The organism is Streptomyces sp. NPDC031418 (assembly GCF_055581605.1).
Window position 1 is genome coordinate 112,383 of record NZ_JBVIJC010000001.1, and the last position, 113,141, is coordinate 225,523.

Annotated in this window: 97 protein-coding genes, 1 pseudogene and 2 riboswitches (1 of these 100 only partly in view); of the genes and pseudogenes, 54 read left to right on the plus strand and 44 right to left on the minus strand. The window is 71.3% G+C overall.

What is annotated here, in order from left to right; translation table 11 throughout:
- The first annotated feature begins 19 nt into the window (after positions 1 to 19).
- Positions 20 to 1,384 carry a cation:dicarboxylate symporter family transporter gene (locus ACZ5CZ_RS00520; RefSeq protein WP_468938395.1) on the plus strand — a complete coding sequence of 455 codons (1,365 nt, stop codon included), beginning with the start codon at positions 20 to 22 and terminating at the stop codon, positions 1,382 to 1,384.
- An 84-nt stretch (positions 1,385 to 1,468) separates the two neighbouring features.
- Here ACZ5CZ_RS00520 and ACZ5CZ_RS00525 read toward each other — a convergent pair whose 3' ends face one another.
- Positions 1,469 to 2,083, minus strand: coding sequence for a TetR/AcrR family transcriptional regulator (locus ACZ5CZ_RS00525; protein WP_385839885.1), 615 nt, complete (start codon positions 2,081 to 2,083; stop codon positions 1,469 to 1,471).
- 131 nt (positions 2,084 to 2,214) lie between these two features.
- Here ACZ5CZ_RS00525 and ACZ5CZ_RS00530 point away from each other — a divergent pair, with 131 nt between their 5' ends.
- From ACZ5CZ_RS00530 to ACZ5CZ_RS00540, 3 genes are all read left to right on the plus strand, one after another.
- Positions 2,215 to 3,900 carry an MFS transporter gene (locus tag ACZ5CZ_RS00530; protein WP_468937942.1) on the plus strand — a complete coding sequence of 562 codons (1,686 nt, stop codon included), beginning with the start codon at positions 2,215 to 2,217 and terminating at the stop codon, positions 3,898 to 3,900.
- A gap of 111 nt (positions 3,901 to 4,011) precedes the next feature.
- Positions 4,012 to 4,776, plus strand: a complete 765-nt coding sequence (locus ACZ5CZ_RS00535) for a DUF2127 domain-containing protein (RefSeq protein ID WP_385839883.1) — start codon at positions 4,012 to 4,014, stop codon at positions 4,774 to 4,776.
- 133 nt (positions 4,777 to 4,909) lie between these two features.
- Positions 4,910 to 5,284 (plus strand): hypothetical protein, encoded by a 375-nt coding sequence (locus tag ACZ5CZ_RS00540; RefSeq protein ID WP_385839882.1) that lies wholly within the window; start codon positions 4,910 to 4,912, stop codon positions 5,282 to 5,284.
- Here ACZ5CZ_RS00540 and ACZ5CZ_RS00545 read toward each other — a convergent pair.
- Positions 5,278 to 6,192: an NAD-dependent epimerase/dehydratase family protein gene (locus tag ACZ5CZ_RS00545; RefSeq protein ID WP_468937945.1), complete on the minus strand. Its 915-nt coding sequence runs from the start codon at positions 6,190 to 6,192 to the stop codon at positions 5,278 to 5,280. The two genes, ACZ5CZ_RS00540 and ACZ5CZ_RS00545, sit on opposite strands and share 7 nt — an antisense overlap.
- Before the next feature lie 45 nt (positions 6,193 to 6,237).
- Between ACZ5CZ_RS00545 and ACZ5CZ_RS00550 the strand changes: the two genes are divergently transcribed.
- The 4 genes from ACZ5CZ_RS00550 to ACZ5CZ_RS00565 all read left to right on the plus strand — a co-directional run bounded on the left by ACZ5CZ_RS00550 (position 6,238) and on the right by ACZ5CZ_RS00565 (position 9,979).
- Entirely contained in the window at positions 6,238 to 6,759 is a 522-nt protein-coding gene (locus ACZ5CZ_RS00550; RefSeq protein WP_385839880.1) for an Lrp/AsnC family transcriptional regulator, read from the plus strand.
- Between the two features lie 29 nt (positions 6,760 to 6,788).
- Positions 6,789 to 7,217, plus strand: coding sequence for a MerR family transcriptional regulator (locus tag ACZ5CZ_RS00555; RefSeq protein WP_468937947.1), 429 nt, complete (start codon positions 6,789 to 6,791; stop codon positions 7,215 to 7,217).
- The gene (locus ACZ5CZ_RS00560) at positions 7,214 to 7,546 is read left to right on the plus strand and encodes a thioredoxin family protein (protein WP_385839878.1); all 333 of its coding nucleotides are present in this window, start codon (positions 7,214 to 7,216) and stop codon (positions 7,544 to 7,546) included. The genes ACZ5CZ_RS00555 and ACZ5CZ_RS00560 overlap by 4 nt, the downstream gene beginning before the upstream one ends.
- A 132-nt stretch (positions 7,547 to 7,678) precedes the next feature.
- The gene (locus tag ACZ5CZ_RS00565; RefSeq protein WP_468938398.1) at positions 7,679 to 9,979 is read left to right on the plus strand and encodes a HelD family protein; all 2,301 of its coding nucleotides are present in this window, start codon (positions 7,679 to 7,681) and stop codon (positions 9,977 to 9,979) included.
- Between the two features lie 84 nt (positions 9,980 to 10,063).
- Here the strand turns inward: ACZ5CZ_RS00565 and glgB are convergent, their stop codons facing one another.
- The 4 genes from glgB to ACZ5CZ_RS00585 all read right to left on the minus strand — a co-directional run bounded on the left by glgB (position 10,064) and on the right by ACZ5CZ_RS00585 (position 17,548).
- Positions 10,064 to 12,277 carry a 1,4-alpha-glucan branching enzyme gene (glgB, locus tag ACZ5CZ_RS00570; RefSeq protein WP_385839877.1) on the minus strand — a complete coding sequence of 738 codons (2,214 nt, stop codon included), beginning with the start codon at positions 12,275 to 12,277 and terminating at the stop codon, positions 10,064 to 10,066.
- Positions 12,274 to 13,689 (minus strand): maltokinase N-terminal cap-like domain-containing protein, encoded by a 1,416-nt coding sequence (locus tag ACZ5CZ_RS00575; protein ID WP_468937950.1) that lies wholly within the window; start codon positions 13,687 to 13,689, stop codon positions 12,274 to 12,276. The genes glgB and ACZ5CZ_RS00575 overlap by 4 nt, the downstream gene beginning before the upstream one ends.
- An 89-nt stretch (positions 13,690 to 13,778) precedes the next feature.
- Complete coding sequence (gene treS, locus ACZ5CZ_RS00580; protein ID WP_385839875.1) at positions 13,779 to 15,479, minus strand: maltose alpha-D-glucosyltransferase; 1,701 nt, start codon at positions 15,477 to 15,479, stop codon at positions 13,779 to 13,781.
- A complete protein-coding gene (locus ACZ5CZ_RS00585; RefSeq protein WP_468937953.1) occupies positions 15,476 to 17,548 on the minus strand; it encodes an alpha-1,4-glucan--maltose-1-phosphate maltosyltransferase in 2,073 nt (690 codons plus the stop codon). The genes treS and ACZ5CZ_RS00585 overlap by 4 nt, the downstream gene beginning before the upstream one ends.
- Positions 17,549 to 17,897: 349 nt before the next feature.
- Between ACZ5CZ_RS00585 and ACZ5CZ_RS00590 the strand changes: the two genes are divergently transcribed.
- Positions 17,898 to 20,522, plus strand: coding sequence for a glycosyltransferase family 1 protein (locus ACZ5CZ_RS00590; protein WP_468937954.1), 2,625 nt, complete (start codon positions 17,898 to 17,900; stop codon positions 20,520 to 20,522).
- Between the two features lie 24 nt (positions 20,523 to 20,546).
- On the opposite strand, the gene ACZ5CZ_RS00595 is transcribed toward ACZ5CZ_RS00590, so the two are convergent.
- Positions 20,547 to 20,732 (minus strand): DUF397 domain-containing protein, encoded by a 186-nt coding sequence (locus tag ACZ5CZ_RS00595; RefSeq protein WP_385839872.1) that lies wholly within the window; start codon positions 20,730 to 20,732, stop codon positions 20,547 to 20,549.
- Between the two features lie 8 nt (positions 20,733 to 20,740).
- A complete protein-coding gene (locus ACZ5CZ_RS00600) occupies positions 20,741 to 21,592 on the minus strand; it encodes a helix-turn-helix domain-containing protein (protein ID WP_385839871.1) in 852 nt (283 codons plus the stop codon).
- A 202-nt stretch (positions 21,593 to 21,794) separates the two neighbouring features.
- Here ACZ5CZ_RS00600 and ACZ5CZ_RS00605 point away from each other — a divergent pair, with 202 nt between their 5' ends.
- On the plus strand, positions 21,795 to 22,229 hold the full coding sequence (locus tag ACZ5CZ_RS00605) for an ATP-binding protein (protein ID WP_468937955.1): 435 nt from the start codon (positions 21,795 to 21,797) through the stop codon (positions 22,227 to 22,229).
- 158 nt (positions 22,230 to 22,387) lie between these two features.
- Here the strand turns inward: ACZ5CZ_RS00605 and ACZ5CZ_RS00610 are convergent, their stop codons facing one another.
- From ACZ5CZ_RS00610 to ACZ5CZ_RS00660, 11 genes are all read right to left on the minus strand, one after another.
- Entirely contained in the window at positions 22,388 to 22,960 is a 573-nt protein-coding gene (locus ACZ5CZ_RS00610) for a hypothetical protein (RefSeq protein ID WP_468937956.1), read from the minus strand.
- Between the two features lie 1,105 nt (positions 22,961 to 24,065).
- Entirely contained in the window at positions 24,066 to 24,464 is a 399-nt protein-coding gene (locus ACZ5CZ_RS00615) for a hypothetical protein (protein ID WP_468937957.1), read from the minus strand.
- A gap of 49 nt (positions 24,465 to 24,513) precedes the next feature.
- Positions 24,514 to 24,810, minus strand: coding sequence for an Imm50 family immunity protein (locus tag ACZ5CZ_RS00620; RefSeq protein ID WP_468938400.1), 297 nt, complete (start codon positions 24,808 to 24,810; stop codon positions 24,514 to 24,516).
- A 237-nt stretch (positions 24,811 to 25,047) separates the two neighbouring features.
- Positions 25,048 to 25,593, minus strand: coding sequence for a hypothetical protein (locus ACZ5CZ_RS00625; protein ID WP_468937959.1), 546 nt, complete (start codon positions 25,591 to 25,593; stop codon positions 25,048 to 25,050).
- Between the two features lie 215 nt (positions 25,594 to 25,808).
- Entirely contained in the window at positions 25,809 to 26,600 is a 792-nt protein-coding gene (locus ACZ5CZ_RS00630; protein WP_468937960.1) for a hypothetical protein, read from the minus strand.
- A 6-nt stretch (positions 26,601 to 26,606) separates the two neighbouring features.
- Complete coding sequence (locus ACZ5CZ_RS00635) at positions 26,607 to 27,011, minus strand: hypothetical protein (RefSeq protein WP_468937962.1); 405 nt, start codon at positions 27,009 to 27,011, stop codon at positions 26,607 to 26,609.
- A gap of 251 nt (positions 27,012 to 27,262) precedes the next feature.
- Positions 27,263 to 27,667: a DUF7919 family protein gene (locus tag ACZ5CZ_RS00640; protein ID WP_468937964.1), complete on the minus strand. Its 405-nt coding sequence runs from the start codon at positions 27,665 to 27,667 to the stop codon at positions 27,263 to 27,265.
- Positions 27,667 to 32,256, minus strand: a complete 4,590-nt coding sequence (locus tag ACZ5CZ_RS00645; RefSeq protein WP_468937966.1) for a putative adhesin — start codon at positions 32,254 to 32,256, stop codon at positions 27,667 to 27,669. The genes ACZ5CZ_RS00640 and ACZ5CZ_RS00645 overlap by 1 nt, the downstream gene beginning before the upstream one ends.
- 98 nt (positions 32,257 to 32,354) lie before the next feature.
- Positions 32,355 to 32,879 (minus strand): DUF1990 domain-containing protein, encoded by a 525-nt coding sequence (locus tag ACZ5CZ_RS00650; RefSeq protein ID WP_468937967.1) that lies wholly within the window; start codon positions 32,877 to 32,879, stop codon positions 32,355 to 32,357.
- 71 nt (positions 32,880 to 32,950) lie between these two features.
- Positions 32,951 to 34,597 (minus strand): M4 family metallopeptidase, encoded by a 1,647-nt coding sequence (locus ACZ5CZ_RS00655; protein WP_468937969.1) that lies wholly within the window; start codon positions 34,595 to 34,597, stop codon positions 32,951 to 32,953.
- 252 nt (positions 34,598 to 34,849) lie between these two features.
- A complete protein-coding gene (locus ACZ5CZ_RS00660; protein WP_468937971.1) occupies positions 34,850 to 36,913 on the minus strand; it encodes a M4 family metallopeptidase in 2,064 nt (687 codons plus the stop codon).
- 325 nt (positions 36,914 to 37,238) lie between these two features.
- Between ACZ5CZ_RS00660 and ACZ5CZ_RS00665 the strand changes: the two genes are divergently transcribed.
- A complete protein-coding gene (locus tag ACZ5CZ_RS00665) occupies positions 37,239 to 37,724 on the plus strand; it encodes a hypothetical protein (protein WP_468937973.1) in 486 nt (161 codons plus the stop codon).
- 81 nt (positions 37,725 to 37,805) lie between these two features.
- Here the strand turns inward: ACZ5CZ_RS00665 and ACZ5CZ_RS00670 are convergent, their stop codons facing one another.
- Genes ACZ5CZ_RS00670 through ACZ5CZ_RS00685 form a run of 4 tightly spaced genes read right to left on the minus strand, consistent with a single transcriptional unit; the run spans position 37,806 to position 41,406 of the window.
- Complete coding sequence (locus tag ACZ5CZ_RS00670) at positions 37,806 to 38,450, minus strand: response regulator (protein WP_385839862.1); 645 nt, start codon at positions 38,448 to 38,450, stop codon at positions 37,806 to 37,808.
- The gene (locus ACZ5CZ_RS00675) at positions 38,440 to 39,729 is read right to left on the minus strand and encodes a sensor histidine kinase (protein ID WP_468937976.1); all 1,290 of its coding nucleotides are present in this window, start codon (positions 39,727 to 39,729) and stop codon (positions 38,440 to 38,442) included. The genes ACZ5CZ_RS00670 and ACZ5CZ_RS00675 overlap by 11 nt, the downstream gene beginning before the upstream one ends.
- A gap of 25 nt (positions 39,730 to 39,754) precedes the next feature.
- Positions 39,755 to 40,489 (minus strand): ABC transporter permease, encoded by a 735-nt coding sequence (locus ACZ5CZ_RS00680; RefSeq protein ID WP_468937978.1) that lies wholly within the window; start codon positions 40,487 to 40,489, stop codon positions 39,755 to 39,757.
- Entirely contained in the window at positions 40,486 to 41,406 is a 921-nt protein-coding gene (locus tag ACZ5CZ_RS00685) for an ABC transporter ATP-binding protein (RefSeq protein WP_385839859.1), read from the minus strand. Before ACZ5CZ_RS00685 ends, ACZ5CZ_RS00680 begins: the two co-directional genes overlap by 4 nt.
- 183 nt (positions 41,407 to 41,589) lie before the next feature.
- On the opposite strand from ACZ5CZ_RS00685, the gene ACZ5CZ_RS00690 reads away from it, so the two are divergent.
- Positions 41,590 to 43,437 carry an ABC transporter ATP-binding protein gene (locus ACZ5CZ_RS00690; RefSeq protein WP_468937981.1) on the plus strand — a complete coding sequence of 616 codons (1,848 nt, stop codon included), beginning with the start codon at positions 41,590 to 41,592 and terminating at the stop codon, positions 43,435 to 43,437.
- Positions 43,434 to 45,347, plus strand: coding sequence for an ABC transporter ATP-binding protein (locus tag ACZ5CZ_RS00695; RefSeq protein ID WP_468937984.1), 1,914 nt, complete (start codon positions 43,434 to 43,436; stop codon positions 45,345 to 45,347). Before ACZ5CZ_RS00690 ends, ACZ5CZ_RS00695 begins: the two co-directional genes overlap by 4 nt.
- A 5-nt stretch (positions 45,348 to 45,352) precedes the next feature.
- On the opposite strand, the gene ACZ5CZ_RS00700 is transcribed toward ACZ5CZ_RS00695, so the two are convergent.
- The 5 genes and pseudogenes from ACZ5CZ_RS00700 to glgX all read right to left on the minus strand — a co-directional run bounded on the left by ACZ5CZ_RS00700 (position 45,353) and on the right by glgX (position 51,033).
- The gene (locus ACZ5CZ_RS00700) at positions 45,353 to 46,597 is read right to left on the minus strand and encodes a hypothetical protein (protein ID WP_385839856.1); all 1,245 of its coding nucleotides are present in this window, start codon (positions 46,595 to 46,597) and stop codon (positions 45,353 to 45,355) included.
- A gap of 29 nt (positions 46,598 to 46,626) precedes the next feature.
- A pseudogene (locus tag ACZ5CZ_RS00705) lies at positions 46,627 to 47,406 on the minus strand (dolichyl-phosphate beta-glucosyltransferase); the annotation flags it as partial.
- Positions 47,407 to 47,518: 112 nt separating this feature from the next.
- Positions 47,519 to 48,151 carry a hypothetical protein gene (locus ACZ5CZ_RS00710; protein WP_468937988.1) on the minus strand — a complete coding sequence of 211 codons (633 nt, stop codon included), beginning with the start codon at positions 48,149 to 48,151 and terminating at the stop codon, positions 47,519 to 47,521.
- Positions 48,152 to 48,161: 10 nt separating this feature from the next.
- Complete coding sequence (locus tag ACZ5CZ_RS00715) at positions 48,162 to 48,668, minus strand: SigE family RNA polymerase sigma factor (protein ID WP_385839854.1); 507 nt, start codon at positions 48,666 to 48,668, stop codon at positions 48,162 to 48,164.
- Between the two features lie 112 nt (positions 48,669 to 48,780).
- Positions 48,781 to 51,033: a glycogen debranching protein GlgX gene (gene glgX / locus ACZ5CZ_RS00720; RefSeq protein WP_468937991.1), complete on the minus strand. Its 2,253-nt coding sequence runs from the start codon at positions 51,031 to 51,033 to the stop codon at positions 48,781 to 48,783.
- Positions 51,034 to 51,241: 208 nt separating this feature from the next.
- Here glgX and ACZ5CZ_RS00725 point away from each other — a divergent pair, with 208 nt between their 5' ends.
- The 6 genes from ACZ5CZ_RS00725 to ACZ5CZ_RS00750 all read left to right on the plus strand — a co-directional run bounded on the left by ACZ5CZ_RS00725 (position 51,242) and on the right by ACZ5CZ_RS00750 (position 57,592).
- Positions 51,242 to 52,465, plus strand: coding sequence for a L,D-transpeptidase (locus tag ACZ5CZ_RS00725; protein WP_468937994.1), 1,224 nt, complete (start codon positions 51,242 to 51,244; stop codon positions 52,463 to 52,465).
- A 165-nt stretch (positions 52,466 to 52,630) separates the two neighbouring features.
- Positions 52,631 to 53,866 (plus strand): L,D-transpeptidase, encoded by a 1,236-nt coding sequence (locus ACZ5CZ_RS00730; protein ID WP_385839851.1) that lies wholly within the window; start codon positions 52,631 to 52,633, stop codon positions 53,864 to 53,866.
- A gap of 81 nt (positions 53,867 to 53,947) precedes the next feature.
- Entirely contained in the window at positions 53,948 to 54,715 is a 768-nt protein-coding gene (locus tag ACZ5CZ_RS00735; RefSeq protein ID WP_467549363.1) for an enoyl-CoA hydratase/isomerase family protein, read from the plus strand.
- Between the two features lie 299 nt (positions 54,716 to 55,014).
- Positions 55,015 to 55,518 carry an ATP-binding protein gene (locus ACZ5CZ_RS00740; RefSeq protein WP_385839849.1) on the plus strand — a complete coding sequence of 168 codons (504 nt, stop codon included), beginning with the start codon at positions 55,015 to 55,017 and terminating at the stop codon, positions 55,516 to 55,518.
- Between the two features lie 92 nt (positions 55,519 to 55,610).
- Positions 55,611 to 56,408, plus strand: coding sequence for a polysaccharide deacetylase family protein (locus ACZ5CZ_RS00745; protein WP_385839848.1), 798 nt, complete (start codon positions 55,611 to 55,613; stop codon positions 56,406 to 56,408).
- Positions 56,408 to 57,592 carry a YncE family protein gene (locus tag ACZ5CZ_RS00750; protein ID WP_385839847.1) on the plus strand — a complete coding sequence of 395 codons (1,185 nt, stop codon included), beginning with the start codon at positions 56,408 to 56,410 and terminating at the stop codon, positions 57,590 to 57,592. Before ACZ5CZ_RS00745 ends, ACZ5CZ_RS00750 begins: the two co-directional genes overlap by 1 nt.
- On the opposite strand, the gene ACZ5CZ_RS00755 is transcribed toward ACZ5CZ_RS00750, so the two are convergent.
- Positions 57,571 to 58,233: a GNAT family N-acetyltransferase gene (locus ACZ5CZ_RS00755; protein WP_468938002.1), complete on the minus strand. Its 663-nt coding sequence runs from the start codon at positions 58,231 to 58,233 to the stop codon at positions 57,571 to 57,573. The two genes, ACZ5CZ_RS00750 and ACZ5CZ_RS00755, sit on opposite strands and share 22 nt — an antisense overlap.
- A 181-nt stretch (positions 58,234 to 58,414) precedes the next feature.
- On the opposite strand from ACZ5CZ_RS00755, the gene ACZ5CZ_RS00760 reads away from it, so the two are divergent.
- Complete coding sequence (locus ACZ5CZ_RS00760; protein WP_385840307.1) at positions 58,415 to 58,627, plus strand: EF-hand domain-containing protein; 213 nt, start codon at positions 58,415 to 58,417, stop codon at positions 58,625 to 58,627.
- Positions 58,628 to 58,819: 192 nt separating this feature from the next.
- Positions 58,820 to 59,482 carry an NADPH-dependent F420 reductase gene (locus tag ACZ5CZ_RS00765; RefSeq protein ID WP_385839845.1) on the plus strand — a complete coding sequence of 221 codons (663 nt, stop codon included), beginning with the start codon at positions 58,820 to 58,822 and terminating at the stop codon, positions 59,480 to 59,482.
- A gap of 34 nt (positions 59,483 to 59,516) precedes the next feature.
- On the opposite strand, the gene ACZ5CZ_RS00770 is transcribed toward ACZ5CZ_RS00765, so the two are convergent.
- Together ACZ5CZ_RS00770 and ACZ5CZ_RS00775 are read right to left on the minus strand one after the other, a co-directional pair.
- On the minus strand, positions 59,517 to 60,071 hold the full coding sequence (locus ACZ5CZ_RS00770; protein ID WP_468938005.1) for a GH25 family lysozyme: 555 nt from the start codon (positions 60,069 to 60,071) through the stop codon (positions 59,517 to 59,519).
- A 36-nt stretch (positions 60,072 to 60,107) separates the two neighbouring features.
- On the minus strand, positions 60,108 to 61,139 hold the full coding sequence (locus tag ACZ5CZ_RS00775; protein ID WP_468938008.1) for a Ca2+-dependent phosphoinositide-specific phospholipase C: 1,032 nt from the start codon (positions 61,137 to 61,139) through the stop codon (positions 60,108 to 60,110).
- Between the two features lie 174 nt (positions 61,140 to 61,313).
- Here ACZ5CZ_RS00775 and ACZ5CZ_RS00780 point away from each other — a divergent pair, with 174 nt between their 5' ends.
- On the plus strand, positions 61,314 to 63,725 hold the full coding sequence (locus ACZ5CZ_RS00780) for a tetratricopeptide repeat protein (protein ID WP_468938011.1): 2,412 nt from the start codon (positions 61,314 to 61,316) through the stop codon (positions 63,723 to 63,725).
- A gap of 9 nt (positions 63,726 to 63,734) precedes the next feature.
- Here the strand turns inward: ACZ5CZ_RS00780 and ACZ5CZ_RS00785 are convergent, their stop codons facing one another.
- The 5 genes from ACZ5CZ_RS00785 to gcvT form a co-directional block, all read right to left on the minus strand.
- A complete protein-coding gene (locus ACZ5CZ_RS00785) occupies positions 63,735 to 65,126 on the minus strand; it encodes a hypothetical protein (RefSeq protein WP_468938014.1) in 1,392 nt (463 codons plus the stop codon).
- 477 nt (positions 65,127 to 65,603) lie between these two features.
- A complete protein-coding gene (locus tag ACZ5CZ_RS00790; protein ID WP_385839840.1) occupies positions 65,604 to 66,971 on the minus strand; it encodes an L-serine ammonia-lyase in 1,368 nt (455 codons plus the stop codon).
- A gap of 112 nt (positions 66,972 to 67,083) precedes the next feature.
- Positions 67,084 to 68,349: a serine hydroxymethyltransferase gene (gene glyA, locus ACZ5CZ_RS00795; protein WP_385839839.1), complete on the minus strand. Its 1,266-nt coding sequence runs from the start codon at positions 68,347 to 68,349 to the stop codon at positions 67,084 to 67,086.
- Between the two features lie 14 nt (positions 68,350 to 68,363).
- On the minus strand, positions 68,364 to 68,741 hold the full coding sequence (gene gcvH, locus ACZ5CZ_RS00800; protein ID WP_468938018.1) for a glycine cleavage system protein GcvH: 378 nt from the start codon (positions 68,739 to 68,741) through the stop codon (positions 68,364 to 68,366).
- 117 nt (positions 68,742 to 68,858) lie between these two features.
- Positions 68,859 to 69,977: a glycine cleavage system aminomethyltransferase GcvT gene (gcvT, locus tag ACZ5CZ_RS00805; RefSeq protein ID WP_385839837.1), complete on the minus strand. Its 1,119-nt coding sequence runs from the start codon at positions 69,975 to 69,977 to the stop codon at positions 68,859 to 68,861.
- A gap of 43 nt (positions 69,978 to 70,020) precedes the next feature.
- A riboswitch (glycine riboswitch) is annotated at positions 70,021 to 70,133 on the minus strand.
- Positions 70,134 to 70,231, minus strand: a riboswitch (glycine riboswitch).
- Between the two features lie 195 nt (positions 70,232 to 70,426).
- Here gcvT and ACZ5CZ_RS00810 point away from each other — a divergent pair.
- The 10 genes from ACZ5CZ_RS00810 (at position 70,427) to ACZ5CZ_RS00855 (ending at position 82,599) form a co-directional block, all read left to right on the plus strand.
- On the plus strand, positions 70,427 to 71,032 hold the full coding sequence (locus ACZ5CZ_RS00810; RefSeq protein ID WP_385840306.1) for an AAA family ATPase: 606 nt from the start codon (positions 70,427 to 70,429) through the stop codon (positions 71,030 to 71,032).
- Between the two features lie 729 nt (positions 71,033 to 71,761).
- Positions 71,762 to 72,565 (plus strand): enhanced serine sensitivity protein SseB, encoded by an 804-nt coding sequence (locus ACZ5CZ_RS00815; RefSeq protein WP_468938021.1) that lies wholly within the window; start codon positions 71,762 to 71,764, stop codon positions 72,563 to 72,565.
- Between the two features lie 164 nt (positions 72,566 to 72,729).
- Complete coding sequence (locus ACZ5CZ_RS00820; protein WP_385840305.1) at positions 72,730 to 73,527, plus strand: enhanced serine sensitivity protein SseB C-terminal domain-containing protein; 798 nt, start codon at positions 72,730 to 72,732, stop codon at positions 73,525 to 73,527.
- A gap of 315 nt (positions 73,528 to 73,842) precedes the next feature.
- Positions 73,843 to 74,850, plus strand: coding sequence for an ABC transporter permease (locus ACZ5CZ_RS00825; RefSeq protein ID WP_385839835.1), 1,008 nt, complete (start codon positions 73,843 to 73,845; stop codon positions 74,848 to 74,850).
- A gap of 70 nt (positions 74,851 to 74,920) precedes the next feature.
- Positions 74,921 to 76,717 carry an ABC transporter substrate-binding protein gene (locus tag ACZ5CZ_RS00830; RefSeq protein WP_385839834.1) on the plus strand — a complete coding sequence of 599 codons (1,797 nt, stop codon included), beginning with the start codon at positions 74,921 to 74,923 and terminating at the stop codon, positions 76,715 to 76,717.
- Between the two features lie 109 nt (positions 76,718 to 76,826).
- Positions 76,827 to 77,825 carry an ABC transporter permease gene (locus tag ACZ5CZ_RS00835; protein ID WP_468938025.1) on the plus strand — a complete coding sequence of 333 codons (999 nt, stop codon included), beginning with the start codon at positions 76,827 to 76,829 and terminating at the stop codon, positions 77,823 to 77,825.
- Positions 77,822 to 78,925, plus strand: coding sequence for an ABC transporter ATP-binding protein (locus tag ACZ5CZ_RS00840; protein ID WP_385839832.1), 1,104 nt, complete (start codon positions 77,822 to 77,824; stop codon positions 78,923 to 78,925). Before ACZ5CZ_RS00835 ends, ACZ5CZ_RS00840 begins: the two co-directional genes overlap by 4 nt.
- Before the next feature lie 23 nt (positions 78,926 to 78,948).
- Positions 78,949 to 80,406: an ABC transporter ATP-binding protein gene (locus tag ACZ5CZ_RS00845; protein ID WP_468938028.1), complete on the plus strand. Its 1,458-nt coding sequence runs from the start codon at positions 78,949 to 78,951 to the stop codon at positions 80,404 to 80,406.
- Positions 80,407 to 80,503: 97 nt separating this feature from the next.
- Positions 80,504 to 81,895, plus strand: a complete 1,392-nt coding sequence (locus ACZ5CZ_RS00850; protein WP_468938030.1) for a M1 family metallopeptidase — start codon at positions 80,504 to 80,506, stop codon at positions 81,893 to 81,895.
- A 47-nt stretch (positions 81,896 to 81,942) separates the two neighbouring features.
- On the plus strand, positions 81,943 to 82,599 hold the full coding sequence (locus ACZ5CZ_RS00855) for a trimeric intracellular cation channel family protein (protein ID WP_385839829.1): 657 nt from the start codon (positions 81,943 to 81,945) through the stop codon (positions 82,597 to 82,599).
- Here the strand turns inward: ACZ5CZ_RS00855 and ACZ5CZ_RS00860 are convergent.
- Entirely contained in the window at positions 82,508 to 83,809 is a 1,302-nt protein-coding gene (locus ACZ5CZ_RS00860) for an alpha/beta hydrolase (protein ID WP_385839828.1), read from the minus strand. The genes ACZ5CZ_RS00855 and ACZ5CZ_RS00860 overlap by 92 nt on opposite strands.
- Positions 83,810 to 83,961: 152 nt before the next feature.
- On the opposite strand from ACZ5CZ_RS00860, the gene ACZ5CZ_RS00865 reads away from it, so the two are divergent.
- Positions 83,962 to 84,822 (plus strand): thioesterase family protein, encoded by an 861-nt coding sequence (locus tag ACZ5CZ_RS00865; protein ID WP_468938034.1) that lies wholly within the window; start codon positions 83,962 to 83,964, stop codon positions 84,820 to 84,822.
- Positions 84,823 to 84,835: 13 nt separating this feature from the next.
- Here the strand turns inward: ACZ5CZ_RS00865 and ACZ5CZ_RS00870 are convergent, their stop codons facing one another.
- Entirely contained in the window at positions 84,836 to 85,438 is a 603-nt protein-coding gene (locus tag ACZ5CZ_RS00870; RefSeq protein WP_468938037.1) for a TIGR03086 family metal-binding protein, read from the minus strand.
- A gap of 106 nt (positions 85,439 to 85,544) precedes the next feature.
- On the opposite strand from ACZ5CZ_RS00870, the gene ACZ5CZ_RS00875 reads away from it, so the two are divergent.
- Positions 85,545 to 86,543 (plus strand): helix-turn-helix transcriptional regulator, encoded by a 999-nt coding sequence (locus tag ACZ5CZ_RS00875; RefSeq protein WP_468938040.1) that lies wholly within the window; start codon positions 85,545 to 85,547, stop codon positions 86,541 to 86,543.
- Positions 86,544 to 86,567: 24 nt separating this feature from the next.
- On the opposite strand, the gene ACZ5CZ_RS00880 is transcribed toward ACZ5CZ_RS00875, so the two are convergent.
- Positions 86,568 to 87,194, minus strand: a complete 627-nt coding sequence (locus tag ACZ5CZ_RS00880) for a TetR family transcriptional regulator (protein ID WP_385839824.1) — start codon at positions 87,192 to 87,194, stop codon at positions 86,568 to 86,570.
- Between the two features lie 157 nt (positions 87,195 to 87,351).
- Here ACZ5CZ_RS00880 and ACZ5CZ_RS00885 point away from each other — a divergent pair, with 157 nt between their 5' ends.
- From ACZ5CZ_RS00885 to ACZ5CZ_RS00895, 3 genes are all read left to right on the plus strand, one after another.
- Positions 87,352 to 87,519, plus strand: coding sequence for a hypothetical protein (locus ACZ5CZ_RS00885; RefSeq protein ID WP_468938043.1), 168 nt, complete (start codon positions 87,352 to 87,354; stop codon positions 87,517 to 87,519).
- A 29-nt stretch (positions 87,520 to 87,548) separates the two neighbouring features.
- Positions 87,549 to 87,836 (plus strand): DUF4190 domain-containing protein, encoded by a 288-nt coding sequence (locus ACZ5CZ_RS00890; RefSeq protein WP_385839822.1) that lies wholly within the window; start codon positions 87,549 to 87,551, stop codon positions 87,834 to 87,836.
- 77 nt (positions 87,837 to 87,913) lie between these two features.
- The gene (locus tag ACZ5CZ_RS00895; RefSeq protein ID WP_468938045.1) at positions 87,914 to 89,083 is read left to right on the plus strand and encodes a cysteine desulfurase family protein; all 1,170 of its coding nucleotides are present in this window, start codon (positions 87,914 to 87,916) and stop codon (positions 89,081 to 89,083) included.
- A gap of 51 nt (positions 89,084 to 89,134) precedes the next feature.
- Here the strand turns inward: ACZ5CZ_RS00895 and ACZ5CZ_RS00900 are convergent, their stop codons facing one another.
- Entirely contained in the window at positions 89,135 to 89,785 is a 651-nt protein-coding gene (locus ACZ5CZ_RS00900) for an N-acetylmuramoyl-L-alanine amidase (protein WP_468938047.1), read from the minus strand.
- 60 nt (positions 89,786 to 89,845) lie between these two features.
- Here ACZ5CZ_RS00900 and mnmA point away from each other — a divergent pair, with 60 nt between their 5' ends.
- The gene (gene mnmA / locus ACZ5CZ_RS00905) at positions 89,846 to 90,979 is read left to right on the plus strand and encodes a tRNA 2-thiouridine(34) synthase MnmA (protein ID WP_385839819.1); all 1,134 of its coding nucleotides are present in this window, start codon (positions 89,846 to 89,848) and stop codon (positions 90,977 to 90,979) included.
- A gap of 61 nt (positions 90,980 to 91,040) precedes the next feature.
- On the opposite strand, the gene ACZ5CZ_RS00910 is transcribed toward mnmA, so the two are convergent.
- Positions 91,041 to 91,823: an alpha/beta fold hydrolase gene (locus tag ACZ5CZ_RS00910; protein WP_468938050.1), complete on the minus strand. Its 783-nt coding sequence runs from the start codon at positions 91,821 to 91,823 to the stop codon at positions 91,041 to 91,043.
- Positions 91,824 to 91,860: 37 nt separating this feature from the next.
- Positions 91,861 to 92,184, minus strand: a complete 324-nt coding sequence (locus ACZ5CZ_RS00915; RefSeq protein WP_385839817.1) for a DUF427 domain-containing protein — start codon at positions 92,182 to 92,184, stop codon at positions 91,861 to 91,863.
- Between the two features lie 105 nt (positions 92,185 to 92,289).
- Here ACZ5CZ_RS00915 and ACZ5CZ_RS00920 point away from each other — a divergent pair, with 105 nt between their 5' ends.
- The 16 genes from ACZ5CZ_RS00920 (at position 92,290) to ACZ5CZ_RS00995 (ending at position 111,312) form a co-directional block, all read left to right on the plus strand.
- Complete coding sequence (locus ACZ5CZ_RS00920) at positions 92,290 to 92,829, plus strand: LOG family protein (RefSeq protein WP_385839816.1); 540 nt, start codon at positions 92,290 to 92,292, stop codon at positions 92,827 to 92,829.
- A 7-nt stretch (positions 92,830 to 92,836) separates the two neighbouring features.
- The gene (locus tag ACZ5CZ_RS00925; protein ID WP_385839815.1) at positions 92,837 to 93,535 is read left to right on the plus strand and encodes an SDR family oxidoreductase; all 699 of its coding nucleotides are present in this window, start codon (positions 92,837 to 92,839) and stop codon (positions 93,533 to 93,535) included.
- A gap of 66 nt (positions 93,536 to 93,601) precedes the next feature.
- Positions 93,602 to 94,606, plus strand: a complete 1,005-nt coding sequence (locus tag ACZ5CZ_RS00930; protein WP_468938054.1) for a methionine synthase — start codon at positions 93,602 to 93,604, stop codon at positions 94,604 to 94,606.
- 15 nt (positions 94,607 to 94,621) lie between these two features.
- Complete coding sequence (gene ligA / locus ACZ5CZ_RS00935) at positions 94,622 to 96,817, plus strand: NAD-dependent DNA ligase LigA (protein ID WP_385839813.1); 2,196 nt, start codon at positions 94,622 to 94,624, stop codon at positions 96,815 to 96,817.
- Positions 96,818 to 97,076: 259 nt separating this feature from the next.
- Positions 97,077 to 99,314, plus strand: a complete 2,238-nt coding sequence (locus ACZ5CZ_RS00940) for a putative bifunctional diguanylate cyclase/phosphodiesterase (protein ID WP_468938058.1) — start codon at positions 97,077 to 97,079, stop codon at positions 99,312 to 99,314.
- A 125-nt stretch (positions 99,315 to 99,439) separates the two neighbouring features.
- Complete coding sequence (locus tag ACZ5CZ_RS00945) at positions 99,440 to 99,931, plus strand: cupin domain-containing protein (RefSeq protein ID WP_385839811.1); 492 nt, start codon at positions 99,440 to 99,442, stop codon at positions 99,929 to 99,931.
- Positions 99,932 to 100,214: 283 nt separating this feature from the next.
- Positions 100,215 to 100,511: an Asp-tRNA(Asn)/Glu-tRNA(Gln) amidotransferase subunit GatC gene (gene gatC, locus ACZ5CZ_RS00950; RefSeq protein ID WP_018531282.1), complete on the plus strand. Its 297-nt coding sequence runs from the start codon at positions 100,215 to 100,217 to the stop codon at positions 100,509 to 100,511.
- 6 nt (positions 100,512 to 100,517) lie between these two features.
- The gene (gatA, locus tag ACZ5CZ_RS00955; protein WP_468938061.1) at positions 100,518 to 102,017 is read left to right on the plus strand and encodes an Asp-tRNA(Asn)/Glu-tRNA(Gln) amidotransferase subunit GatA; all 1,500 of its coding nucleotides are present in this window, start codon (positions 100,518 to 100,520) and stop codon (positions 102,015 to 102,017) included.
- Positions 102,014 to 102,253 (plus strand): hypothetical protein, encoded by a 240-nt coding sequence (locus ACZ5CZ_RS00960; RefSeq protein ID WP_351240077.1) that lies wholly within the window; start codon positions 102,014 to 102,016, stop codon positions 102,251 to 102,253. Before gatA ends, ACZ5CZ_RS00960 begins: the two co-directional genes overlap by 4 nt.
- Positions 102,254 to 102,269: 16 nt before the next feature.
- Positions 102,270 to 103,784, plus strand: coding sequence for an Asp-tRNA(Asn)/Glu-tRNA(Gln) amidotransferase subunit GatB (gatB, locus tag ACZ5CZ_RS00965; protein ID WP_385839809.1), 1,515 nt, complete (start codon positions 102,270 to 102,272; stop codon positions 103,782 to 103,784).
- 89 nt (positions 103,785 to 103,873) lie between these two features.
- Positions 103,874 to 104,200: a hypothetical protein gene (locus tag ACZ5CZ_RS00970; protein ID WP_385839808.1), complete on the plus strand. Its 327-nt coding sequence runs from the start codon at positions 103,874 to 103,876 to the stop codon at positions 104,198 to 104,200.
- 161 nt (positions 104,201 to 104,361) lie between these two features.
- On the plus strand, positions 104,362 to 106,593 hold the full coding sequence (locus ACZ5CZ_RS00975) for an MMPL family transporter (protein ID WP_385839807.1): 2,232 nt from the start codon (positions 104,362 to 104,364) through the stop codon (positions 106,591 to 106,593).
- Positions 106,571 to 107,143, plus strand: coding sequence for a GNAT family N-acetyltransferase (locus tag ACZ5CZ_RS00980; RefSeq protein ID WP_385839806.1), 573 nt, complete (start codon positions 106,571 to 106,573; stop codon positions 107,141 to 107,143). The genes ACZ5CZ_RS00975 and ACZ5CZ_RS00980 overlap by 23 nt, the downstream gene beginning before the upstream one ends.
- A 35-nt stretch (positions 107,144 to 107,178) precedes the next feature.
- Positions 107,179 to 107,742 (plus strand): hypothetical protein, encoded by a 564-nt coding sequence (locus tag ACZ5CZ_RS00985; protein ID WP_468938066.1) that lies wholly within the window; start codon positions 107,179 to 107,181, stop codon positions 107,740 to 107,742.
- A gap of 214 nt (positions 107,743 to 107,956) precedes the next feature.
- A complete protein-coding gene (locus tag ACZ5CZ_RS00990; protein ID WP_468938068.1) occupies positions 107,957 to 108,142 on the plus strand; it encodes a hypothetical protein in 186 nt (61 codons plus the stop codon).
- A 113-nt stretch (positions 108,143 to 108,255) separates the two neighbouring features.
- The gene (locus ACZ5CZ_RS00995; protein WP_468938069.1) at positions 108,256 to 111,312 is read left to right on the plus strand and encodes a helix-turn-helix transcriptional regulator; all 3,057 of its coding nucleotides are present in this window, start codon (positions 108,256 to 108,258) and stop codon (positions 111,310 to 111,312) included.
- A 37-nt stretch (positions 111,313 to 111,349) separates the two neighbouring features.
- Here ACZ5CZ_RS00995 and ACZ5CZ_RS01000 read toward each other — a convergent pair whose 3' ends face one another.
- Together ACZ5CZ_RS01000 and ACZ5CZ_RS01005 are read right to left on the minus strand one after the other, a co-directional pair.
- Positions 111,350 to 112,483, minus strand: coding sequence for a PQQ-dependent sugar dehydrogenase (locus ACZ5CZ_RS01000; RefSeq protein ID WP_385840303.1), 1,134 nt, complete (start codon positions 112,481 to 112,483; stop codon positions 111,350 to 111,352).
- 75 nt (positions 112,484 to 112,558) lie between these two features.
- Positions 112,559 to 113,141: the 3' portion of an aldo/keto reductase gene (locus tag ACZ5CZ_RS01005; protein ID WP_385839802.1), read on the minus strand. It continues 416 nt past the right edge of the window; only the last 583 of its 999 coding nucleotides appear in the window; the start codon falls outside the window, past its right edge — the gene reads right to left on this strand; its stop codon occupies positions 112,559 to 112,561.

A 113,141-nucleotide genomic window follows, 5' to 3' on the forward strand; every position in this document is an offset into this window, starting at 1 on the left:
GAGGGCAGTCGTGGCCGCCATGATCCCCGATACGGCACCTGCCGCACCCCGCGTGAAGCGGGACCGGACCCATTACCTGTACATCGCCGTCATCGTGGCGGTCGCGCTCGGGATCGCCGTGGGTCTCATCTGGCCCGATGCCGCGGTCCAGCTGAAGCCGCTGGGCACCGGCTTCGTGAACCTGATCAAGATGATGATCTCGCCGATCATCTTCTGCACGATCGTGCTCGGCATCGGTTCGGTGCGGAAGGCGGCGAAGGTGGGCGCCGTCGGCGGTATCGCCCTCGGCTACTTCCTGGTGATGTCGCTGGTCGCGCTCGCCATCGGCCTCCTCGTCGGCAATGTGCTGCACCCGGGTGCCGGACTGCATCTGACCGCCGCGCTCAAGCAGACCGGGCACGCCCAGGTCTCCAGCGACGCGCTGCCGCCGGTGGACTTCGTGCTGTCGATCATTCCGACCAGCTTCGTGTCCGCCTTCACCGAGGGCCAGGTGCTCCAGACGCTGCTGGTCGCCCTGCTCGCCGGGTTCGCGCTCCAGGCGATGGGCCCGGTCGGGCAGCCGGTGCTGCGGGGCGTCGAGCACATCCAGCGGCTGGTCTTCCGCATCCTGTCCATGGTCATGTGGGCCGCGCCGGTCGGTGCGTTCGGCGCCATCGCCGCGGTGACCGGCTCGGCCGGCCTGGACGCGCTGAAGAGCCTCGCCGTGCTGATGGCGGGCTTCTACTTCACCTGCTTCCTGTTCGTCTTCATCGTGCTCGGTGCGGTGCTGCGGATCGTCTCGGGGCTGAACGTCTTCTCCCTCTTCAGGTACCTGGGCCGGGAGTTCCTGCTGATCCTGTCCACCTCCTCCTCCGAGTCGGCGCTGCCGCGGCTGATCGCCAAGATGGAGCACCTGGGCATCAGCAAGCCGGTCGTCGGCATCACCGTGCCGACCGGCTACTCCTTCAACCTCGACGGCACGATGATCTACATGACCATGGCGTCGCTGTACATCGCGGACGCGCTGGGCACGCCGATGTCCCTGGGCGAGCAGATCCCGCTGCTGCTGTTCCTGCTGCTGGCGTCCAAGGGCGCGGCGGGCGTCAGCGGGGCCGGTCTCGCCACGCTGGCGGGCGGTCTCCAGTCGCACAAGCCGGCGCTGGTCGACGGCGTCGGGCTGATCGTCGGCATCGACCGCTTCATGAGCGAGGCGCGGGCGCTGACGAACTTCGCGGGCAACGCGGTGGCCACGGTGCTGATCGGCACCTGGACCAAGGAGATCGACACGGCCCGGGTGCAGCGGGTGCTCGCCGGCGAGCTGCCGTTCGACGAGACGACCCTGATGGACGAGGACCCGGCGGCCGAGCCGGCCGAGCCCCGCGCGGGCGAGCTGGCGAAGGCCTAGCCAGGACCCCCTGTGCTCCGGACGTCCGGCCCGGCCTGAACCCGGGCCGGGCGTCCGGCCACGTCCCTTTCCTGGACCACTCTGTTACGACACCTCGGCCACCAGTTCGGTGGCCCGTGAGGCGGGTACGCCCGCCGCGGTCAGTACGGCGACCGTGGCGGAGCTGCCCGCCTCTTCTGCTGCCAGCAGCCCGTCGTTCACCGCCTCCGTGACCGCGAACAGCATCTGCTCGTGCACGTATGCCAGCGCCGGCGCGGGCAGCGGCGAGCTGAAGACGCCCTCGTCCAGGCCGCGCTGGAGCAGGCGGACCTTGGCCTCGCGCAGCGGTGCGAGGCGTTCGCGGATGCCCTGCACGGTGACCGTGCGCTGGGCCAGGGCCACCAGCAGCCGGTAGCGGTCGGCGATCTGCCAGAGCGCGAGCACCGAGCGGGCCACCGCCTCCGCCGGGTCCGTCACCCCCGCGCGTGCCGTCGCGTCCGCCTCCGCCAGCGCCGCCACGGCCCCGTCGACCAGCGTGCTGATCAGCGCCTCCCGGTTCGGGAAATGGCCGTACACCGTCCGTCGTACGACGCCCGCGGCGCGCGCGATCTGGTCCATGGAGGCGTCGGGATCGCGCAGCAGTTCGGCGAGGGCGACGTCGAGGATGCGGCGCCGGTTGGTGTCGGCGCGGCTCGTGTTACCCGTGGTCATGGCAGTCATTCTGCATGCCCTTCCCTGGCTTGCACAGCGTTGTGCAACTGACGTACATTGCACATGGTTGTGCAATTGCACGACGCTGTGCAAGTCCTGCACGGCACCTCCGTCGCGTAACCGAGGAAGGCGATCCCTGCATGCGACTCGTCATGACCGAACCGGTCGAGAACATGGAGCGCCCGTACGCCCGGCGCTGGTGGGCGCTGCTGGTGCTCTGCCTGAGCCTGCTGATCATCGTGATGGCGAACACCGCCCTCACGGTCGCCGCGCCGGACATGACGAAGGACCTCGGGCTGTCCAGCGCCGATCTCCAGTGGGTGATCGACGGCTACACCGTCCCCTACGCGGCGCTGATGCTGCTGCTCGGCGCGATCGGCGACAAGTACAGCCGGCGCGGGGCGCTGGTGCTCGGACTCGTCGTCTTCGGCGGCGGAGCCGTCTTCGGCTACCTCGCCGACAGCTCCACGACCGTCATAGCGGCCCGCGCGGTGATGGGCGTCGGCGCGGCGCTGATCATGCCCGCCACCCTGTCCCTGCTCGCCGCGACCTTCCCGCGGGCCGAGCGCGCCAAGGCCATCACCCTGTGGACCGCCACCGCCGGGCTCGCCATCGCGGCCGGCCCGGTCGTCGCCGGCGCCCTGCTGCGCGACCACGGCTGGTCCTCGACCTTCCTGATCAACGTGCCCATCGCGGCCGTGGCGATCGTCGGCGCCTTCGTCCTCGTACCGCCGTCCAAGGCCGGCCACCACGACCGCATCGACTACGTCGGCGGCCTGCTGTCGGTGATCTGGGCCGGCTCGCTGGTCTACATGATCATCGAGGGCCCGCACTTCGGCTGGGGCGTCAAGGCGATCACCGCGGCCGTGCTCGCGGGCGTCGCCCTGGTGGCCTTCGTGCTCTGGGAGCTGCGCCACCCGCGCCCGATCCTGGACGTCCGCCGCTTCACCGAGCGCCGCTTCGCGGGCTCCAACCTCGCCGTCGCCCTGTTCTTCCTGGCCGTCTTCGGCGCCTTCTACTTCCTCACCCAGCACCTCCAGTTCGTCCTCGGCTACGACGCCCTGGAGACCGGTGTGCGCATGCTGCCGCTCGCCGGTGCCGTCTTCGTCGGCTCGGCCCTGACCGGCTGGCTCACCCCGCGCGTCGGCATGAAGTGGACCGTCAGCGCCGGCATGGTCGGCGGCACGACGGCGCTGGCGCTGCTCACCCGGGTGGACGCCGGATCGACGTACGGCGACTTCGTCGCGCCCCTGATCATCCTCGGCCTCGCCATCGGCCTCGCCCTCTCGCCCTGCACCGACGCGATCATGGGCGCCTTCCCCGAGTCCGAGCTGGGCGTCGGCGGCGCGGTCAACGACACCTCGCTGGAGCTGGGCGGCTCGCTCGGCATCGCGATCCTCGGCTCGCTGCTCGCCACCTCGTACGGCAACCACCTGGCCGACGCCACCGCCGGCAGCAAGCTCCCCACGAGCGCCCTGGACACCGCCCAGGACTCGGTCGGCGCCGGCTACGCCGTCGCCCAGGGCATCGGCGAGAAGGCGCACGCGGCGGCCGCCCGGGCGGCCAAGGCGACCGACCCGCAGCAGGCCGCGCAGCTCAAGCAGCAGGCCACCGAACTGGCGGCCGGCGCCCGGCAGATGGCGGACGCCGTCGGCTCCTCCTTCTCGGACGCGGTGGCGCACACCAGCCTGGTCGGCGCGGTCGTCCTCGGCATCGGCACCGTCCTGGTGGCGGTCCTGCTGCCCCGCCGCGCCGCCGAGCCCAACGAGGCCGAACCGGAGGTGAAGGAAGCGGAGAAGGAACCGGCGGAAAGCGCGGCCGGCTGACGTCCGCGCACGCCGATCGGCTAACGTGCCGCTCCGGGCCCGACCGGAACGGCACGTTCGCGTGTGGCGTCCGTATGGGTGGAAGTCAGCACGTGTACGGAGGCACGGGGGATGAAGATCGACTGGGACCGGCGGACCTGCGCGCGCAAGGGCCATGTGACCTACGCGCCCGACGACCCCCGGCTGCGCATCCGGCTGCACGCCGAGACCGCGCTCGGGGAGGTGTGGCGCTGTCTGCGCTGCGGTGACTTCGTCCTGGGCGAGCCGCACGGCTCCGGACCGGCCGCCGACGCGCCGCTCGTGCCCCGCGGGAAGGTCCTGCGCGACCTGTTCATCCTGCGCTTCCTGTCCATCGAGCGGGCGGTGCGCGGGGTGTTCATCGTGCTCGTCGCCGTGGCCGTGTGGAAGTTCAGCAACAGCCAGGACGCGGTACGGCGGCTGTTCAACCAGAACCTGGACGTCTTCCGCCCGGTGTTCCGGCACTTCCACTACGACCTCGACCACTCCCCGGTCGTCGGCTCCATCCAGAAGGCCTTCGGCTACAAGCACTCCACGCTGCTGCTGGTCGCCGCCCTGCTCCTGGCCTACGCCCTGATCGAGCTGATCGAGGCGGTCGGCCTCTGGTACGCCAAGCGCTGGGCGGAGTATCTGACGGTGGTCGCCACCGCCGCCTTCCTCCCGCTGGAGATCTACGAACTGACCGAGAAGGTCAGCTATCTGAAGATCGCCACCCTGGTCCTCAACATCCTCGCCGTCCTCTACATCGCCGTCGCCAAACGCCTCTTCGGCCTCCGCGGCGGCCGCAAGGCCTTCGAGGAGGAACGCCACAGCGCCTCCCTGCTGGAGGTCCAGGAGTCGGCGGGGCTGCCCGTCTGACGCCTCGGCGCGCGGGCGACGGTCCCGCGTTGGCGTGCTGTTGGTGATCGGTTGGCGGCAGCTGTGACCCTTGAACCACGGCGGTCACCACTGCCGCCGACCGCACCGCTCAGTTCATACGGGGGTAAGTCTCATGTTCCAGCGCATCACCGCACGCACCGGCGCGCTCGCCGCCGCGTCCCTGGCCGCCGCCACGCTGCTCACCTGCTCGGGCACGGCGGTGGCCGGCACCAACGGCCAGCAGATCGTCTACACCGACGCGTCCAACAGCCTCACCCACTCCATCCAGATCGAGGGCTACAACCAGAACGGCCAGTACCTCGACCAGTGCTTCCAGGTCAACGCCGGCGGCAAGACGTACATCTCGGGCTGGTGGTGGAAGGGCAGCGAGTACGTCAAGGCGTTCGGCAACAGCGGCTGCACCGGCTCCAGCTGGCGCTACGGCACCACGGTGAACGTCCCGGCGTACCAGTCCTCCTCCGACTGGTTCCCCGTCTGGGGTTACTGACCCGCGGGCGCGCCCAGCGTCTCGGTGAGCGCCTTCGGCAGCCACTCCCTTACGGCGCCGAAGGCGAAACCCAGCTCCGTCGCCCGGGAGTTGTCCATGCCGTAGGCGCGGCGGAAGGCGAAGGGGGAGAGGGGGCCGGAGCCGGTGATCTCGAACACCGGCTCCTTGGCGTCGAGGTGCCGCGCCAGCGCCGAGCCCAGCTCCTCCAGGGTCAGCAGGCCGTGCGAGGCCGCGTTCACCGGGCCGGTGAAGTCCTGGCCGGCCGTCCAGTGCAGGAAGTCCGCGATCTCCTCGACGTGGATGTAGGTGGCCGGCCGGGTGACCGGCGGTACGGCGAGGGGCGCGCCGGCGGCGATCCGGTCCGCGTAGTGCTGGAGCCGGCCCGTGAAGTCGTCGTCACCGCCCAGCACATGGGCCACCCGCACGGACACGAACGGCAGGCCGGAGCGGGTGAACACCGCCTCCGCCTGGCGCTTGCCCTCGCCGTAGTGCCCCTCCAGGAACTCCGGATCGTCCCAGGGCAGCGCCGGGTCCACGGCCACCCCGCCCAGGTCCACCGCACTCTCCGCAACGAGTGCGGGCGAGTCCTCGTACTCGTACACCTCCACCGTGGAGGTCATGACATAGCGCCCGGTGCGCCCCGCGAGGACCCGGGCGGCGATCTCCGCCTGACGCGGGGTGTAGCAGACCTGGTCGATGACGACATCGAAGGTCCGGCCCGCCAGCGCCGAGGCCAGGGCCGCCTCGTCGGAGCGGTCGCAGACCAGGTGCAGCGCCCCGGCCGGCGGCGCCGACGAGCCCCGGTTCAGGACCGTGACCCGGTCGCCGGCCGCCAGCAGACGGGCGATCAGCCGCTTGCCGAAATAGCGGCTGCCGCCGATGACCAGTACCTCTCGTGCCTTTGTCATGACCATAATTCTCCGGGGCCGACCGCCCGCTCTGAAGGGGGAGACATGGGAGATACCGTCGCCGCACCGAAGGAACAACGGCATCTGCGGGCCGTCGCCGACGAAACACCGGTGGCCTTCGACGGCGTGGACCGGCAGATCATCCGGCTGCTCCAGACCGACGGGCGGATCAAGCTGAGCGAGCTGGGCCGGCAGGTCAGCCTCAGCCCGGCGGCCGTCGCCGAGCGGGTGCGCCGGCTGGAGGCGGCCGGAGTGGTCGAGGGATACGGCGCCCGGGTGGCCCCCGCCCGGCTCGGCTACGGCCTCCAGGCCTTCGTCCGGGTCAACCCGCACGGCGGATACACCCTCAAGCACCCGCGGACCCTGGAGCTGATCGAGCGCCCGGAGATCACCGAGGTGCACCATGTGGTCGGCGAGGACTGCTGGATCCTCAAGGTCGCCGTCACCGGCACCGGGCATCTGGAGGAGATCCTGGAGCAGATCTCGGCGCTGGGCCGTACGACGACGTCGATCGTGCTGTCGTCCCCGGTGCCCCGCAAGCCGCTGCTGCCGCCGGCCTTGCCTTGACGTCGACGTCAACACCTACGGTCGTACGCATGCGAATCGGCGAGCTGGCCGCACGGGCCGGAACCACCACCCGCACCCTGCGCTACTACGAGGCACGGGGGCTGCTGCCCGCCCGGCGCGACGACAAGGGACACCGCGCCTACGACGAGGGCGACCTCAGGCTGCTGGAGCAGATCAGGACGCTCCAGGACTTCGGGTTCGACCTGGAGGAGACGCGGCCGTTCGTGGAGTGTCTGCGGGCCGGGCATCCCGAGGGCGACTCCTGCCTGGCCTCGCTCGTGGTCTACCGGCGCAAGCTGGCGGAGCTGGACGCGCTCATCGGGCAGCTGACGGCGGTGCGGGAGACGGTCGCGGAACAGCTGGTGCGGGCCGAGCAGGCGCGCGACGAGCTGGCCGCCGAGGCGCTGGTTCCGGGGGGCCCGGAACCCGTGTGCGAACTGGGAGGACCGACGCGATGACTGTGGTGAGCGGACTGGATCAGGTGACGGACGCCGATTTCGCGGCCGAGGTGCTCGGCGCGGAGCTGCCGGTACTGGTGCAGTTCACCGCCGACTGGTGCGGACCGTGCCGGCAGCTGGCACCGGTGCTGAAGGACATCGCCTTCGAGGAGGGCGACCGGCTGCGGGTCGTACAGATCGACGTGGACCGCAATCCGGAGACGACCATCGCCTACGGGGTGCTGGCCACACCGACCCTCATGGTCTTCAAGGGCGGTGAGCCGGTGCGGTCGATGGTGGGCGCGCGGCCCAAGCGGCGGCTGGTGGAGGAGCTGGCCGACGTGCTGTAAAAAGGCCCGGGCCCCGGCCCCGGCACAGCAAAATCCCCCGAGCAATTGCGCTCGGGGGATTTTGCTGCGTATATTCGGTGGTTCGCGACTTCATTTCGGACAGGTCGCGAAGAAGCTTGATGAGCAGAGTATATCCGGGCGGGAGCGGAATTGTCAAACAGGAAGCCAAACAGCGAATTTCCCGACGATGAATTGCGCCACGAACAGGAATTCATCGACGGACTGTACGCACGCGTGGACGCGCTCCGCGGCGAGACCGAGACCTCGGTCGCGGACGCGCTCGCCCAGGGCGACAAGCCCATGCAGGCCCGGCTGGAGCGGGACATCCTGGTCGCCGAGCGCTCCGGACTGCTCGCCGCGCTGAACGCCGTCGACGGCTCGCTCTGCTTCGGCCGGATCGACCTGGCCGACGGCTCGGCCCATCACATCGGCCGGATCGGGCTGCGCGAGGACGACGCCGCCCGCACCCCGGTCCTCATCGACTGGCGCGCCGAGATCGCCCGCCCCTTCTACCTGGCCACCGGGCACACCCCGATGGGGCTCAGGCGGCGCCGGCACATCACCAGCGAGGGCCGGACCGTCACCTCCCTGCACGACGAGATCCTCGACCTCGGCGACACCACCCGCACCGGCCACGAGGACCCGGGCGGTGACGCCGTGCTGCTCGCCGCGCTGAACTCGGCCCGCACCGGCCGGATGAGCGACATCGTGCAGACCATCCAGGCCGAGCAGGACCGGATCATCCGCGCCCCGCACCGGGGCGTCCTGGTGGTCGAGGGCGGCCCCGGCACCGGCAAGACCGCGGTCGCCCTGCACCGCGCCGCCTACCTGCTCTACGAACACCGGGAGCTGCTCGCCCGCCGGGCCGTCCTGATCGTCGGCCCCAACCCCGCCTTCCTCGGCTACATCGGCGAGGTGCTGCCCGCCCTCGGCGAGACCGGGGTGCTGCTGGCCACGGTCGGCGAGCTGTTCCCCGGGGTGAAGGCCACCGCCGGCGACACCCCGCGGGCGGCGGCCGTCAAGGGCCGCGCGGACATGGCCGAGGTGCTCGCCGCCGTCGTCGCCGACCGGCAGGCGCTGCCCGACCCGGTCATCGCGATCGAGCACGACCGCGAGGTGCTGATGCTGGACGACGGCCTGGTGAACGTCGCCCGCGAGCGCACCCGGGCCGCACGGCTGCCGCACAACGTGGCCCGTGAGCACTTCGAGGGCCATATCCTCAATGCGCTCACCGAGCTGTACGCCGAACGCGTGGGCACCGACCCGTACGACGGCAGCAGCCTGCTCGACGCCTCCGACATCACCCAGATCCGCGACGAACTCGCCGAGAACCCCGAAGTCTGGGACGCCATCGACCGGTTGTGGCCCCGGCTCACCCCGCAGCGGCTCGTCGCCGACTTCCTCGCCGAACCGGACGGCTACCTCGGCCAGGAGGACGCCGACGCGGTGCGCCGCCCGGTGACCCGCGCCTGGACCGTTGCCGACGTCCCGCTGCTGGACGAGGCCGCCGAACTCCTCGGCGAGGACGACCGGATCGTGCGGGCCCGCGCCGAACGGGAACGCGAGACCGCGGTCGCCTATGCGCAGAGCGTGCTCGACGTGTCGTACGCCTCCCGGACCTTCGAGTTCGAGGACAAGGAGGACAGCGACCCGGAGGCGTCCGAGGTGCTGTCCGCGCACGACATCATCGACGCCGAGCGGTTCGCCGAGCGGCAGGAGGAGGCCGACCACCGCAGCGCCGCCGAGCGCGCAGCCGCCGACCGCACCTGGGCGTTCGGCCACATCATCGTGGACGAGGCGCAGGAGCTGTCGCCGATGGCCTGGCGGCTGCTGATGCGGCGCTGTCCCACCCGCTCGATGACGCTGGTCGGCGACCCCGCCCAGACCGCCGAGGCGGCCGGCGTCGGCTCCTGGGCGGACATCCTCGCCCCCTATGTCGAGGACCGCTGGGAGTACACCCGGCTCGGCGTGAACTACCGCACCCCGGCCGAGATCATGGAGCTGGCCGCGGCCGTGGTGCGCACCGGACGGCCGGACTTCGAGCCGCCGTCCTCGGTGCGCTCCACGGGCGTACCGCCCTGGGTGCGGCAGGTCTCGGGGGACCTGCCCGGCGCGGTCGCCGAGGCGGTCGCCGAACTCACCCCGGCCGAGGGCCGCCTCGCGGTCATCGCCCCGCGCGAGCTGCACCGCTCGCTGGCCGCCCGGCTCGACGGGGTCACGGCCGGCGCCGAACCCGACCTCACCCGGACCGTCGTCCTCCTCGACCCCCGCCAGTCCAAGGGCCTGGAGTTCGACTCGGTCCTGGTGGTCGAACCGGGCCGGTACGGCACCAGCGACCTCTATGTGGCGCTGACCCGGGCCACCCAGCGGCTCGGCGTGCTGTACACCGGTGAGCCGCCCGCGGCCCTCACCGCCGCGCGCTCCAGCGGCTGAGGGTGCCGTCGACCGGACCCGGGGGATACGTGAGCGTCCCGCGTGTCCCCCGGGTCCGGGCGTCGGGCCGCCAGGGGAAAACCCTCAGGCGGGTCGCAGCCACACCGTCGCCAGCGGCGGCAGGGTCAGCCGGACGCTCGCCGGCCGGCCGTGCCAGGGCCGCGGCTCCGGCTTGACCGCCTCCGGCGTGGTGACATCGCCGCCGCCGTACCCCGCGGCGTCGGTGTTGAGCACCTCCACCCAGGCGGGTATGTCGTCCGGGACACCCAGGCGGTAGTCCCGGCGGACCACCGGGGCCAGATGGGAGACCGCGAGCAGCGGGCTGCCCTCGGCGTCGTACCGCAGGAACGCGAAGACGTTGTCGTCCGCCGCGTCCCCGACCACCCACTCGAAGCCCGCCGGATCGGTGTCCCGCCGCCACAGCGCCGGCGTCGCCCGGTACAGCGTGTTGAGGTCGCGGACGAGATCCCGCACGCCCCGGTGGTCCGCCGCGGCGCCGTACGACGGGTCGAGCAGCCACCAGTCCGGCCCGCGCGCCTCGGACCACTCGGAGCCCTGCGCGAACTCCTGCCCCATGAACAGCAGTTGCTTGCCGGGGTGGGCCCACATGAAGCCCAGATAGGCGCGCAGGTTCGCCCGCTGCTGCCACCAGTCGCCCGGCATCTTCGACACCAGCGACCGCTTGCCGTGCACCACCTCGTCGTGCGAGATCGGCAGCACGTAGTTCTCGCTGTACGCGTACACCATCGAGAAGGTCAGCTCGTGGTGGTGGTACCTGCGGTGCACCGGCTCGTGGCTCATGTACTGGAGCGAGTCGTGCATCCAGCCCATGTTCCACTTCAGCCCGAAACCCAGGCCGCCGAAGCCGCTCGGACCCTGGTGGTGGGTGGGCCGGGTCACCCCGTCCCAGGCCGTCGACTCCTCGGCGACGGTCACCACGCCCGGGCAGCGCCGGTAGACCGTGGCGTTCATCTCCTGGAGGAACGCCACCGCGTCCAGGTTCTCCCGGCCGCCGTGCTCGTTCGGCGCCCACTGCCCCGGCTCGCGCGAGTAGTCCAGGTAGAGCATCGAGGCGACGGCGTCCACCCGCAGCCCGTCGATGTGGAACTCCTCGCACCAGTACACGGCGTTCGCCACCAGGAAGTTGCGCACCTCGCGCCGGCCGAAGTCGAACTCCAGGGTGCCCCAGTCCGGATGCGCGGCCCGGCGCGGATCGTGGTGCTCGTACAGCGGACGCCCGTCGAACTCGGCCAGCGCCCAGTCGTCCCGCGGGAAGTGCGCCGGCACCCAGTCCATCAGCACCCCGATCCCGGCCTGGTGCAGCCGGTCCACCAGGTACCGGAAGTCGTCGGGCGTGCCGAGGCGGGCCGTCGGCGCGTAGAAACCGGTGACCTGGTAGCCCCACGAGCCGCCGAAGGGATGCTCGGCGACCGGCATCAGCTCCACATGGGTGAACCCCAACTCGCTGACGTACTCGGTGAGTTGGTCGGCCAGCTCGCGGTAGCCCAGCCGGGGCCGCCAGGACGGCAGATGGACCTCGTACACGGAGAACGGCGCCTCGTGCACCGGGATCTCCCCGCGGCGCGCCATCCACTCCGCGTCACCCCACTCGTAGTGCGAGGCGTGCACGACCGAGGAGGTGGCGGGCGGGGTCTCGGTCCGCCGGGCCAGCGGGTCCGCGCGCAGGGTGTGCGAACCGTCCGGGCGGGTGATGTCGAACTTGTACAGCTCGCCCTCGCCGACCCCGGGCACGAACAGCTCCCAGACCCCGGAGGAACCGAGCGAGCGCAGCGGATGACCGGTGCCGTCCCAGAGGTTGAAGCTCCCCGCGAGCCGCACCCCGCGCGCGTTCGGCGCCCACACCGCGAACCGGGTGCCGGTCACCCCCTGGTGGGTCATGACATGCGCGCCGAGCACCTGCCAGAGCTGCTCGTGCCGGCCCTCACCGATCAGGTGCAGGTCCAGCTCGCCGAGCGTGGGCACAAAGCGGTAGGCGTCCTCCGTCTCCACGGCGGCGTCGTCGTACGCGACCAGGAACCGGTACTCCGGGACGTCCCGCAGCGGCAGCACCCCGGAGAAGAACCCGTCCCCGTCGTCGTGCAGTTCGGCGTGCACTTCGTCGCCGACGACCGTGACCGAGCGCGCGTACGGCCGCAGCGCCCGGAAGGCGACACCTCCGGGCACCGGGTGCGCGCCCAGCACGGAGTGCGGGTCGTGGTGGGTGCCGTGCAGCAGCCGGTCCCGGTCCTCGGGCGGGACACCGGCCGGGCGGATCGGCTTGTCGGCCTTCGGGATCACGGACGGGCCTCCTGGTCGGACGTGGTGGCGAGCCGGCGGACCGCCGACAGCGGTACCGGCAGCCAGTCGGGGCGGTGGCGGGCCTCGTAGACGACCTCGTAGACCGCCTTGTCGGTCTCGAAGGCCCGCAGCAGCAGCGGATCGGAGCGCGGGTCGCGGCCGGCCACCTCCGCGTACCCCGAGCAGTAGGCGGCCCGGCAGGCCCGCGCCCAGTCCGGCGCGGGCGTGCTCGCGGAGTGGGCCGCGTAGTCGAAGGAGCGGAGCATCCCCGCGATGTCCCGCACCACCGGCTGCGGCATCCGGCGCTCGGCCGACGGCCGGGCCGGCTCGCCCTCGAAGTCGATCAGCGACCACTGCCCGGACGGCGAGCGCAGACACTGCCCGAGGTGCAGATCGCCGTGCACGCGCTGCGCGGTCCAGGTGTGGCCCTCGGCGGCGAGCGAGGCCAGCGCCGTGTAGGCGGAGCGCAGCCCGCTCTCGTACGGCCGCAGGACCGGCACCGCCTGGACGGCCGCCGCCAGCCGCTCCGTCATCGCCTCGACCATCGCCCGCATCTGCACCTGGCCCAGGGTGACCGTGGGCAGCGCGCGGGCGAGCGCGGTGTGCACCTCGGCGGTGGCCCGGCCCAGCGACCGTGCCTCGGCGAGGAAGTCCTCGCCCTTGGCCAGCTCGCGCAGCGCCAGCTCCCAGCCGTCGCTGGCACCGGCCACGAACGGCTGGAGCACGGCCAGCACATACGGGTCCCCGCCCAGCTCCGCCCGCATCCAGGCGGTCGGCGCGGGCACCCGGGGGCAGCTCTCGCGGGCCAGCGCCAGCGGCAGCTCCAGGTCGGGGTTGATGCCGGGCTCCACCCGGCGCAACAGCTTCAGGATGAACGTATCGCCGTACACCACCGAGGAGTTGGACTGCTCGGCGGTCATCAGCCGGGCCACGAGACCCTCCCGGATCTCCTGGCCGGGGTCCCGCTCGAAACAGAGCCCGCCGATGCGGGCCTGGGTGCGCAGCGCCTCCAGGAGCACCTCGGCGGGCCGGGGGTCGTACAGGGCGTCGTACACCGTGCGTCCGGCGAGCGGACCCTGTTCCACATGTCCGATCAGCGCGGGCGCCAGCCGGGGCGGCAGCGCCTCGCGCACGCCTATCAGCAGCTGGTAGCAGTCCCCGGGGTGCGCGGGCGCGCCCGGCACGGGCGGCTGGTGGACGCGCAGCAGCAGGTGGTACAGGCCGAGCCGGCCGTCCGGCGGCAGCAGTTCGGTGGCGGCCACGGGGGTGAACCCGGTGACCGGACGGCCCTTGCCCGCGAACCAGCGCTGCCGGGGCAGCCAGGTGCGGAGCAGCGGTTCGAGCGAGGCGAGGAGGGGGTCGAGACCGGTGGTGCCAGAAGAGGAACTGAAGGGGGTGACCGTTTCCGCCATGGGCGTCACGTCCTTTCCCCGGTCGTCGGGGTGTTACTGATGCGTGCCCCGGGCGGGGCGGTGGAAACGCACCGCCCCGCGAGGCGGCACTACGCCGTTTCGCGGCGCAGCCGGAACCAGTAGAAGCCGTGCCCTGCGAGGGTGAGCAGATACGGCAGTTCACCGATGGCGGGGAAGCGCACCCCGCCGAACAGCTCCACCGGGTGCCGCCCGCCGAACCGGCTCAGGTCCAGCTCGGTCGGCTGGGCGAAGCGGGAGAAGTTGTGCACGCACAGCACCAGGTCGTCCTCGTACTCGCGCAGGAACGCGAGCACCGCCGGGTTGGAGGACTGGAGCTCGTTGTAGGTCCCCAGGCCGAAGGCGGGGTTCTGCTTGCGGATCTCGATCATGCGGCGCGTCCAGTGCAGCAGGCTGGACGGGGAGGACATGGCGGCCTCGACGTTGGTGACCTGGTAGCCGTAGACCGGGTCCATGATCGTGGGCAGGAAGAGGCGTCCCGGGTCACAGGACGAGAAGCCCGCGTTGCGGTCGGGGGTCCACTGCATCGGGGTGCGCACGGCGTCGCGGTCGCCGAGCCAGATGTTGTCGCCCATCCCGATCTCGTCGCCGTAGTACAGGATCGGCGAGCCGGGCAGGGACAGCAGCAGGGCGGTGAACAGCTCGATCTGGTTGCGGTCGTTGTCGAGCAGGGGCGCGAGGCGGCGGCGGATGCCGATGTTGGCGCGCATCCGCGGGTCCTTGGCGTACTCGGCCCACATGTAGTCGCGTTCCTCGTCGGTGACCATCTCCAGGGTCAGCTCGTCGTGGTTGCGCAGGAAGATGCCCCACTGGCAGCCGGAGGGGATGGCCGGGGTCTTGGCGAGGATCTCGGAGACCGGGTAGCGGGACTCCCGCCGTACGGCCATGAAGATGCGCGGCATGACCGGGAAGTGGAAGGCCATGTGGCACTCGTCGCCGCCGCGGTGGAAGTCCCCGAAGTAGTCGACGACGTCCTCCGGCCACTGGTTGGCCTCGGCGAGCAGCACCTTGTCGGGGTACTGGGCGTCGATCTCCTCGCGCACCCGCCGCAGGAACGCGTGGGTCGCGGGCAGGTTCTCGCAGTTGGTGCCCTCCTGCTGGTACAGGTACGGCACGGCGTCCAGCCGGAACCCGTCGATGCCGAGATCCAGCCAGAACTTCAGCGCCGAGATCATCTCCTCCTGCACGGCCGGGTTCTCGTAGTTCAGGTCCGGCTGGTGCGAGAAGAAGCGGTGCCAGTAGTACTGCTTGCGTACCGGGTCGTACGTCCAGTTGGAGGCCTCGGTGTCGACGAAGATGATCCGGGCGTCCTGGAACTGCTTGTCGTCGTCGGCCCAGACGTAGTAGTCGCCGTACGGGCCGTCCGGATCCCGCCTGGACTCCTGGAACCACGGATGCTGGTCACTGGTGTGGTTCATGACGAAGTCGATGATCACCCGCATGCCGCGCTGGTGGGAGGCGTCCACGAACTCCACGAAGTCGGCGAGGTCACCGAACTCCGGCAGTACGGCGGTGTAGTCGGAGACGTCGTAACCACCGTCTCTGAGCGGCGACTTGAAGAACGGCGGCAGCCACAGACAGTCGACCCCCAGCCACTGGAGATAGTCGAGCTTGGCGGTCAGGCCCTTCAGGTCGCCGACGCCGTCGCCGTTGCTGTCCTGGAAGGAGCGGACCAGTACCTCGTAGAACACGGCGCGCTTGAACCACTCCGGGTCCCGGTCCTTGGCGGGCGTGCTCTCGAACGTGTCCGGAACGGGCTCGTTGACGATCATATGGTGGGTGACCCTCCGATCTGCGGGTTGGACGGTCGCAGGACGGTGAAGACATGCGCGGGCCTGTGACCCGGTTCGAGGCGCACATAGTTGGCCCTGCCCCAGTGATAGGTCTCGCCGGTGAGCTCGTCGCGCACCGGCACGGACTCGTGCCAGTCCAGGCCGAGTTGCGGCATGTCCAACGAGACCGTGGCCTCCTGGGTGTGGTGGGGGTCGAGGTTGGCGACGACCAGGACCGTGTTCGCTCCGCTGCGCTTCGAGTAGGCGATCACCTGGTCCTTGTCGGTGTGGTGGAAGTGCAGATCGCGCAGCTGGCGCAGGGCCGGGCTGCGCCGCCGGACGGTGTTGAGCCGGGTGATGAGGGGCGCGATGGTCCGTCCCTCGCGCTCGGCGGCCGCCCAGTCGCGCGGTCGCAGCTGGTACTTCTCGGAGTCGAGGTACTCCTCGCTGCCCGGGCGCAGCGGGGTGTTCTCGCACAGTTCGTAGCCGCTGTAGATGCCCCAGGTGGGGGAGAGGGTGGCGGCGAGGACGGCGCGGACCTCGAAGGCGGGCCGGCCGCCCTGCTGGAGGAAGGCGTGCAGGATGTCCGGGGTGTTGGCGAAGAAGTTGGGCCGCATGTAGGCGGCCGCGTCGCCGGACAGCTCGGTGAGGTACTCGGTGAGTTCCTGCTTGCTGTTGCGCCAGGTGAAGTAGGTGTACGACTGCTGGAAGCCGATCTGCGCCAGGGTGTGCATCATCGCGGGCCGGGTGAAGGCCTCGGCCAGGAAGATCACGTCCGGGTCCTTGCGGTTGATCTCGCCGATCACCCGCTCCCAGAACACCACGGGCTTGGTGTGCGGGTTGTCCACCCGGAAGATCCGCACCCCGTGCCCCATCCAGTGCCGCAGCACCCGGACGGTCTCGGCGACCAGGCCGTCCATGTCGGCGTCGAAGGCGATCGGGTAGATGTCCTGGTACTTCTTCGGCGGGTTCTCGGCGTAGGCGATGGTGCCGTCCGGCCGGTGGTGGAACCACTCCGGGTGCTTCTGCACCCAGGGGTGGTCGGGGGAGCACTGGAGGGCGAAGTCGAGCGCGATCTCCAGACCCAGGCGCTGCGCCTCGCGCACGAAGAAGTCGAAGTCCTCCAGGGTGCCCAGCTGCGGGTGCACGGCGTCGTGCCCGCCCTCGGGCGACCCGATCGCCCAGGGCACCCCCACGTCCTGCGGGCCGGCGGTCAGGGTGTTGTTGGGGCCCTTGCGGAAGGTCGTGCCGATCGGGTGGATCGGCGGGAGGTAGACGACGTCGAAGCCCATGTCGGCGATCGGCTTCAGCCGCCGGGCGGCCGTGCGGAAGGTGCCGTGCGGCTGCTCGGCGGTGCCCTCCGAGCGCGGGAAGAACTCGTACCAGGAGCCGAACAGGGCGCGTTCGCGCTCCACCAGCAGCGGCATCCGGTCCGACGCGGTGACCAGCTCCCGCAGCGGATGCCGGGCCAGCACCTCCAGGGTCCCCGGCGCCAGCGCGGCCGCGAGCCGCCAGGCGGCCGGCCGGTCCTCGTCCCGCAGGGCCGCCACCGCGTCCAGGACCCGCTGCCGCTCCGGGCCCTTGGGCACCCCGGCGGCGGCACGCTCGTACAGCAGGGCGCCCTCCGCCAGGACCGGTTCCGTGTCGATCCCGGCCGGGATCTTGATCTCCGCGTGCCGCCGCCAGGTGGTGAGCGGGTCGGACCAGGCCTCCACCGTGTAGCTCCAGCGGCCCGGCGCACCGGCGGTGACCGTGGCGCCCCAGCGGTCGGTGCCGGGGGCCAGCTCCCGCATCGGCGTCCAGGGCCCGGGCCGGCCGGCGGGATCGCGGAGTACGACATTGGCGGCCACGGCGTCGTGTCCCTCCCGGAACACGGTGGCCGTCACCTGGAACGCCTCCCCGGTCACCGCTTTGGCGGGCCGGCGCCCGTGCTGCACCGCGGGCCGGACGTCGAGGACGGGGATACGGCCGACGGCCGGGGCCGTGGGCGAGGGACGTGGCTTCCTGCTGCTCCGGCCGGCGGGCTTGTCGCTTGCCGGGGGCGCTGACGAGTGCTGCGTGGCGGGCATGACCGCTCCTGTCCGCTTCAACTGGGTGTGGGCGGATGGCTGTGGGGAGGTGGGTCCTGCGGGGTGCTGTGGTACGCCTGTGGGGTCGTACCGGAGGAGCCTTCCCACCCTGTTCGGGTGAGCAATCCGGAACTTTGTTAACTACTCACGCGTATGTCTACGCATACCGCAGCCCCTTTTACGGTCCCTTGTGCGACCTCTTCTTCCGGGTGCCCGGCGACCGGGACCTGACGCCCCGACACCCCCGGTCGGCAGGTCCCCACCGACGCTCCGGTAACCACTACCGTCGAGGGTGACGACGAGACGTACAGCGCCGTGCGTCTCACCCCGCGACGCGTCGAGGTGGAATGTGAAGGCGATCCGTCGGTTCACCGTCCGTCCCGTGCTCCCCGAACCCCTCCGGCCGCTGAGCGACCTGGCGCGCAATCTGCGCTGGTCCTGGCATGCGGAAACGCGCGACCTGTTCCAGTCCGTCGACCCCGAGCGATGGCCCGAGGGCGGCGGCGACCCGGTGCGGCTCCTCGGCGGGGTACGGCCCGCACGGCTGGCCGAGCTGGCCGGGGACCGCCGGTTCCTGCGCCGCCTGCGCGCGGTCGCGGACGACCTCGACGACTACCTCACCGGCGACCGCTGGTACCAGGCCCAGGCCGACGGCCTGCCCGCCGCCGTCGCCTACTTCTCCCCGGAGTTCGGCATCACCGCCGCGCTGCCCCAGTACTCCGGCGGTCTCGGCATCCTCGCCGGCGACCATCTCAAGGCCGCCAGCGACCTCGGCGTCCCGCTGATCGGTGTCGGCCTGCTCTACCGGCACGGGTACTTCCGGCAGACCCTCTCCCGCGACGGCTGGCAGCAGGAGCACTATCCGGTGCTCGACCCCAACGAACTGCCCGTCACCCCGCTCAAGGAGCCCGACGGCAGCCATGCGCGGATCTCCCTGGCGCTGCCCGGCGGCAGGGCCCTGCACGCCCGGATCTGGCTGGCGCAGGTGGGCCGGGTGCCGCTGCTGATGCTCGACTCGGACGTGGAGGAGAACGGCCCCGGCGAACGCGGGGTGACCGACCGGCTCTACGGCGGCGGCGGCGAGCACCGGCTGCTCCAGGAGATGCTGCTCGGCATAGGAGGGGTCCGGGCGGTACGGACGTACTGCCGTCTCACCGGCCACCCGGAACCCGAGGTCTTCCACACCAACGAGGGCCACGCGGGCTTCCTCGGCCTGGAACGCATCGCCGAACTCGCCGCCTCGGGGCTGGACTTCGACTCCTCCCTGGAGGCGGTCCGCGCGGGCACGGTCTTCACCACCCACACCCCCGTCCCGGCCGGCATCGACCGCTTCGACCGGGAGCTGGTCGCCCGGCACTTCGGCCCGGACGCCGAACTCCCCGGCCTCGACGTCCAGCGCGTCCTCGAGCTGGGCATGGAGACGTACCAGGGCGGCGAGCCGAACCTGTTCAACATGGCCGTGATGGGCCTCCGGCTAGCCCAGCGCGCGAACGGGGTGTCGCTGCTGCACGGCCAGGTCAGCCGGCAGATGTTCGCCGGCCTGTGGCCGGGATTCGACCCCGAGGAGGTGCCGATCACCTCCGTCACCAACGGAGTGCACGCGCCCACCTGGGTCGCCCCGGAGGTGCTGCGCCTCGGCGCCCGGCAGATCGGCGCCCAGCGCGCCGAGGACGCGCTCACCGTCGGCGGCTCCGACCGCTGGGACTCGGTCGCGCAGATCCCGGACGACGAGATCTGGGAACTGCGCCGCACCCTGCGCGAACAGCTGGTGCAGGAAGTACGCGACCGGCTGCGCGCCTCCTGGCGGCAACGCGGCGCGGGCGACGCCGAACTGGGCTGGATCGACGGCGTCCTCGACCCCGACGTCCTGACCATCGGCTTCGCCCGCCGCGTCCCCTCGTACAAACGCCTCACCCTCATGCTCCGCGACCGCGACCGCCTCACCCGCCTCCTCCTCCACCCGGAGCGGCCGGTGCAGCTCGTGGTGGCCGGAAAGGCACACCCCGCGGACGACAGCGGCAAGCGGCTCGTCCAGGAACTGGTCCGCTTCGCCGACGACCCGCGTGTCCGCCACCGCATCGTCTTCCTGCCCGACTACGGCATGGCGATGGCGCAGAAGCTCTACCCCGGCTGCGACGTCTGGCTGAACAACCCGCTGCGCCCGCTGGAGGCCTGCGGCACATCCGGCATGAAGGCGGCCCTCAACGGCTGCCTCAACCTCTCCGTCCTGGACGGCTGGTGGGACGAATGGTTCCGCCCCGACTTCGGCTGGGCCATCCCGACGGCGGACGGCGCGGGCACGGACACGGACCCGGACCGCCGCGACGACATCGAGGCGGCGGCCCTCTACGACCTCCTGGAACAGCGGGTCACCCCCCGCTTCTACGAACGCGGCCGGGCCAGCCTCCCCGACCGCTGGATCCAGATGGTCCGCCAGACGCTCACCCTGCTCGGCCCGAAGGTCCTGGCCGGCCGCATGGTCCGCGAATACGTCGACCGCCTCTACGCCCCCGCCGCCCAGTCCCACCGCGCCCTCACCCCCGACGTGGCGCGCGACCTGGCCGACTGGAAGTCCCGGGTGCGCTCGGCGTGGCCCGGCGTCAGCGTCGACCACGTCGAAACGACGGCGACCAGCCCCACGGCGGAACTGGGCACCACGGTGGGCCTCCGCGTCCGCGTCGCCCTCGGAGCCCTGACCCCGGACGACGTCGAGGTCCAGGCGGTGTCCGGCCGGGTGGACGCGGAGGACCGCATCACGGACGCGACGGTGATGCCGCTGAAGCCGACGGGCACGCCGGACCTGGAGGGCCGCGTCGTCTACGAAGGCCCCCTGGCCCTGGACCGCACCGGCCCCTACGGCTACACGGTCCGCATCCTCCCGACCCACCGCCTGCTGGCCGCCTCCGCGGAGATGGGCCTGATGACGGTGCCGTCGGAGGAGGTGGTGGAGGGGGCGGGGGTGGTACTGCGCTGAGCGGCGCCCAGGTCTTCTTCTTCCTCAGCTCCTCTTCAAGGCCCTGATGAAGAGGTCGAAGGACCCGGCCGGGACGGTGAGGATGCCGAGGGCCGGGTCCTTGGAGTCGCGGATGGATATGTGGGTGGGGGTGGGGGCGATTTCCACGCAGTTGTTGCCGTCTCCGCCACCGGAGTAGGACGACTTCCGCCAGTTGCCGGGGATGGTCATGGTAGGTCTCACAGTTCCTTGGCCAGTCTGTGGATGAAGTCACGCGAAGGGGTGGGGGCGAGCGATGCCGCCTCCACTCTATGGAAGACCGTCCGCAGGACTTCGAGCTGAGCCTCGGAATCGATGAAGCCCGTGCCGTGTGGGGCGTCACGAGCGGCTGTGTCCAACCGTGGTACGGCACCGCCCGCCAGCATCATGGGACTCCAGGTCCCCCCGAAGCCGTCGACGTCGAAGGGGATGACCCGGACGGTGATGTGCTCTGCCTCCGACAGTTCCAGGATGCGGCTGAGCTGGGCTCTTGACGTCCTGCGATCAGCGACCCGAATGCGGAGCGCCGCCTCGTGGACGACCGCCTCGTACGGGACGGGGACCGTGCGTTCGAGGATGACTCTCCGCTGCATCCGGTGCCGGACGCGCAGCTCCAGCTCCTCTGCCGGGAGCACCGGGACTCTGGAGGAGAAGGCCGCCCGGGCGTAGTCCTCCGTCTGGAGGAGACCAGGGACGAAGAGGAACTCCACGTCGCGTCGGTATGTCGAGTGATGTTCCAACTCGGCGAGATCGAGAAAGGCGGTGGGCAGCAGCTCCCGGTACTCCTCCCACCAGCCACGGGTGCGGTCGGTTGCCATGGCCACCAGGGCGTCGATCAACCCGTCATCCGTGCACGAGTAGTTCGCGGCCATACGACGCAGCCGCTTCTCGCTCACACCGGCGAGCCCGGACTCGATCTGACTGATCTGCGGAGCGGTCACCCCGAGCAGGGCCGCAGCCTCCCTCGATGCGAGGCCGGCCGCGTCACGGAGCCTGCGTAGCTCGGTGGCCAGACGCATCTGGCGTGCCGTCGGCTCGGTTCTCTTCGCCATCGACTGGTCCTCTCAACGCGCCGTGCCCGGCGACCCGTTCGGGGTCAGATTACGCGACCAGCTTGCGGGATCTAAATATTGCCCCCTACCGTCAGTGACGTACTGATTGCGCTGCGGAAGTGCACCGCTCCGCCCTGCCATGACGGATGCGGCAAAGCCACCGCACGCGAAATCCCCACTGAACGACTGGAGTTGCTGACGCATGCCTGCCACCGAGCCCACCGAGCCCACCGAGACCTGGGACTACACGATCTACATCCCCAACGACCTCAGAGCGGTGACCGTCTGCCGCCGCACCCTGCGCCTGATCCTGACCCTGCACGGTCTGATCGGCCTGGTGGACACCGCCGAGCTGTTGGCCACGGAGCTGGTGTCGAACGCCGTACAACACACCAAGGGCCCGGCGGCGCTGAGGGTGCGCCGCATGCCGGAGGGCACGGTCTGGATCGGCGCCTGGGACACCGACCCCGCCCCGCCGGACCCGCCCCGCCCCCTGGACCAGGCGGCCGGCCTGGAGCTGGAGGAGGGGCGAGGCCTGGGCCTGGTGAAGGCGTGCGCCCGCTACTGGGGCTGGCAGCCGACGGCACGCTTCGGGGACCGGGGGAAGTACGTGTGGTGCGAACTTGCGGCGGCGTGACTCGCTGACAGCCCGGTGTTGCTGACCTGTCCTCACTCGTCGGCGCCCGCTGGGTGAGGGCTTGCGATCAATGACCTGATTGGAATCGATTGCGCCGAAATGCGACCGGTTCTGTCCACTTCGATGTCAAGATGCATCGGCAGTACGAGCGACGGCCGTCACGTTCCGCCGAGCATCTCGTCCTCTTCGAAGCCGAGTTCCTCTTCAATGCCGAGCGTTTCAGCCGCGTACCACTTCAGCGGCTTGGGCCAATCGCCCGTAGCTACGAACCTCAGGATGCCTTGTGCGTCCGGCGTGTCGATATCGCCGAGGGAATGGATGATTTTGGTGCACAAGTTGAAATACGGTGCATCGGATTCGACCCTGTCGTGGAGAAGCAGGCCGAGCGAGCTGACTGCCTCTTGAGCGCGTAATTCTCCGAGAAAGGCGACGAGGTCCTCCTCATTCACTCGTCGCGCTCCTCGTCCGAGGTGCTCGTCCGAGGTAAAAGCGCTGAGGAGAACATCGGCGAGTTCCTCCGGGTGCAGGTGCACGGCAACCGCCGCAAAGCGCTCGAACCTATGCCAGTCACCAATGCTGGCCATGGCCCGAAGCCAGTCAAGGATTTTTATCCCAGCTTCGGGCACCTCGGCTGCTATGCGTGCGGACTTCTCTTGTCCTACATAGCCGCTACCGATGAGGGTGTCGACATGGTCGATGAGTGGGTCTGCGTCTTCTGTGGCATGTAGCATTTGTGTGTCTTCCTTGGCGTGCGAAGCCCCGATGGCCTTCGCAGCCGGCCGTGATGCGATGCAATAAGGCGGCGTCCATCTGTGCCCCCACGGGAAAGGGAGCTGCTTCCTTGCCATGCAGAAATCCACTTGTTGATTGCCTCCGGTGTGTGTCCACTGGCAAGGAGTTCACGGCACGCCTGAGGTGACACGACACCTCGGCAGTCTTGGTGCCCTGCAGTGCGTCGGCCACTGGGTTGGTGTCGACGGCTACGTAATCTGGCACCAGACCCAGGGAATCAGTCCATCGATGGGGATTTTCGAGATTAGGAGCAGCGTCAACACCGATAGGGTCCACAGTCAGGTATCTAGCGGTTTGCGGGTTGCAGTGTCGGAACTAGTTGTAATTCAGCCCCGTTTCACCTTTGTTATCTCCACGTGCTGGAGCTGATTTGACGGGAGGTGAGGATAATCCCCCTTTGTAGTTCTTCGATGCCTTCACCTGACAGGTGGACCTTGCCGTTATGTGGCGGTTTCAGGAAATCTTCGGGTCTTTCGTAGCGGTGAATCCAGTTAAGTGTCATGCAGGGCTGAGGTGCATGGGGGTCGGTGCTGGCGCTGGGCGTGAACTGCTGGCCGGGGCGGGCGACGCCTCCCACGCATCGAACAATGCATACGGCAGTCGTATTCGTTGTCTCCTCGACGGAGTAAACTTGCAGTTTTGCGGCGTCAGTATTAGGCATGGCGGGAAGCCTCCGCTGTGAACTGTCTTATTTGTTCATGAGACAATTGAGGACGTCGAGTGTTCACAGGAACGACGGCGGGCGGAACATGAGGCCCTCCACGTCCGAAGGCCCATGGTGCCCTGGAGCTGCCTGTATCCCTGATGGTCACTGGCGCTCCGATGAAATCGAGATCATTGGCTCTCGGTCCGGTTTCGCCTAACGCGTTCTCGTCCTTGCTTTTCATTGCCTATTTCCCTGGATTGCGGGATGACTTGCGGCGGTCTACCTCGTTGATCGCTTGCTATAGGGAGGAAAGCTGACCGCTGGCTCGTCGCAAGAGGCGCTGCGCAACACAGCTTCCAGCATAGGCAACTCACTTACTGGTGCTGCTCTCTATCGGGTCAACTTTCCGGGGTCGCAACCTGCTGTAGGTGCTGGACAATGATATCGAGATCAGAAATTGTCGCGAGGCAGAATTCCTGGTCCTGCATAGTGGTGGCGTGAATGACGTCGGAGAAAGCGGGGTCGGAGAGTCCCTGTGCTTCTTGTAGGATTCTGGTTGGCAACAGTACCCAGTTCCTCCTTGTCCGGTCGAGTGTCCACTCTGTTTGGGTGGGTGACTCTTGAATCGCATTATCGATGACCTGTGCGATCTCTTTGCTAGGTGCTTTGAAGCGCCAGCCCATATATGCCACCTGATAGTAGCCGAAATATTCGTTGTACTCCGCGACTAGCTTGAACCAAGCTAGTTCACCGAACCTGCTGAGTGCGCTTATTGCTTGCGTGCTTCGAGTCGACATATCGGTTCCAATAACATCACCAGAGAGGCCTGGCGCCTCGACCGTGGGTTCAGGGTTCGGTGGCATATGCGGTCAACTTTGAGATGAACGCCGTATCCGCGGTGCCCCGGAGGTGCGACTTGGCTGACATGACGTTGAGGCTGATTCCTTCCTCACCAGTAAGGGAAATGTCTGCCAATATGGCCCTTCTGAAACCTTCCAGTGCAATCTCTCTGATGCCGCCGAACGAGATTTCAACCTGGAGGCTGTTGAAGCCCTGCTCCACCCACTTGCGTGGGGGCTGCTTCGGGTAACGAGGCAGGTCCAGACGCAGTTTCAGGGTGGGGCCGTCCTCGTGGAGGACGATCTAGTGTAGATGCACATCGATGAGGTCCGGGGGATCGCCTTGGTAGACGGTGGTAATGCCCGCTGGATTGTGCATCAAGGAAACCCATGACATGTCGACTCAGTCTTCCTGCTCGGGATACTCGTAATGCTGCTTGCCCCGGACGTCGTGCGTTCGTGCCTCAGTTCGCTCGGTACGAAGAAGCGGCAGTCGATTTCCAGGTGAGGGTGACCATCCGGCCCAGTGTTTAGGTACTCATCACCGGGCTCGGTCGAAGGAAGTTCGGGCGGCGGTCACAGCCGCTCGGAGTTCCGCGTCGGACAGATCACCGGGCTCGGCCAGTTCCGGGTCGACGGAGTAGTCCTCCAGGATCATGAAGACCCGGTCGAAGAGATCTGCGAGAGCCCCACGGAGTCGCTCGCCGTTCGCCTGAGAGGCACGTCGTGAGTCCCACCAACCGTGGGCGAAATCCGACGCGTTGCAAGAACCCTGGATGAACGAGTCGAGCAGTTCCAGCTGTCGCGCTGCCGCACTGGAGGGCGCTACCTCGTCCGGATGGGACCACGCCCGGTGTGCCGGCGGATGGGCGGCGGCCACGGCTGTCAGGGAAGGGTGCCGGTTCGCGAGTGCACGAGCATGGCGGCCAATGCGCGCCCGTGCCGTGTCGACGCCCTCACTGACTGCTGCGGCCATGAAAGGAGCGGTCCCTGCGACAAGGGCGTAACCCGGTTCCGGGAAGAGGACGGCTCCCTGCTCGTCGAGTGTCCACAGGAGCGACGGTGGACGGACCTTGGCACCGTCCATGTCGAGGGGGAGTCGGAGAGATCGCACCACAGGCTCACCAGGGGCGGAGAGGTCTGTGCAGGCCATGCGCGAAGCCCCGACGGCCTGGCACCCGGCCATGATGCGGTGCAACAGAGGGGCGTCCATCTGTGCCCCCCACGAGAAGGGAAGCTACTTCCTTGTCGTGCAGCCACGATGGGGCGAAGACACGTGAGGTTCTGGAGCCGTGCATCTTCTCAATGGCCACTGTCTTCTCGATCAACGCCGAATTCGGAATTTAGTCGAGCAGGCCAGTCGCTGTGCTCCAGGCCGGATCCCATCAAAACATCCCGCCAGTCCGAGAGGGCCACTTGCACAGCAGTGAGGAGCTTGTCTACGTCTGCCTGGCCATGGATGAGGGTCGCGGCTGTGATCCTTTCCAATTCGGCATTTCCGTATCGGCTGATCTCATCTGAGAGTTCGACCAATATGCTTGCAACGGCTGCTTGTTCCGCCTCTGGGTAATCCCTTTCGATTCGTTGTTTAATTCGAGATGTCAGTTCCAGTCTGCTTTGAAACTCGTGCTGCACGACCCAGTACTCGTCTTCCTCGACCGAAACAGCGCACATATGGCGGCCATCAGTAGAAATGGTGAGGAACTCGGGCCAGCAGGTCACGGAAGCAATCCGTGAAGGCAGACACTCGCCAACCGGATCGGTGACTCTCACCCAGCCGATTTCGCTGCCACCAGGGATGGGCGGGAGGATGAGAAATTCGCCCTTGTCGTCGTACAACGCACATGCCGAAGCGTGGTGATGCCATGCCTCGTCCAGCTCATCGGCGGCGCGATCCGAGGAGATGCGAACGGTAGCAGTCGACTGAACCGCGATTCCCGTCACGGCATAGATCGCGGTGCTTACCGGCCGGGCGACATGCGGGACCTTACCCTCAACGACGCGAAGACCGCAGCGCTCCAAGCATTCCATCCAGCCCTGGCGGTTTTGCTCCTTTGTCATCCCAGTCGGGTTATCGACAGTGCTGTGCTCCATTGCACCTCACTCAGGGAGATCTGTTTCGGACGCCTTCGGAGCAGGCGGTGTGGCTCCGGCTACGAGCTTCCGCAAACGTCTGATCTCCTGGACAAGCCGCGGAACTTCCTCTCGCGCCATCGCAATAAATGCGGCATTCTCATCCCAGCGACCGTCAGCGCAGTCAACATAGCGAGGATGCTGAATCAAGGTTGCCGCAATCAATTCCCGGTGATCGAAAGCAGGCCATCTCTCCCCCTGGCCTGAGTCCATTACTGTGCTGACCGCCACCAAGCTCATGGCCTGGTCATCGTCCAGGCTTCTCACGAACCACGGACCTGGCGTGGCAGCCGAGTACACCTCTTCGATGAAATTGAGATCAATGGCTTTCGGACCCGTTTCGTCGGATGCGTTCTCGTCCTTGTTCTTCATTGCCTATTTTCCTGGACTGTGGGATGACTTGCCGCGGCCTATCTCGTTGATTGCGTGTTGCAGGAAGGAGACGGCCAGCTCGTCGCTAGAGGCGCTGCGCAGGAGGGGCCCGGAGGAGTCGCCGCTGCCAACGAAACCCACCACGTGGCGAACCCTGCTACGAAAACTGCGAGTGGCGGACCGAAGAAGCAAGCCCTGCTCCTCTCCTTGTCGCTCAGGTTTTGGCGAGAACTCCGAGAAGGATAATCGACTCAGTTCATCACCGCCTCTATGAACTCAATCGGTGGCATATATCCGTGATCGATTACATAGTGAATGATCAATGTGGGGGCCGCGTAAATTTTTTTACTGACTGTCGCGACGATGATTTCTCCATTTCCGAGATGGGCGGTCTTTCCTGATTTCGTATTCGTTACCTGTAGGGGGGATCGCCGATCACAGAATTCGCAATGGTGTACACCCCGTGTGAGGTTTGCTGGGTTGCTGGCTCTGTCGATGAGGTGGTCGACAAACCCTGCCGGACAATTCCCTGTAGGGAAATCCCTGCCACCGCCTAGCCATCCGACGTTGAGGATCCTTTCCGCGTTCTCGGGCGGATTAGGTGGCCATACAGTCTTCCAGTACTCGTACGGAGATAGGTCTCTGTAGTATGTCATCAGTGATCCCAAATCGAAGGTCCGTTACGACATGCGGCCCAATGCGTAGGTCCCATGTGAGGATACAGGAGGTCGCTCAAATTCATGTCTCCTACTACATCGATGGACTCGCTCATTCTAGGTAGTTCTGGAGCTGGACTGAGGGTGTAGTTTGGTATGAGGGCACCTTCTTGGAAGGTTTCGACCGGACTCCAGTTGATGCCCTGCTCGACGTCTAGTGCCGCCCGGTTATCAAGACCAGTTCCGTGGGGGCTGTAGAAGGTTATGGAGCTTCCTTCTGGAACGGTAAAGAAGCCGTTCGATGGATCCCAGCTTCCGTGTCCCGAGAAGGCTAGTTCACCGTCTGCCCGTCCGCCCGGGATCACTTCGCCGAGGCCAAGTCTTGATGCTTCGTCGGAACGGCCGCGAGTGCGGCCCCTCGTCCCCGTCTCACTTGGACACGGAGCCAACCCGAGGTAGTCAACCCGCACATGCGGGTTCCTCACATATGTGGCTGGGTTGGGTGCAGGCGCTAGCCCCAGTGGGTCCGGGGTGAGGTAGCGGGCCGTTTCCGGGTCGTAGTGGCGGAAGTAGTTGTAGTGGAGGCCGGTTTCGGGGTCGAAGTATTGGCCTGGGAAGCGTAGGGGGGTGTAGGTCGTGCTGTTTGTTGTCCAGGCCGTTGTGCCCCAGAGGGTGCTTCTGGTGCGCCAGGCTATGTTGCCCTGTTCGTCCACCAGTTCGCTCGGGGTGCCGACCAGGTCGGTGATGACGGCGAAGAAGCGGGAGTCGATCTCCGACTGGGGGGTGGTGATGCGTTCCGTTTGGGAGAGGGGGCGTAGGCCCTGGTGGTCCCAGGTGAGGGTGACCGGGTTGGGGTAATCCCCCGAGGTTGTGGTCTGTTCGCAGAGGGTTGTGCCGTCCCAGGTGAACTCCACCCGCTCCAGGACCGTCTCGCCGTCCTGCGACATGCGGAGTTTCGCCGTGCGGCGGCCCAGGGGGTCGTAGGTGTAGCGCCAGAGGGTGCCGTCGGGGGTGATCACCGAGGTCAGGCGGTCTTCGGTGTCCCACTCGTAGCGCCAGGTGTCCGGCTTGCGGGACAGGCGGGTCTTCTGGCGCAGGGTGATGCGGCCCAGCGCGTCGTGTTCGTAGCGGACGTTGCCGGCTCGGGTGATGCGGGTGCCCGCATAGGAGCGGGTGCCGGTGGCCTCGCCACCAGGGTGGTTTGCCGGCCAGGAGGCATAGGTCTGGTTGCCTGCCTCGTCGTAGGCGTAGCGTTCCGTCCAGTTCGCCGCGTGGACCGCCGTTACCCGGCCTGTGGTGTCCAGGTCGAAGTGGCGGGCGCCGTTGAGCTGGTCCTGGATGCCGATGATGTTGCCGTCGGCTCGGTAGGTGTAGGTGCGGTGCTGGATCGTGCGGCCTGCGGTGCCGGTCACCGACTGGGTGGTCAGGCGGCCCATGGGGTCGAAGGTGTGGTCCAGGGTGACCGTGCCGGCGATCTGGCGGGTCAGTTCGCGGCCTGACGCGTCGTAGGTGAAGTCGATCGAGCGGCCCGAGGCCACCATGCCGGTGCGGCGGCCCGCCGCGTCGTACGACCAGGTGGTGACCGCGCCCGTCGGCGTCGTGCGGCCCGTGCGGCGGCCCAGACTGTCGTAGGTGTAGGTCACCGTGCGGCCGTCGACCGTCTCCGAGCGCAGGCGGCCGAGGTGGTCGCGCAGGAGGGTCAGGGTCGTGCCGTCGGGGCCGGTCGCCTGGGCGAGTTGGTCGGTGAGGTCGTAGGAGTAGGTGGTGGTTCCGTCCGCCGTGTGCTTGCGGAGGATCTGGCCGAGGGCGTCGCGTTCGTACGACGTCGTCCGGCCGAGGGCGTTCCGTCTGCTGACCAGGCGGCCGGCCGCGTCGTAGGCGTAGGTGAGTGTGCGGTCGTCGAAGTCCGTCTCCGCGAGCAGGCGGCCCGCCGGGTCGTAGGTGTACTCCCAGGTCAGGCCCTGCGGGTTGGTGACCTTTGTGAGGCGGAGTTCGGCGTCGTGGGTGAACTCGTAGCGGACGCCGTCCGGGCCCGTGCGGGCGGTCAGCAGGTCGAAGTGGGTGTACTCGAAGTGCGAGACGCCGCCCAGGGGGTCCGTGTGGGTGGTGCAGTTGCCCTCGCCGTCGTAGGTCCAGGTCTCCGTCGTACCGTCGGGGGCCGTACGGCGGGTCAGGTGGCCTTCGACCGACCATTCCAGACGGGTTCGGGCGCCCGTCGGGTCCGTGATCGTGATCGGGCGGCCCTGGGCGTCCCGCTCGTAGGCGGTCACCGCTCCCAGGGGGTCCGTCACGCGCAAGGGCAGGCCTGCGCGGTCGCAGACGACCGTGGTCGTGTGGCCCAGGGGGTCCGTGACCGATATCAGGTGGCCGGACTCGTTGTAGGTGAATCGGGTGGTCCCGCCCGACGGGTCCGTGACCGATGTGCGGTTGCCCCGGTCGTCGTAGGTCTGGCGGATGACCGTGCCGTCGGGGTTGACCAGCTTCACCGGGAGGCCGAGCGCGTTGTACTCCGCCCTCGCCTCGCGGCCGTCCGGGCGGACGACCGAGGTGAGGTTGCCCTCGTCGTCGTAGTGGAAGGCCGTCGTGTGGCCGAGCGGGTCGGTGGTGGAGAGGAGGCGGTTGTGGCGGTCGCGGACGTAGCGCGTGGTCGCGCCCAGCGCGTCGGTCTCCGCCACCACCTGCCAGGCCGCGTCGACGAGGTAGCTGCGGGTGTGGCCCGCGCCCGTCGTCGCCGTTGTGGTGCGCAGGCCTGTCGCCGGGTCCGGGTCGGTGTAGGTCAGGCGCAGGGCCATGTGACCGGCCGAGCCGCCCTCGGCGATGCAGCGGTCCTGGTCGTCGTACGCGTAGGTGTAGCTGCGGTCGTTGGTGTCCGTCCAGGAGGTGACGCGGCCCCGGTCGTCGTAGGTGAAGCGGAGGGGGAGGTTGGAGGAGTTGATGACCTCGGTGAGGTTGCCGTCCGTGTAGCGGAAGCGTTTCAGCTCCTCGCCGGTGGCGGACAGGTGGTACGCCGTGATGCGGCCGGAGTCCGTGGTGATGCGGACGCCCTGGCCGGCGCTGGTGTGGACGGCGAGGGGGGTGCCCTCCGCGTCGTACTCGAAGGTGAGGCGGTTGCCGTTGCGGTCGTCCATCTGTTGAAGGACGGCCAGGCTGTCGCCCCGGTCGGCGAAGTGCCAGGTGCGGAGGGTTTCCGGGTCGGTGATGGTGTAGCCGCCGGCCACGCGGTCCAGGGGGCGGCGGGGGCCGTGGGCCGGGAGCGTGGGCAGGCCTGGGGCCGGGTGGGGGTAGGACAGGAGGAGGCCGTCCTCCGTGACGTGGATGACGCCCTCGGCGTCTATCTCCAGGCGCTGGTCCAGCGTCGAGGACCAGGAGGGGCCGAACCAGCGGCCCAGGTGGTAGCCCGATTCCACGCGCCGGGTCAGGGCGAGGGGCAGCGCGCCGGGGAGGGTGACGTCCGTCTGCGGCAGGTACATCTTGCCGGTGGCGAGGTCGACGGGGTCGGTGCCTTCGCTGCACCGTGATGCGTCGGGGCGGGAGGGCTCGTGCGGGTCCTCGGAGACCTGGTCCCGGGGAGTTTTCGCGTCCGAGTCCTCCAGGCCCTCCGAGTCCTCCAGGCCCTCCGAGTCCTCCAGGCCCTCCGAGTCCTCCAGGCCCTCCGAGTCCTCCAGGCCCTCCGAGTCCTCCAGGTCCTCCGGGTCCTCCGGGTCCTCCGGGTCCTCCGGGTCCTCCGGGTCCTCCGGGTCCTCCGGGTCCTCCGGGTCCTCCGGGTCCTCCGGGTCCTCCGAGCCCTCTGCGCCCTCGGGAGACGCCGGTTCCGGAGCTTCGTCTTCATGCTCGGTGCCCGTGTCGGGCGCGTCTTCGGGGCCTGTCTCGGAGTCTGCGTCCGCTGCGTTCGCGGGTTCCGGGGCGTCATCGCCGTCGGTCTGTTCGGCTTCCGGTTCCGGAGCCTCGGGTTCTTCTGCGTCCGTCGGTTCGGGAGCGTCCGTGTCGGTCTGTTCGGCTTCCGGTTCCGGAGCTTCGGCTTCCTCCGCCTCCGTCGGTTCGGGAGCGTCGGCGTCGGGTTGCTCGGCTTCCGGTTCCGGGGCGTCGGTCTCCTCCGGTGCGCTGTCGGCTTCCTCCGCGCCTGAGGGTTCCGGAGCCTCGTGTTCATGCTCGGTGCCGGTGTCGGAGGCGTCTTCGGGGCCGGTTTCGGAGTCTGCGTCCGCTGCGTTCGCGGGTTCCGGGGCGTCATCGGCGTCGGTCTGTCCGGCCTCCGGCTCCGCAGCGCCGGGTTCTTCTGCGTCCGCCGGTTCGGGAGCCTCGGCGCCGGGATGCTCGGCCTCCGGCTCCGGAGCCTCGGCTTCCTCCGCCTCCGTCGGCTCCGGAGCCTCGGCGCCGGTCTGTTCGACTCCCGGCTCCGGGGCGGCGGTCTCCTCCGGTGCGCTGTCGGCTTCCTCCGCGCCCGTCGGCTCCGGGGCATCGGCACCCTGCTCGGTGCCCGCGTCGCGCGTGTCGGTCGGCTCCGGGGCGTCCACCGGCTCCGGGGCGTCAACGGGCTCTGCTGACGGGGCCTCTTGAGGTGTCTCGGGCTGCTCGTGCCGACGGTCGCTCATGATCGAGATTCTGGCATTGCCACGTCAAGCAGATGGCCGGCCGTCAACTCTCTCTCCAGTTCCGAGCGTCAGCAACCGTCACACCGGGGACAGGGCGCTCAGGCCTCCGACTCCGACCCCGCGCACAGGCGCTTGAGGACCACCCCGCACCGCCGCGCATACGCGTGCTGGAGGGTGCGGGTCGCCGGGCCGCCCGCACGGGCGTACCACTTGGCGGCCTTGCTGAAGGCCGCGATCGTCAGCCAGACCGTACCGTCGCCGGTGCGTTCGACCAGGAAGGCCTCCTCGCCGCATTCGGGGTGGCCTTCGAGGGTGCCGTAGGCCCAGCCCGCGCGGCGGGGTTCCTCGGCGGTCCATATGATGCGGCAGGGAGCTTTTATGAGGCCGGCCAGGGTGACGGTGACGTCGACGCCGGGGGCCGCGCGGTCGGCGGTGGCGTCGATGCCGACGCCCATGGCGCGGTGCATCTCCCAGGTGAGGACCGCCTCGGCGGCCCGGCGGAAGAGCTCGGTGCCCTCGCCGAGGCGGGTGCGGACGAGCATCGGGTGGAAGCCGGGCGGGCAGTGGGTCAGGTCGTCGCGGGTCGCACCGACCGGCTCGTAGGTGAAAGGCGCCGAGGACATGGGTCACAAGGGTAGGGCGGTACCCGGAAGGCTCTTCTTCCGGGTACCGCCCTGGAGCAACTAGCCGCTCACTACTTCACGTTGACGCCGGTCCAGGCCGCCGCGACCGCGTTGTACTCGGTGCTGCCGGAGCCGTACAGGTCCGCCGCCGCGCTCAGGGTCGCCGCGCGGGCGTCCGAGTAGTCGGTCGTGGAGGTCATGTACTCGGTCAGCGCCTTGTACCAGATCTGAAGCGCCTTGGCGCGGCCGATGCCGGTGACCGTGGAGCCGTTGTAGGTCGGGGAGTTGTACGACACTCCGTTGACCGTCTTCGAACCGCTGCCCTCCGAGAGGAGGTAGAAGAAGTGGTTCGCGACACCGGACGAGTAGTGGACGTCCAGGTTGCCGACGGAGGAGGACCAGTAGTCCGCCGAGCCGCCGTCCTTGCTGGGCTTGTCCATGTAGCGCAGCGGGGTGCCGTCGCCGTTGATGTTGATCTTCTCGCCGATGAGGTAGTCACCGGGGTCCTTGGCGTTGTTGGCGAAGAACTCCACGCCGGTGCCGAAGATGTCGGAGGTCGCCTCGTTCAGGCCGCCGGACTCGCCCGAGTAGTCGAGGCCCGCGGTGTTGGAGGTGACGCCGTGGCTCATCTCGTGGCCGGCCACGTCCAGCGAGGTCAGCGGGTCGGCGTTGCCCGAGCCGTCGCCGTAGGTCATGCAGAAGCAGCTGTCGTCCCAGAAGGCGTTGACGTAGCTGCTGCCGTAGTGGACGCGGGAGTAGGCGCCGACACCGTCGTTCTTGATGCCGCTGCGGCCGAACGTGGACTTGTAGAAGTCCCAGGTCTCCTGCGCGCCGTAGGCGGCGTCGGCGGCCGCGGTCTGGTCGGAGGAGGAGGTGGAGGCGGTGCCGGTGCCGAAGGAGTTGGTCGAGCTGCTGACCAGCGTGCCCTTGCCGGACGTCTTGCGGGCCAGGTTGTAGGTCTTGTGGCCGCCGCGCGTGGCGTCGGTCAGGTTGTACGTCCCGCTCGCCTGCGTGGTGGTGAGGCTGACGGTGCCGGAGTACAGGGTCTTGCCGGTGCCGGTGGCGTTCTCGATGCCCTGGTACTCGAAGAGCTTCTTGCCGGTGGCCGCGTCGGTGATGACGTGCAGCTGGTTCGGGGTGCCGTCGTCCTGGAGGCCGCCGACGATCGTCTCGTAGGCGAGGACGGGCTTGCCGGAGCCGGCCCAGATCACCTTGCGGGCGCCGTCCGCGGTGGACTTGGCGGAGCCGAGGGTTCTGGCGGCGGACACCGCCTGCTTCTCGGCCTTCGCGGCGCTGATCTGCGGCGTGAGCGAGGCGACCTTGATGGCCGACTTGTTCGCCTTGGTGATGCCCTTGGTCTTGCCGGACTTGGCGGTGTGCACCACCAGGTCGCCGCCGAGCACGGGCAGGCCCGCGTAGGTGCGCTCGTAGCGCGTGTGGACCGTGCCGTCGACGTCCTTGACGACGTCCTTGACGATCAGCTTCTCCTTGGCGCCGAGGCCTATCTTCCGCGCCGTCTCGGCGGCGCCGGCCTGGGCCTGCTGGATCAGGGAGGCGTGGGCGGCGACGGAGACCGCGGCCGGGGCGCCGGCCAGCGGCTTGGCCGTGGGCTGGGCGGAGGCGGTGGTGGTCACACCGGTGGAGAGCAGGGCTCCGGCGGCGACAGCGGTGGCGATGGCCAGAGTGGTGCGCTTGTGACGCGCGTAGAGGGGGCTCACTCAAAGCTCCTTCTCGTGGGGAGTCCGGTCAGCGTGGGGTCACTGGACCGGCAGTGTGGGGTTGTGAAGTTGCGGTGCTGCTGCGGCGGGTGGAGAGAGAGTGACATCAAGGGCGCGTACATGTCAGGACCCTGAAGTGATGTTGGCTGGAAATCGACGTTCAGGTGAATGTTGCGGCCGTGTGAACCGGGTACCCCCCGAGCTGCTCCGTGCCTCGGGCGGCGCCCAGTTACAGGCTCTCCGGGGTGTGCTTTAGGGGAACGTCAGCTTCCAGCCGTTGAGGGTGCCGCTGTCGTAGGTGGCCTGATCCTGCACCCGCAGTTTCCAGGTTCCGTTGGCCGGTTCGGCGGCGGCGTTGACCGTGTAGGTCTCGTTCACGTCGGCCGCCGAGTCCGAGGAGCTGAAGTCCTTCAGCCGGTACGCGGTGCCCGACGGGCCGATCAGGTCGATCACCAGGTCACCCCGGTAGGTGTGCGTGATGTCGACGCTGACCTGGAGGTTGCCCGGCGCGTTTCCGCTCCTGCCGGAGACGGTGATGGACGACGTGACCGCGGGCCCGTTGTCGGGCACCGCCACCGGCGAGGTGTTCTCGTACGACGTCCCGCCGCCGGTGCCGCCACCGGAGCGCGAGCCGACCCCGACGCCCGCCCAGGCGTCCTGCACCGCCTTGTACTCGGCGCTGGAGGTGCCGTACAGCTCCCCGGCCGCCGCGAGGGTGCCGGTGCGGGCGCCCGCGTAGTTGGTCGTGGAGGTGAACTTGGTGGTGAGCGCCCGATACCAGATCTGAAGCGCCTTGTCCCGGCCTATTCCGGTCACCGGAAGCCCGTCGGCGGTGGGCGAGTTGTAGCTCACGCCGCCGATGACCTTGGCGCCGCTGCCCTCGCTGAGCAGGTAGAAGAAGTGGTTCGCCGGGCCGGAGGAGTAGTGCACGTCGATCCCGCCGATGCCCGAGTACCAGCTGTCCTTGGACGAGCCGTCCTTGCTGGGCTTGTCCATGTAGCGCAGTGGGCTGCCGTCGCCGTTGATGTCGATCTTCTCGCCGATGAGGTAGTCACCGGGGTCGGAGGAGTTCTTGGCGTAGAACTCCACGCCGGTGCCCATGATGTCGCTGGTGGCCTCGTTCAGGCCGCCGGACTCCCCGCTGTAGTTCAGGCCGGCGGTGTTGGAGGTGACGCCGTGGCTCATCTCGTGGCCGGCCACGTCGAGGGCGGTCAGCGGGTGGGTGTTGCCCGAGCCGTCGCCGTAGGTCATGCAGAAGCAGCTGTCGTCCCAGAAGGCGTTGACGTACGCGTTGCCGTAGTGGACGCGGGAGTAGGCGCCGACGCCGTTGTTCTTGATGCCGCTGCGGCCGAAGGTGTTCTTGTAGAAGTCCCAGGTGACCGCGGCGCCGTAGTGCGCGTCGGCGCCCGCGGTGGCGGCGTTGGAGGTGGTGCCGTTGCCCCAGGTGTCGTTCGACTGCGAGAACAGCGTGCCGGTGCCGCTGCTGCCGTGGTTCAGGTTGTACGTCTTGTGGCCGCCCCGCGCGCCGTCGGTGAGCGAGTACGACGAACCGGACTGGGTCGTGGTCAAGGTGACCTGCCCGCTGTACTGGGTGTTGCCGATGCCGGTCCGCACGGCCTGGTACTCGAAGAGCCTCCGGCCGCTGGTGGCGTCGGTGATCACGTGCAGCCGGCTCGGGGTGCCGTCGTCCTGGAAGCCGCCGACGACCGTCTCGTAGGCGAGCACGGGCTTGCCGCTCGCCGCCCAGAGCACCTTGCGGACGCTGTCCGTGGCGGGCTTGTCGCCGCCGAGCGCCCTGGCCCGCCGTACGGCCTGCTGCGCGGCGGCCGTCCGGGAGACCGCCGGGGTGAGGCTGGTGCCCTTCAGGTCGGCGGGTGAGGCCTTGACGACCTCCATGGTCTTGCCGGCCCTGTTCGTGTCCACGATCAGATCGCCGCCGAGCACCGGCAGGCCCGCGTACGTCCGCTCGTAGCGGGTGTGCAGAGTGCCGTCGGCGTCCTTCACCACGTCCTTGACGACCAGCTTCTCCTGGGCGCCGAGGCCGATCGCGCGGGCCGTCGCGGCCTTCGCGGCGTCCGCGTGCCGGATCAGCTCGGCGCGCTGCGAGGGGCTGAGCCGTACCGCCGCGTGGGCCGGATCCACCTGGCCGGCCCGCGGGTTCGCCGGGGCGGCGCTGGCGGCGCCGGACTGGACGGCGGCGGCGATCAGCGCGGCGACACCGGCGAGTGCGACGGTCGCGGTACGGCGGTGGGAGAGGTGGGAGGTGGTGCGGTGCGGGGTGTGGGAGGTGCGTCCGCGAGAGGCGTTGCTTCTCAACACTGACTCCTTCTGCGTGACCGCGGGTCGCGCGGCCAGGGGAGACCGGACGGTGGGTCGATGCGTCCGGGCAGAGCGGGGCGTTGCGCGGAACCAGGTGCACAGCCGCCGTGCAGAGCGGGTGAAGCTGTGGGGTTGCTGTGAGGCGGCTCGGGAAGAGTGGCAGGGGATCACGGTGGCTGTCAGGACCGCGTCACGAACTTGGCCGGAAATGGTTCGTTGACCGGATGTTCATGTCCGCTATGCGGACCGCTTGCCCGGTGGCCATTTCCGGGCGTCCCCTAGGGTGGTCCCGGCGCGCGGGGCGCCGGACACGGGGGGCGCGATGAACGGGCGGGGAACACTGGGGCGCGCGGTGCGCGTGGGCCTGCTCGTGGCGGGCGTTCCGGCGCTGCCGTGGGCGGCCCTGTGCCTGGTGGTCGCCGCGGTCGAGTTCCTCCGCGGCGGGGACACCGCGCTCGCCGCCTCCGACCTGCGCGCCGCCGGCCTGCTCGTCGGCGGCACCCTGCTCATCGGCGCGCTGACCGGACTGGTCCTCGCCGGCGTACTGACCCTCGTCGCCCGGCTGCTGCGCGGCACCGCGGGCCTGGTCCTCGCGGGCGCGCTGCTCGTCGGGCTGCTCTTCCCCGCCGTACTCCTGCTGCTGGGCGCGGCGAGCGACGGCGGCTACGCGGAGATCGCGGTGGCGTTCCTGCTGTGGCCGGTGATGGCCGGGGTGGCCGCCTTCCACAGCCCCGACATCGTGGGCCGTACCCGCGACCGCGCCTGGCTCTGGCGCCCGGGTCCGGCGGCACGGCTGCGCCGGGGCTGACCCGGAGGACGAATCGGGCGGCGCCGGTCACCCCGGTGGGCCCGCGCGCCGCACACGCCCCCGCACCGGCCCAGCGGGCGGTCAGCCCAGGATGCCCCGGTCGTACGCCACCGCCACCGCGGCCGCGCGGTCGCTGACGCCCAGTTTGGCGTACAGGTGGGTGAGATGGGTCTTCACCGTGGCCTCGCTGATGAACAGCTCGCGGGCGATCTCGCGGTTGGAGGTGCCCCTGGCGACCAGGGCGAGGACCTCGCGCTCGCGGGCCGACAGCGGCTCGTTGCCGGGTGAGCGGGGCGCGCGGACCGCGTGCACCAGCCGGGAGGCGACCGCGGGGGAGAGGACCGTACGGCCCTCGGCGGCGGCCCGCACCGCGGTGCAGAGTTCCTCGCGCGGGGCGTCCTTGAGGAGGTAGCCGGTCGCACCCGCCTCGATCGCCGGAAGGGTGTCGGAGTCGGTGTCGTAGGTGGTGAGGACCAGCACCTTGGCGCGGGCGCCGCGGCGGGTCAGCTCGCGGATGGCGTCCACCCCGGAGCCGCCGGGCATGCGCAGGTCCATCAGGATGACGTCCGGGTCCAGGGCCGCGGCCCGGTCGACCGCCTCCACCCCGTTCGCGGCCTCGCCGAGGACGGTGAAGCCGGGCGTGGACGCGAACATGCCGCGCAGACCGTCCCGGACCACCGGGTGGTCGTCGACGATCAGCAGGGAGATGGAGGGCTCAACGGTCATCGCCCACCAACGGTACGCGAACCGACACCGCCGTGCCGTGCCCCGGTTCGGACTCCACGGTGAGGGCGCCCGCGATGCGTTCCGCGCGGGCTCGCATGCCGGCCAGCCCGAACCCCCCGGCCCTGGTGCGGGCCGGTACGGCGGCCGGATCGAAACCGGTGCCGTCGTCGCGGATGTCGAGGCTCACCTCGTCGCCCATGAAGGACAGGGTGACGCCGACGCGGGACGCGCGCGCGTGCCGGGCCGCGTTGGACAGCGCCTCCTGGGCGATGCGCAGCAGGGTCGCCGCGACCTCGTCGTGCAGCTGCTCGGCGGTGCCGGTGACGGTGAAGTCCGCCCGCACACCGGTGCGTTCGGCCCACTCTCCGACCGTCTTCTTCAGCGCCTCCGGCAGCCCGTCGGCGGCCAGCGCGACCGGCGCGAGATTGTGCACCGAGCGGCGGGCCTCCCCGAGGCTGTGCCGGGCGAGGGCACTGGCGCGGTCCAGATGGGTGCGGGCGGTGGCCAGATCGGGGGCGTTCGCCACGACCTGGAGCTGGGCGATGATGCCGGTCAGGCCCTGGGCGAGGGTGTCGTGGATCTCGGCGGCCAGCCGGCGCCGCTCGTCGGCGACGCCCGCCTCCCGCGCCTGGAGCAGGAGTTGGGCGTGCAGCGCGGCGTTCTCGTCCAGCGCCTGCTGCAACGCGGTGTTGGTGCGCTCCAGTTCGGCGATGGTCTCGGCCTGCACGAGGGCGTGGGTCTGCTCCTGCTCGGCGTACCGGGTGAAGGCGCTCACCAGGCCCATGTTGACGGCCAGGACGAGGAAATAGCCGACCCACAGGACCGGCCCGTGCGGCGGCCAGCCGCCGATCTCGCTGCCGGCCATGGTGACGGCGGTCAGGAAGAGACCCGGCATCACCCAGCGGCGCGGCAGCTCCCGGGCCGCCGTGTAGTAGCCGGTGACGGCGTAGAAGGCGAAGAACGGGTTGGCCCAGGTCAGCACGAAGGCGATGGCCCAGCGCAGCAGATAGAGGCAGACCCCGGTCCGGCTCGCGCCCGGCCGGGTGCGCCGCACCGTGCCCCAGTACAGCTGGAGGGCGACGGCCGCGGGCACGAGGGCGGCGGCGACGACCGTCGCGGACCGGTGCATCCCGGTCAGCCGGGAGGACAGGGCCGCCGCCAGGACACCGGCGGCCAGCAGCATCCAGGGGCCCCAGCGGTCGAAGGTCGCCCGGGGCTGCCCGGCCGCGCCGCTCCTCGTCCCGCCGTCGCTCATCGTCGTACCCCCGCCGCTCGTCATCCCCCCAGTGTCCGGCACGGCCCGCTCACTCCCAGCGGAACCAGCGGGCCGCCGCGGCGGTCAGCAGCACGGTCCAGCCCGCGAGCACCCCCAGGTGGGACCAGCCCGGCCAGTTGCCGGCGGCCGCCTCGCCCAGCGCCCGGGCCGCCGCACCGAACGGGGTCAGCTGCACCACGCGGGCCAGGGTGTGCGGCATCTCCTGCACCGGCAGCCACAGCCCCGCGCAGAACATCATCGGGAAGAACACCGCCGAGCCGATCGCGCTCGCGATCTTCGTGGTGCGGGACAGCGCCGAGACGACCGAGCCGAGGGCGAGCGCGGCGAGCGCCGCGAGGACCAGGGCCAGCAGATAGCCCCCCGGCTGCTCGGGCAGCCGTACGGCGAAGGCCAGCCGGCCGACGGTGAGCGCGAGCAGCGCCGAGGCCAGCGCGACCGTGCCCTGCACGGCCATCTGCGCCGACAGCAGCGCCGACGGCCGTACCGGCGTGAGCCGCATCCGGCGCAGGATGCCCCGCTCCCGGTAGCCGGTCAGGGCCTGCGGCAGCGACTGCACCCCGGACATGATCAGCGCGATCAGTACGGCGATGGGGACGTAGGCGTCGACCGGCCGCAGCCCGCCCAGGGACGCGTCGGGCCTGCGGAAGGAGGGGATCGAGCCGAGGATCACCAGGAGCAGCGTCGGGAACAGGAAGATCCAGAAGACGGCGCCGGGCTCCCGGCGGAACAGCCGGAACTCGGTGCGCAGAACGGCGGTGTTCATGCCGTGGCCTCCTCGGCCGTGCGGTTGGTCAGGTCCAGGAACGCGTCGTCGAGGGTGGCGTCGACCACGCGCAGCTGACGGGCGGTGATGTGGTGCCGGGCGAGCAGGGTGATGACCGCGTCGACGGTCTCGTCCGTGCCGGAGAGGGTGATCCGGCCGTCCTTGCGCTCGATCGAGGCGAGCGCGGGGAGACCGGCGAGGGCGTGGTCGTCCAGCGGGACGGACGGGGTGAAGCTGATGACGGTCGCGCCGGCCGAACGGCGGATCAGCCCGTCCGGGGTGTCCAGCGCCGCGACCCGCCCCTTGTCGATCACCGCGATCCGGTCGCAGAGCCGCTGCGCCTCCTCCATGAAATGGGTGACGAGCAGCACGGTGACGCCGCTCGCGCGGACGTCCTCGATCAGCTGCCAGGTGTCCCGGCGGGCGCGCGGGTCGAGCCCGGTGGTCAGCTCGTCCAGCACCACGACCCGGGGGTTGCCGATCAGGGCCAGCGCGATGAACAGCCGCTGCTGCTGCCCGCCGGACAGCTTGGCGAACCGGGTGCCGAGCTTGGGGACGAGACCGAGGCGTTCGGCGAGCGGCCGCCAGTCGGCGGGGCGCGGCGAGAACGAGGCGTACAGCTCCAGCGCCTCGCGGACGGTGAGCTTGGGCTGGAGCTCGCTCTGCTGGAGCTGGGCGCCGAGGACCAGGGCGACCCGGTCGTGGTCGGCGACCGGGTCGAGCCCGGCGACCCGGACCCGGCCGGCGTCGGGGACCCGCAGCCCCTCGACGCACTCCACGGTGGTGGTCTTGCCGGCGCCGTTCGGGCCGAGGATCCCGAAGATCTCGCCCTCCTCGACGGCGAAGGAGACGCCGTCGACCACGGCGCGGCCGCCGTAGGACTTGCGCAGACCGGTGACTTCGATGACGGATGGCATGCATCGAGACTCCCGCCCGGGCGGGGTCCGGCACATCGGCCGGCCCGCTCGAAACGGCATCAACCGATCGGTTGATGCGCCGCTACGACCCATCGGTGCGCGGGGGTCCTAGGGCCAAGGGCGGAGGGTGGCCCGGCCAAAACTCGGTGGGCGATGTCAGTGCCGGTCCGTACGCTCGCGGTGATGCCCACGACACGTGCAACCACCGAGGACCGCTCCACCGTCCGCAGCCTGCTGCGGCTGTGGCCGTTCGTCCGCCCCATCGGCTTCCGGCTGTTCGGCGCCGCGCTGGTCGCGATCACGGCCTCCTGTACGGGGCTGGTGATCCCGCTCGTGCTGAAGTGGATGGTGGACGGCCCGGTCGCCCACCGGGACCCGGCCGGGGTCTGGCTCGGCGCGCTGTACCTGCTGCTGCTCGGCCTGGCCGAGGCGGTCCTGTTCGGGATACGGCGCTGGCTGGTGGCGCGTCCGCTGTCCTACGTCGAGGCCGAGATGCGCGGGCGGCTCTACCGGCACCTCCAGCGGCTCCCGGTGGCCTTCCACGACCGCTGGGCCTCCGGCCAGCTGCTGTCGCGGGCCACCACCGACCTGATGCTGCTGCGTCAGTTCCTCGCGTTCCCGCTGACGTTCCTGCTGGTCAACGGGGTGACCATTGTCGTGGGCGTGGTCATCATGCTGGTGCAGGACTGGGTGCTGGGGCTGGTCGTCCTCGCGCCGGCCCTGCCCGTGATCTGGACCTGCGCGCTCTTCGAGCGGCGGTACGCCGAGGTGGCCCGCCGCGCCCAGGACCAGGTCGGCGATCTGACCACCCTGGTCGAGGAGAGCGTGCTCGGCATCCGCATCGTCAAGGGGTTCGGCCGGCACCGCAGTCAGGCCCGGGCGTTCCGCGCGCTGTCGGGCACGCTGCGCGGCACCGAGCTGCGCAAGGCGCGGCTGCTGGCGGCCATCTGGGGCGTCATCGTGACCCTGCCCGAGCTGGCGATCGGGGCGGCGCTGGTGCTGGGGGCGGTCCGGGTGGCCGACGGCGAGCTGTCGGCGGGGACCCTGGTCGCCTTTCTGAGCACGGCGCTCGCGCTGCGCTGGCCGGTGGACTCCATCGGCTTCCTGCTGGCCATGAGCCAGGAGGCGGCGACGGCCACCGAGCGGTACTTCGAGGTGCTGGACGAGGCGCCGGAGGAGACCACGGCCCGGGACGGCGGCGCCCACCGCGGCGAGCAGGACGGCGCCCGGCCGGGACTCAGCTTCCAGGGCGTCCAATTCCGCTACCCGGACGCACCCGCCGGCTCCGCACCCCTCCTCGACCACGTCGACCTGCATGTCCGGCCCGGCGAGTCCATGGCCCTGGTCGGCGCCACCGGCAGCGGCAAGACCACCCTCACCGCGCTGGTGCCGCGGCTGCACGAGGTCACCTCCGGCCGGATCACCCTGAACGGCGTCGACATCACCGCGATGCCCCGCGCGGAACTCCGCGCCAAGGTCTCCGTCGCCTTCGAGGAACCCACCCTCTTCTCCGCGAGCGTCGGGGAGAACGTCCTCATGGGCGCGGAGGACGGCGCGGGCGAGGAGGAGTTGGACCGCGCCCTTGCCATCGCCCAGGCCGACTTCGCGCACGCCCTCCCGCAGGGCACCGGCACCCGGGTCGGCGAGCAGGGACTCAGCCTGTCCGGCGGGCAGCGGCAGCGTCTCGCGCTGGCCCGCGCGGTGGTCGGCCGGCCGGAGTTCCTGGTGCTGGACGACCCGCTGTCCGCGCTGGACGTGCACACGGAGGCCGCCGTGGAGGCCGCGCTGCGGCAGGTCCTCGCCGACACCACCGCGCTGATCGTGGCCCACCGCCCGTCCACGGTGCTGCTGGCCGACCGGGTCGCCCTGCTCTCCGGCGGCCGGATCGCGGCCGTGGGCACCCACCAGGAACTGCTGCGCACCAACGCCGAGTACGCGCATCTGATGTCCGGGGAACCGGCCGGAGCACAGGGCGAACGGGAAGAACAGCGCGAACAGGGCGAACGGGAAGAACAGGGAGACCACCGGTGACCAGCACGACCGCCTCCGCCGCCCCCGCCGGCCGTGACGACCACGACGGCGACCGGGGCGACGACCCAGACCACGCCGCCAACGCCGCCCACGCCGCCCGGGCGGCCCGGCCCGCCGGCGAGGACCCCTTCGACCGGGACGTCCTGCCCACCCCGCCCGGCGCCACCGCCGCCCTGCTGCGCTCGCTGCTGGCGCCGATGCGCGGCCGGGTCCTGTTCACCACGCTGCTCCTGCTGCTCCAGCAGGCGGCCGTGCAGGCGGGCCCGCTGCTGGTGGCGTACGCCCTCGACACCGCCGTACCGGCGTTCCGGGACCACCGGCACGGGCCGCTGGTCGCGGTCGCCGTCGGCTATCTGCTGTGCGCCCTGCTCTCCGGCGGGCTCCAGTTCTGGTTCATCGAGGCGTCGGCCTGGGTCAGCCAGGACGTGCTGCTCGACCTGCGCGGCCGGATCTTCCGGCACGCGCAGGCGCTGAGCATCGACTTCCACGAGCGGTACACCTCCGGACGGCTGATCTCCCGCTCCACCACCGATGTCGAGTCGCTGCGCGAACTCCTCAACGAGGGCTTGCAGGAGCTGGTGACCGTCATCCTCTCCTTCGTGTACATCTCCGCGCTGCTGCTCTGGCTGGACCTCGGGCTGGGCGCGGTGGCGGTCGCCTCCTTCGTCCCGCTGTACCTGCTCGTCCGGCTCTATCAGCGGCGGGCCGGGCGGGTGTACCGGGAGCGGTCGACGGCGATCGCCGCGGTGATCGTGAAGTTCGTGGAGACGATGAACGGCATCCGGCCGGTGCGCGCCTTCCGCCGGGAGGCCGCCAACGACGCCGAGTTCAGCGCGCTCAACACCCGGCACGAGCGGACGAACGGGGACGCGCTGCTGGAGATGGCCCGCTATGTGGTCGGCTCCCGTCTGGTGGCCAACACGGCGGTCGCGGGGATCGTGCTGTGGGGTGCCTACCGGGTGGCGTCCGACTCGCTGGAACTGGGCGTGCTGGCCGCCGCCGTGCTGTATCTGCGGCGGCTGTACGACCCCATCGACCGGCTCGGCATGTTCCTCAACTCCTACCAGTCGGCGGCGGCCTCCCTGGAGAAGATCGCCGGACTGCTGGCCCAGACGCCGTCCGTGCCGGAGCCCTCGGACCCGCGTGAACTCCCGCCCGCCAAGGGCGACTTCCCGGGCCGTGAGGTCGTCTTCGACGGGGTCTCCTTCGGTTACCGCACCGGCGGCGAGGTGCTGCCCCGCTTCGACCTGACCCTGCCGGCCGGACAGACCGTCGCGGTCGTCGGCTCCACCGGCGCCGGCAAGTCCACCCTCGCCAAGCTCCTCGCCCGCTTCTACGACCCCTCCGCCGGCCGGGTCCTGCTGGACGGGGTGGACCTGCGCGAGCTGGCCGCGCCGGAGCTGCGGCGCGGGGTGGTGATGGTGACCCAGGAGGCGTTCCTGTTCTCCGGGACGGTCGCGGACAACATCGCCATCGGCCGCCCGGACGCCACCCGGGAGGAGATCGAGCGCGCCGCGAAGGCGATCGGCGCGCACGAGTTCATCAGCGCGCTGCCCGACGGCTACGACACGGACGTCCGCAAGCGCGGCGGCCGTATCTCGGCCGGGCAGCGCCAACTGGTCGCGTTCGCCCGGGCGTTGCTCGCCGACCCGGCCGTGCTGATCCTCGACGAGGCGACCAGCTCCCTGGACATCCCCGGGGAACGGGCCGTCCAGCGGGCGATGTCGACGGTCCTGCGCGGCCGTACGGCCGTGGTCATCGCCCACCGGCTGTCCACGGTGGAGATCGCGGACCGGGTGCTGGTGATGGAACACGGCCGCATCGTCGAGGACGGCCACCCGACCGAACTGATCGCCGGCACCGGCAGGTTCGCCAACCTGCACAAGGCCTGGCGGGACAGTCTGGCGTAGCCCGCCTACGGCACCCCCAGCTCGAACAGGGCGTACCCCGCGTACGAGCCGGAGGCCAGGGCGGCGATGCCGAGCAGGGTGCACAGCAGGGGCAGCGACAGCCGGCGCATCGCGGCCGCGAGGGGCAGGAACAGGGGGAAGCAGGGCAGCAGATAGCGGGAGACGTTGGCGAAGATCTGCTGGCTGCCGAGGACCAGGGCGAGGGTCAGCACGGTGTAGACGACCAGCATGGCCGGGGGGCGCAGGCGCAGCAGCAGGGGGAGCAGGGCGAAGGCGAGCAGGACCACGGCGACGCCGATGACGTCGGAGAAGGGGTAGGAGAACAGATAGCCGCCGAAGTGGCCCACGGGCACGGACGTCAGCACGTCCAGGGTCTGCTTGCCGTAGTCGAACTCGTGCGCCCATGCGCCGGACTGGAGCTTGAAGTACCCGGTCAGGTCGCCCATCCGGTCGCCGACCCAGAGCAGATAGCCGAGCAGTCCCAGCGGGGCCAGGGCCGCCGCCAGCAGCGGGCGCGCCACCCCGTCCTCGCGCCGGCGCAGGGCGAGCAGCGCGGCGACGCCGAGCGCGGCGACCAGCGCGGCGGCGGTCGGCCGGTTGAGGCCGGCCGCGAAGGCGAGCGCCCCGGCGGTGAGCCAGCGGCGCGTCATGACCGCGTAGGCGGTCCAGACGGCCAGGGCCACGTAGAGGGAGTCGGAGTAGACCGCCCACTCCACCCCGGAGCCCGGCCACACCGCCCACAGCCCGGCCGCGGCGAACCCCGCCCGCCGGCCGCCGAAGCGTTCGGCGACGGCGTACACACCGAGCGCGGCGGCGAAGGACGCGAGGACGGAGACCAGCAGCCCCGCGCCGTACGAGCCGAGGCCGGTGACCGCGGAGGTCAGCCGCATCAGCGCCGGGTAGAGCGGGAAGAACGCCGCCGAGTTGCCCTCCAGCGTGATCAGGCCGGTGGCGCCCGGGACCGGGACCAGCTTCGGGTCGTAGCCGTGCAGCGCGATCTGCTGGTACCACCAGCCGTCCCAGGTCGCCAGCACGTCCCACACATGGGCGCCGCCGCCGAACCGCGGGTCCTTGGTGCGGTAGTCCCCGGCGGAGGACAGCAGATACATGAAGGAGCAGAAACCGGCCAGCTTCAGGCTGCCGTACAGCGCCAGCACCGGGCCGTGCCGGCGGGCGGCACGGCGGAGGCGGCCGGAGCCGGGTGCGGTGTCCACGGGCGGGGCCTCGACGGGGGGCAGGGTCGCGGTCATGCCGCCGGCCGTCCGGTGCGCGGGCGGCGGCGGGCCAGCTCGCGCCGCATCCGTACGATCCCGCGCAGATCGGCCAGCGCGGTGGCGACGATGTCGACGCTGCTGTCCGGGTCGTCCACCCAGTCCACCGGCACCTCGTGGATGCGCAGGCCGGCCCGTTCGGCGTGCACCAGCAGCTCGGTGTCGAAGAACCACTCCCCGTCCCGCACCAGTGGCAGCAGCCGCTCGGCGGCCTCCCGCCGCACCGCCTTGAAACCGCACTGCGCGTCCGAGAAGCCGACGGCGAGCGTGCAGCGCAGCAGGACGTTGTAGCAGCGCGAGATGACCTCCCGCTTGGGGCCGCGCACCACCCGCGCACCGGGCGCCAGCCGGGTGCCGATGGCCAGGTCGGAGTGGCCGGATATCAGCGGGGCCACCAGCGGCAGCAGGGCCGCGAGTCCCGTCGACAGGTCGACGTCCAGGTAGGCCAGCACGGGTGCCCGGGACCCCGTCCAGGCCGCCCGCAGCGCCCGGCCGCGCCCCTTCTCCGGCAGCCGGAGCGAGACCACCTCGGGCAGCTCGTCCGCGAGCCGGGCGGCGATGGCCGGGGTGCCGTCGGTGCTCGCGTTGTCGGCGACGGTGATGCGGAACGGGTAGGGGAAGGTGTCCCGCAGATGCGCGTGCAGCCGCCGGACGTTCGGCTCCAGGTCCTTCTCCTCGTTGAACACCGGTACGGCCACGTCCAGGACGGGCTCCTCGTGGTGGGTGGGCAGCGGTGTGCGCCGGGGTGCCGGTGCCAGGGCCGAGGACCGGCCGGTGCGGAGTTTCATCACGTGTCTTCCCCGTTTGTTGCTGGTGGTCGGGCATGCCGCGGGCATGTGGCGGCATGCCGGTGACATGCGGTCGGTGGTGCGGGTCGATGGGTGGTGCGGGCCGGTCGGGTCAGCCGGGTGGTCCGGACCGTGCCGAGGAGGTGGCCGAGGAGGTGGCCGGGGGACCGGCCGGGATGGTCGTCGTCGCGGTGACCGGCGGGGCCGTGGCCGGCTCCCGCGCGGTGGCGGACGCGGTGGCGGAGGCGCTGGCGGTGGCGGACGGAGGCCGCGGGCTCGTGGTCGCCGAACTCCCCGTCGTCGTGGGCGGGTAGGACGCCGAGGCGGTGTTCTCGGGGGGTGCCCCGGCCGTCGTCGGGGGGACCGACGGCGGCGCGGTGGGGGTGGCCGACGGCGTCGCGGGCGAGGTCGGGCTCGGCCCGGGCGTCGCGCTGCTCGCGGGCCGGGGCTGCGGGGCGCTGGGCCGGTCGTCGGTGTGGCCGTGCGGCCACAGCAACAGGCCGAGGCCCAGCCCGGCGACGACGACCACGGAACCGGCGGCCCGGCGCGCCGCCCGCACCCGGCGACGGCTGCGCACACCCGCGCGCAGCCGCTCCCGGTGCCGGGGCTCGAAGGGCGTCTGCTCCTGCGCGGTGCGCATCAGCCGGGTCAGCTGCCGCTCGAAATGATCCGGGCCGGCGGCGCGGTCCCGGTGGTCGGCGTCGGCCCCGTCCCGCACCCGCTTCAGGTGGTCCAGCTCGTCCATGGGTCCTCCCTCACCCCACCGGCTCGATGACGTCGGCCAGCAGCAGGCGCAGCCTGGCCACTCCGCGCGCGGCATGGGACCGGGCCGTGCCCACCGGGCAGCCCAGGGCCTCGGCCACCTGACGGTCGGGCAGGTCCTGGTAGTAGCGCAGCACCACGGCGGCCCGCTGCCGCGGCGTCAGCTGGGCGAGCGCCGCCTCCAGCCGGGACCGCTCGGCCACGGCCGCCGACAGATCACCGGTCACGGCCTCCTCGGGCAGCTCCGCGACGGGCCGTTCGCCCCACCAGCGCCGCCGGGCGGAGCGGGCCGCGGCCCGCGCCAGCACCGTGCGCACATACGCCTCCGGCGCCTCCTCGGCGACCTTCGGCCACACGAACCACAGCTTGACCAAGGACTCCTGCAACAGGTCCTCGGCCCGGTGCCGGTCCCCTCCGGTGAGCAGACGGGCCAGGTGGAACAGGACCGACCAGCGGGCCGCCACGAACGCGTCGTACTCACCGGCCCGTGCCTGCTCCATCCCCACGATCCCCGCTCTCGCCGGCTGTCTCCACAAGGGGAAAGGCCCTGGACCCCCTCATGCGCTGCATCCGGCGGACGTGATCCGTGTCACGCACAGCCCGCGCACAGCATCAGACGACCCGCAGCAGCAGTGCCGTCCGCGCCTCCACCGTGAGCTCGGTCCCGGCCCGGTGGACCGTGCCCGGTGCCTCGCTCTGCTCCTCCCGGGAGGTGTCCACGAGCACCTCGTAGCCCTCGGCCCAGGGCGGGCCGGGCAGCACGAAGGGGGTCGGGCGGTCGCCCGCGTGCAGCACCGCGAGGAAGCTGTCGTCCACCACCGGCGCGCCCCGCTCGTCCCGGCCCGGGATGTCCCGCCCGGAGAGGTACATGCCGAGCGTGGCCGCCGGCGCGTACCAGTCGCCCTCGGTCATCTCCGCGCCCCGCGCGGTGAACCAGGCCAGGTCGCGCAGCCCGTCCGCGGAGTGCGCGCGGCCGGAGAAGAAGGCGCGGCGGCGCAGCACCGGGTGCCGGTGGCGCAGACCGATGAGCCGCGAGGTGAGGTCGAACAGCGGCCGCCAGTCCGGGTCGTCCAGCAGGGACCAGTCCAGCCAGCCGATCTCGTTGTCCTGGCAGTAGGCGTTGTTGTTGCCGCGCTGGGTGCGGCCCAGTTCGTCGCCGGCGACCAGCATGGGCACGCCGGTGGACAGCAGCAGCGTGGTGAGCAGGTTGCGCAGCTGGCGGCGGCGCAGCGCCCGCACCCGCTCGTCGTCCGTCTCGCCCTCGGCCCCGCAGTTCCAGGAGCGGTTGTCGTCGGTGCCGTCGCGGTTGTCCTCGCCGTTGGCCTCGTTGTGCTTGCGCTCGTACGACACCAGGTCGCGCAGCGTGAACCCGTCGTGCGCGGTGACGAAGTTGACCGAGGCGTAGGGGCGGCGGCCGCCCCACGCGTACAGGTCGCTGGAGCCGGACAGCCGGTAGCCCATCTCGCGCACATCCGGCAGGGCGTGCCGCCAGAAGTCCCGTACGGCGTTGCGGTAGCGGTCGTTCCACTCCGTCCACAGCGGCGGGAACGCGCCCACCTGGTAGCCGCCGGAGCCGATGTCCCACGGTTCGGCGATGAGCTTCACCCGGCGCAGCACGGGGTCCTGGGCGATGACCGCGAGGAACGGGGAGAGCATGTCGACGTCGTGCATCGAGCGGGCCAGCGCCGCCGCGAGGTCGAAGCGGAAGCCGTCCACGCCCATCTCGGTCACCCAGTAGCGCAACGAGTCGGTGATCAGGCGCAGCACCTGGGGCTGGACCACGTGCAGGGTGTTGCCGCAGCCGGTGTAGTCGGCGTAGCGGCGGGCGTCGTCCTGGAGGCGGTAGTAGCCGCGGTTGTCGATGCCCTTGAGGGACAGGGTCGGACCCAGCTCGCCCGCCTCCGCGGTGTGGTTGTAGACCACGTCGAGGATGACCTCGATGCCGGCCGCGTGCAGCGCGCGGACCATCCGTTTGAACTCGCCGACCTGCTGTCCGGTCGTACCGGAGGCCGCGTAGCCGGCGTGCGGGGCGAAGTAGCCGATGGAGTTGTAGCCCCAGTAGTTGCGCAGGCCGCGGCTGAGCAGGTGGTCCTCGTGCGCGAACTGGTGCACCGGCAGCAGCTCCACGGCCGTGACGCCCAGCCGCACCAGGTGCTCGATCGCGGCCGGGTGCGCGAGCCCCGCGTAGGTGCCGCGCAGGTGCTCCGGGATGCCCGGGTGCAGCTTGGTGAAGCCGCGCACATGCAGCTCGTAGATCACCGAGTCCGCCCAGGGCGTCTTGGGGCGGCGGTCGTCGGACCAGTCGTCGTCATCGTGGACGACGACGCCCTTCGGGACGTACGGCGCCGAGTCGCGGTCGTCCCGGACGGTGTCCGCCACCTGCTGCTCGGGCCAGTCCCGGACATGCCCGTAGACCTCCGGCGGGAGGGTGAACTCGCCGTCCACGGCCCGGGCGTACGGGTCCAGAAGCAGCTTGGCCGGGTTCCAGCGGGCGCCGGTCCACGGGTCCCAGCGGCCGTCCACCCGGTAGCCGTACCGCTGCCCGGGCATCACGCCCGGCACGAACCCGTGCCAGATCTCGTGCGTCAGCTCGGTCAGCCGGACCCGGGTCTCCCGTCCCCGTTCGTCGAACAGGCACACCCGGACCGCCTCGGCACCCGCCGCCCACAGCGCGAAGTTGGTGCCCGCGACCCCGTCCGGCCCGACCCGGAACCGCGCCCCGAGCGGGGTCGGCGTGCCCGGCCACACGGTGGGGGCGGGTGGTACGGAGTGCCGGACGACGCCGTTCGCCCCGGCGGCCGCCGGAATCCCGTCCCCGGCCGCCGGTTCTCCGGCCGGTGCCCGCTGCTCGGCTGCGCTCGTCACCTGTCGGCCCCTCTTTCAGTGGCGCGCCAAGGGGCGGCGCGCCCGGCCGCACGGCAGTGCCGGGTGTGCCCGGCCACCGCTACGGCTGCGCCCCGACGGCTCTGCACGGGCGCGGCGGCTCCCCGATGTTGTCGTCCTTCCCTCTTTTCTGCCCAGTGCGTGGGTCGCACTCACGTTTCCCCGGAGCGGGCCCGTCGTTGAGCCCCGCGTGAGGCACGCACGAGGACGCGCACGGCGCGCGGGGGCCGCGCTGGCCGCCGTACTGATGTGGACGGGGCTGCTGGCCGGCTGCTCCGCGGACGGCTCCGGGCCGCTCGGACTGGGCGGCGGGCCCGGTAGCCCCCCGGCGCCCGAGGACGTCATCCGCGTCAGCCCCGGCGACGGCAGCAGCGCCGTGCGCCCCGGGCAGCGGCTGCGGGTGCGGGTGCCCGAAGGGCGGCTGGAGAAGGTCACCGTGACGAAGTCCCAGGACGCGCAGGACGCGCCGGTCCCCGGGCACATCAGCGGCGACGGACTGACCTGGCGGCCGGACCGGGACCGGCTCGCGCTCGCCGCCCGGTACACGGTCGACGCGGTCGCGCTGGACTCCGAGGGCCGCCGCTCGGCCCGCCACACCACCTTCACCACCTACGTCCCCGACCAGCGGTTCATCGCCTACGTCACCCCCGAGAACCGCGCCACCGTCGGCACCGGGATGATCGTCTCCCTCTCCTTCAGCCGGGAGATCACCGACCGCGCCGCCGTCGAACGCGCCGTACACGTCACCGCGCGGCCCCCCGTGGAGATCCGCCCGCACTGGTTCGGCAACGGCCGCCTGGACTTCCGCCCCGAGCGCTACTGGAAGCCCGGCACCGAGGTCACCGTCGGCCTCGGCCTCAGGGACGTCGAGGGCGCCAAGGGCGTGTACGGCCTCCAGTCCAAGACGTTCTCCTTCACCGTCGGCCGCAGCCAGGTCTCCCTGGTCGACGCGGAGCGGCACACCATGCAGGTGCGGCGCGACGGCCGGCTGCTCGCCACCGTCCCGATCACCGCGGGCGCCCCCGAGAACCCGACGTACAACGGGAAGATGGTGGTGATGGACATGCTGGAGGTCACCCGCATGAACAGCCACACGGTCGGCTTCGGCGGCGAGTACGACATCCCGGACGTCCCGCACGCCATGAAGCTCACCGACTCCGGCACCTTCCTGCACGGCAACTACTGGTCCCCGGACGCCCCGGGCCGGGTCAACGTCAGCCACGGCTGCGTGGGCCTCAGGGACGTCAAGGGCGGCAGCTCGGACACCCCGGCGGGCTGGTTCTTCGACCGCAGCCTCGTCGGCGACGTCGTCGAGGTCGTGCACAGCGAGGACAGGACGGTCGCCCCGGACAACGGCCTCGGCGGGTGGAACATGCCCTGGAAGGAGTGGAAAGCCGGCAGCGCGGTGAAGTAACCAGGTGGGAGGGCGCGTCGGAGGTCACGGTGGCAGGTTGAACTTGCGACAGAACGGTGACGTTTGTCTGACATCCCGCTCAAATCCCGACGGTTAACATGCGCACACCAAGATGTGGCGGGGAGCGGGCCCGGGGGGACCGGGGCCCGGCGAGGGGAGAACAACTTGAACGTGCGGCCGATGGCGGGGGCGTCGACGACGGGGCGGCGAGGCCGTAAGGGATGGGGGCTCATAGCCGGCGCGCTGGTGCTGTCGCTCGCCGCGTGCGGCGGCGGCGGTGACTCGGGCTCCGGCAAGGACGGCAAGGCCGAGGGCGGCGCCACCCAGCAGGGCGAGCAGCAGTCCACCGCAGCCGTCACCATCACACCCAAGTCCGGCGCCACGGGCGTCGACACCAGTGGCGCCCTGAAGGTCGCCGTGGCCAAGGGCAGGCTGACCGAGGTCACCGTCAAGGACGAGAAGGGCGCCACGGTCGCCGGCACCCTCGCCGGCGACGGCGCGTCCTGGACGCCGTCGACCCACCTGGCCGCCGCCACCAAGTACACGGTGCACGCGGTCGCCAAGGACTCCGCGGGCCGCGCGGCCGCCGAGGACTCCACCTTCACCACGCTGACCCCGAGGAACACCTTCCTCGGCTCCTTCACCCCCGAGGACGGCTCCACCGTCGGCGTCGGGATGCCGTTCTCCGTCAACTTCACGCGTGGCATCACCCACCCGGACGCGGTGAAGCAGGCCATCAGGATCAAGACCGAGCCGCCCGTCGACGTCGAGGGCCACTGGTTCGGCAACGACCGCCTGGACTTCCGCCCGGAGAAGTACTGGAAGGCCGGCACCAAGGTCACCGTCGACCTGAACCTCGACGGCGTCGAGGGCCGCGACGGCGTCTACGGCAAGCAGCACCGGACGGTGAAGTTCACCATCGGGCGCAACCAGGTCTCCATCGTGGACGCCAAGAAGCACACGATGAAGATCACCCAGGACGGCAAGGTCATCAAGACCCTCCCGGCCACCACCGGCAAGCCCGGCTACGACACCTGGAACGGCCAGATGGTCATCAGCGAGAAGCTGACGGTGACCCGGATGAACGGCGAGACCGTCGGCTACGGCGGCGAGTACGACATCAAGGACGTCCCGCACGCCATGCGCCTGACCACCTCCGGCACCTTCATCCACGGCAACTACTGGGGCGGCGACGCCTTCGGCAACTACAACGCCAGCCACGGCTGCGTCGGCCTGCGCGACGTGCGCGGCGGCTACGACAGCTCCGTCCCGGCGGCCTGGTTCTTCAACCACTCGATCATCGGCGACGTGGTCGTCGTCCGGCACTCCGACGACCGCACGGTGGACCCGGCCAACGGGCTCAACGGCTGGAACATGTCGTGGGCGGACTGGAAGAAGTGACCCCCTGACGAACGGAAGGGCCCGGTGCTGTGACCTACGGCACCGGGCCCTTCCGCGTTAGTGGCCGTTAACCTGCATCCCATGACCGTCTCTCTCGAAGTCGACGAAGGCGTCGGCACCCTGCGGCTCGACCGGCCCCCGATGAACGCGCTGGACATCGCCACCCAGGACCGGCTGAAGGAGCTGGCCGAAGAGATCACCCGCCGCGACGACGTGCGCGCCGTGGTGATCTACGGCGGCGAGCGGGTGTTCGCGGCCGGCGCGGACATCAAGGAAATGCAGAACATGGACCACACCGCGATGGTCCTGCGCGCCCGCGGCCTCCAGGACTCCTTCACCGCCGTGGCCCGCATCCCCAAGCCGGTCGTCGCCGCCGTCACCGGCTACGCCCTCGGCGGCGGCTGCGAGCTGGCCCTGTGCGCCGACTACCGGATCGCCGCCGACAACGCCAAGCTCGGCCAGCCCGAGATCCTGCTCGGCCTGATCCCGGGCGCCGGCGGCACCCAGCGGCTGCCCCGGCTGATCGGTCCCTCCAAGGCCAAGGACCTCATCTTCACCGGCCGTCAGGTCAAGGCCGACGAGGCCCTCGCGATCGGCCTGGTCGACCGGGTCGTACCGGCCGCCGAGGTCTACGAGCAGGCGCACGCCTGGGCCGCCCGGCTGGCCAAGGGCCCGGCGCTGGCGCTGCGCGCCGCCAAGGAGTCGATCGACAGCGGGATCGAGACCGACCTGGAGACCGGGCTCACCGTGGAGCGCAACTGGTTCGCCGGGCTCTTCGCCACCGAGGACCGCGAGCTGGGCATGCGCAGCTTCGTCGAGGAGGGGCCGGGCAAGGCCAAGTTCACCTGAGCCTCGGCCGTGTGAACTCCACGACAACTCCCCCCGGGACACTTGCAATTGACGCGTCGTCTCATCCGGGTCCCTCGATGGGGCGGTTTATGGGAACCTTAAGGCGACCTTAAGCCTGTGCCGTCGAGGGAGCCTGACGATTGCCCGGACATGAGCCGTCTTCGCAGGTCAACCAGGCTGTTTCGGGCATCGTAATGCCTTCGGCATATGACGAACCGCGGGCGCGGGACGGGGGCGTGCGGGGGGCGTATTCCTCCGGAACGGCCCCCAAGGCGGCTGCGGACGGCCATCATGGGGGCATGGCGGGGCTGGAGGGCATCGAACAGCCGCGGGGACACAGCCGTGCGGCCGCGGCACGCTGGTCGCCCGCGGTCGAGGACGAACGGGCGCTCAAGGCGCTCGAACTGTTCGGCAACCCGACGGAGGCGGAGGTACCGCTGCCGTCCCGCCCGGAGTCCGCGGCCACCGCCCGCCGGCTCGCCCAGGTCGTCGTCCTGCGTACCTGGCGGCTGACCCCCAAGCTGACCGAGGACACGGTCTTACTCGTGTCGGAGCTCGTCGGCAACGCCGTACGGCACACCGGTGCCCGCGTCTTCGGACTGCGGATGCGCCGCCGCCCCGGCTGGATCCGCGTCGAGGTCCGCGACCCCTCGCGCGGCCTGCCCTGTCTGATGCCGGTTCAGGAGCTGGACGTCAGCGGCCGCGGACTCTTCCTGGTGGACAAACTCTCCGACCGCTGGGGCGTGGATCTGCTGCCGCGCGGCAAGACCACCTGGTTCGAGATGCGGGTCGCCGACCGCTGACCGGGGCGCCGCCTCCTGTGTCGCCTCCGCTGCGACCCGGCAACATCCCCAATTCGGGCCAATCGGCGATTTTCTTACCTATCGCCCCTTAAATGGTGCGGGTGACCACCACCAACCGACGCGAGGTGCTGCGAGCGGGTGCCGGGCTCGTCGCCGGCGGCGCGCTCGCCGCCGGTTGCGGCTCCGCCCCGGCCGGCCGGCCCCCCGCCTCCCCCTCCGCGTCCACCCCCGTGTCCCCCTCCGCGTCCGCCACCGCCCAGGCGGCCCCCGCCCCGCGCGCCTACCCCGGTCTGCCGGTCCAGATCACCCATGGCCCGCGCACCCGGCCCCAGGTCGCCCTCACCTTCCACGGCCAGGGCGACCCCGACATCGCCCACACCCTGCTCGGCGCGGCCGAGCGCGCCGGTGCCCGGCTCACCGTGCTCGCCGTCGGCACCTGGCTGGACGAACACCCGGGCATCGCCCGGCGGATCCTCGACGGCGGCCACGACCTGGGCAACCACACCCAGCGGCACATCTCCGTCAACGCCATGGCCGAGGCCGACGCCCGCAGGGAGATCACCGACTGCGCGGACCGGCTGAAGCGGCTCACCGGCTCCATCGGCACCTGGTTCCGGCCCTCCCGCTCGCCGACCGCCTCCCCGCTGGTCGCCCGGCTGGCCCGCGCCGCCGGCTATCCGCACGTGCTGTCCTACGACGTCGACTCGCTCGACTACACCCGCCCCGGCGCCGCCGCCATCACCCGCAAGGTGCTCGCCGAGGTACGCGGCGGATCGGTGGTGAGCCTGCACTTCGGGTACCCGGACACGGCCACCGCCCTGCCCGACCTCCTGCACGAACTCGACCGGCGTGGACTGCGCGCGGTCACCACCACGGAGCTGCTGAGCTGATGCGAACCACGAAAGCCGCCCCCCTGCTGGCCGCCGGTGCCGCCCTGACCGCCCTCACCCTGCTGTCCGCGTGCGACAGCGGAACGCACCACGCGAACCAGCCCGTCAACACCAGGGCGCCCGTCCAGCGGCAGGTGGACAAGCGGCTGGTGAACGTGTTGCCCGGGATGCCGCCCGTCGAGGACCCGGGCGACCTCTACGCCGCCGACCGGCCGAACCGGCTCTCCCCGGTGGTCAAGGACTTCCCGTCCCGGGTGTACGTCCCCAACACCAACTCGGACACCGTCACCGTCATCGACCCCAAGAGCTACAAGGTCCTCGAGACGATCCCGGTGGGCCGCCAGCCCCAGCACGTGGTGCCGTCCTGGGACCTGAAGACCCTGTGGGTCAACAACGACCTCGGCAACAGCCTCACCCCCATCGACCCGAGGACCGGCAGGGCCGGCAAACCGGTCGCCGTGCACGACCCGTACAACCTGTACTTCACGCCCGACGGCAAGTACGCCGTCGTCATGGCCTCCAAGGACCGCCAGCTGGTCTTCCGTGACGCCCACACCATGAAGGTGGTCAAGGCAGTCCCGGTGACCTGCGGGGGCGTCAACCACGCCGACTTCTCCATCGACGGCCGCTACTTCATCGTGTCCTGCGAGTTCAGCGGGGAGATCCTCAAGGTGGACACCGCGGGGATGAAGGTCGTCGGGCAGGAGAAGGTGCCGTTCCCCGGGGCCATGCCGCAGGACGTCAAGGTCTCGCCCGACGGCAAGCTGTTCTACATCGCCGACATGAAGGCCGACGGCCTGTGGATCCTGGACGGGGACACGTTCACCCGGCCCCGCTTCCTCTACACCGGCAAGGGCGCCCACGGGCTGTACGTCAGCCGGGACTCCCGCGAGATGTACATCTCCAACCGCGGCGAGGGGACCATCTCCGTCTTCGACTTCACCCGCAACCGCCTCACCAAGAAGTGGCACCTGCCGGGCGGCGGCAGCCCCGACATGGGCGGGGTCTCCGCCGACGGAACGGTTCTCTGGCTCTCCGGCCGCTACAACTCCGAGGTGTACGCCATCGACACCCGCACCGGGAAGCAGCTGGCCCGGATCAGGGTCGGCAGCGGCCCGCACGGCCTGGCCGTCTACCCCCAGCCGGGCCGCTACTCGCTGGGTCACACGGGCGTCTTCCGCTGACCGCCGGCCCGGCCGAGCAGCGCCTCGCAGCCGACCGGACGGTACCCGGCCGCCTGGAACGCCCGCAGACTGCGGGCGTTCCCCGCCGCCACCTGCCCCCACACCGGCTCCCCGGTCAGCTGCCGGGCCGCCCGCACCAGCGCCCGCCCCAGGCCCCGGTGCTGTGCGTCCTCGGTCACCTCGACGGCGACCTCCATCCGCCCGGCCACCCCGCGCCCCAGCACCAGCAGCCCGCCGTCCACCGTCCACACCCGCACGTCGTCGCGGTGTCTGCGGGCCCGTGCCGCGCGGGGATGATCCGGGTCGCGGACCTCGGTCAGCGGCAGCGCCGGCGTCCCGGGCAGCGGTGATCCCACCGAGAGGACGTCGACGGTCCCCGTCGTACGGCCCGTGCGGTCCATGAGGGCGGTCAGGAAGCGCGGGTGCAGCGGCGCCGACAGCGGGTCGGACTCCGCCGCCACCGCCCGCAGCGTCTCCCGCACCCACTCCGGGTCCTCGTCGGTGAACACGACCGAGTGCGCCGTGAAGGACACCACCCCCGCGTCCCGCTCCGACGGCTGCGCCACGATGCGGGTACGGCCGTCCGCCGGAGGGAAGCAGCCGTCCGCGGCCGCGGCCAGAATGTCCCGCAACGTCTCCATCGCCCGCCCCTCGAGTCGCCATCCGCTGGAAGGCCCAGACTCGCAGCCACGAGCGAAGACGATCAAGGGTGAGCAGGAGCCGCTGGGTGGCCGTGGCACGGAAGGCCTGGCCGGGCCGTTAATCTGACCAGCGTCAGTACGCCAGCACGGCATGAGAAACACGACCAAAAGGGGCGGATCGGTGGCGGACATCGAGGAAGCACGCAAGCAGTTCGAGCGGATCGACGCGAACGGTGACGGGTTCATCACCGCGGCCGAGTTCAAGCACGCGCTGGCGGCGGAGGGGGACTGGAACGTCACCGAGACCGTCGCGCAGGCCATCATCAACCAGCGCGACCTCAACGGCGACAAGGTCCTGTCGTTCGACGAGTTCTGGGCCTACCTGAACAAGTAGGACGCACAGCCACCGTGCCGAAGGGGCCCACCCCCTCAAGGGGAGGGCCCCTTCGGCATGCCGTCGGCCGGCCTGTCCCGGGAGCGGACTGTTCACCCGATCGCCGCAGTGGCGGAATAGTGCCGGGGCCCCACCGGTTGTCGAGCATGACGGAAGCATGCACATGCATGAAATGACCTCGGAGGGTCTGTCATGAAGATCGGCATCATCGGCGCGGGCAACATCGGCGGCAACCTCACCCGGCGGCTCACCGCCCTCGGCCACGAGGTCTCCGTGGCCAACTCGCGCGGCCCGGAGACACTGCGGGAACTGGCCGAGGAGACCGGAGCGCGCGCCGTCCACGCCACGGAGGCGGCCAAGGGCGCCGAGGTGGTGGTCGTCACCGTCCCGCTGAAGGCCGTACCCAGCCTGCCCGCCGGCCTGCTCGACGGCGCGGCCGAGGGCGCCGCGGTGATCGACACCGGCAACTACTACCCACAGCAGCGCGACGGCCGGATCGCCGCCATCGAGGACGACGGCCTGACCGAGAGCCGCTGGACCGAGCAGCACCTCGGCCACCCCGTGATCAAGGCCTTCAACGGCACCTACGCCCAGGACATCCTGGACCGGCACCGCCCCTCCGGCGACCCCGAGCGCGTCGCCCTCCCGGTCGCCGGTGACGACCAGGCGGCCAAGGCGAAGGTGCGGGCGCTGATCGACGAACTCGGCTTCGACACGGTCGACGCGGGCGGCATCGACGACTCCTGGCGCCAGCAGCCCGGCACCCCGGTCTACGGCCTGCGGGCGGGCGAGGCGGAGGTGCGCAAGGCCCTCGCCGACGCGAGCCCGGAGCGCCCCGCGGACTTCCGCGGCTGACCGAAGGGCGGCCTCCGCCAGGGCCGGCCGTGGCTCAGGGCGTGGCCCACTCCTTCAGCGCCGCCTTGCTGGCGAAGGCGGCCACGTTCTTGTCGTGGGGCTCGCTGGTGTACTGGTGGAAGCGCCAGTGGGCCCTGATCCGGGGATGGCCCGCGCTCACATAGTCCGCGATCCACAGACCGTCCCCCGCGTAGGAGGTGGTGTCGACCGTCAGCCAGTAGTCGCGGTTGGTGTAGAGCAGGACCCGGTTGTGCGGCCGCAACTGCTTCACCTTCCGGATGAAGGCGTCCTTCTCGGCGTTGCTGGCGTGGGTGCCGTCACCCGTGGCCTCCCAGTCCACGGCGAGCAGGTCGCCGGGGCGGTCGGGGGCATGTCGGAGGAAGTACTCGGCCTGGTCGGTGACATGGCCCGGCCACAGGAAGTGGTAGAACCCGACGACCAGTCCGGCGTCGCGGCCCCTCTTGGTCTGGGCGGTCAGCCGGGAGTTGACGTACGAACGGCCCTCCGTCGCCTTGATGAAGACGAAGGAGAGGCCGTCCGTGTCGTAGGCGGAGGACTGGTAGGCGCTTACGTCGATGCCGTGCAGCATGCCTGGTTTGTGCCCCCTGGACCGCCTTCCGGAACCTCAGCTTCGGGTGGTCACCGAACCGAGTACCGCGGCCGGTTCGGCCGACCAGTCGGCGGTGATGAGACTCGCGTGGTCCCGCGCGAGCAGGGCCAGCCGGGCGGCGACCTCGGCCTCGGACGGGTCGGTGGAGGAGATCGCCGGGGACACGCCGGAGGCGTCCGTCATGATCAGGATGTAGTGGTTCGCCGAGTAGAACGCGGTGTCGTAGCCGTTGTTCACATAGGTGGCCGCGTCACCGTCGAAGAATACGAACCAGGGCCGGATGGAGGCGTCGTAACGGCTGGTGCGCGGGTCGCCGTTCGCCGCGCCGAGCACCGCGGGGAAGGCCTCGGCCGCGCCGATCCGGCCGGCCGCGTACAGGTCGCGCAGATGGTCGCCGTACTCCTCGTCGGTCCAGTAGGAGTCGAAGGGGTTGTTCATCTCGACGGTGCCGGGGATGACCTCGAAGAGGAACTTGCCCCGGAGGGCGTCGCGGGCGGGCCAGGCGTTCGCCCGGGCGGCCGCGTCCAGCGTGCTGTACCTCCCGCCGAGCAGGTCGGACGGCTTGTAGACGCTGCTGCCGAGCTTCTGGGCGATCAGCGTGTCGAACGCGTCCGGACCGAGCCCGATGGTGTTGTTGAAGCCGGCCTTCATCTCGATCTTGAAGACGATCGGCGGATGGTCGGGGTGCAGCTGGTTCCAGGCCGCGATGTTGTCCAGACAGCTGCCGAAGTCCTGGTTGCGGTCGGTGCTGTACAGCTCGCCGGGCGTCTTCGCGGCCTCGCAGTTGTTGTCGTCGCCCCACGGGTTGCTGTGGCTGACCCGCCAGCGCTTGTGCACGCTGTCCGCGTAGACGTCGATCTCCAGCAGCGAGGCTCCCGAGTCCAACGCCTGGGCGAAGTAGGTGTACTTGGCCTTGTCGTACGCGTTGTGCGTACCGATCGCCGTCGTCTCGGCGAACGTCGGCGTCGCCGCGTGGGCGTTGCCGGGCCCCATGACGAGCAGCGCCGCCGCCCCCGCCAGGGCCGCCAGCCGTCTCCGTGCGCGCATGCTCCAACTTCCTCTCATCGACGCCGAGTTGGCGGCAGCGTAGGGGCAGGCGGTTACCGGGCGGTAGCCCCCGGGGGAACATCGGTCTCCGCGCGGGCCGGCCGCGTGGCCGCACCCCGGCGGCGCGGCCGCCTCGATACGATTGCGGCGACGGCGAGTTGGGGGGAGTGCTGGGTGGAACCGCTGACGTCGATGGTGATCTCGGCTGTCGGAACGGTCGCGTCGAGCGCGCTGTCCGGGGCCGGCGGTGAGGCGGGCAGACGGGTTTCCGAACGGCTCTACGGACTGCTGAGCCGGACCCGTGCCGAGGACGGTCCGGCGCACGCCGGCGCCCCCGGCCGCTCCCCGCGGCTGCCCCGCACCGAGCAGGAGCGCGACGAGGCCGCCGCCCGGCTGCTGGAAGCCGCCCGCACCTCCCCGGAGTTCGCCCGCGAGGTGGAGCGATGGGCCCGTGAGTCCGCGTGGCTGGCACCGGGCACCGCGCCCACCGTGCCGCACGGCGCCGCCCGCCCGCAGATGCTGCCGCCGGCGACGTCGGTGTTCACCGACCGCCGCGAGGTGCTCGACTGGCTCACCGCCCTGCTGGACGAGGCGGACCGCGGCCCGGGCGCACCGGCGATCGCCGTGCTCACCGGCCCCGGCGGCATCGGCAAGACCGCCGCCGCGGTCCAGTGCGCCTTCCGGCTGGCGGACCGGTTCCCCGACGGCTGCCTGTACGCCGACCTGAACGGTGCCTCGGCCGGTACGGCCCTGCCGCCCTCCGATGTGCTGGCGCGGTTCCTGGAGCGGCTCGGGGTGCCCTCCGGCCTGGTGCCCGGCGACCCGGCCCGGCAGGCGGACCTGTACCGCGACCGCACGGCCGGCCGGCGGCTGATCGTCGTCCTGGACAACGCCCACGGCGACGCCCAGGTCCTGCCGCTGCTCCCCGCCTCACCGCACAGCCTCGTCCTGGTCACGAGCCGGCACCGCCCGGACCGCCTGGTGTCCGCGCACGGCGCCCGCCCGTACGCCCTGGGGCCGCTGTCCACCGAGGACTCCGTCACGCTGATCAGACGCGTCGTCGGAGGCGACCGCCCGCCCGCGCCGGACGCGATCGTGCGGGCCGTCGCCGAGGGCACCGGCGGGATCCCCCTCGCCGTGTGCACCACCGGCGCCGGACTGGCCGTACGGGAACACCTCACCTGGGAACGCGTCGCCCAGCAGCTCGCCCACCGCGTCCACGGCCACGACCAGGAAGGCGCCGCCATGCCCGCCCCCGGACCCGATGCCCCGGCCGACCCCGTCCGGCACGCCCAGGACGTCTCCTACGCCGAACTGACCCCGGCCTGCGCCGCCCTCTACCGCGCGATCGCGGTCGGGGCCTGGCCGACCGTGACCGTGCGGTGCGCCGCGGATGCCGCCGGCGTCGGCGCGGAGGAGGCGCGGGCGCTGCTGGAGCAGCTGGCCCGGGTGCATCTGCTGGAAGAGGTCGAGGAGGAGCGCTACCGCTTCCACGATCTGACCCGGGCCCACGCCCGTGACCTCGCGCTCACCGAGGACGGCCCCGACCGGATGGCCGCCGCGGTCCGCCGGGTGGCGGTCGGGCAGCTGCGGTTCGCCGCGGCCGCGGACTTCCGGGTGCTGCCGGGGCGGTGGCGGCTCGGCCGCGCCTACCAGGGCCTCGCCCTCCCGGCCGGACGCGACCGGCAGGACGGCCGGCGCGCGCTCGCGGAACTGCGCCGGGAGCGGGAGAACCTCGCGGCCGTCGTCCGGGCCGCCGAACGCAACGGCCACGACGACCTCGTCTGGCAGCTGTGCGAGGCCATGTGGGGCCTGCACCTCATGCTCGGCTTCCACGCCCAGTGGGTCGACACCCACCGGCTCGGCCTCGAGGCCGCCCGGCGCGTCGCGGCCGAGTTCGGCGACCCGCGCGCCGTGGGCCGGATGGCCGTGCAACTGGCCTTCGGCCACATGGGCGCCGGCCAGGCCGACGCTGCCGAGCGGGCCATCGAGGAGGCCCGGGCCGCGGACCGGGCCTGCGGCCACCACCGCGGGGAGGCGACCGCCGTCGAGGCACTCGGGCTGCTGCGGCTCAGGCAGTGGCAGTGGGCGGCGGCCCAGCGGTGCTTCGAGGAGGCCCAGCGGATCCTGGCCCGGATCGGCCCGGGCGAGGACGGCCACGCGGACGTGCCCCGCGCCACCGCCCTGCTGGAGCACCACCTCGGCCGCGCCCAGAGCAAGCAGGGGGAGCACACCGCCGCCGTCGCCCGGCTCAACGGCGCCCTCGTCCGGTTCCGCGAGCTGCCCGGCGGCGACCCCTACAACGAGGGCCGGGTCTACATGAGCCTGGGCGAGGCCCATCTGGACGCGGGAGACGCGGACCTCGCCCGGGTGTGCCTGGACGAAGCCGTCACGCGGATGACCGAGGCGGGCGCGGGCCTGCAACTCGCCGGTGCCGTCGAGGCCAGGGCCGACTGCCACCGCCGCGCGGGCCGCCCGGCCCAGGAGGCGGCGGACCTGCGCACCGCCGAGGCCTGCCTGGCGGAACACGGCGACGACGCCGGCCTCGTGCGGGTCCGGGCCCGACTGGCGGAACTGGAGGCGTGAGGCGCCGGTTCAGGGCCGGGCCGCGGGGAGCGGCTCGACGGTGACGCTGTGGGCCATGTCGCCGGTGCGCACGGTGAGTCCGGGGACGGCGGACGCCACCGGCCGGCCGTTCGCCACCCAGGTGTGGAGGGCGGAGGCGTAGACGGCGGGATCGCACAGGTCGGGCCGCCCGTCGGGGCCCGCGGCGGCGGACAGCCGCAGCAGCTCGCCCGCACGGGTGCCCACGACGCAGCGGTCGGGGCCGTCGACATAGGCCGCGAGTCCGCAGTACGGGTAGCGGTCCAGCGCCTCCGCCACCCAGGCGGCCGGCGGCCCGAGCACCGGGTCGTCCGCGGCCGCGCGGCGTACGACGACATCGGCCAGCGCCACCCGGCCGGGCTCCCGGGTCTCCTCGTCGACCACCGTGTGCGTGAGGTCGAACCGTGCCGCGACGGCCTCCGACGGGCCGGGCCCGTCGTCGGCCACCGGGTACCGGACGAGCGTCACCTCCGGCGTGTCGGGGCCGGCCGTCCGGGCCAGGACCCGGACCGGCGCGGTGACCCGGCCGGGGGTGTACGGCGGCAGCGGCAGCGGCTCCAGCAGGGCCGGGCGTCCCTCGGGTTCCGGGAGGTCCATGAGGTCGTAGAACATCCGGCGCAACAGGGCGGCCGACTCTCCCGGCGCGGAACTGGTCTGCTCCGCCAGCTCCTTGTACCGGCCGGGGTCGTGCGTGTCGATCGCCCGGTCGATCTGGTCGCGCAGACTGCCCCGCCGCACCAGCCGGGGAGCCGTGCGACCGAGCGCGGCCACCGGGGAGTCCGGGTCGAGGTCCGCCTGCGGGAACGCCCCGAGCAGCACCGGGACGCCGATGGACGCCGCGTAGTAGGTGACGCTCGAATGGTCGCCCAGCACGCAGTCGGCGGCTATCAGCGCCTGGCGCCAGCCGTCCAGCGGCGAGACGGCGTCCAGACCGGCCCGCCGTGCGGTGTCCAGCCAGGCGCGGACCTGTCCGGGGCCGTGGCCGTACCAGATGTTCGGATGCAGGACGGCCGTCGTGCGGTACTCGTCGGCGGGCAGCTCCGCCGCCAGCCGGGACAGCAGCCAGGGCAGCAGATCATCCGCGCCCGGCGTGCCGGTGCCGTCCGTCGCGGGGCCGCCGAAGAGGGAGCGCGGTGCCCAGGTGGAGCTGACGACGATCAGCCGCCGGCCCTCCGCCACCCCGAGCGCCCGGCGGAACCGGTCCCGCTGGGGGAGTGCGGCGAGGATGCGGTCGTAGCAGGGGTCCCCGGCGAGCACCGCGGTGGGCGCCGCCTGCGGACACGCGGCACGCAGCCGCTCCAGCTGTTCGGGGTGGGAGAGGACCGTGGCCGAGGCGAGCGGCCGGCCGTCGTGAAGCAGCCAGTCCGGCGAGAGGCCGAACACGGGCGCCTGCGGCCGGTGTCCGGTGTCCGGTGTCCGGTGTCCGGTGTCCGGTGTCCGGTGTCCGGTGTCGCCAGCCTTTTATTGTAGCCAACCCCGTGCGACAGGACCGCCAACTTGCCCTGGATCAGGCCCAGTTCACCGCCGTAGCTGGCGGAGACCGCCAGGTCGAACCGGGTGGCCAGGGCCTGCTCCCAGGGCAGGACCGGGAGCCCCGCCCGGGCCAGCAGCTCGGGCACCCCGGCCAGGAACGGGGAGGAGCCGGTGCAGGTGGCGAACATCTGCACCCGGAGGTCGCCGTCGAACAGCGGGAGGACGTCCAGCAGACGCGTCGCGGACGTCACGTTGTGCACGACGAACAGGACCCGACGGCAGCGGACCCGGGTGACCCAGCGCTCGGCGTCCGCGCCCACGGGCACCCGCAGCCATCCCGCCCCGCCCGTCACTCCGGCCCCCCGCCGTCCCGGTGCCCCCGTCGTCTCAGCACTCGATGATATTGACCGCCAGCCCGCCGCGCGCCGTCTCCTTGTACTTCACCGACATGTCCGCGCCCGTGTCCTTCATGGTCTTGATGACCTTGTCCAGGGACACCTTGTGGGAGCCGTCGCCGCGCATCGCCATCTTCGCGGCCGTGACCGCCTTCACCGCGGCCATGCCGTTGCGCTCGATGCACGGGATCTGGACCAGGCCACCGACCGGGTCGCAGGTCAGGCCCAGGTTGTGTTCCATGCCGATCTCGGCCGCGTTCTCCACCTGCTCCGGGGAGCCGCCGAGCACCTCGGCGAGCGCACCGGCCGCCATGGAGCAGGCGGAGCCGACCTCGCCCTGGCAGCCGACCTCGGCGCCGGAGATGGAGGCGTTCTCCTTGAAGAGCATGCCGATCGCGCCGGCGGCGAGCAGGAAGCGGACCACGCCGTCCTCGTCGGCGCCGGGCACGAAGTCCATGTAGTAGTGCAGGACCGCCGGGATGATCCCGGCCGCGCCGTTGGTGGGGGCGGTGACCACCCGGCCGCCGGCCGCGTTCTCCTCGTTCACGGCCATCGCGTAGAGCGTGAGCCACTCCATCGCGTGCGCCAGCGGGTCGCCCTCGGCGCGCAGCTGGCGGGCCGAGACGGCGGCGCGGCGGCGGACCTTCAGCCCGCCGGGCAGGATGCCCTCGCGGCTCATGCCGCGCTGCACGCACGCGCGCATCACCCGCCAGATCTCCAGCAGGCCCGCGCGGATCTCCTCCTCCGTGCGCCAGGCCCGCTCGTTCTCCAGCATCAGCGAGGAGATCGACAGGCCGGTCTCCTTGGTGAGGCGGAGCAGCTCGTCGCCCGTGCGGAAGGGGTACTTCAGGACCGTGTCGTCCAGCTTGATCCGGTCCGCGCCGACCGCGTCCTCGTCGACCACGAAGCCGCCGCCGACCGAGTAGTACGTCTTGGTCAGCAGCTCCGCGCCGGAGGCGTCGTACGCCCACAGCGTCATGCCGTTGGCGTGGTACGGCAGCGCCTTGCGCCGGTGCAGCACGAGGTCCTGGTCGAAGTCGAAGGCGATCTCGTGCTCGCCCAGGAGCCGGATCCGGCCCTCGGCCTTGATCGCGTCCACGCGCGCGTCGGCCGTCTCCACGTCCACCGTGCGCGGCGAGTCGCCGGCCAGGCCGAGCAGGACGGCCTTCGGGGTGCCGTGGCCGTGCCCGGTCGCGCCCAGGGAGCCGTACAGCTCCGTCCGGAGGGTCGCGGTCTGTTCCAGCAGCCCTTCGTTGCGCAGCCGGCGGGCGAACATCCGCGCCGCGCGCATCGGGCCGACCGTGTGGGAGCTGGACGGGCCGATGCCGATCGAGAACAGGTCGAAGACCGAGATGGCCACGGTCACTCCTCAAAAAGCAGGGGTGGCGGGGCCCCGGGATCGCCGGGTGCCCCACCGGGGACTTGCCTGGCCGGGTCCGTGGGTCCGGACCCGGGTACTGCGGGGGCCTGAGCTACTTGTTCAGACCCGGGTACAGCGGGTGCTTGTCGGCGAGCGCCTTCACGCGCGCCTTGAGGGCCTCGGCGTCGTAGGACGGCTTCAGCGCCTCGGCGATCACATCGGCGACCTCGGCGAAGTCCTCGGCCGTGAAGCCGCGGGTCGCCAGGGCCGGCGTACCGATCCGCAGACCCGACGTGACCATCGGGGGACGCGGGTCGTTCGGGACGGCGTTGCGGTTGACCGTGATGCCGACCTCGTGCAGCCGGTCCTCGGCCTGCTGGCCGTCCAGCTCGGACTCGCGCAGGTCGACCAGGATCAGGTGCACGTCCGTGCCGCCCGACAGGACGTTCACCCCGGCCTCGCGGGCGTCCGCGGCCGTCAGGCGCTCGGCGAGGATGCGCGCACCCTCCACCGTACGCTGCTGGCGCTCCTTGAACTCCGCCGAGGCGGCGACCTTGAAGGAGACCGCCTTCGCCGCGATCACATGCTCCAGGGGACCGCCCTGGAAGCCCGGGAAGACGGAGGAGTTCAGCTTCTTCGCGAACTCCTTCTTCGCGAGGATGATGCCGCCGCGCGGGCCGCCCAGCGTCTTGTGGGTGGTCGAGGTCACGACGTCGGCGTGCTCCACCGGGTTCGGGTGCAGACCGGCCGCGACCAGGCCCGCGAAGTGGGCCATGTCGACCCACAGGTACGCCTCGACCTCGTCGGCGATCCGCCGGAACTCGGCGAAGTCCAGCCGGCGCGGGTACGCCGACCAGCCCGCGATGATCACCTTCGGGCGGTGCTCCTTGGCGAGCCGCTCGACCTCGGCCATGTCGACCAGGCCGGTCTCGGCGTCCACGTGGTAGGCGACCACGTTGAACTGCTTGCCGGAGAAGTTCAGCCGCATGCCGTGGGTCAGATGGCCGCCGTGCGCCAGGTCCAGGCCGAGGATGGTGTCCCCGGGCTGGGCGAGGGCGAACAGGGCCGCCTGGTTCGCGGAGGCGCCGGAGTGGGGCTGCACATTGGCGTACTCGGCGCCGAACAGCTCCTTGAGCCGGTCGATGGCGATCTGCTCGGCGACGTCGACGTGCTCGCAGCCGCCGTAGTAGCGCCGGCCCGGGTAGCCCTCGGCGTACTTGTTGGTCAGCACCGAGCCCTGCGCCTCCATCACCGCGAGCGGCGCGAAGTTCTCGGAGGCGATCATCTCCAGCGTGGACTGCTGGCGGCTCAGCTCGGCGTCGACCGCGGCGGCGATCTCCGGGTCCAGCTCGTGCAGGGACGTGTTCAGGACGGTCATCGGGGTACGACTCCTCAGCCGGCGGTGAAGGCGGTGTACTCGTCGGCGCTCATGAGGGCCTCGGGCTCGTCCGTCACACGCACCTTGAACAGCCAGCCGCCCTCGAAGGGAGCGGAGTTCACCAGCGACGGGTCGTCCACGACGTCCTGGTTGATCGCGGCGACCTCACCGGTGACCGGGGCGTACAGGTCGGAGACCGACTTGGTCGACTCCAGCTCGCCGCAGGACTCGCCCGCGGTCACGGTGTCACCGACGGCCGGGAGCTGGACGAAGACCACGTCGCCGAGCGCGTTGGCCGCGTGCTCGGTGATGCCGACCGTCGAGACGCCGTCCTCGGCGTCCGACAGCCACTCGTGCTCCTTGCTGTAGCGAAGCTGCTGGGGGTTGCTCATGGCCTGAATTCTCCTGTACATGCGGGAGTGCTGATGAAGGGGGGGACTGCCGGACCTGGTGCCGGGCGGGGAAATGTGCGCAGGGTCACGTCAGGGGGACGTGCCGAGGCCCAGTGTCTACTTCTGCCGCTTGTAGAAGGGCAGAGCCACGACCTCGTACGGCTCGTGGGTGCCCCGGATGTCCACGCCGACGCCCGGGGTGCCCGGCGCCGCGTGCGCCGCGTCGACGTAGGCCATGGCGATCGGCTTGCCGAGGGTGGGGGAGGGGGCGCCGGAGGTGACCTCGCCGATCACCTCGCCGCCGGAGACGACGGCGTATCCGGCGCGCGGCACCCGGCGGCCCTCGGCGACCAGGCCGACGAGCACCCGGGGCGGGTTCTGCTCGGCGCGGGCGGCGGCCTCGGTGAGCGCCTCGCGCCCGACGAAGTCACCCTCCTTCTCGAACTTCACCACCCGGCCGAGCCCGGCGTCGAAGGGGGTGAGGGCGGTGGTCAGCTCGTGCCCGTACAGCGGCATGCCCGCCTCCAGGCGCAGGGTGTCCCGGCAGGACAGACCGCACGGCACCAGGCCGGCGCCCTCGCCCGCCTTGGTCAGCGCCTGCCACAGCTCGACGGCGTGCTCCGGCTTCACGAACAGCTCGAAGCCGTCCTCGCCGGTGTAGCCGGTGCGGGCGATCAGGGCGGGGACGCCGGCGACGGTGCCGGGCAGGCCGGCGTAGTACTTCAGGCCGTCGAGGTCGGCGTCGGTCAGCGACGTCAGGATGCCGGGGGACTCCGGGCCCTGGACGGCGATCAGCGCGTAGGCGTCCCGGTCGTCGCGCACCTCGGCGTCGAACCCGGCGGCCCGCTCGGTCAGCGCGTCCAGCACCACCTGGGCGTTGGAGGCGTTGGCCACGACCATGTACTCGGTCTCGGCGAGCCGGTAGACGATCAGGTCGTCCAGGATGCCGCCGTCGGCCTGGCAGATCATGGTGTAGCGGGCGCGGCCGACGCCGACGGAGGCGATGTTGCCGACCAGGGCGAAGTTCAGCAGGGCGGCCGCCTGCGGGCCGGTCACGGTGATCTCGCCCATGTGGGAGAGGTCGAAGAGGCCGGCCTTGGTGCGTACGGCGAGGTGCTCGTCGCGCTCGGAGCCGTAGCGCAGGGGCATGTCCCAGCCGGCGAAGTCGGTCATCGTCGCACCGAGCGCGCGATGCACGGCATCCAGCGCGGTGTGACGGAGTTCAGTGCTGCTCATCGGTCGGTCGTCTCCCAGGGCACACGGACGGGGCGAGGAACGTTCCTCCCCATCTGTCATCGGAACCTGAGAGGTTCGCCACGACCGCCACCGGGACGATCAGGGCTTGCACCTTGGGTGGAGCCACTGACACAGCGGCCCGCTTTTCAGATGTGCCTCGCCCGCGCGGTAACGGGGCCTGAGAGATTCAAGGGAGGGACTTGCTCCTTCGGCGCCCCAGCGGCGACGGCTGGGGACTCTCCCGCGCGGATTCAAGCGGCCGGTATGCAGTTGGCGCGCACATCATTGCACGGCGCGGCCGCTTTTGTAACCGACCTGTGGCAGCACCCGGACCCGCCCGCCACCACCGCCTATTACCTTCTCTTTACGGTCGACGGGAAAGAAGTTGACCGAGTCGACAGGGGAGGACGATCACGGTGAACAGGACCCCCGCGTACGCCACCGGCGTCATGGTGCCGCGGCAGCGGACCAGCGCCACCATCCGCGCCGTGCGCGATCTGCGCGACCGCGCCGGCCGCACCCCGCGCACCCTGCTCTTCGGACCCCGTGACGTGGTGGTGCTCACCGGCCTGCCCGGCAGCGGCAAGTCCACCCTCATGCACCGCACGGTCACCGGCCGCCGCATCGACTCGCAGGACACCCGCGACCGCTTCGCCGCCCGGCTGCCCCGCGGCCTCCCCTACGCCCTCTACCGCCCCCTGGTCCGCCTCGCCCACTACGCGGCGCTGCGCCGCGCCCTGCGCACCGGCGAGGGCGTCGTCGTGCACGACTGCGGCACCCAGGCCTGGGTGCGGAGCTGGCTCGCCCGGGAGGCCCGCCGCCGCGGCGGCACCCTGCATCTGCTGCTGCTCGACGTCGACCCCGCGACGGCCCGCGCGGGCCAGCGCGAGCGCGGCCGGGGCGTCTCCCGCTACGCCTTCCGCCGTCACCGCCGCACGACGGCCCGCCTGCTCGACGCGATCGAACGCGGCCAGCTCCCCACCGGCTGCACCACAGCCCTCCTCCTGGACCGCCCCGCGGCAAACACCCTGCACACCCTCTCCTTCACCCCCTGACCTGGCGCCGGACCGGGCGGCTGCGGGCGGGCACCCGCGCGTGGGCTTCACCGGCTGGCGTCGGGCCGGATGGGGGCGGACGCGCACGGTCGTGGTTGGTCTTCGCGGGCGGGGGCCGGGCCGGATGGCCGCGGGCACGCACCCGCGCCGCGTGGCCTTTGCCGGTTGGGCCGGGCTGGACGGCTGGGGGCGCCGTGCGTCGCGTGGCCTTCACCGGCTGACGCTGGACCGGGCGGCTGCGGGCGGGCACCCGCGCGTGGGCTTCACCGGCTGGCGCCGGGCCGGATGGGGGCGGACGCGCACGGTCGTGGTTGGTCTTCGCGGGCGGGGGCCGGGCCGGATAGCCGCGGGCACGCATCCGCGCCGCTTGGCCTTTGCCGGTTGGGCCGGGCTGGACGGCTGGGGGCGCCGTGCGTCGCGTGGCCTGCACCGGCTGACGCTGGACCGGGCGGCTGCGGGCGGGCACCCTGCTTGTCCTTCACTGGCTGGCGCCGGGTCGGACGGCTGCGGGTGCCGTGTGCTGCTTGGCCTTCACCGCTCGATGCCGGCCCGGACGGCTGCGGGCGCGCTCCCGGCTCAGCCTTCACCGGCTGGCGCCGGCCCGGCTGGGGGGGGGGCATGCAACCGCCCCGCGTACCCTTCACCGGCTGGCGCCGGGCGGACGGCCGGGGGTGGTGTACCCGCTAGCCTTCATGCACACAGCAGTGGTTCCCAGCAGGCGGTAGGCAGATGGACTTCCCGGCGGATCTGCCCGCGGACATTCCCGCGGGCTTCCCGGCTCAGGCGCACCCCCACCCGCACGGCGGTTGGCCCGGCAACGAACTCGAGGAGGTGCTGTCGGCCTCCCTCGGGATCCCCGCGGCGGCCGGCCGGATCGTGGAGGTGCTCGGCCGCAGCTTCCTGTGGATCCCGCTGCCCTCCGGCGGCGGCCCGGACAGCGGCCCGCTGGATCTGCCCACGACCGAGATCGCGGGCCAGGTGTACGTCCCGGTGTTCAGCTCGGAGGAACAGTTCCGCCAGGTCGTCGGCTCCCACATGGGGTACACCATCGCCCCCGCCGTGGAGTTCGCCCGCGGACTGCCCCCGCAGGTCGGCATCGTGGTGAACCCCGACGGGGTGGTCGGCATCCCGCTGCCGCCGCAGGCGGTGGCCGAGCTGTGCCGCAGCGGCCGTACCCCGCTCGACGGCCCCGCCGCCGGCGGCCGGGTCCGGCTCTTCGAACCCGACTGGCAGGACGACCCGGTGGACTTCCTCGCCGCCGCCTCCGCCGAGTTCGCCGGGATCGGTGTCGTGCACACCGCCCGCCGCTGTCTCGCCGCGATCGAGACGGACGAACCGGTGCTTTTCGTCGGCGTGGAACTCTCCCAGTGGGAGGGCGACCTCCGCGCCCGTCCCCTGGAGGCGCTGGGCCGGGCCCTCGCCCGTGTCCCGGTCGCCTGGCCGGTCAACCTGGTCCTGCTGGACGTGACGGACGACCCCGTGGCCGAATGGCTGAAGCACCACGTCCGGCCCTTCTACCAGTACGGCCAGTAGAGACACCCGAGGGGCGTGGGGCGCGGGTGGCCACCAGGCACCCGCACCCGCGCACGCACAGGCGGCTCCGCGCCACCGGGCGCTTAAGCTGTCCCCGAACCCGGGCGCACTGAACAGAAGGGCACGACAAGGTGAGCGCGAGCCACAGCGGCAGCGTCGAGCACATGCTGCGTCAGGTCACCCCCGGCCGCTACGACGCCTACGAGGCCCTGCTCCGCGCCCTTGCCACCCCCTCCGCCGGCCAGATCTGGATGCTGCTGTGGCACGGCCAGGCCGGCTCCCCGGACGCCCAGTACGGGGACATGGAAGTCGGCGGCTTCCACTACGCCCCGTGCGTCACCTCCGCCCAGGAACTCTCGGCCAGCGGCTGGAACCGTTCCTACGAGGTCGTCGACGGCCTCGACGTCGCCCGCACCCTCTACCCGGACCACTACGGCCTCTGGCTCAACCCGCACGCCCCGGGCGGCGGCGTCGGCATCCCCTGGCTGGATCTGCGCCGTATCGCCACCGGCCTGGACCGGCAGCCCGCGGGACCCCTCCGGCTGTCCGAACCCGGCATCGAGATCCCACAGTTCTACGCGCTGCTCGCGCAGAACGCCCACCGCACCCCCGCGCTGCGCACCCTGCGCCGCGCCTGGGTGCAGCCGGCGCTCGGAGCGCCGTACCTCGCCATCGGTCTGGACGTCTACGACACCTCGCCCGCCGCGGTCGACTCGGTGCGCGCGATGATGCAGCAGTCCGTCGGCGCCGTCCCGGAAGGGCTGCCGGTGTCGACGGTCGCGATGACCGACGACTACGACCCCGTGGTGATGTGGATGCGGGCCAACGCGCGCCCCTTCTACGACCGCGAGGCGCACGCGGTCGCGGCCCAGCCCCAGCCCCAGCCGCAACTCCAGGCCCAGCCCCTGCCCCAGACCCCGGCCGCCGGTTACGGCTATCCCCCGGCCCACGGCGGCTACTGACCCCGCACTGACCTCCCGGCGGCCTCTCCGCTGACCTCGCCTTTCGGTCACCGGCCGGCCGGAACGGCACCCTTGTCCGAGGGAGCGAACCCCTCCGTCACCGTCCGGTCACCGGGACTCACTGTCCGCATAACGGCGTTCACCTGCTTCCATCACGGTTGCGCATCCATTCACTGCCAAGGCTGGCGGCTGATCGCGCAGGCGTTGAAGACTCCCCCTTCAAGGGGTTCGCCCCTGTGTACGACGGACTGATTGATGCCGCTACCAGCGGCAAGTGCGGGCCGGTTACCGCCGGTTGAGAGGGGTCCCAGCCTAATGACGGCACCATTGCACGAGCCGACCGCGGAAGCGGCCCCGGGTGCGGCCGAGGAAGCGGCGACGGCCGCCACCGACGCGAAGGCCGTTCAGGGCCGTTCCCTGGGGCGGATCGCCTGGGAACGCCTGAAGCGGGACAAACTCGCCCTGACGGGCGGCATCGTCGTGCTCGTCCTCATCGTGATCGCGCTGCTCGCGCCGGTCATCGCGAACCTGGTCGGGCAGGACCCGGACCTCTACCACGAGAGCCTGATCGACCCGCTGTTCAGCACGCCCAAGGGCTCGCTGGGCGGCATGAGCGGCGACCATCTGCTCGGTGTGGAGCCGGTCAACGGCCGTGACATCTTCGCCCGCATCCTCTACGGCGCCCGGATCTCGCTGCTGGTCGGCTTCCTGTCCGCGGTGGTCGCCATCATCCTCGGCACCCTGTTCGGCATTCTCGCCGGCTTCTTCGGCGGCTGGGTCGACTCGCTCATCAGCCGTGTGATGGACGGTCTGCTCGCCTTCCCCCAGCTGCTGTTCATCATCGCCCTGGTCTCCGTCATGCCCAACGAGATGCTGGGTCTCTCCGGCACCGGCGTGCGCGTGTTCGTGATGATCCTGGTCATCGGCTTCTTCGGCTGGCCGTACATCGGCCGCGTGGTCCGCGGCCAGACCCTCAGCCTGCGCGAACGCGAGTACGTGGAGGCGGCCCGCTCGCTCGGTGCCGGGCGGCTCTACATCCTCTTCAAGGAGCTGCTGCCCAACCTCGTCGCGCCCATCATCGTGTACACGACGATGATGATCCCCACCAACATCCTCACCGAGGCGGCACTCAGCTTCCTGGGCGTGGGCGTCAAGCCGCCCACCTCCTCCTGGGGGCAGATGCTCTCGAGCGCGATCGACTACTACGACTCGGACCCCATGTACATGGTGATCCCGGGCGTGGCGATCTTCATCACGGTGCTGGCCTTCAACCTGTTCGGCGACGGCGTGCGGGACGCGCTGGACCCGAAGGGTTCCCGCTGAGGTGCCAACCCCCAAGCGTCCCGTGAGCTCTTCCACGGGGTCTCTCATCAAATCCGGAGGATCCGAGATCGTGACTACCGAACGCACCTCAGGGCGGCGCAAGCAGGCCCTCGCCGCTGCCGCAGTGGTCGCCGGCCTGCTGACCACGGCGGCGTGCGGCGGAGGCGACAGCAGCGGCGACGGCGGCTCGAAGGACGGCGCTGCCGGCTTCAACGCGGCCGTCAACAAGGTCGCCCAGGCCAACCTCGTCAAGAAGGGCGGCACGCTCAAGTACGTCAGCACGCAGGACGCCGACTCGTGGGACACCACGCGCGGTTACTACGGCTTCATGTGGGACTTCTCCCGCTACTACAGCCGTCAGCTGCTGACCTACAAGACCGCGCCGGGCGCCGAGGGAGCCCAGCTCACCCCGGACCTCGCCACGGACATGGGCAAGGTCTCGGCCGACGGCAAGACCTACACCTTCACCCTGCGCGACGGCATCACGTGGGAGGACGGCAAGCCGATCACCTCCCAGGACGTCAAGTACGGCATCGAGCGCGTCTGGGCGCAGGACGTGCTGTCCGGCGGTCCGATCTACCTCCAGCAGATGCTGGACCCGAAGAACACCTACAAGGGCCCCTACAAGGACTCCACCAAGGACCACCTGGGCCTGAGCGCGATCCAGACGCCCGACGCCAAGACGATCGTCTTCCACCTGCCGAAGGCCAACTCGGACTTCCCGCAGGCACTGGCCATGACCACGGGCGCCCCGGTCCGCCAGGACAAGGACACCAAGTCCAAGTACGGCCTGCACCCGTTCTCCTCCGGCCCGTACAAGTTCCAGTCGTACACCCCGGGCAAGGGTCTCGTGCTGGTCCGCAACGACAAGTGGAACGCGTCCTCGGACCCGGTCCGCAAGGCGTACCCGGACAAGATCACGCTGGACATCTCCACCAACCAGACCAACTCCGACCAGCAGCTGATCAACGGCGACTACGACATCGACGCGTCGCAGACCAGCCTGGGCCCCCAGGGCCGCCAGATAGCCCTGAAGCAGAACAAGGGCAACCTGGACAACCCGGTCTCCGGCTTCATCCGCTACGCGGTCTTCCCGCAGAGCGTCAAGCCGTTCGACAACATCCACTGCCGCAAGGCCGTCATCTACGCCGCCGACCACGTGTCGCTCCAGACCGCCCGCGGTGGCCCGGTCGCCGGTGGTGACATCGGCACCAACATGCTCCCGCCGTCGGTCTCCGGTGGCGAGGGCCAGAAGTACGACCCGTACCAGATCGCGACGAAGAACAAGAACGGCAACGTCGCCCTGGCCAAGCAGGAGCTGAAGGCCTGCGGTCAGCCGAACGGCTTCTCGACCACCATCGCGGTCCGCAACAACAAGCAGCAGGAAGTCGCCACCTCCGAGTCCCTCCAGGCGGCGCTGAAGAAGGTCGGCATCAAGGCCGACATCTACCAGTACGACGGTTCGCAGTCCCCGGGCATCATCGGCAGCCCCTCGAACGTCGCGAAGAAGAAGCTCGGCATCATCATCATGGGCTGGGGTCCGGACTTCCCGACCGTCCAGGGCTACGGCATCCCGCTGTGGAGCAGCAAGTACATCCTGCAGAGCGGTAACAACAACTACGCCCTGATCAAGGACAAGACGATCGACGGCCTGTTCGACCAGTACAGCGCCACGCTGGACGCGTCGAAGAAGACCCAGATCTCCACGGAGATCAACCACAAGGTCATGGAGGGCGCGTACTACCTGCCCTTCACCTTCGAGCGGTTCCTCAACTTCCGCTCCTCCCGGGTCGGCAACGTGTACACGACGAACGCGTACAGCGGCTACTACGACTTCGTCAACATCGGTCTGAAGTCCACGAAGTAAAACCGGCACACCCGCCGTACGGCACGAAAGGCAGGTGAAGGCCGGCGCGGCGAGCCGCGGGCCCCACGGACGACCTCCGGGGCCCGCGGTTCGCGGCGGGCCGTAAGCTGTGCTCGCTTACCTCATCAGGCGGCTGTTCGCCGCCGCAGTGATGCTCGTGGTCATCGTCCTGGTGGTCTTCAGCATCTTCTTCCTCGTCCCCAAGTGGGCGGGCGTCGACATCGCCACGAGCTTCGTGGGCAAGCAGGCAGACCCGCACGCCGTGGCGGCGGTGCGCGAGAAGCTGGGTCTGGGCGACCCGGTGTACCTCCAGGTCTGGCACTTCTTCAAGGGCATCTTCGTGGGCCGCACCTACGCGGCCGGCGGCGATGTCACCCACTGCGCCGCGCCGTGCTTCGGCTACTCCTTCCGCAGTGAGCAGGCCGTCTGGCCGGTGCTGACCGACCGCTTCCCGGTGACCCTGGGTCTCGCGCTCGGTGCCGCGGTGCTCTGGCTGGTCTTCGGTGTCGCGGCGGGTGTGCTCTCCGCCATCAAGCGGGGCAGCATCTGGGACCGCGGTGCGATGCTCATCGCCCTCAGCGGTGTTTCCCTCCCCATCTACTTCACCGGTCTGCTCGCCTCGGCGATCTTCGTCTTCGGGCTGCACTGGTTCAGCGCCAAGTACGTCCCGCTCGGCGACGACCCGGGCGGCTGGTTCGCCAGCATGATCCTGCCCTGGACCACCCTCGCCTTCCTGTACGCGGCGATGTACGCCCGGATCACCCGGGCGACCATGATGGAGGTCCTCGGCGAGGACTACATCCGCACCGCCCGGGCCAAGGGCCTCAAGGAGCAGGTCGTCATCGGCAAGCACGCCATGCGCTCCACGATGACCCCGATCCTGACCATGCTCGGCATGGACCTCGGCGCCCTCATCGGCGGCGCGATCCTCACCGAGACCACGTTCAGCATCCCCGGCCTCGGCCAGGCCGTGCTGAGCGCCATCAAGAACCAGGACCTGCCCATCATCCTGGGTGTCACCCTGATCACCTCCCTCGCGGTGCTCATCGCCAACCTTCTGGTGGACGTCCTGTACGCCGTGATCGACCCCCGAGTGAGGCTCGCATGACCGAACTCAGCAAGACGGGCGCGGCCGTCGGCGAGCCCACGGAATCCTCGGCTCCGGACGCGCCGGCGTCGTTCCTCGAAGTGCGCGACCTGAAGGTGCACTTCCCGACCGACGACGGTCTGGTGAAGTCCGTCGACGGGCTCAGCTTCCAGCTGGAGAAGGGCAAGACCCTCGGCATCGTGGGCGAGTCCGGCTCCGGCAAGTCGGTGACCTCGCTCGGCATCATGGGCCTGCACACCGCCGGCCAGTACGGCAAGCGCAAGGCCCGGATCTCCGGCGAGATCTGGCTGAACGGCACCGAGCTGCTGTCCGCCGACCCCGACCGGGTGCGCCGGATGCGCGGCCGCGAGATGGCGATGATCTTCCAGGACCCGCTGTCCGCGCTGCACCCGTACTACACGATCGGCCAGCAGATCGTGGAGGCGTACCGGATCCACCACGACGTCGACAAGAAGACCGCCCGCCGGCGCGCGATCGAGATGCTCGACCGGGTCGGCATCCCGCAGCCGGACAAGCGGGTGGACAACTACCCGCACGAGTTCTCCGGCGGTATGCGCCAGCGCGCGATGATCGCCATGTCGCTGGTCAACAACCCCGAACTGCTCATCGCGGACGAGCCGACGACCGCCCTGGACGTGACCGTCCAGGCGCAGATCCTCGACCTGATCCGCGATCTCCAGAAGGAGTTCGGCTCCGCGGTCATCATCATCACCCACGACCTGGGCGTCGTCGCCGAACTGGCCGACGACATCCTGGTGATGTACGGCGGCCGCTGCGTCGAGCGCGGCCCGGCGGAGAAGGTGTTCTACGAGCCCCGCCACCCCTACACCTGGGGCCTGCTCGGCTCGATGCCGCGCCTCGACCGCGACCAGCAGGAGCGGCTGATCCCGGTCAAGGGCTCCCCGCCCTCGCTGATCAACGTCCCGTCCGGCTGCGCCTTCAACCCGCGCTGCCCGTACGCCGACATCCCGAAGGACAACGTGACCCGCACGGTCCGCCCCGAGCTGACCGAGGTCGGCAGCAAGCACTGGGCCGCCTGCCACATGTCGCAGGAGCAGCGGGAGCGGATCTGGACCGAAGAGATTGCGCCGAAGCTGTGAGTGAGAACGCCAAGGACGAGGCAGTGAGCATTCCTGCCCAGAGCGACGGTGCCGAGGCCGACTCCAGGGCCACGAAGACCTCCGGCACGGCCACCCTCACCAAGGACGCCGCCCCCGGCGAGATCCTGCTGAAGGTGACCGGGCTCCAGAAGCACTTCCCCATCAAGAAGGGGCTGTTGCAGCGGCAGGTCGGCGCGGTCCGCGCGGTGGACGGCATCGACTTCGAGGTCCGCGCCGGTGAGACCCTCGGTGTCGTGGGCGAGTCCGGCTGCGGCAAGTCGACCATGGGCCGGCTGATCACCCGGCTGCTGGAACCGACCGGCGGCAGCATCGAGTTCGAGGGCAAGGACATCACGCACCTCGGCGTCGGCGGCATGCGTCCGCTGCGCCGCGATGTGCAGATGATCTTCCAGGACCCGTACTCCTCGCTGAACCCGCGCCACACCATCGGCACGATCGTCAGCGCCCCCTTCCGGCTCCAGGGCGTCGAGCCCGAGGGCGGGATCAAGAAGGAGGTGCAGCGGCTGCTGTCGGTGGTCGGCCTCAACCCCGAGCACTACAACCGCTATCCGCACGAGTTCTCCGGCGGTCAGCGCCAGCGCATCGGCATCGCCCGCGCGCTCGCCCTGAAGCCGAAGCTGGTCGTCGCCGACGAGCCGGTCTCCGCGCTGGACGTGTCGGTCCAGGCCCAGGTCGTGAACCTCATGGACGACCTCCAGGAGGAACTGGGCCTGACCTACGTGATCATCGCGCACGACCTCTCGGTCGTCCGGCACGTCTCGGACCGGATCGCGGTGATGTACCTCGGCAAGATCGTCGAGCTGGCCGACCGCGACCTGCTGTACCGGGAGCCGATGCACCCGTACACCAAGGCGCTGATGTCGGCGGTGCCGATCCCGGACCCGAAGCGGAAGAACGCGAAGAGCGAGCGCATCCTGCTCAAGGGCGACGTGCCCTCGCCGATCTCGCCGCCGAGCGGCTGCCGCTTCCACACCCGGTGCTGGAAGGCGACGCAGATCTGCGCCACGGTCGAGCCGCCGCTCAAGGAGCTGCGGCCGGGCCAGCGGGTGGCCTGCCACCACCCGGAGAACTTCGAGGACCAGGCTCCGCAGGACACCGTCCTGCTCACCGCCGCGAAGGAGGCGGCGGAGCTGGTCGCCGACGAGGTCCTCGCGGAGTCGGCCCAGACCTCGGCGGCGGTGGCGGCGGAACTCGCCGAGGAAGCCGCGGAGAAGACCGCGGAGAAGACCGCGGAGAAGACCCCGGAAAAGGCCCCTGCGAAGCCGGCCGGGGAGACCACGGAGGAGCCGGCCGGGGAGACCGCGGCCGAACCCGCCGAGGAATCCGCGCAGGAGTCCACGGAAGCGTCGACGGAAGAGTCGACGGAAGAGTCCACGGACGAGCCCGCCGAGGAGTCCGCTGACGAGTCCGCCGCCGCTTCCGGCGGGGCCTCCGACTCCCAGGAGTCAACCGACAAGTAGCACATGACAGCTCGGCAAAGTCATGTACATGGCTGAACGGGAGAGTGCACAGTCGTCCGTGTCCGACCACTGATCGGCACGCTCGAAAGGGACGACCATGGCATTCTCCCGTTCGGCACGTTCCGGCCTCCTCGCCACCGCGGCGGCCTCCTTCCTGCTCATCGCCGCCGCCCCCGCCCCCACCCCGGGCGCCCCCGGCATCGGCGACGCCTACTTCCCCCGGCTCGGCAACGGCGGGTTCGACGCCCTCCACTACGACCTGGACCTCGCCTACGCCCCCGACACCGGCCGCCTGGACGGCCGTACCACCCTCACCGCGCGCGCCACCCAGGCGCTGTCCTCCTTCGACCTCGACCTCCAGCAGCTGGACATCGCCCGGGTCGAAGTGAACGGCAGGCAGGCCGAGTTCAGCCGGGACGGGGACGAGGTCACCGTCACCCCGCGCGGCGCGATCCCCGAGGGCCGCACCTTCAGCGTGACCGTCCGCTACGGCGGCGTACCGCAGCCGCTCAGCGGTCCCATCGTGTTCGGCTCCTCCTACGGCTGGATGAAGACGGCCGACGGCGTCTTCGTCGCCTGTGAGCCCAACGCCGCCTCCACCTGGTTCCCGTCCAGCGACCACCCCTCCGACAAGGCCACCTACGACATCCGGATCAAGGCGCCCAAGGGCCTGACCGCCGTCTCCAACGGCCGGCTGGTCTCGCGCCACGACCGGGGCGGGTCGACGTACACCCACTGGCGGGAGTCGCGGCCCATGGCGACCTATCTCGCCACCGCCACCATCGGGAAGTTCGACGTGCGCACCGGGCGGACCCCCGGCGGGATCCCGGTCTACGTCGCCATCGACCCGGTCCTGAAGAACAGCAACGACGTCGATGTGTACGCCGTCACCGCGGCCGCCACCGACTACTGGTCGCAGGTCTTCGGGCCGTACCCGTTCGAGGAGACCGGCGCGATCGTGGACGACATGCCCGAGGCCGGGTTCTCGCTGGAGGTGCAGAGCAAGCCCGCCTACTCGGCCGTCCGCAACGAGACGACCATCGTGCACGAGCTGGCCCACCAGTGGTTCGGCGACTCGGTGAGCGTGGCGCGCTGGCAGGACATCTGGCTCAACGAGGGCTTCGCCACCTACGCGCAGTGGCTGTGGGCCGAGCACAAGGGCACCCGCTCCGCCCACGACTCCTTCCGCGCCGCCTACGACTCCCGCCCCGCCGACGCCGCCTTCTGGCAGATCGAGGTGGCCGACCCGCAGCGCGACACCATGTTCTCCTCCGCCGTCTACCAGCGCGGCGCGATGACGCTCCAGATGCTGCGCGAGCGGATCGGCGACACCGCCTTCTTCAGGCTGCTGCCCGCCTGGACGAAGCTCCACCGGTACGGCAACGCGGACACCGCCGACTTCATCCGCCTCGCCGAGCGCGTCAGCGGGCAGCAGTTGGGCGACCTGTTCGACACCTGGCTGTTCAGCACAGGGAAGCCGGCCCTGTGAGCCTGGCTTTGTAAGGTTCACACCCTTCGACAGGTGAGAATGTCAGGGTGCTCCAGCAACTCTTCAGTCCCTCCGTCCAGCACACGCTCGATGTCATCGGCATCTTCGTGTTCGCGATCTCCGGCGCGCTGCTGGCGGTCCGGAAGAACTTCGACGTCTTCGGCATCGCCGTCCTCGCCGAGGTCACCGCGCTGGGCGGGGGACTCTTCCGCGACGTGGTGATCGGAGCCGTACCACCGGCCGCGTTCACGGACCTCGGGTACTTCCTGACCCCGCTGCTCGCCGCGCTCGTGGTCTTCTTCCTGCATCCGCACGTGGAGCGCATCCAGGCGGCGGTGCTGGTCTTCGACGCGGCCGGCCTCGGCCTGTTCTGTGTGAGCGGTACGACGAAGGCGTACAGCTACGGCCTCGGCCTGACCGCGTCGGCGACCCTGGGCCTCGCCACCGCCGTCGGCGGCGGTGTGCTGCGGGACGTGCTGGCCAACGAGGTGCCCTCGCTGCTGCGCTGGGACCGCGACCTGTACGCGGTCCCAGCCATGGTGGGCGCCACGATGGTGGCCCTGTGCATCCGCTACGACGCGCTGACCCCCCTCACCAGTGGGCTCGCGGTCGTCACCGCTTTTGTGCTGCGCCTGCTCGCGATGCGGTTCCACTGGCGAGCTCCGCGGGCGTGGAACCGCCGCTCGACGGTGACCGAGGAGTAGAGCCGGGGGCCGCGCCGCTCGGTCCGGCGGCCGTTCCGGTAAGAGAATTACCGGTTCCGGTAAGAGAGGTGTCCTTGCCCTTGGCGTGGTTCTGCCCCATCTGAAGGGTCAGCCAGCGGAAGATCGTGGGCACCTGGGGCCGCCACAGCGCCATGTTGTGCCCGCCCAGGCTGCGCGGCAGGAACACCACGTGCACGGTGGTGGGTGCCTTGGCGACGGACTCCAGCGCCACGCCCGCCTGGTAGCCGTCACCGGACTCGCCGGAGATGTACAGCGCGATCGGCGGCGGGGTGGGCGACTTCTTCAGGATCATGAAGGGGTTGTTCGCGGCGCGCAGGGCGGGGGTCTGCGCGGCGAGGGAGTTGCGCTCGCCGATCGGGTCGTTGTACCCGGACATGCTCACCGCGGCGCTGTACCGGTCCGGGTGCGCCACGGCCAGCTTGACCGCGCAGTGCGCGCCGGCCGAGTAGCCCGCGACCGCCCAGCCCCGCGGGGCCGGCAGCGCGCGGAAGTTGTCCATGACCATCTTCGGCACGTCGATGCTGAGCCAGCTGTCGGCGTTGACCTGGCCGGGGATGTTGGCGCAGCCGGTGTCCACGCCGGCCAGCAGGTTGGTGCGCGGGGCGACCATGATGAACGGCGCCACCTGGCCGCTCTGCATCAGCGGCAGCAGTTGCTCGTGCGCCCTCATGGAGCCGAACCAGGCCTTGGCGGACCCGGGGTAGCCCGGCAGCACCTCCACCACCGGGAACTTCTTGTGGGCGTAGGCCGGGTCGTTGTACTGCGGCGGCAGCCAGACGTAGACCTCGGCGTTGACGCCCGAGATCCGGCCCTTGAGCTGGGTGATGCGCACGCCGCCGGCCGCGTGCATGCCGGGCCCGTCGGCCTGGGTGAAGGTCTGCTTGACCTTGGGCAACCGTTTCACCGAAATGCCACCGGTGCCGTCGCGGCCGAGGTCGGCGGCCTGCTGCACATGGTTGCCGGTGCCGAGCAGGTCGGCCCAGTTGTCGTACAGGTTGTTCTGGTTGTTGACCAGGACGAAGACCAGTGTGACGGCCGTGCCCTGGGCGAACAGCAGCATCAGTACGCGGGCCGCGGTGCGCAGGGCCTTGGGCCCGCGGATCCGCGACCAGAGGAAAAGCGGCAGAACAAGGGCGACCACCGCCAGCACGATGGTCGTGTAGAGGAACGGAGTCCCGGTGAGGCTCATGTCCCCATAGAGGGAAATACGGAGCCCGGGGTTTCGGACGGCTCGGGAGACTTACCGGGAAATTGCCCGAACCTCACCTGAGGGGCGGAGCCGGCACCCTCCCGCGACCCAAAAAGCTACCGCTTAGTAGCTTTCTGTTGTACCGTTCACCCATGCCAGAAGCAGCTTCCGCGCCCGCCCTGACGGCCACGATCGGCGACAGCGAGTTCGACCGCGACACCGCGGTCACCCGCCGCGAGCCCGGCGTCTACGACATCGACCTCTCGGCCGGCTGGACCATCATCAACGCCGTCAACGGCGGCTATCTGCTGGCCGTGCTGGGCCGGGCCCTCGGAGACAGCCTTCCGCACCCGGACCCCTTCACCATCTCCGCGCACTACCTCACCGCCTCCCAGCCCGGTCCCGCGGTCGTCCGCACCCAGACCGTGCGCACCGGCCGCACCCTCTCCACCGGCCAGGCCTCCCTCTTCCAGTACGACGAGGAGGGCAACGAGGTGGAACGCATCCGTGTCCTGGCCTCCTACGGCGACCTCGCCGCCCTCCCCGCCGACGTCCGTACGACGGCCACCCCGCCGGCCATGCCGCCCCTGGACCAGTGCTTCGGTGCTGAGGACGGCCCGGCCCCGGTCGAGGGCAGCTCCGCCATCACCGACCGCCTGATGCTGAAGCTGGACCCGGCGACCCTCGGCTGGGCCCTCGGCGCCCCCTCCGGCAAGGGCGAGATGCGGGCCTGGTTCGGCCTGGCCGACGGCCGCGACGCCGACCCGCTCTCCCTGCTCCTCGCGGTGGACGCCCTGCCGCCCACCGCCTTCGAGCTGGGCCTGAAGGGCTGGGTGCCCACGGTGGAACTCACCGTCCACGTCCGCCACCGCCCGGCCCCCGGCCCGCTGCGGGTCTCCATCACCACCCGCAACCTCGCCGGCGGCTTCCTGGAGGAGGACGCCGAGGTCTGGGACGCCGAGGACCGCCTGGTCGCCCAGTCGCGTCAGCTGGCCCGGGTCCGGCTCGGCTGAGCGGCGGCCGCGCTCACGGACGGCGCAGCGGTTCACGGCCCATCCAGGCCGCGAGCTGCTCGTACACACCGGCCCCTTCGGCGGCCTCCTTGCGGTCGTCGAAGGGCACGTGCGCGTCCCGCGGGCGGGAGTCCGGCAGCGCCTGACGCGCCGCGGCCAGCGCGAACTCCGCCAGCTCAGGGTCCAGCTCCAGCGGATGCCCGAGCGCCTCCGAGAGGTCCCAGGTGTGGGTGACGATCTCCATCACATAACCGGACAGCGCCGCGTGCCCGGGCATCTCGCCCCAGGGCACCCGCACCGAGGACGTCATCCGCTCGTCGCTGTCCCAGGCCTTCAGCACCCGGGTGCGCACCTCGTCGTAGGCGGCCGGCCAGCCGTCGTCGGCGACGCCCTCGGCGACCGCCTCCACCGCCATCCCGTCGCCGCCCTCGCCGACGACCGCGATCCGCCGGGTGCCGCCGACGATGTGGCTCAGCAGGGCCCGTACGTCGAACTCGGTACACGGCGTGGGCCTGCCGAGGTCGTTCGCCCCCACCCTCTCGATGACTGCGGCCGCCTGCTCGGTGGCGCGGGCGTAGAAGGGGCGGGGGTCCGTGAATCCGGTGGTGGTGCTCATGCGATGTCTCTCCGTTCGGTACGTCGGTGAGCACAGCATCGCCGGATAACCTGACAGGGAACGTCAACATTTGCCGACGCCCCGACAACGGCGCGATTCTGACGGGGTGAAGTCCGACCGGCTGCTGTCGATCCTGCTGCTCCTCCAGACCCGGGGGCGCGTCCCCGCGCACGAACTCGCCGACCGGCTCGAGGTGTCCGTGCGCACCATCTACCGGGACATCGAGGCGCTGTCGGCGTCCGGCGTCCCGGTGTACGCCGAGCGCGGGCGGCACGGCGGCATCCAACTCCTCGCGGGCTACCGCACGGACGTCACCGGGCTCACCGCCGACGAGTCCCGGGCGCTGTTCATCCTGGCCGCGCAGGGCGCCCATGCCGCGCTCGGCCTGGACGCGGCCCTCGGCTCGGCCCTGCGCAAGGTGATGGCCGCGCTCCCGGCGCCGCACCGGCCCGCCGCCGAGGTCACCAGCCGGCGCATCCTGGTCGACGCCACCCGCTGGAAGAGCGGCCCGCAACCGGCGGTCGACCTTGCGGTGCTCCAGGACGCGGTGTTCTCCGACCGCCGGCTGAGGCTGCGCTACCGGCACAGCGGGGAGCGCGCCCTGCGGACGTACACCGTGGACCCGTACGGCCTGGTCGCCAAGGCCGGGGTCTGGTACCTGGTCGCCGACCGGCGCGGCCGGCCGCAGCTGTTCCGGGCCGAACGCGTGGGCTCCGCCCGGCTGCTGGACGAACCCGTGCGCCGCCGCCCCGGGGTGGAACTCGCCGACGCCTGGGAGGTGCTGCGCCGCCAGGTGGAGGAGCGGGAGGCCGGGATCGAGGTCACGGTCCGGGTGCGGCGCGAGCGGCTGGACATGTTCCGGCGGATGGCCGCCGCGCAGCTGACGAGTCCGCCGGACGGAGACCCGGACGGAGACGAGGAGGACGGCGAGGGCGCGTGGGTCGTCCTCCGGCTCGCCTACCCGAACCTGCGCGCGGTGCGCCAACTCCTGGGCTTCTCCGACGGGGTGCAGATCCTGGAACCGCCCGAGGCCAGTGCGGAGCTGCTCGCGGCGGTCCGTTCCGTCGCGGCCCTGTACCAGGAGCCGGAACGGCAGCCCGGCTGAAAACCGGCGCTCGCCGGGGGCCGCTCAGTCCAGCCAGTGGCTGCGCCCGATGCTGATGAGCCGCAGCTGCCGGGTGGCCAGCTGGGTCACCCGCTCCCGCTCCTCCTCCGGGGCCTCCAGCGCGTCCAGGAACAGGGAGGCGGTGATGAGCATCTGGTCGACGTAGAGATGGGCGAGCATCAGCAGGTCGTCGTCGTCCCAGCCGGCGGCCTGCGGGTCCTTGGCCAGCTCGGCCTTCACCTCCTCGGCGAACCGGCCGAGTTGGGCCTGGATGGCGGCGCGCACCGGCTGGACACCGCCGTGCCGCTCCCGGGCGACGAACCGGACGTGCGCCGGGTACGCCGCCACATGGCCCGCGATCAACTCGACCGCCCGGGTGATGCGTTCATCGCTGTCGCCGGTCGTGGACACCGTCGTCTGCACCATCGGGTGCAGGCTGCCCAGCGCCTCGTCGACCAGTGCCACGCCGAGGTCGGCGGTCGAGCGGAAGTGCCGGTAGAAGGCGGTCGGGGCGACACCGACGGCCCGGGTGACCTCGCGCAGTCCCAGACTGCTCAGGCTCTGGTCCTCCAGCAGCGCGAGCGCCGCGTCCAGGAAGGCCTGCCGGGTCTTCTGCTTCTGGGCCTGACGGATGCCGAGGGTGTGACTCATGTCATCCAGTTAACAACTGTTCTCTGGAATTGAAAAGCCGTGGGACGCGCTAGACTCGAAGTCAGTGAACAACTGTTACTACAACTGTTCACTCAAACTTCACACGAGGCCTCGACAAGGCCTTCACACGAGGCATCACGGAAGGGGATCCGATCCCATGCTGTTCCTCGTCGCCGCACTCATGCTGCTCGGCGTGGTGCTGGGCACCGTCGCCCACGCGCCGCTGGCCGTCACCGGCCTGCTGGCCGCCGTCATCGCCGTCTGGCTCGGCGTCTTCGCGCTGCGCGAGCGCCACGCCCGCCGTCGCGACCCCTCGGCCCACTGACCGCACCAGGCTTCAAGGAGCTGAGCACCATGCAACTCACCGCACCGGCCAAGACCCGCACCGCCACCTCCGCCGGCACCTCGCCCGCGCGGGACGCCGACGGCATGGCCGTCGCCTCCTTCATCCTCGGCCTGCTCGGCCTGCTGGTCCTCAACATCTTCCTGGGCCCGGTCGCGATCGTCCTGGCCGCCGTCGCCCTGTGGCGCCGCACCACCCGCCGCGGCCGCGCCTACCTGGGCCTGGCCCTGGGCGTCGCCGACCTCGCGGTGCTGGGGATCGCCATGCAGATGTCCCACACGGTGTCCTGGAGCCTGTGACCGGTTCCGGTCCCCGGCGGCCGCCGGCCGCCCTGCGGCCGAGGCCGAGCGCCGGGTCACCGTAGAATCGGCACACCATGGCTTACCTCGACCACGCCGCGACCACCCCCATGCTCCCGGAGGCGGCAGAGGCATTCGCCGCCCGGCTGGGCATCACGGGCAACGCCTCCTCTCTCCACGCAGCCGGCCGCACGGCCCGCCGCACGGTCGAGGAATCCCGCGAGACCCTCGCGGAAGCGCTGGGCGCCCGCCCCAGCGAGGTCGTCTTCACCTCGGGCGGCACCGAGGCCGACAACCTCGCCGTGAAGGGCCTGTACTGGTCCCGCCGCGACGCCGACCCGGCCCGCACCCGGGTCCTCGCCAGCCCCGTCGAGCACCACGCCGTCCTGGACGCCGTGCACTGGCTCGGCGAACACGAGGGCGCCACCGTCGAGTACCTCCCCGTCGACGCCCACGGCCGCGTCCACCCCGACGCGCTGCGCGAGGCCATCGCCCGCAACCCCGACGACGTGGCCCTGGCCACCGTGATGTGGGCGAACAACGAGATCGGCACCGTCATGCCGGTCCGGGAACTCGCCGACGTCGCCGCCGAGTTCGGCATCCCGCTGCACGCCGACGCGGTCCAGGCCTTCGGCCAGCTCCCGGTCGACTTCGCCGCCTCCGGGCTGGCCGCGATGACGGTCTCCGGGCACAAGATCGGCGGCCCCTACGGCATCGGCGCGCTCCTCCTCGGCCGCGAGTACACCCCGGTGCCCGTGCTGCACGGCGGCGGTCAGGAACGCCACGTCCGCTCCGGCACCCTCGACGTCCCGGCCATCGCCTCCTTCGCCGTCGCCGGCCGTCTCGCCACCGAGCAGCGCGCGTGGTTCGCCCGGGAGATCGGCGCCCTGCGCGACCAGTTGATCGACGCCGTGCGTGCCGCCGTACCGGACGCGATCCTCGGCGGCGACCCGGCGCCCGAGGGCCGCCTGCCCGCCAACGCGCACTTCACCTTCCCCGGCTGCGAGGGCGACTCCCTGCTGCTCCTGCTGGACGCCCAGGGCATCGAGTGCTCCACCGGCTCCGCCTGCACCGCGGGCGTCGCCCAGCCCAGCCACGTCCTGCTCGCCACCGGCACCGATCCGGACCTGGCGCGCGGCACCCTGCGCTTCTCCCTCGGCCACACCTCCACCCAGGCCGACGTCGACGCGGTCGCCCAGGCGATCGGCCCGGCGGTGGAACGCGCCCGCGCGGCGGGACTGACCTAGCTAGGGCCTGTCTTCCGGATCTTGCCGGCGACAGAAAGGCCCTAACGCCCCTCAGGGCGCGGCCCGGCGCACCAGGCGCAGGTAGCGGTCCCAGTCCCAGTGCGGGCCGGGGTCCGTGTGGTCCGTCCCCGGCACCTCGGCATGGCCGATGACATGGGTGCGGTCCACGGGTATGCCGTACCTCCGGCAGACCGCCGCCGTCAGCCGCGCCGAGGCCGCGTACAGGGCGTCGGTGAAGGAGGAGGCGTCCGCCACGAACCCCTCGTGCTCGATGCCGACACTGCGTTCGTTGTACGAGCGGTTCCCCGCGTGGTACGCCACGTCCAGCTCCCGCACCAGCTGGGTGACCAGCCCGTCCTTGCGCACGATGTAGTGCGCCGCGGCCCCGTGCGCCGGGTCCTGGAACACCTTCACCGCCGACGCGTACCCGCCCTGGGTGACATGGACGACGACCCGGTCCACCGGATAGTCGTCCGGGCGGTTCGCCCGCCGGTAGTTCGCCGGGGAGGCCGCCACCCAGCGCGCGCCCCGGAAGTCAACCGCACCCGGCACCCGGGGCTTCTCCACCCCGGGCAGCCGCCAGTACAGCCGCGTCAGCTCCCCGCGGGCCAGCGCGGCCGTGCCCGTGGCCGCCGCCACGCCCCCGACCAGCAGCGCCCGCCGCCCCAGCCGCCGGTCCCGGTCGTCCTTCGCCTCCCCCATGTGATCTCCAACGGATATCCGCCCGCCCCGGTTCCCGCGCCCCCGTACCCTGGAAGGGCTATGACTGACACCCCGCAGCGCCCCCGCCCCCTCCGCGTCCTCGCCGCCATGTCCGGCGGTGTCGACTCCGCCGTCGCCGCCGCGCGCGCCGCGGAAGCCGGCCATGACGTCACCGGCGTCCATCTCGCGCTCTCCGCGAACCCGCAGTCCTTCCGCACCGGCGCGCGGGGCTGCTGCACCATCGAGGACTCCCGGGACGCCCGCCGCGCGGCCGACGTCATCGGCATCCCCTTCTACGTCTGGGACCTCGCCGACCGCTTCCGCGAGGACGTGGTCGAGGACTTCGTCGCCGAGTACGAGGCGGGCCGCACCCCCAACCCGTGCCTGCGCTGCAACGAGAAGATCAAGTTCGCGGCGCTGCTCGACAAGGCGCTGGCCCTCGGCTTCGACGCGGTCTGCACCGGCCACTACGCCCAGGTGGTCGTGCGCGAGGACGGCACCCGGGAGCTGCACCGCGCCTCCGACATGGCCAAGGACCAGTCGTACGTGCTCGGCGTCCTGGACGACCGGCAGCTCGCCCACGCGATGTTCCCGCTCGGCGACACGGTCACCACCAAGGAGGAGATCCGCGCGGAGGCCGAGCGCCGCGGGCTGGCCGTCGCCAAGAAGCCCGACTCGCACGACATCTGCTTCATCGCCGACGGCGACACCCAGGGCTTCCTCGCCCAGCGGCTCGGCAAGGCCGAGGGCGACATCGTGGACGAGTCCGGCACCCGGCTGGGCACGCACGAGGGCGCGTACGGCTTCACCATCGGCCAGCGCAAGGGCCTGCGGATCGGCACCCCGGCCCCGGACGGCAAGCCGCGCTACGTCCTCGACATCTCCCCGGTGACCAACACGGTGACCGTCGGCCCGGCCGCCGCCCTCGACGTCACCGCCCTGACCGCGATCAAGCCCCGCTGGTGCGGCGCCGCGCCCACCGGCCCCGGCACCTACACCGCCCAGCTGCGCGCCCACGGCGGCGAGACCGAGGTGACCGCGGAGCCGGTCGACGGCGAACTGCGGGTCACCTTCACCGAACCGGTCCGCGGCGTCGCCCCCGGCCAGGCGATCGTCCTGTACGACGGCACGCGCGTGGTCGGCTCGGCGACGATCGCGACGACCACCCGCGCGACGGCCACCGCGTCCGCCTGAGCCCTCGGCGGACGGCGCCGTCGGCCGCCGGCGGGCGGAAGAACGGCTCCGCCCGGTGCGGTCACGCGCCGAGGAAGTCCGCCAGGACCGGGCCCAGCACATCCGGTTCCACCATGTGCGTCTGGCCCGGAAGTTCGCGGTACGTGCCTTCCTGCACCACTCCGGAGACCTCCCGGGACGCCTCGCGCATCCAGTCCGGGCTCGCGCCGCCCGCGACGCACAGCACGGGCACGGAGACCGTGGCGAGCCGTTCCCGGGGGAGCAGGCCGTCGCCCATGACCGTGTCGTCGTACGCGAGGCTCGGCGCGACGGCCTCCATGCCGGCCCACATCGGCGACTGCCGGGCGCCCCGGATCACCTCCTCGGCCAGGCCCGTCAGCCGCAGGAACAGCTCCACCGCGTCCCCGCGCCGGCCCTCCGACAGCGCCTTGGCCAGCTGCTCCTTGTAGGCGGCCTCCCGCTGGGCGCCGCCCTCCAGGAAGTCGGCGTAGGGCACCTCGTAGACCGCGGCCCGGGACACGGCCAGCCCGCTCGCCAGCGCCTCCAGAACCAGCGCGCCGCCCGAGGAGACCCCGAACAGCGCTGCCTCACCGCCCGCCGCGTCGAGCAGCGCCGCCAGGTCCTCGACCTCGCGCTCGACCGCGTACGGCGGGGTGTCACCGCTCTCCCCACGGCCCCGGCGGTCGTACACGACGGCCGTGCAACGGTCGGCGAGCCGCTGCGCCAGGGGCGCCAGGGTGCCGCCGGTGGACATCGCGCCGCTCACCAGGATCACCGTCGGCCCGCTGCCGGTCACGTGGTAGGCGAGGGACGTGCCGTCACGGGAAGTCGTCTTCTTGTCCATGCCCGAGGAGACTGCCGTACCGCGCCGGAGTCACCGGTCACGACACGTCGACGTCGTAGAAGCAGAGGTGGTCCTTGATGCGCGCCACGTCCGGCTTCGGATCGGGGTACGCCCAGACCAGGTCCGGCGCGTCCGGCAGCGACCAGTAGGACGCCGTGCCCTTGAACGGGCAGACGGTGCGCGTCCCCGAGGGGGTCAGCAGGTCGAGCCGTACGTCCTCGGCGGGGATGTAGTACCGCGGGGGACAGCCCGTCTCCCGCAGCACCAGCGCTCGGTCGGTCTCCGCGAGCACCAGGTCCCCGTGCACCACGCGCACGTGCCGCTCGCCCTGCTCGATGGTGATGGTGTGTCCTTCGGCCATGTCCTTAGCAGCACCGGCGGGCCCCGGACTCTTCCCGGGTGCGCACCCTCCTCCCGGGACCGGGACCGGGACCGGGGCCGGGGCCGGGGCCGTACGGTAGAGGCCATGAACATCTGCGTCTTCCTGTCCGCGGCCGACCTCGACGAGCGGTACACGCGCCCCGCGCGCGAGTTCGCGGAACTGATCGGCAAGGGCGGTCACACCCTGGTCTGGGGCGGCTCCGACGTCGGTCTGATGAAGGTGGTCGCCGACGGGGTGCACGAGGCGGGCGGACGGCTGCTGGGCGTCTCGGTGGAGTTCCTGGCGAACAAGGCGCGCCCCGGCACCGACGAGATGGTCATCGCCGCCGACCTCGCCGAACGGAAGAAGCTGCTGCTGGAGAAGGCCGACGCCGTGGTGATCATGGTGGGCGGCACCGGCACGCTGGACGAGGCCACCGAGATCCTGGAGCTGAAGAAGCACGGCCGCACCGAGAAGCCGGTCGTGCTGCTGAACACCGCGGGCTTCTACGACGGTCTCCAGCAGCAGTTCCGGCGCATGGAGGAGGAGGGCTTCCTGCCCCGCCCCCTGGCCGAGCTGGTCTTCTTCGCCGAGGAGCCGGTCGGGGCGCTGGCCTACCTGGAGGAGCAGCTCGGCACCCGTTGATGGGAGCATGGCGGGCATGGCTACTCATGTGATCACCGGAGCCGGTTCCGGCATCGGCGCGGCCGTCGCCCGCCGGCTGCACGCGCGCGGGGACGAACTCGTCCTGCACGCGCGCGACGCGGGCCGCGCGAAGGAGCTGGCCGCCGAGTTCCCCGGGGCCCGCACCCTGGTCGGCGACCTCGCCGACCCCGACAGGCTGTCCTGGGCGTTCTCCCACCAGAGCCTCCCGGACCGGGTCGACTCCCTGCTGCACATCGCGGGCGTCGTCGACCTGGGCGAGGTGGTCGATCTGACCCCCAAGTCCTGGCACCACCAGCTCAACGTCAACCTGATCGCGCCCGCCGAGCTGACCCGGCACTTCCTGCCCCAGCTCCGGGTCGCCCGCGGCCATGTGGTCTTCGTCAACTCCGGGGCCGGTCTCGCCGCGCACGCCGGCTGGTCCGCGTACGCCGCCTCCAAGCACGGTCTGAAGGCCCTCGCCGACTCGCTGCGCCAGGAGGAGCACGCGAACGGCGTCCGTGTCACCTCCGTCTACCCCGGTCGCACCGCGAGCCCGATGCAGGCCAAGGTCCACCAGCAGGAGGGCAAGGAGTACGACCCGGCGAAGTGGATCGACCCCGAGTCGGTCGCCACGACCATCCTCATGGCCCTGGACCTCCCCAAGGACGCGGAGGTCAACGACCTGACGGTACGCCCGGGCCGATGACCGCAGCCCCCGCGTCCGCGGCCCCCGCGATCCGGGCCCGGCCGGCGCAGGACATACCCTGCCGGGGTGAGTGAGAACAGCGAGTTCAGGTTTCCGGCGGCCACCGGAGTCGGCTCCATGCCCGGCGGCGACGCCCGGGAGGCGGCCAGGACCGTCACCGGAAGCCTCGAGGACTTCCCCCACCTGCCCGAGCTGCCCGCCCGCGGCCCGGGCGCCGACATGATCGGCCGTACCGCCGGTCTGCTGGTCGAGCTGTACGCGCGCGTGGAGCCCAGCGGCTGGCGGATCGGCGACCGCCCCGGCCGGGACACCCGGCGCGCACGCTCCTGGCTGGGCGAGGACCTGGACGCCCTGGAGGAGTTCACGCAAGGGTACGAGGGCGATCTCAAGGTGCAGGCCGTCGGCCCGTGGACCCTCGCCGCCGCGCTGGAGCTGAAGAACGGCGAGGCCGCCCTCTCCGACCCCGGCGCCTGCCGCGACCTCGCCGGCTCCCTCACCGAAGGGCTCCGGCTGCACCTCGCCGAGGTCCGCCGCCGCATCCCCGGCGCCCGGATCGTCCTCCAGCTCGACGAGCCCTCCCTCATCCCCGTCCTGCGCGGCCAGGTCCGTACCGCCAGCGGCTACCGCACCCACCGCGGCGTGGACCGCCAGGTCGTGGAGGCCACCCTGCGCGAGGTGGTCGCGGCCCACGACGGCCCCGTGATCGTGCACTCCTGCGCCCCCGACGTCCCCTTCGCCCTGCTGCGCCGGACCGGCGTGGCCGCCGTCTCCTTCGACCTCGCACTCCTCACCGAGCGTGACGACGACGCGATCGGCGAGGCCGTGGAGGGCGGCACCCGGCTGTTCGCCGGTGTCGTCCCGGGCACGGACGGCCCATTGTCAGACCCTGCCGGTAGCGTCATGGGTGTCAGGACGCTGTGGCGCAGGCTGGGGCTGCAACCGGGGCTGCTCGCGGAGGCGGTCACGGTCACCCCGGCGTGCGGTCTGGCGGGCGCTTCCCCCGCCTATGCGCGGCAGGTGCTCGCCCACTGCGTCCAGGCGGCGAGATCGCTCGCGGACAACCCAGAGTAACGGGAGGACAACACGGTGGCCGGCGACAAGCAGCAGGCGGAGACGGCAGTGCCCGCCGAGGCACGGGACAGGCACGCGCAGCTCGCTGAGCAGATCGAGGAGCACCGCTTCCGGTACTACGTGAAGGACGCCCCCGTCATCAGCGACGCGGAGTTCGACCAGCTCCTGAAGTCCCTGGAGGCCCTGGAGGCCACGTACCCGGAGCTGCGCACCCCGGACTCCCCGACCCAGAAGGTCGCGGGGTCGTACGCGACGGAGTTCACGGCGGTCGAGCACCGCCAGCGCATGCTGTCCCTGGACAACACCTTCAACGACGACGAGCTGGCCGCCTGGGCCGACCGCATCGCGCGGGAACTGGGCGAGCAGGAGTACCACTTCCTGTGCGAGCTGAAGGTCGACGGCCTCGCGGTCAACCTCACCTACGAGCACGGCCGCCTCACCCGCGCGGCCACCCGCGGCGACGGCCGCACCGGCGAGGACATCACGCCCAACGTGCGCACCATCGCCGAGATCCCGGACCGCCTGAGCGGCGAGGACGTCCCGGACCTGGTGGAGATCCGCGGCGAGGTCTACTTCCCGATGGAGAAGTTCCTCGAACTGAACGAGCGCCTGGTCGCCGCCGGTGACAAGCCGTTCGCCAACCCCCGTAACGCGGCGGCCGGTTCGCTGCGCCAGAAGGACCCGCGGGTCACCGCCACCCGCCCGCTGCACATGGTCGTCCACGGCATCGGCGCCCTGGAGGGCTTCACCGGCATGACCCGCCTCTCCGAGGCGTACCGCCTGCTGAAGACCTGGGGCCTGCCCACCTCCCCGCACAACCGCGTGGTCGACGGCCTCGACGGGGTGCGGGAGTTCATCGCGCAGTACGGCGAGAACCGCCACTCCGTGGAGCACGAGATCGACGGCGCGGTCATCAAGCTGGACGAGATCCGGCTCCAGGGCCGGCTCGGCTCCACCGCGCGGGCGCCGCGCTGGGCCATCGCCTACAAGTACGCGCCGGAAGAGGTCAACACCAAGCTCATCGACATCAAGGTGGGCGTCGGCCGCACCGGCCGTGTCACGCCGTACGCCCAGGTCGAGCCGGTCACGGTGGCCGGCAGCGAGGTGGAGTTCGCGACCCTGCACAACCAGGAGGTCGTCAAGGCCAAGGGTGTGCTCATCGGGGACACGGTCGTCATCCGCAAGGCCGGTGACGTCATCCCGGAGATCCTCGGCCCGGTGGTCGACCTCCGGGACGGCACCGAGCGGGAGTTCGTGATGCCGGGCGAGTGCCCCGAGTGCGGCACCCCGCTGCGGCCCATGAAGGAAGGCGACATCGACCTGCGCTGCCCGAACGCGCGCACCTGCCCGGCCCAGTTGCGGGAGCGGGTCTCCTACCTCGCCGGCCGCGAGTGCCTGGACATCGAGCACTTCGGCGCGGTGGCCGCCGCCGCGCTCACCCGCCCGCTGGAGCCGGCCGACCCGCCGCTGGTGGACGAGGGCGACCTGTTCGACCTGACGGTGGAGAAGCTGCTGCCCATCAAGGCCTATGTGCTGGACCCGGACAGCGGTCTGCCCAAGCGGGACCCCAAGACGGGCGAGGAGAAGGTCGTCACGGTCTTCGCCAACCAGAAGGGCGAGCCGAAGAAGAACACCCTCGCCCTGCTGGCGAACATCGAGGCGGCCAAGGAGCGCCCGCTGGCCCGCTTCCTCAACGGCCTGTCCATCCGCCATGTCGGACCGGTGGCCGCGCAGGCCCTCGCGCGCGAGTTCCGCTCGATCGACCGCATCGAGCAGGCCACCGAGGAGGAACTGGCGAGCACCGACGGCGTGGGGCCCATCATCGCCGCCGCGCTCAAGGAGTGGTTCGCCGAGGAGTGGCACCGCGAGATCGTCCGCAAGTGGAAGGCCGCCGGTGTCCCGCTGGAGGACGCCTCGACCGGCGAGGACGAGGGACCGCGCCCGCTGGAGGGGCTCACCGTCGTGGTCACCGGCACCCTGGAGCACCACACCCGGGACGGCGCCAAGGAGGCGTTGCAGACCCGGGGCGCGAAGGTGACCGGTTCCGTATCGAAGAAGACCTCGTTCGTCGTCGTAGGTGAGAACCCCGGATCGAAGTACGACAAGGCCATGCAGTTGAAGGTTCCCGTGCTGAACGAGGACGGTTTCGGCGTCCTCTTGGAGCAGGGCCCGGAAGCGGCGGCCGAAGTCGCGCTTCCGACCGGGGAGTAGCGGTTGAAGGCCACCCGATCGGTGCATATCAGTTGCATACGGGTGGCCCGGGCCTATTCGGGCAACCGTCGACGACCGGTGCCCGTGGAAGCCTTCCGCGGCCTACTGTTGGGATGTGCGCCTGCCGTGCCCGGCTGCGGTTGGGGCATCCCCGTGCCCTCCCAGGACGCGGGGAAGGTTTCTTCACCGCGGAGCTGCTGATGGGCGTCGGACATCGGGCCGCGTGGCGTGGGCACCGCCGGTTGTGAGAGGGACGGGAATGGAACCGACCGAGAGCGCCGCCCCGGACTCATGGCTGCGCCTGCGCCGTCGCGCGCTCGCCTGGCGCGGGAACCGGTGGCCGGCCCGGAGCGGGAGCCGTACGGCCGTGCCGCCGCGGCCGGCCGGAGCCGGCACCGCCACCGACGCCTGCCGGCCCATGCAACTGGCCGTCGCGCCCGCCCCCGGCCCGGCCGCCGCCGAAGCCGAGCGGCACCTGAGCTGGCCCGCCCTGCCCGCGGCCGTGGTCGCCGCCGCCGCACTCGCCCTCGGCGCCGGCTTCTACCAGGCCTTCACCGGCCATCACGCGCTCTTCCCGGCAGGCCGGGTCGGCTGGTCGCTGGCCCTGCTCATCGGCGTCATCGTCGGCCATCTCGTCATGCTGTGCCGCGCCCGCTGGTGGGGCGGCACCGGCTCCGGCGCCGCCCTCACCCTCGCCGTACTGCTGCTGTACGGCTGGGTGCCCGCCGGTCTGGTCAGCCTCACCGTGGTCGTCCTGGTCGGCGTCGCCCGCCGGCACCGCTGGCGCCAGGGCCTGCTGCACGGCTCGGTGGACATCCTCGGCATCGGCGTGGGCGCCCTGCTGCTCGGCGCGTTCGGCCGGGTGCCGACCGTCGAGGCGCCCTGGCAGACCGGCAGCTGGAGCCTGGCCACCGTGCCCGAGGTCACCCTGGCCGCGCTCGCCTACCTCGCCGTCAGCCGGGGCCTGCTCTGGTACCTGTACAGCCCGCCCGGCGGACTGCCCGCCATCTCCCGCCCCGCGCTGATCAGACAGGGGCTGGTCGCGGTGGCGCTGCTCGGCATAGCCCCGCTGGTCTGCGTGGTTGCCGAGGCCCAGCCGATCCTGCTCCCGCTGTTCGCCATCCCGCTCATCGCGCTCGACTCCACCCTGTGGATGGCCCGCGCCCGAGCCGAGGAGCAGCTCCGCGACCCGCTGACCGGACTGCCCAACCGGCAGTGGCTGCTGGACCGGATCTGGACCGCCCTCGACGACGCCGAGCGCATCGGCGCCCGCTCCGCCCTCATGCTGATCGACCTCGACCGGTTCCGTTCGGTGAACGACACCCTCGGACATCTCGCCGGCGACCGGCTGCTGCTCCAGATAGCCGACCGGCTGCGGCTCGCCCTGCCGCGCGGCGCCGAGGCCGCCCGGCTCGGCGGTGACGAGTTCGCCGTCTTACTTCCCGTCGCCGACTCCACCACGTCCGCCACGCGCGTCGCCCGCGGCCTGGTCTCCGCACTCAGCTCGCCGCTCGACCTCGACGGACTCACCCTCGTGCTGGAGGCCAGCGCCGGCGTCGCCGTCTTCCCGGACCACGCCCTGGACGCGGAGGGCCTGCTGCGGCGCGCGGACGTCGCGATGTACCAGGCGAAGCGGGACCGCACCGGCGTCGAGGTGTACGAGTCCAAGCGGGACTCCAACACCCCGGACCGCCTCGGCCTCCTCGGCGATCTGCGCCGGGCGCTGGACGCCCACGAGGTGCAGCTGCACTACCAGCCCAAGGTCCGCTTCGACGGACAGGTCGCCGGCCTGGAGGCGCTGGTGCGCTGGGTGCACCCCGAGCGGGGCAAGGTGCCGCCGGACGAGTTCATAGCGATAGCCGAGTCCAGCGGGCTGATGCCCCATCTGACGGAGTACGTCCTGGAGACCGCGCTCGGGCAGGTCGCCAAGTGGCGCGCACAGGGCCTCAGGGTCCCGGTCGCCGTCAACGTCTCCCCGCGCGACGTCCACACCCCCGGCTTCGCCGGCTCGGTCGCCGCGCGGCTGGCCCGCCACGGGGTCCCGGCGGGCGCGCTCCAGCTGGAGATAACCGAGCATGTGCTGCTGGAGGACCCGCAGCGGGCCGCCGACACCCTCGCCGGGCTCACCGGGCACGGCGTGAAGATGTCCCTGGACGACTTCGGCACCGGGTACTCGTCGCTGGTGCATCTGCGGCGGCTGCCGGTGAGCGAGCTGAAGATCGACCGCTCCTTCGTGGCCCGGCTGGCCGTCGACACCGAGGACGCGGAGATCGTGCGCTGCACCGTCGACCTGGCGCACTCGCTGGGGCTGCTGGTCGTCGCCGAGGGGGTGGAGGACGACGAGACCTGGGAGCGGCTGCGGGACCTGGGGTGCGACGCGGTGCAGGGGTGGCTCGTCGCGGCGGCGATGCCTCCGGAGGAGACGACGGCGTGGCTGCGGGCCCGCGGCTCCCGGGGCTGGCAGCGGCCGCGCGCGGCCCTGCCGGCCGCCGAATGACCTTCCCGCCCGCCCGTCCCGCCCCGCCGGGACGAACGCCGGGACGAACGCGTCGGACATGATCGTTTGCGATGATCGGTGCCGTACCGCGCCGCGTTGACCGATCGCGTGCCCCGGGAGGGACCATGTCGCTGTTCGTGCCCAAGTTCGACGAGACCGTGCTGGTGCGGGAGGCGGAGGCCGAGGTGGCCGGGGACGATCCGGTCGCCGTCAGGCTGCTCGCCGACAGCAGCGCCACCGGCGGCGCGCTGTCCACCGTACGGGTCACCCTCGGCGAGGGCGCGGACGGCGCCCGGCCGCATGTGCACCACAACTCGGCCGAGATGTTCTACCTGCTCGACGGCGAGGCGGAGCTGCTGTCCGGCGACGACATCGTCACCGCTCACCGTGGCGACCTGGTCATCGTCCCGCCGGACCGCCCGCACGCCTTCGCCGCCGCCCCCGGCAGCACGGCCGACCTCCTGATCGTCATCGCCCCCGGCGTCGAGCGCTTCGAGTACTTCCGCCACCTCCAGCGCATCCGCCTCGGCGAGGCCACCCGGGAGAGCCTGCTGGAGATCCAGGAGCTGTACGACAACCACTTCCTGACCAGCCCCGCCTGGGACGGCCGCAGGTGACCGGGAAACCGTTTCCCAGGTGACCCGGCAAACCGTTTCACGGTCACCCCGCGCCGCCCCATAGGATTGGGGCTAGTCGTCACATTCCCGCCTGCCCCGCGACGCCTGGCACGCACGCTCGCCGCGTTGCCGAATCGTCCACGTGGCTCCGCCACGAGGCCGCTCCGGCGCCTTGCGATCGCACGCACCAGACGCCGCGGGGCCCGCCCTTCGGGCGGACGACGGGAATGTGACGACTAGCCCCAGCCCCAAACCACACACACTCACCCCAGAGGATCGCTGCATGCCTGGCATCACGCGCGAGGAGGTCGCCCACCTCGCCCGGCTGGCGCGTCTGGAGCTGAAGCCCGAAGAACTCGACCACTTCGCGGGACAGCTGGACGACATCATCGGCGCGGTGGCCCGCGTCAGCGAGGTCGCCGACCAAGACGTACCGCCGACCTCGCACCCGCTCCCGCTGACGAACGTCATGCGCGCGGACGAGGTCCGTCCCTCGCTCACCCCCGAGCAGGCGCTCTCCGGCGCCCCGGCCCAGGAGCAGCAGCGTTTCAAGGTGCCGCAGATCCTGGGGGAGGACTAAACCGTCATGACGGACAGCAACATCATCAAGCTCACGGCCGCCGAGATCGCCGAGAAGATCGCCTCCGGCGAGCTGACGGCCGTCCAGGTCACCGAGGCGCACCTCGCCCGGATCGAGGCCGTCGACGAGAAGGTGCACGCCTTCCTGCACGTCGACCGCGAGGGCGCGCTCGCCCAGGCCCGTGCCGTGGACGAGAAGCGGGAGCGGGGCGAGAAGCTCGGCCCGCTGGCCGGCGTGCCGCTCGCGCTCAAGGACATCTTCACCACCGAGGGCGTGCCCACGACCGTCGGCTCGAAGATCCTCGAGGGCTGGATCCCGCCGTACGACGCGACCCTCACCAAGAAGCTGAAGGCCGCCGACGTCGTCATCCTCGGCAAGACCAACATGGACGAGTTCGCCATGGGGTCGTCCACCGAGAACAGCGCCTACGGCCCGACCGGCAACCCGTGGGACCTCACCCGGATCCCCGGCGGCTCCGGCGGTGGCTCCTCCGCCGCCCTCGCCGCCTTCGAGGCCCCGCTGGCCATCGGCACCGACACCGGCGGCTCCATCCGCCAGCCGGCCGCCGTCACCGGCACGGTCGGCGTGAAGCCGACGTACGGCGCGGTCTCGCGGTACGGCATGGTCGCCTTCTCCTCCTCCCTCGACCAGGGCGGTCCCTGCGCCCGTACGGTCCTGGACGCGGCGCTGCTGCACGAGGTGATCGCCGGCCACGACCCGCTGGACTCCACCTCCGTCGACGCGCCGGTCCCGGCGGTCGTCGAGGCGGCCCGCAACGGCTCCGTCGCCGGGATGCGCGTCGGTGTCGTCAAGCAGTTCCGCGGCGAGGGCTACCAGGCCGGTGTCATCCAGCGCTTCGACGAGTCCGTCGAGCTGCTGCGCGAGCTGGGCGCCGAGATCGTCGAGCTGGACTGCCCGTCCTTCGACCTCGCGCTGTCGGCGTACTACCTGATCGCGCCGAGCGAGTGCTCCAGCAACCTGGCCCGCTTCGACGGCCTGCGCTACGGCCTGCGCACCGGCGACGACGGCAGCCACTCGGCGGAGGAGGTCACCTCCCTCACCCGTGAGGCGGGCTTCGGCCCCGAGGTCAAGCGGCGCATCATGCTCGGCACCTACGCCCTGTCGAGCGGCTACTACGACGCCTACTACGGCTCCGCCCAGAAGGTCCGCACGCTCATCACGCGCGACTTCGAGAAGGCCTTCGAGCAGGTCGACGTGATCGTCTCGCCGACGACGCCGACCACCGCCTTCCCGATCGGCGAGCGCGCCGACGACCCGATGGCGATGTACCTCGCGGACCTGTGCACCATCCCGACCAACCTGGCGGGCAACGCGGCCATGTCCCTGCCCTGCGGCCTCGCCCCGGAGGACAACCTCCCGGTGGGCCTCCAGATCATCGCCCCGGCGATGCAGGACGACCGGCTGTACAAGGTCGGCGCCGCCGTCGAGGCCGCCTTCGTGGAAAAGTGGGGTCACCCGCTCCTTGAGGAGGCTCCGTCGCTGTGAGCAAGCTGTCCAAGGCCAAGGACTTCAAGAAGTCCAAGTCCGGTACGTACCTGTCGATGGCCACCACCGCGTTCGGCGCGTTCGGTGTCGCCAAGCAGATCAAGAAGGCCCGCGCCGAGCACGACACGCTGCGGCTGATCGACGCCACGGTCTCCGCCGTGGCGATCGTGACCGGCCTCGCGATCCTCTACCGCGAGCTGAAGCGGCTGGGCGACGACGACGTCCTGCTGGGCTGAGAGGGAAGTTTTCACCGTGACCACCACGACCGACCTGGTGTCGTACGAGGACGCGCTGGCGTCGTACGACCCCGTCATGGGCCTTGAGGTCCATGTCGAACTCGGCACCAAGACCAAGATGTTCTGCGGCTGCTCGACCTCGCTCGGCGCCGACCCGAACACCCAGACCTGCCCGGTCTGCCTCGGCCTGCCCGGCGCACTCCCGGTCGTCAACGCGACCGGCGTCGAGTCCGCGATCAAGATCGGTCTCGCGCTGAACTGCGAGATCGCCGAGTGGTGCCGCTTCGCCCGGAAGAACTACTTCTATCCGGACATGCCGAAGAACTTCCAGACCTCCCAGTACGACGAGCCGATCGCCTTCAACGGCTACCTCGACGTGCAGCTGGAGGACGGCGAGACCTTCCGCGTGGAGATCGAGCGCGCCCACATGGAGGAGGACACCGGCAAGTCCACCCACGTGGGTGGCGCGACCGGCCGTATCCACGGCGCGCAGCACTCGCTGCTCGACTACAACCGCGCGGGCATCCCGCTCATCGAGATCGTCACCAAGCCGATCGTGGGCGCCGGCGAGCGCGCCCCCGAGGTGGCGAAGGCGTACGTCCGTGAGCTGCGCGAGGTGATCCGTGCCCTCGGCGTGTCCGAGGCCCGCATGGAGATGGGCCAGATGCGCTGCGACGTGAACCTCTCGCTGATGCCCAAGGGCGCCGAGAAGTTCGGCACGCGCTCCGAGACGAAGAACGTCAACTCGCTGCGCTCGGTGGAGCGTGCGGCCCGCTACGAGATCATGCGCCACGCGGCCGTGCTCTCCGGCGGCGGCACGATCGTCCAGGAGACCCGCCACTTCCACGAGGACACCGGGTCCACGACCTCGGGCCGGGTGAAGGAGGAGGCCGAGGACTACCGGTACTTCCCGGAGCCCGACCTGGTCCCGGTCGCGCCCTCGCGCGAGTGGGTCGAGGAGATCCGCGCGGCCCTGCCCGAGATGCCGCTGGCCCGCCGCACCCGGCTGCTGGCCGAGTGGGGCATCTCGGCCACCGACATGCAGGCGATCCTCAATGCCGGTGCGCTCGACCCGATCGTGGCCACGATCGAGGCCGGTGCCGACGCGGCCGCCGCCCGCAAGTGGTGGATGGGCGAGCTGGCACGCAGCGCCAACGAGTCCGGCAAGGCGCTGGACGAGCTGGCGATCACCCCGGCGCAGGTGGCCCGGGTCACCGAGCTGGTGGCGAAGGGCGACCTGAACGACAAGCTGGCCCGTCAGGTCATCGAGGGCGTCCTCGCGGGCGAGGGCACCCCGGACGAGGTCGTGGAGAAGCGCGGCCTGAAGGTCGTCTCCGACGAGGGCGCGCTCACCGCCGCCGTCGCGGAGGCCATCGCCGGCAACCCGGGCATCGCGGACAAGATCCGCGGTGGCAAGGTGGCCGCGGCCGGCGCGCTGGTCGGTGCGGTCATGAAGGCCACCCGTGGCCAGGCCGACGCGGCCCGCGTCAAGGAGCTGATCCTGGAGCAGCTGGGCGTCAGCGAGGGCTGAGCCGCCGTCAGCCGCGGGGGGAGGTGCCGGGTCCGGCACCTCCCCCCGCGTCGTATCGTCCCCGGCCACAGGCAGTACGCTCACCGGCCATGACTGGACGCACCGATTCCGACAGCCGGCCCGCGATACCCGAGGCGGTGACGGAGGCGGAAGACGCCGAGGAGTACGTCAGCGACGCCCGCCGGGCCCGCTGGATCGCCGCCGGGACGGGAGCGCTGCTGACGCTCGCCGGACTGGGTGCGTCGCTGCTGCGGCTCACCGGCTCCGCCCCGGCGCTGGTACCCGCCGCCTATGCGCTCGGTGCCGCCGTCTGCGCCCTGGCCGGGGTGCTCGGGGCGCGGGGCCGCACCCGCAGGGCGCTGTGGCTGCTGATCGCGGGCACGATGATCATGGCGTTCGGGGACCGCTCCGACTGAACTTCCCGTCAAACGTGTGAAGAAGCCCACGATCACCGCAAAGGATCATTTTCTCCTGCAAGAGTGTCATCCGAATACTCATGCGTTCTTTGCGGGCTGTTCAGTTCATGGACGATGGTTCCCGGCCAAAGATCCACACATCGTCCTCTGGGAGCACGTCCGTGGCAGCCCTCGCGCGCTGGTGCGTCCGGCATCGTCTGATCGCCGTCCTGTTGTGGCTGTGTGCCTTCGGCGGGGTCAGCGCGGCGGCGGCCGTGGCGGGGTCGTCGTACTCGAACGACTACGAGGTCCCCGGCACCGAGTCGGGCCACGCGGCCGAGCTGATCGCGCAGGGCTTCCCGGGCCTGGGCGGGGACAGCGACACCGTCGTCTGGCACACCACCGGCGGCACCGTGCGTGCCCCCGCCGTCAGACGGACCATGACCCGCACCCTGCACCGGATCGCCGAGCTGCCCGGGGTGGCCTCGGTGTCCGGCCCGTACGGCCGGCGACACGCCCACCGGATCAGCGCGGACGGCCGTACGGCCTACGCCACCGTGACCTTCACCCGGCGGGCCGAGGACGTCGGCAAGGCCGAGGCGCAGTCGGTGGTGCGCACCGCCCGGTCGGCGGAGCGTGCCGGGCTCCAGGTGGAGCTGGGCGGCAGCGCCATCGGGCTCACCCAGTCCGCCCGCGGGCACACCGCCGAGGCGGTCGGCGTGCTGGTCGCGGCCGTGGTGCTGTTCCTCGCCTTCGGCTCGCTCGCCGCCTCCCTGCTGCCCATCGCCACCGCCCTGGTCGGCGTCGGCACCGCCTACGCCGGGATCGGCCTGCTCGGGCACGTGATGACGGTCGCCGACTTCGCGCCCATGCTCGGCATGCTGATCGGGCTCGGGGTGGGCATCGACTACGCGCTGTTCATCGTGACCCGGCACCGGCGTGGTCTGAAACGCGGCCTGAGCGTCACCGAGGCCGCCACGAACGCCGTGGCCACCACCGGGCGAGCGGTCGTCTTCGCGGGTGCGACGGTGTGCATCGCGCTGCTCGGGATGCTGATACTGCGGCTGGGTTTCCTCAACGGGGTGGCCGTCGCCGCCAGTCTGACCGTGGTGCTCACCGTCGCCGCCTCCGTCACGCTGCTGCCCGCCCTGCTGTCGTGTCTCGGCCCGCGTGCGCTGAGCCGCCGCGAGCGGCGCCGGCTCGCCGAGCAGGGGCCGAGCCCGGAGCTGCCCACCGGGTTGGCCGCCCGCTGGTCCGCGCTGGTCGAGCGGCATCCCAAGCTGCTCGGCGCGCTCGCCGTGGTCGTCATCGCCGTTCTCGCCCTGCCCACGTTCTCGCTCCGGCTCGGCACCTCCGACCAGGGCAACGACCCCCGCACCTCCACCACCCGCCAGGCCTACGACCTGCTCGCCGAGGGCTTCGGGCCCGGGGTGAACGGGCCGCTGACCCTGGTGACCCGGGTGGACGGGGCGACCGACCGGCTCGCCCTGGACAGCCTCGACACCACCCTGCGCGCCACCCCAGGCGTCGCCTCCGTCACCCCGGTCTCCTACGCCGCCGGCGGCGGCACCGCGTATCTGACCGTCGTCCCCGACTCCGCGCCCCAGTCGCAGCGCACCAGCGACCTGGTGGACCGGCTGCGCACCAAGGTGCTGCCGCGCGCCGAGACCGGTACCGCGCTCGACGTACAGGTGGGCGGGGTGACCGCCGCGTACGACGACTTCGCGGATGTGATCGTCGGCAAGCTGCCGCTGTTCGTCGGCGCGGTGATCGGGCTCGGCTGCCTTCTGCTGCTGGCCGCCTTCCGCTCGCTCGGCATCCCGCTGAAGGCCGCCGTGATGAACATCGCCGCCGTCGCCGCCGCGTTCGGCGTCGTCGTCGCCGTCTTCCAGTGGGGCTGGGGCAGCGAACTGCTCGGCCTCGGCCGGGCCGGACCGATCGAGCCCTTCCTGCCCGTGATCATGGTCTCGGTGCTCTTCGGACTCTCCATGGACTACCAGGTGTTCCTGGTCAGCCGGATGTACGAGGAGTGGCTGGAGACCGGCGACAACCGGCGCGCGGTGCGGGTGGGCCTGGCCGAGACCAGCCGGGTGATCAACTCCGCGGCGGTCATCATGATCTCGGTCTTCCTCGCCTTCGTGCTCAGCGGCGACCGGGTGATCGCGATGTTCGGCATCGCGCTCGCCTCCGCCGTCGCCCTCGACGCCTTTGTGCTGCGCACCCTGCTGGTGCCCGCCCTGATGCATCTGCTCGGCGCCGCCAACTGGTGGCTGCCCGCCTGGCTGGAGCGCAGGCTGCCCCGCATCAGCATCGAGCCGCCCGAGTGCCGTGCCGCGCATGAGAGGCTCAGCCGGGTCCCGGTCGACGAACTGCGCGAGGAGCAGCGCCACGATGTACGCGATATCCCTGGGTGACGGCGCCGAGCTGCGGCCGCTCGAGGTCTGGCACGCCGAGGAGTTCCTCGCCCACCTCGACCGCGGCCGGGAGTTCATCGGCCGGTTCATCCCGTTCGGCTCGCAGGTCACCGATGTGGCCTCCGCGCGGGACACGCTCCGCCGGTACGCCGATCTGCGCGCCGCCGACAGCGCCTCGTACCACGGCATCTGGCTGGACGGGACGCTCGTCGGCGGGGTGCTGACGCTGAACTTCGATGCCGCGGCGGGCAACTGCGAGGTCGGCTGCTGGCTGGAACCCGCCGCCACCGGGCGCGGACTGATCACCCGTGCGATGCGGATCCTGGTCGACTGGGCCGTCGAGGAGCGGGGCATCCACCGGGTGGAGTGGCACGCGGCCTCCGGCAACCTGCCGAGCATCGCCGTCGCCCGCCGGCTGGGCATGAGCCGGGACGCGGTGCTCCGCGAGAGCCACCCGCACCACGGGGTCCGGCACGACATCGAGATCTGGTCGGTGCTCGCCCCCGAGTGGCGTGCCGCACGCGCGCGTACCGGGCAGAAGGATCATTAAGACGCCTCTCAGACAGCCTCCGTACGGTGCCGGGCATGGCAACGAAGACAGAGGCAGGCGCGGTGGCGCGCAAGGACGACGAGACGACGGCGGAGGCCGTCGGGACGGACGCCGCGAAGGAGCGGGCGGCCGAGGAGGAGACGGGCACGGCGGCGACGGCCGGGGAAGAGGCGGCTGAGGTTGCTGTGCCGGAGGCCGAGGCGCCCTCGGGGGTCGGTCAGGGCGCGGGTGCCGTCGTCTCGGCCGCGCTCGGCCTGGTCTCGCTCAGCGGCGGCTGGATCGGCACCGTCGCCGGCGCCCGCGAACAGCTCATCGGCCAGCTGCGGACCTCCACCCGGGCGAGCGTCGCGACGCAGCTCAAGGCGGTCTACGGCGACGCCTGGCACACCACCGCCCTGTGGGCCGGCCTGTTCGCGCTGGCCGCGCTGATCACCGGCGTGGTCGTGCTCGCCCGGCCCGCGTTCGGCACCCCCGGCCGCACCCAGGCGCCCTGGATCAGGTCGGTCGCCTGGGCGGGGGTCTCGCTCGGCACCGTGGGTCTGCTGCTGGCGGTGCTGAAGTACTCCGACGCGCTGCTCGCCCTGCCCTCGGCGGGCTGAGCCGCCCCCGGCCGCACATGCCTTAGAGGCCTGAGGGGTCTTAGGGGAGCCGTAGGGGTCTTACGGCCTCTCCTAAGACCCCTTACGCGTGTGGGCGGCACGCGGGCCGCCCGAAGATGCGGAACCTTCCCGATGTGGCGCACCCCCCTGGGAGACGAGAGTGGAGACATCGCAGAACGCGAGGCACCACCCCGAAGTCCCGGAAGGACACACCATGTTCGACCAGCAGAAGATCCGCACCGCCCAGCTGCTCCAGGAGGCCGCACAGGACCGTCTGGTCCGCGAGGCCACCCGGGCCCGTCGCGCCGCCCGCCGCGAGCTCAGCCTCGGCGACGGCGCCGCGGCCGCCGAGTCCCATACCGGCCGTCTCCGCGGACGCCGCGCCCCGCGCCCCGCATGAGCGCCGCGCCTGAGCCGCCCACGGGCACGGCCCCCACCCCTACCGCTCCTATTGGTACGAAAATCGCACCTGACCTGTGGAAAACAGCCGCCCCACCCTCCGCACCTCGTGCGATGCTCGGGCTCGTGGAGAACAGGTCCGTCAGTCCCGTGTTCGTCGGCCGCACCGAAGAGCTGGCCGTGCTCGACGCCGCGCTCGCCGGTGCCGCCGCCGGCGAGCCGCAGGCGCTGCTGCTCGGCGGTGAGGCCGGAGTCGGCAAGACCCGCCTGGTCGAGGAGTTCACCGCGGCGGCCGCCCGGCGGCACGCCGTGGTGGCCGTCGGCGGCTGTGTGGAGATCGGCGCCGACGGGCTGCCGTTCGCGCCCTTCTCCACCGCGCTGCGCGCCCTGCGCGCGGCCCTGCCCGCGGAGTTCGCCGCCGCGGCCGCCGGCCAGGAGGAGGAACTGGCCCGGCTGCTGCCCGAGTTGGGCGAGGCCACCGTCGGCCGCCATGACGAGCAGGGCGTGGCCCGGCTGTTCGAACTCGCCGCCCGGCTGCTGGAACGGACCGCCGCCGAGCACCCGGTGGTGCTGGTCCTGGAGGACCTGCACTGGGCCGACGCCTCCACCCGTCACCTCCTCGCCTACCTCTTCCGCACCCTGCGCACCGGCCGGCTCCTCGTCCTCGCCAGCTACCGCTCCGACGACATCCACCGCCGCCATCCGCTGCGCCCCCTGCTCGCCGAACTGGACCGGCTGCGCACCGTCCGCCGCATCGAACTCGCCCGGCTCACCCGCGAGGAGGTCGCCTGCCAGATCGCCGGCATCCTCGCCGCCGAACCGGACCCGGCCGACGTGGACGACATCTTCGAACGGTCCGACGGCAACGCCTTCTTCGTCGAGGAACTCGCCGTCGCGAGCCGCACGGGCTGCCGTACCGGCCTGACCGACTCCCTGCGCGATCTGCTCCTGGTCCGGGTCGAGGCGCTGCCCGAGTCCGCCCAGCGGATCGCGCGGATCGTCGCCGAGGGCGGCTCCACCGTGGAGCACCGGCTGATCGCCGCCGTCGCCCAGCTCCCCGAGGACGACCTCATCGAGGCGCTGCGCGCCGCCGTCGGCGCCAACATCCTTACCGCCGCCCCGGCCGGCGACGGCTACCGCTTCCGGCACTCCCTGGTCCGCGAGGCCATCGCCGACGACCTGCTGCCCGGCGAGCGCTCCCGGCTCAACCGCCGCTACGCCGAGGTCCTGGCCGCCGACCCGACGCTGGTCCCGGCCGACGCACGCGAACTGCGCCTGGCCAGCTACTGGTACCACGCCCACGACCCCGCCAAGGCGCTGCCCGCCGTCCTGGACGCCTCCGTCGTGGCCCGCCGCCGGCACGCCTACACCGAACAACTCGGGCTCCTGGAGCGGGCGATGGAGCTGTGGGACGACGCCCCCGAGGAGGTGCGCGCCGCCCTGCGCCCGGTCGGCTGCGCCGACGCCTACCCCTCCTGCGGCTGCGATCCCGCCACCACCCCGCTGCGCTACCTCGACCTGATGGCCGAGGCGGTCGTCGCGGGCCGCTCCGGCGGCGAACGCGAACGCGCGCTGAAGATCACCAAGCGCGCCCTGCGGCTGCTGGAGGACGAGCCCGACCCGCTGCGCGCCGCCTGGTTCTGGGCCCAGCGCTCCCGGCTCGTGCAGGACCTGGCGCGCGGCGACGGCTGGGCGGAACTCGCCACCGCCCAGGACCTCGTGCGCGGCCTGCCGCCGTCGGAGGTGCACGCCGAGGTGCTGGCCCTCGCCTCCAGCTGGTCGATGCTGCACCGGCCCGGCCCCGAGGCCTTCGCCGCCGCCGAGCGGGCCGTCACCTACGCGCGCATGGTCGGCGCCCGCGAGATCGAGCTGACCGCCCGGCTCACCCTGGGCGGTCTGACGGTGGAGTCCGGGGACCAGGAGAGCGGGCTGGCCGAGCTGCGACAGGTCCTGCGGGAAGCCTGTGCCGAGCAGATGCACGACGTGGCGGCCCGCGCCTATGTGAACGTGCCGTCCGTGCTGCAAGGCCTCGGCCGCTCCCGCGAAGCGCTGCCGATGCTGCGCGAGGGCGTCGCATTCACCCGGAAAATAGGGCTGGTCGGCGCCGAGGCCTTCGTCTGGGGCAACCTCGCCGACGCGCTGTACTCGCTCGGCCAGTGGACGGAGGCCGCCGAGGCCGCCGAGGCCGCCGGGCGCGTCGCCCGGGTCGGCCACAGCGCCAAGCCCCGCGGGGCCGGCGCCCTGCGCCTGGCCCAGCTCGCCCTGGCCCGCGGCGACCTCGCCGAGGCCGGCCGGCAGCTCGCCGCCGCCCGCGCCCACTACGGCACCCATGACCCGATGCCGCAGATCTCCCTGCCCATGGCCCGGCTCGCCCTCGGCATCGCCGCCGCGGAGGGCCGCATCGCCGACGCCCGCGCCGAGCTGCTCGCGGCCCTGGACGCCGGATTCCCGCCCGGCACCCAGCGCTACGGCTGGCCCCTGCTGCTGGCCGCCGCCACCGCCGAGGCCGACACCCGGACCCTGCCCGCCGCCCAGCCGGGCCGGGACGGGATCCTGGAGCGGCTCGCCGAGGCGGTCCGGCACCTCGCCACCGGAGTGCCCGTGTGGACGGCGTACAGCGAGTGGGCCGGCGCCGAACTGCTCCGCGCTGCCGGCCGGGACACCGCGCGCACCTGGGCACCGGTGGTCACCGCCTTCGAGTGCCTGGACCGCCCCTACGACCTGGCCCGGGTCCGTTACCGCCTGGCCGCGGCACTGCTTGCCGACGGCGCCGGCGAGGACGAGCGGGACCGCGCGGAGGAGCTGCTCCGGCTGACCTCCGCGGTCGCCGCCCACCTCGACGCCCGCCCCCTCGCCGACCAGGCCGCCCGGCTCGCCCAGCGCGCCCGCCTCACCCCCGCCCGCACCCCGCGCCAGGCCCTCACCGCCGCCGACCCGGCCGCCGCGCTCGGCCTGACCAGCCGCGAGCAGGACGTGCTGCGCCTGGTCTCGGCGGGCCGCACCAACCGCCAGATAGCCGAGGCCCTGTTCATCTCCCCGAAGACCGCGAGCGTCCACGTCTCCAACATCCTCACCAAGCTCGGTGTCTCCACCCGGGGCGAGGCGGCCGCCCTGACCCACCGGCTCGGCCTCTTCCCGGCCGAGACCGGGGACCGGGTGGCGGCGGGGTGACCGGTCCCTCCTCGACGAGGACGCACAGCCGCGCCGCTCAGCTCACCCGCAGCTCCAGCAGCCGGTCGTCCCCGGGCTTCGGGGTGCCCCGGCCGTCCGTGTTGCTGGTCAGCAGCCACAGGCGGTCGCCGCCCGCCGGGGCCACGGTGCGCAGGCGGCCGTAGGTGCCGGTGAGGAAGGCCTGCGGGGCGGCCGCGGCCGAGGTGCCGTGCAGCGGCACGCGCCACAGCCGCCGGCCCTTCAGCGCCGCCATCCAGATGACGCCCTTGACGTAGGCGATCCCGCTGGGGGAGGCCTCGTCGGTGTGCCACTCGGCCACCGGGTTCTGGAAGGCGGGGTCGGAGGACCTGCCCTCGGCCTTCGGCCAGCCGTAGTTGCCGCCGGGCTTGATCGCGTTCAGCTCGTCCCAGGTGTCCTGCCCGAACTCCGAGGCGAACAGCCGCTGTCGGGTGTCCCAGGCCAGCCCCTGGACATTGCGGTGACCGTAGGAGTACACGGGGGAGTCGGGGAAGGGGTTGCCGGGTGCCGGATCGCCGTCCGGGGTCAGCCGCAGGATCTTGCCGCCCAGCGAGGACCGGTCCTGGGCCAGTCCGCGCCGGCCGCTCTCACCGGTCCCGGCGTACAGCATCCCGTCCGGGCCGAACGCGATCCGGCCGCCGTTGTGGATCGCGCCCTTCGGTATGCCCTTGAACACCGTGTCCGGAGCGCCCAGTTGCTCCCCGGCCGGCTTCCGGTCGTCGTACAGCACCCGGACGATGCGGTTGTCCGAGGCCGAGGTGAAGTAGGCGTAGATCAGATGGTCCGCCGTGAATTCGGGGGAGAGGGCGATGCCGAGCAGGCCGCCCTCGCCGCCGGGGGAGACCCCGGAGACCGTGCCGAGGACGGTCTTGCGGCCGGTCCTGCCGTCGATCCGGGTGATCGTGCCGTCGTCCCGGGAGGAGACCAGCAGCGCGCCGTCCGGCAGCACCGCCAGCCCCCACGGCGTCTTCAGCCCCTGCGCCACCGTGCGCAGCACCGTCACCGACCCCTTGGCCGGCGGGACCGGCTCGCCGGCCCGGGCGGAGGGGGCGGGGCTCCCGGACGTCGTACCGATCGGCGGCAGCGGTGGCCCGCCCCCGGAGGAGCAGCCCGCCGTCAGCAGCAGGGCGGCCGCGGCCAGCACGGCCGGCACAGCTCGTCGTCGCACGATCTCGGTCCCTTCGGGCACGGCCTGTCCGGCCGGTGGTCGAAAACGGCGGTGCCGCGCTCAGTCCCAGGATCCCCGGGCCGCGGGCAGTCGCGCCACCTCGGCGAGGTCCTCCGCGGTCAGCCGCAGCCCCGCCGCGGCCGCGTTCTGCGCGGCCCAGCGCTCCCGCTTGGTGCCCGGCAGGGCGATCACATGGCGCCCCTGCGCCAGCACCCAGGCGAGCGCCACCTGGGCCGGGGTCACGTCCTCGCCGTGCCGCCGCGCGATCCGCCGCAGCCCCGCCACGATCGGCTGGTTGGCGGCCATCATCTCGGCCGTGAAGCGCGGATGGCGGGCCCGGACGTCGTCCGGCTCGAAACCCTCGCCCGGGGTCAGCGTGCCGGTCAGGAAGCCGTTGCCCAGCGGCATCGCCGCGAGGAAGCCCACCCCCCGCGCCTCGCACCACGGCAGCAGCGCGGCCAGCGCCTCCGGAGACCACACCGACAGCTCCGCCTGCACCGCGGCCACCGGGAACACCTGCTGCACCCGCTGGAGTTGGCGCAGTGTCGTGTCGTACAGCCCGGTGCCCGGCCGGCGGCCGCCGCGCGCGCCCACCGCGCACAGCCCCAGCGCCCGCACCTTCCCGGCCCGCACCAGCTCGGCC

Coding starts and splice junctions, on each gene's coding strand:
- ACZ5CZ_RS00520 (WP_468938395.1), top strand. CDS start 20: ATGATCCCCGATACGGCACCTGCCGCACCCCGCGTGAAGCGGGACCGG.
- ACZ5CZ_RS00525 (WP_385839885.1), bottom strand. CDS start 2,083: ATGACTGCCATGACCACGGGTAACACGAGCCGCGCCGACACCAACCGG.
- ACZ5CZ_RS00530 (WP_468937942.1), top strand. CDS start 2,215: ATGCGACTCGTCATGACCGAACCGGTCGAGAACATGGAGCGCCCGTAC.
- ACZ5CZ_RS00535 (WP_385839883.1), top strand. CDS start 4,012: ATGAAGATCGACTGGGACCGGCGGACCTGCGCGCGCAAGGGCCATGTG.
- ACZ5CZ_RS00540 (WP_385839882.1), top strand. CDS start 4,910: ATGTTCCAGCGCATCACCGCACGCACCGGCGCGCTCGCCGCCGCGTCC.
- ACZ5CZ_RS00545 (WP_468937945.1), bottom strand. CDS start 6,192: ATGACAAAGGCACGAGAGGTACTGGTCATCGGCGGCAGCCGCTATTTC.
- ACZ5CZ_RS00550 (WP_385839880.1), top strand. CDS start 6,238: ATGGGAGATACCGTCGCCGCACCGAAGGAACAACGGCATCTGCGGGCC.
- ACZ5CZ_RS00555 (WP_468937947.1), top strand. CDS start 6,789: ATGCGAATCGGCGAGCTGGCCGCACGGGCCGGAACCACCACCCGCACC.
- ACZ5CZ_RS00560 (WP_385839878.1), top strand. CDS start 7,214: ATGACTGTGGTGAGCGGACTGGATCAGGTGACGGACGCCGATTTCGCG.
- ACZ5CZ_RS00575 (WP_468937950.1), bottom strand. CDS start 13,689: ATGGCGGAAACGGTCACCCCCTTCAGTTCCTCTTCTGGCACCACCGGT.
- treS (WP_385839875.1), bottom strand. CDS start 15,479: ATGATCGTCAACGAGCCCGTTCCGGACACGTTCGAGAGCACGCCCGCC.
- ACZ5CZ_RS00585 (WP_468937953.1), bottom strand. CDS start 17,548: ATGCCCGCCACGCAGCACTCGTCAGCGCCCCCGGCAAGCGACAAGCCC.
- ACZ5CZ_RS00595 (WP_385839872.1), bottom strand. CDS start 20,732: ATGACCATCCCCGGCAACTGGCGGAAGTCGTCCTACTCCGGTGGCGGA.
- ACZ5CZ_RS00600 (WP_385839871.1), bottom strand. CDS start 21,592: ATGGCGAAGAGAACCGAGCCGACGGCACGCCAGATGCGTCTGGCCACC.
- ACZ5CZ_RS00605 (WP_468937955.1), top strand. CDS start 21,795: ATGCCTGCCACCGAGCCCACCGAGCCCACCGAGACCTGGGACTACACG.
- ACZ5CZ_RS00610 (WP_468937956.1), bottom strand. CDS start 22,960: ATGCTACATGCCACAGAAGACGCAGACCCACTCATCGACCATGTCGAC.
- ACZ5CZ_RS00615 (WP_468937957.1), bottom strand. CDS start 24,464: ATGTCGACTCGAAGCACGCAAGCAATAAGCGCACTCAGCAGGTTCGGT.
- ACZ5CZ_RS00625 (WP_468937959.1), bottom strand. CDS start 25,593: ATGGACGGTGCCAAGGTCCGTCCACCGTCGCTCCTGTGGACACTCGAC.
- ACZ5CZ_RS00630 (WP_468937960.1), bottom strand. CDS start 26,600: ATGGAGCACAGCACTGTCGATAACCCGACTGGGATGACAAAGGAGCAA.
- ACZ5CZ_RS00635 (WP_468937962.1), bottom strand. CDS start 27,011: ATGAAGAACAAGGACGAGAACGCATCCGACGAAACGGGTCCGAAAGCC.
- ACZ5CZ_RS00640 (WP_468937964.1), bottom strand. CDS start 27,667: ATGACATACTACAGAGACCTATCTCCGTACGAGTACTGGAAGACTGTA.
- ACZ5CZ_RS00645 (WP_468937966.1), bottom strand. CDS start 32,256: ATGAGCGACCGTCGGCACGAGCAGCCCGAGACACCTCAAGAGGCCCCG.
- ACZ5CZ_RS00650 (WP_468937967.1), bottom strand. CDS start 32,879: ATGTCCTCGGCGCCTTTCACCTACGAGCCGGTCGGTGCGACCCGCGAC.
- ACZ5CZ_RS00665 (WP_468937973.1), top strand. CDS start 37,239: ATGAACGGGCGGGGAACACTGGGGCGCGCGGTGCGCGTGGGCCTGCTC.
- ACZ5CZ_RS00670 (WP_385839862.1), bottom strand. CDS start 38,450: ATGACCGTTGAGCCCTCCATCTCCCTGCTGATCGTCGACGACCACCCG.
- ACZ5CZ_RS00675 (WP_468937976.1), bottom strand. CDS start 39,729: ATGACGAGCGGCGGGGGTACGACGATGAGCGACGGCGGGACGAGGAGC.
- ACZ5CZ_RS00680 (WP_468937978.1), bottom strand. CDS start 40,489: ATGAACACCGCCGTTCTGCGCACCGAGTTCCGGCTGTTCCGCCGGGAG.
- ACZ5CZ_RS00685 (WP_385839859.1), bottom strand. CDS start 41,406: ATGCCATCCGTCATCGAAGTCACCGGTCTGCGCAAGTCCTACGGCGGC.
- ACZ5CZ_RS00690 (WP_468937981.1), top strand. CDS start 41,590: ATGCCCACGACACGTGCAACCACCGAGGACCGCTCCACCGTCCGCAGC.
- ACZ5CZ_RS00700 (WP_385839856.1), bottom strand. CDS start 46,597: ATGACCGCGACCCTGCCCCCCGTCGAGGCCCCGCCCGTGGACACCGCA.
- ACZ5CZ_RS00710 (WP_468937988.1), bottom strand. CDS start 48,151: ATGGACGAGCTGGACCACCTGAAGCGGGTGCGGGACGGGGCCGACGCC.
- ACZ5CZ_RS00715 (WP_385839854.1), bottom strand. CDS start 48,668: ATGGAGCAGGCACGGGCCGGTGAGTACGACGCGTTCGTGGCGGCCCGC.
- ACZ5CZ_RS00735 (WP_467549363.1), top strand. CDS start 53,948: ATGACCGTCTCTCTCGAAGTCGACGAAGGCGTCGGCACCCTGCGGCTC.
- ACZ5CZ_RS00740 (WP_385839849.1), top strand. CDS start 55,015: ATGGCGGGGCTGGAGGGCATCGAACAGCCGCGGGGACACAGCCGTGCG.
- ACZ5CZ_RS00745 (WP_385839848.1), top strand. CDS start 55,611: ATGGTGCGGGTGACCACCACCAACCGACGCGAGGTGCTGCGAGCGGGT.
- ACZ5CZ_RS00750 (WP_385839847.1), top strand. CDS start 56,408: ATGCGAACCACGAAAGCCGCCCCCCTGCTGGCCGCCGGTGCCGCCCTG.
- ACZ5CZ_RS00755 (WP_468938002.1), bottom strand. CDS start 58,233: ATGGAGACGTTGCGGGACATTCTGGCCGCGGCCGCGGACGGCTGCTTC.
- ACZ5CZ_RS00765 (WP_385839845.1), top strand. CDS start 58,820: ATGAAGATCGGCATCATCGGCGCGGGCAACATCGGCGGCAACCTCACC.
- ACZ5CZ_RS00770 (WP_468938005.1), bottom strand. CDS start 60,071: ATGCTGCACGGCATCGACGTAAGCGCCTACCAGTCCTCCGCCTACGAC.
- ACZ5CZ_RS00775 (WP_468938008.1), bottom strand. CDS start 61,139: ATGCGCGCACGGAGACGGCTGGCGGCCCTGGCGGGGGCGGCGGCGCTG.
- glyA (WP_385839839.1), bottom strand. CDS start 68,349: ATGACCGTCCTGAACACGTCCCTGCACGAGCTGGACCCGGAGATCGCC.
- gcvH (WP_468938018.1), bottom strand. CDS start 68,741: ATGAGCAACCCCCAGCAGCTTCGCTACAGCAAGGAGCACGAGTGGCTG.
- gcvT (WP_385839837.1), bottom strand. CDS start 69,977: ATGAGCAGCACTGAACTCCGTCACACCGCGCTGGATGCCGTGCATCGC.
- ACZ5CZ_RS00810 (WP_385840306.1), top strand. CDS start 70,427: ATGGTGCCGCGGCAGCGGACCAGCGCCACCATCCGCGCCGTGCGCGAT.
- ACZ5CZ_RS00815 (WP_468938021.1), top strand. CDS start 71,762: ATGGACTTCCCGGCGGATCTGCCCGCGGACATTCCCGCGGGCTTCCCG.
- ACZ5CZ_RS00820 (WP_385840305.1), top strand. CDS start 72,730: ATGCTGCGTCAGGTCACCCCCGGCCGCTACGACGCCTACGAGGCCCTG.
- ACZ5CZ_RS00825 (WP_385839835.1), top strand. CDS start 73,843: ATGACGGCACCATTGCACGAGCCGACCGCGGAAGCGGCCCCGGGTGCG.
- ACZ5CZ_RS00840 (WP_385839832.1), top strand. CDS start 77,822: ATGACCGAACTCAGCAAGACGGGCGCGGCCGTCGGCGAGCCCACGGAA.
- ACZ5CZ_RS00850 (WP_468938030.1), top strand. CDS start 80,504: ATGGCATTCTCCCGTTCGGCACGTTCCGGCCTCCTCGCCACCGCGGCG.
- ACZ5CZ_RS00860 (WP_385839828.1), bottom strand. CDS start 83,809: ATGAGCCTCACCGGGACTCCGTTCCTCTACACGACCATCGTGCTGGCG.
- ACZ5CZ_RS00865 (WP_468938034.1), top strand. CDS start 83,962: ATGCCAGAAGCAGCTTCCGCGCCCGCCCTGACGGCCACGATCGGCGAC.
- ACZ5CZ_RS00870 (WP_468938037.1), bottom strand. CDS start 85,438: ATGAGCACCACCACCGGATTCACGGACCCCCGCCCCTTCTACGCCCGC.
- ACZ5CZ_RS00880 (WP_385839824.1), bottom strand. CDS start 87,194: ATGAGTCACACCCTCGGCATCCGTCAGGCCCAGAAGCAGAAGACCCGG.
- ACZ5CZ_RS00885 (WP_468938043.1), top strand. CDS start 87,352: ATGCTGTTCCTCGTCGCCGCACTCATGCTGCTCGGCGTGGTGCTGGGC.
- ACZ5CZ_RS00890 (WP_385839822.1), top strand. CDS start 87,549: ATGCAACTCACCGCACCGGCCAAGACCCGCACCGCCACCTCCGCCGGC.
- ACZ5CZ_RS00895 (WP_468938045.1), top strand. CDS start 87,914: ATGGCTTACCTCGACCACGCCGCGACCACCCCCATGCTCCCGGAGGCG.
- ACZ5CZ_RS00900 (WP_468938047.1), bottom strand. CDS start 89,785: ATGGGGGAGGCGAAGGACGACCGGGACCGGCGGCTGGGGCGGCGGGCG.
- mnmA (WP_385839819.1), top strand. CDS start 89,846: ATGACTGACACCCCGCAGCGCCCCCGCCCCCTCCGCGTCCTCGCCGCC.
- ACZ5CZ_RS00910 (WP_468938050.1), bottom strand. CDS start 91,823: ATGGACAAGAAGACGACTTCCCGTGACGGCACGTCCCTCGCCTACCAC.
- ACZ5CZ_RS00915 (WP_385839817.1), bottom strand. CDS start 92,184: ATGGCCGAAGGACACACCATCACCATCGAGCAGGGCGAGCGGCACGTG.
- ACZ5CZ_RS00920 (WP_385839816.1), top strand. CDS start 92,290: ATGAACATCTGCGTCTTCCTGTCCGCGGCCGACCTCGACGAGCGGTAC.
- ACZ5CZ_RS00925 (WP_385839815.1), top strand. CDS start 92,837: ATGGCGGGCATGGCTACTCATGTGATCACCGGAGCCGGTTCCGGCATC.
- ACZ5CZ_RS00940 (WP_468938058.1), top strand. CDS start 97,077: ATGGAACCGACCGAGAGCGCCGCCCCGGACTCATGGCTGCGCCTGCGC.
- ACZ5CZ_RS00945 (WP_385839811.1), top strand. CDS start 99,440: ATGTCGCTGTTCGTGCCCAAGTTCGACGAGACCGTGCTGGTGCGGGAG.
- gatC (WP_018531282.1), top strand. CDS start 100,215: ATGCCTGGCATCACGCGCGAGGAGGTCGCCCACCTCGCCCGGCTGGCG.
- gatA (WP_468938061.1), top strand. CDS start 100,518: ATGACGGACAGCAACATCATCAAGCTCACGGCCGCCGAGATCGCCGAG.
- ACZ5CZ_RS00970 (WP_385839808.1), top strand. CDS start 103,874: ATGACTGGACGCACCGATTCCGACAGCCGGCCCGCGATACCCGAGGCG.
- ACZ5CZ_RS00980 (WP_385839806.1), top strand. CDS start 106,571: ATGTACGCGATATCCCTGGGTGACGGCGCCGAGCTGCGGCCGCTCGAG.
- ACZ5CZ_RS00985 (WP_468938066.1), top strand. CDS start 107,179: ATGGCAACGAAGACAGAGGCAGGCGCGGTGGCGCGCAAGGACGACGAG.
- ACZ5CZ_RS00990 (WP_468938068.1), top strand. CDS start 107,957: ATGTTCGACCAGCAGAAGATCCGCACCGCCCAGCTGCTCCAGGAGGCC.
- ACZ5CZ_RS00995 (WP_468938069.1), top strand. CDS start 108,256: ATGCTCGGGCTCGTGGAGAACAGGTCCGTCAGTCCCGTGTTCGTCGGC.